Annotated in this window: 89 protein-coding genes; 81 read left to right on the top strand and 8 right to left on the bottom strand. The window is 30.1% G+C overall.

Annotation, left to right across the window (positions count from 1 at the left end; genetic code table 11):
- Positions 1–635 precede the first annotated feature (635 nt).
- The 12 genes from neuB (at position 636) to AC5EAH_RS00390 (ending at position 14556) form a co-directional block, all read left to right on the top strand.
- Complete coding sequence (gene neuB / locus AC5EAH_RS00445; protein WP_493492783.1) at positions 636–1661, top strand: N-acetylneuraminate synthase; 1026 nt, start codon at positions 636–638, stop codon at positions 1659–1661.
- Position 1662: 1 nt separating this feature from the next.
- Positions 1663–2820 (top strand): UDP-N-acetylglucosamine 2-epimerase, encoded by a 1158-nt coding sequence (gene neuC / locus AC5EAH_RS00440; protein WP_493492782.1) that lies wholly within the window; start codon positions 1663–1665, stop codon positions 2818–2820.
- On the top strand, positions 2820–3449 hold the full coding sequence (locus AC5EAH_RS00435) for an acetyltransferase (RefSeq protein ID WP_493492781.1): 630 nt from the start codon (positions 2820–2822) through the stop codon (positions 3447–3449). The genes neuC and AC5EAH_RS00435 overlap by 1 nt, the downstream gene beginning before the upstream one ends.
- A gap of 15 nt (positions 3450–3464) precedes the next feature.
- Complete coding sequence (locus AC5EAH_RS00430; protein WP_493492780.1) at positions 3465–4670, top strand: GDSL-type esterase/lipase family protein; 1206 nt, start codon at positions 3465–3467, stop codon at positions 4668–4670.
- A gap of 125 nt (positions 4671–4795) precedes the next feature.
- Positions 4796–5740, top strand: a complete 945-nt coding sequence (locus AC5EAH_RS00425; RefSeq protein ID WP_493492779.1) for a hypothetical protein — start codon at positions 4796–4798, stop codon at positions 5738–5740.
- Positions 5733–6728: a glycosyltransferase family 2 protein gene (locus AC5EAH_RS00420; RefSeq protein ID WP_493492778.1), complete on the top strand. Its 996-nt coding sequence runs from the start codon at positions 5733–5735 to the stop codon at positions 6726–6728. Before AC5EAH_RS00425 ends, AC5EAH_RS00420 begins: the two co-directional genes overlap by 8 nt.
- Positions 6728–7441 carry a glycosyltransferase family 2 protein gene (locus AC5EAH_RS00415; protein WP_493492777.1) on the top strand — a complete coding sequence of 238 codons (714 nt, stop codon included), beginning with the start codon at positions 6728–6730 and terminating at the stop codon, positions 7439–7441. The genes AC5EAH_RS00420 and AC5EAH_RS00415 overlap by 1 nt, the downstream gene beginning before the upstream one ends.
- Before the next feature lie 2 nt (positions 7442–7443).
- A complete protein-coding gene (locus tag AC5EAH_RS00410; protein WP_493492776.1) occupies positions 7444–7803 on the top strand; it encodes a DUF2304 family protein in 360 nt (119 codons plus the stop codon).
- Between the two features lie 7 nt (positions 7804–7810).
- Positions 7811–9265: an oligosaccharide flippase family protein gene (locus AC5EAH_RS00405; RefSeq protein ID WP_493492775.1), complete on the top strand. Its 1455-nt coding sequence runs from the start codon at positions 7811–7813 to the stop codon at positions 9263–9265.
- Between the two features lie 4 nt (positions 9266–9269).
- Positions 9270–10382, top strand: coding sequence for a glycosyltransferase (locus AC5EAH_RS00400; protein ID WP_493492774.1), 1113 nt, complete (start codon positions 9270–9272; stop codon positions 10380–10382).
- 29 nt (positions 10383–10411) lie between these two features.
- Positions 10412–12451, top strand: a complete 2040-nt coding sequence (locus AC5EAH_RS00395) for a DUF6077 domain-containing protein (RefSeq protein ID WP_493492773.1) — start codon at positions 10412–10414, stop codon at positions 12449–12451.
- A 17-nt stretch (positions 12452–12468) separates the two neighbouring features.
- A complete protein-coding gene (locus AC5EAH_RS00390) occupies positions 12469–14556 on the top strand; it encodes a sialidase family protein (protein WP_493492772.1) in 2088 nt (695 codons plus the stop codon).
- 21 nt (positions 14557–14577) lie between these two features.
- On the opposite strand, the gene AC5EAH_RS00385 is transcribed toward AC5EAH_RS00390, so the two are convergent.
- Positions 14578–16053: an amino acid permease gene (locus AC5EAH_RS00385; RefSeq protein WP_493492771.1), complete on the bottom strand. Its 1476-nt coding sequence runs from the start codon at positions 16051–16053 to the stop codon at positions 14578–14580.
- 166 nt (positions 16054–16219) lie between these two features.
- Between AC5EAH_RS00385 and AC5EAH_RS00380 the strand changes: the two genes are divergently transcribed.
- The 15 genes from AC5EAH_RS00380 to glmM all read left to right on the top strand — a co-directional run bounded on the left by AC5EAH_RS00380 (position 16220) and on the right by glmM (position 31559).
- On the top strand, positions 16220–16654 hold the full coding sequence (locus AC5EAH_RS00380) for a GAF domain-containing protein (RefSeq protein ID WP_493492770.1): 435 nt from the start codon (positions 16220–16222) through the stop codon (positions 16652–16654).
- A complete protein-coding gene (locus AC5EAH_RS00375; RefSeq protein ID WP_493492769.1) occupies positions 16655–17668 on the top strand; it encodes a sensor histidine kinase in 1014 nt (337 codons plus the stop codon). It abuts the gene before it with no gap.
- The gene (locus AC5EAH_RS00370; RefSeq protein WP_493492768.1) at positions 17646–18278 is read left to right on the top strand and encodes a response regulator transcription factor; all 633 of its coding nucleotides are present in this window, start codon (positions 17646–17648) and stop codon (positions 18276–18278) included. The genes AC5EAH_RS00375 and AC5EAH_RS00370 overlap by 23 nt, the downstream gene beginning before the upstream one ends.
- 15 nt (positions 18279–18293) lie before the next feature.
- Complete coding sequence (locus AC5EAH_RS00365) at positions 18294–19007, top strand: sirohydrochlorin chelatase (RefSeq protein WP_493492767.1); 714 nt, start codon at positions 18294–18296, stop codon at positions 19005–19007.
- Positions 18982–19431 carry a precorrin-2 dehydrogenase/sirohydrochlorin ferrochelatase family protein gene (locus tag AC5EAH_RS00360; RefSeq protein WP_493492766.1) on the top strand — a complete coding sequence of 150 codons (450 nt, stop codon included), beginning with the start codon at positions 18982–18984 and terminating at the stop codon, positions 19429–19431. Before AC5EAH_RS00365 ends, AC5EAH_RS00360 begins: the two co-directional genes overlap by 26 nt.
- Before the next feature lie 198 nt (positions 19432–19629).
- Positions 19630–22074 (top strand): nitrite reductase large subunit NirB, encoded by a 2445-nt coding sequence (gene nirB / locus AC5EAH_RS00355; RefSeq protein ID WP_493492765.1) that lies wholly within the window; start codon positions 19630–19632, stop codon positions 22072–22074.
- Positions 22075–22097: 23 nt separating this feature from the next.
- Positions 22098–22403 carry a nitrite reductase (NAD(P)H) small subunit gene (locus AC5EAH_RS00350; protein WP_493492764.1) on the top strand — a complete coding sequence of 102 codons (306 nt, stop codon included), beginning with the start codon at positions 22098–22100 and terminating at the stop codon, positions 22401–22403.
- A 3-nt stretch (positions 22404–22406) separates the two neighbouring features.
- On the top strand, positions 22407–23360 hold the full coding sequence (gene cobA, locus AC5EAH_RS00345) for a uroporphyrinogen-III C-methyltransferase (RefSeq protein ID WP_493492763.1): 954 nt from the start codon (positions 22407–22409) through the stop codon (positions 23358–23360).
- A 63-nt stretch (positions 23361–23423) separates the two neighbouring features.
- Positions 23424–24302, top strand: coding sequence for a hydroxymethylbilane synthase (gene hemC, locus AC5EAH_RS00340; RefSeq protein ID WP_493492762.1), 879 nt, complete (start codon positions 23424–23426; stop codon positions 24300–24302).
- Positions 24295–24972 (top strand): uroporphyrinogen-III synthase, encoded by a 678-nt coding sequence (locus tag AC5EAH_RS00335; protein WP_493492761.1) that lies wholly within the window; start codon positions 24295–24297, stop codon positions 24970–24972. Before hemC ends, AC5EAH_RS00335 begins: the two co-directional genes overlap by 8 nt.
- Before the next feature lie 226 nt (positions 24973–25198).
- Positions 25199–27448 carry a formate C-acetyltransferase gene (pflB, locus tag AC5EAH_RS00330; protein ID WP_493492760.1) on the top strand — a complete coding sequence of 750 codons (2250 nt, stop codon included), beginning with the start codon at positions 25199–25201 and terminating at the stop codon, positions 27446–27448.
- A 93-nt stretch (positions 27449–27541) separates the two neighbouring features.
- Positions 27542–28288: a pyruvate formate-lyase-activating protein gene (pflA, locus tag AC5EAH_RS00325; RefSeq protein WP_493492759.1), complete on the top strand. Its 747-nt coding sequence runs from the start codon at positions 27542–27544 to the stop codon at positions 28286–28288.
- A gap of 107 nt (positions 28289–28395) precedes the next feature.
- Positions 28396–29247: a diadenylate cyclase CdaA gene (cdaA, locus tag AC5EAH_RS00320; RefSeq protein WP_493492758.1), complete on the top strand. Its 852-nt coding sequence runs from the start codon at positions 28396–28398 to the stop codon at positions 29245–29247.
- On the top strand, positions 29237–30190 hold the full coding sequence (locus AC5EAH_RS00315; RefSeq protein WP_493492757.1) for a CdaR family protein: 954 nt from the start codon (positions 29237–29239) through the stop codon (positions 30188–30190). Before cdaA ends, AC5EAH_RS00315 begins: the two co-directional genes overlap by 11 nt.
- A 22-nt stretch (positions 30191–30212) precedes the next feature.
- On the top strand, positions 30213–31559 hold the full coding sequence (gene glmM / locus AC5EAH_RS00310) for a phosphoglucosamine mutase (protein WP_493492756.1): 1347 nt from the start codon (positions 30213–30215) through the stop codon (positions 31557–31559).
- Between the two features lie 22 nt (positions 31560–31581).
- On the opposite strand, the gene tadA is transcribed toward glmM, so the two are convergent.
- Entirely contained in the window at positions 31582–32055 is a 474-nt protein-coding gene (tadA, locus tag AC5EAH_RS00305) for a tRNA adenosine(34) deaminase TadA (protein WP_493492755.1), read from the bottom strand.
- A gap of 191 nt (positions 32056–32246) precedes the next feature.
- Between tadA and AC5EAH_RS00300 the strand changes: the two genes are divergently transcribed.
- The 4 genes from AC5EAH_RS00300 to nrdE all read left to right on the top strand — a co-directional run bounded on the left by AC5EAH_RS00300 (position 32247) and on the right by nrdE (position 36731).
- Positions 32247–32891, top strand: coding sequence for a deoxynucleoside kinase (locus tag AC5EAH_RS00300; protein WP_493492754.1), 645 nt, complete (start codon positions 32247–32249; stop codon positions 32889–32891).
- Positions 32892–32893: 2 nt separating this feature from the next.
- A complete protein-coding gene (locus tag AC5EAH_RS00295; RefSeq protein WP_493492753.1) occupies positions 32894–34060 on the top strand; it encodes a class I SAM-dependent methyltransferase in 1167 nt (388 codons plus the stop codon).
- 210 nt (positions 34061–34270) lie between these two features.
- Positions 34271–34651 carry a class Ib ribonucleoside-diphosphate reductase assembly flavoprotein NrdI gene (gene nrdI / locus AC5EAH_RS00290; RefSeq protein ID WP_493492752.1) on the top strand — a complete coding sequence of 127 codons (381 nt, stop codon included), beginning with the start codon at positions 34271–34273 and terminating at the stop codon, positions 34649–34651.
- Positions 34632–36731 carry a class 1b ribonucleoside-diphosphate reductase subunit alpha gene (gene nrdE / locus AC5EAH_RS00285; RefSeq protein WP_493492751.1) on the top strand — a complete coding sequence of 700 codons (2100 nt, stop codon included), beginning with the start codon at positions 34632–34634 and terminating at the stop codon, positions 36729–36731. Before nrdI ends, nrdE begins: the two co-directional genes overlap by 20 nt.
- A gap of 30 nt (positions 36732–36761) precedes the next feature.
- On the opposite strand, the gene AC5EAH_RS00280 is transcribed toward nrdE, so the two are convergent.
- The gene (locus tag AC5EAH_RS00280) at positions 36762–37247 is read right to left on the bottom strand and encodes a GAF domain-containing protein (RefSeq protein WP_493492750.1); all 486 of its coding nucleotides are present in this window, start codon (positions 37245–37247) and stop codon (positions 36762–36764) included.
- A gap of 191 nt (positions 37248–37438) precedes the next feature.
- Between AC5EAH_RS00280 and AC5EAH_RS00275 the strand changes: the two genes are divergently transcribed.
- From AC5EAH_RS00275 to AC5EAH_RS00255, 5 genes are all read left to right on the top strand, one after another.
- On the top strand, positions 37439–39139 hold the full coding sequence (locus AC5EAH_RS00275) for a septation ring formation regulator EzrA (protein ID WP_493492749.1): 1701 nt from the start codon (positions 37439–37441) through the stop codon (positions 39137–39139).
- Between the two features lie 143 nt (positions 39140–39282).
- Complete coding sequence (locus AC5EAH_RS00270) at positions 39283–40434, top strand: cysteine desulfurase family protein (RefSeq protein ID WP_493492748.1); 1152 nt, start codon at positions 39283–39285, stop codon at positions 40432–40434.
- Between the two features lie 12 nt (positions 40435–40446).
- Complete coding sequence (gene thiI / locus AC5EAH_RS00265) at positions 40447–41700, top strand: tRNA uracil 4-sulfurtransferase ThiI (RefSeq protein WP_493492747.1); 1254 nt, start codon at positions 40447–40449, stop codon at positions 41698–41700.
- A gap of 8 nt (positions 41701–41708) precedes the next feature.
- The gene (locus AC5EAH_RS00260) at positions 41709–42257 is read left to right on the top strand and encodes a GNAT family N-acetyltransferase (protein WP_493492746.1); all 549 of its coding nucleotides are present in this window, start codon (positions 41709–41711) and stop codon (positions 42255–42257) included.
- Positions 42250–42726, top strand: a complete 477-nt coding sequence (locus AC5EAH_RS00255; RefSeq protein ID WP_493492745.1) for an NUDIX domain-containing protein — start codon at positions 42250–42252, stop codon at positions 42724–42726. The genes AC5EAH_RS00260 and AC5EAH_RS00255 overlap by 8 nt, the downstream gene beginning before the upstream one ends.
- Position 42727: 1 nt before the next feature.
- Here AC5EAH_RS00255 and AC5EAH_RS00250 read toward each other — a convergent pair whose 3' ends face one another.
- On the bottom strand, positions 42728–43183 hold the full coding sequence (locus AC5EAH_RS00250) for a MarR family winged helix-turn-helix transcriptional regulator (RefSeq protein WP_493492744.1): 456 nt from the start codon (positions 43181–43183) through the stop codon (positions 42728–42730).
- A gap of 135 nt (positions 43184–43318) precedes the next feature.
- Here AC5EAH_RS00250 and AC5EAH_RS00245 point away from each other — a divergent pair, with 135 nt between their 5' ends.
- The 8 genes from AC5EAH_RS00245 to AC5EAH_RS00210 all read left to right on the top strand — a co-directional run bounded on the left by AC5EAH_RS00245 (position 43319) and on the right by AC5EAH_RS00210 (position 53174).
- Positions 43319–46183 carry a YhgE/Pip family protein gene (locus AC5EAH_RS00245; protein WP_493492743.1) on the top strand — a complete coding sequence of 955 codons (2865 nt, stop codon included), beginning with the start codon at positions 43319–43321 and terminating at the stop codon, positions 46181–46183.
- A gap of 135 nt (positions 46184–46318) precedes the next feature.
- Positions 46319–47797, top strand: coding sequence for a nicotinate phosphoribosyltransferase (locus AC5EAH_RS00240; protein ID WP_493492742.1), 1479 nt, complete (start codon positions 46319–46321; stop codon positions 47795–47797).
- A gap of 1 nt (position 47798) precedes the next feature.
- Complete coding sequence (gene nadE, locus AC5EAH_RS00235; protein ID WP_493492741.1) at positions 47799–48626, top strand: NAD(+) synthase; 828 nt, start codon at positions 47799–47801, stop codon at positions 48624–48626.
- A 309-nt stretch (positions 48627–48935) separates the two neighbouring features.
- A complete protein-coding gene (locus AC5EAH_RS00230; RefSeq protein WP_493492740.1) occupies positions 48936–50276 on the top strand; it encodes a sodium-dependent transporter in 1341 nt (446 codons plus the stop codon).
- Positions 50277–50400: 124 nt separating this feature from the next.
- Positions 50401–50610: a helix-turn-helix transcriptional regulator gene (locus AC5EAH_RS00225; protein ID WP_493492739.1), complete on the top strand. Its 210-nt coding sequence runs from the start codon at positions 50401–50403 to the stop codon at positions 50608–50610.
- Complete coding sequence (locus AC5EAH_RS00220; RefSeq protein ID WP_493492738.1) at positions 50600–51040, top strand: hypothetical protein; 441 nt, start codon at positions 50600–50602, stop codon at positions 51038–51040. The genes AC5EAH_RS00225 and AC5EAH_RS00220 overlap by 11 nt, the downstream gene beginning before the upstream one ends.
- Before the next feature lie 128 nt (positions 51041–51168).
- Positions 51169–52227: a PTS sugar transporter subunit IIC gene (locus AC5EAH_RS00215; protein WP_493492737.1), complete on the top strand. Its 1059-nt coding sequence runs from the start codon at positions 51169–51171 to the stop codon at positions 52225–52227.
- 14 nt (positions 52228–52241) lie between these two features.
- A complete protein-coding gene (locus AC5EAH_RS00210) occupies positions 52242–53174 on the top strand; it encodes a ketopantoate reductase family protein (RefSeq protein WP_493492736.1) in 933 nt (310 codons plus the stop codon).
- A 37-nt stretch (positions 53175–53211) separates the two neighbouring features.
- On the opposite strand, the gene AC5EAH_RS00205 is transcribed toward AC5EAH_RS00210, so the two are convergent.
- On the bottom strand, positions 53212–53817 hold the full coding sequence (locus AC5EAH_RS00205) for a superoxide dismutase (protein WP_493492735.1): 606 nt from the start codon (positions 53815–53817) through the stop codon (positions 53212–53214).
- A gap of 270 nt (positions 53818–54087) precedes the next feature.
- Here AC5EAH_RS00205 and ispG point away from each other — a divergent pair, with 270 nt between their 5' ends.
- Positions 54088–55254: a flavodoxin-dependent (E)-4-hydroxy-3-methylbut-2-enyl-diphosphate synthase gene (ispG, locus tag AC5EAH_RS00200; protein WP_493492784.1), complete on the top strand. Its 1167-nt coding sequence runs from the start codon at positions 54088–54090 to the stop codon at positions 55252–55254.
- Between the two features lie 11 nt (positions 55255–55265).
- Positions 55266–55820, top strand: a complete 555-nt coding sequence (locus tag AC5EAH_RS00195; protein WP_493492734.1) for a 5' nucleotidase, NT5C type — start codon at positions 55266–55268, stop codon at positions 55818–55820.
- Between the two features lie 37 nt (positions 55821–55857).
- Here AC5EAH_RS00195 and AC5EAH_RS00190 read toward each other — a convergent pair whose 3' ends face one another.
- Entirely contained in the window at positions 55858–57096 is a 1239-nt protein-coding gene (locus AC5EAH_RS00190) for an AI-2E family transporter (protein ID WP_493492733.1), read from the bottom strand.
- 147 nt (positions 57097–57243) lie between these two features.
- On the opposite strand from AC5EAH_RS00190, the gene tsaE reads away from it, so the two are divergent.
- The 10 genes from tsaE (at position 57244) to AC5EAH_RS00140 (ending at position 65028) form a co-directional block, all read left to right on the top strand.
- On the top strand, positions 57244–57705 hold the full coding sequence (tsaE, locus tag AC5EAH_RS00185) for a tRNA (adenosine(37)-N6)-threonylcarbamoyltransferase complex ATPase subunit type 1 TsaE (RefSeq protein ID WP_493492732.1): 462 nt from the start codon (positions 57244–57246) through the stop codon (positions 57703–57705).
- A complete protein-coding gene (tsaB, locus tag AC5EAH_RS00180; protein WP_493492731.1) occupies positions 57699–58349 on the top strand; it encodes a tRNA (adenosine(37)-N6)-threonylcarbamoyltransferase complex dimerization subunit type 1 TsaB in 651 nt (216 codons plus the stop codon). Before tsaE ends, tsaB begins: the two co-directional genes overlap by 7 nt.
- Positions 58350–58358: 9 nt before the next feature.
- On the top strand, positions 58359–58820 hold the full coding sequence (gene rimI / locus AC5EAH_RS00175; protein WP_493492730.1) for a ribosomal protein S18-alanine N-acetyltransferase: 462 nt from the start codon (positions 58359–58361) through the stop codon (positions 58818–58820).
- Positions 58817–59842, top strand: a complete 1026-nt coding sequence (tsaD, locus tag AC5EAH_RS00170) for a tRNA (adenosine(37)-N6)-threonylcarbamoyltransferase complex transferase subunit TsaD (protein ID WP_493492729.1) — start codon at positions 58817–58819, stop codon at positions 59840–59842. The genes rimI and tsaD overlap by 4 nt, the downstream gene beginning before the upstream one ends.
- Positions 59843–59844: 2 nt before the next feature.
- Positions 59845–60894, top strand: coding sequence for a YdcF family protein (locus AC5EAH_RS00165; protein WP_493492728.1), 1050 nt, complete (start codon positions 59845–59847; stop codon positions 60892–60894).
- 135 nt (positions 60895–61029) lie between these two features.
- Positions 61030–61584, top strand: coding sequence for a thioredoxin family protein (locus AC5EAH_RS00160; protein WP_493492727.1), 555 nt, complete (start codon positions 61030–61032; stop codon positions 61582–61584).
- 1 nt (position 61585) lies between these two features.
- Positions 61586–62512 (top strand): tRNA (adenosine(37)-N6)-dimethylallyltransferase MiaA, encoded by a 927-nt coding sequence (gene miaA, locus AC5EAH_RS00155; RefSeq protein ID WP_493492726.1) that lies wholly within the window; start codon positions 61586–61588, stop codon positions 62510–62512.
- Positions 62513–62519: 7 nt separating this feature from the next.
- Positions 62520–63119, top strand: a complete 600-nt coding sequence (locus AC5EAH_RS00150; RefSeq protein ID WP_493492725.1) for a trimeric intracellular cation channel family protein — start codon at positions 62520–62522, stop codon at positions 63117–63119.
- A gap of 9 nt (positions 63120–63128) precedes the next feature.
- Entirely contained in the window at positions 63129–64397 is a 1269-nt protein-coding gene (gene hflX, locus AC5EAH_RS00145; protein WP_493492724.1) for a GTPase HflX, read from the top strand.
- Positions 64398–64485: 88 nt separating this feature from the next.
- Positions 64486–65028: a GNAT family N-acetyltransferase gene (locus tag AC5EAH_RS00140; RefSeq protein ID WP_493492723.1), complete on the top strand. Its 543-nt coding sequence runs from the start codon at positions 64486–64488 to the stop codon at positions 65026–65028.
- 39 nt (positions 65029–65067) lie between these two features.
- Here the strand turns inward: AC5EAH_RS00140 and AC5EAH_RS00135 are convergent, their stop codons facing one another.
- Positions 65068–65256, bottom strand: a complete 189-nt coding sequence (locus AC5EAH_RS00135) for a hypothetical protein (protein ID WP_493492722.1) — start codon at positions 65254–65256, stop codon at positions 65068–65070.
- A gap of 165 nt (positions 65257–65421) precedes the next feature.
- Between AC5EAH_RS00135 and AC5EAH_RS00130 the strand changes: the two genes are divergently transcribed.
- From AC5EAH_RS00130 to AC5EAH_RS00110, 5 genes are all read left to right on the top strand, one after another.
- Complete coding sequence (locus AC5EAH_RS00130; RefSeq protein WP_493492721.1) at positions 65422–65793, top strand: MerR family transcriptional regulator; 372 nt, start codon at positions 65422–65424, stop codon at positions 65791–65793.
- Between the two features lie 18 nt (positions 65794–65811).
- Positions 65812–67152 (top strand): type I glutamate--ammonia ligase, encoded by a 1341-nt coding sequence (glnA, locus tag AC5EAH_RS00125; RefSeq protein WP_493492720.1) that lies wholly within the window; start codon positions 65812–65814, stop codon positions 67150–67152.
- Between the two features lie 124 nt (positions 67153–67276).
- Complete coding sequence (locus tag AC5EAH_RS00120; protein WP_493492719.1) at positions 67277–68578, top strand: hemolysin family protein; 1302 nt, start codon at positions 67277–67279, stop codon at positions 68576–68578.
- Entirely contained in the window at positions 68578–68811 is a 234-nt protein-coding gene (locus tag AC5EAH_RS00115) for a DUF896 domain-containing protein (RefSeq protein ID WP_493492718.1), read from the top strand. Before AC5EAH_RS00120 ends, AC5EAH_RS00115 begins: the two co-directional genes overlap by 1 nt.
- Positions 68798–69613 carry a methyltransferase domain-containing protein gene (locus tag AC5EAH_RS00110; protein WP_493492717.1) on the top strand — a complete coding sequence of 272 codons (816 nt, stop codon included), beginning with the start codon at positions 68798–68800 and terminating at the stop codon, positions 69611–69613. The genes AC5EAH_RS00115 and AC5EAH_RS00110 overlap by 14 nt, the downstream gene beginning before the upstream one ends.
- 38 nt (positions 69614–69651) lie before the next feature.
- Here AC5EAH_RS00110 and AC5EAH_RS00105 read toward each other — a convergent pair whose 3' ends face one another.
- Positions 69652–70203, bottom strand: coding sequence for a cysteine hydrolase family protein (locus AC5EAH_RS00105; protein WP_493492716.1), 552 nt, complete (start codon positions 70201–70203; stop codon positions 69652–69654).
- A gap of 172 nt (positions 70204–70375) precedes the next feature.
- Between AC5EAH_RS00105 and AC5EAH_RS00100 the strand changes: the two genes are divergently transcribed.
- From AC5EAH_RS00100 to AC5EAH_RS00005, 20 genes are all read left to right on the top strand, one after another.
- A complete protein-coding gene (locus AC5EAH_RS00100; RefSeq protein WP_493492715.1) occupies positions 70376–70831 on the top strand; it encodes a hypothetical protein in 456 nt (151 codons plus the stop codon).
- Between the two features lie 179 nt (positions 70832–71010).
- The gene (locus AC5EAH_RS00095) at positions 71011–71964 is read left to right on the top strand and encodes a foldase protein PrsA (RefSeq protein ID WP_493492714.1); all 954 of its coding nucleotides are present in this window, start codon (positions 71011–71013) and stop codon (positions 71962–71964) included.
- Between the two features lie 197 nt (positions 71965–72161).
- Positions 72162–73469: an FADH(2)-oxidizing methylenetetrahydrofolate--tRNA-(uracil(54)-C(5))-methyltransferase TrmFO gene (gene trmFO / locus AC5EAH_RS00090; protein WP_493492713.1), complete on the top strand. Its 1308-nt coding sequence runs from the start codon at positions 72162–72164 to the stop codon at positions 73467–73469.
- Between the two features lie 63 nt (positions 73470–73532).
- Entirely contained in the window at positions 73533–74072 is a 540-nt protein-coding gene (hslV, locus tag AC5EAH_RS00085; RefSeq protein WP_493492712.1) for an ATP-dependent protease subunit HslV, read from the top strand.
- An 18-nt stretch (positions 74073–74090) separates the two neighbouring features.
- A complete protein-coding gene (gene hslU / locus AC5EAH_RS00080; protein ID WP_493492711.1) occupies positions 74091–75479 on the top strand; it encodes an ATP-dependent protease ATPase subunit HslU in 1389 nt (462 codons plus the stop codon).
- Between the two features lie 32 nt (positions 75480–75511).
- A complete protein-coding gene (gene codY, locus AC5EAH_RS00075) occupies positions 75512–76291 on the top strand; it encodes a GTP-sensing pleiotropic transcriptional regulator CodY (protein WP_493492710.1) in 780 nt (259 codons plus the stop codon).
- 217 nt (positions 76292–76508) lie between these two features.
- Positions 76509–77261 carry a 30S ribosomal protein S2 gene (gene rpsB, locus AC5EAH_RS00070; protein ID WP_493492709.1) on the top strand — a complete coding sequence of 251 codons (753 nt, stop codon included), beginning with the start codon at positions 76509–76511 and terminating at the stop codon, positions 77259–77261.
- Positions 77262–77362: 101 nt separating this feature from the next.
- On the top strand, positions 77363–78247 hold the full coding sequence (gene tsf, locus AC5EAH_RS00065) for a translation elongation factor Ts (protein ID WP_493492708.1): 885 nt from the start codon (positions 77363–77365) through the stop codon (positions 78245–78247).
- A gap of 54 nt (positions 78248–78301) precedes the next feature.
- On the top strand, positions 78302–79021 hold the full coding sequence (pyrH, locus tag AC5EAH_RS00060; protein WP_493492707.1) for a UMP kinase: 720 nt from the start codon (positions 78302–78304) through the stop codon (positions 79019–79021).
- Between the two features lie 19 nt (positions 79022–79040).
- On the top strand, positions 79041–79598 hold the full coding sequence (gene frr, locus AC5EAH_RS00055; protein WP_493492706.1) for a ribosome recycling factor: 558 nt from the start codon (positions 79041–79043) through the stop codon (positions 79596–79598).
- A 110-nt stretch (positions 79599–79708) separates the two neighbouring features.
- Positions 79709–79942 carry a KH domain-containing protein gene (locus AC5EAH_RS00050; protein ID WP_493492705.1) on the top strand — a complete coding sequence of 78 codons (234 nt, stop codon included), beginning with the start codon at positions 79709–79711 and terminating at the stop codon, positions 79940–79942.
- Positions 79943–79952: 10 nt separating this feature from the next.
- A complete protein-coding gene (gene rimM, locus AC5EAH_RS00045) occupies positions 79953–80456 on the top strand; it encodes a ribosome maturation factor RimM (RefSeq protein ID WP_493492704.1) in 504 nt (167 codons plus the stop codon).
- Entirely contained in the window at positions 80456–81190 is a 735-nt protein-coding gene (gene trmD / locus AC5EAH_RS00040) for a tRNA (guanosine(37)-N1)-methyltransferase TrmD (protein WP_493492703.1), read from the top strand. Before rimM ends, trmD begins: the two co-directional genes overlap by 1 nt.
- A 117-nt stretch (positions 81191–81307) precedes the next feature.
- Positions 81308–81652 carry a 50S ribosomal protein L19 gene (gene rplS, locus AC5EAH_RS00035; RefSeq protein WP_493492702.1) on the top strand — a complete coding sequence of 115 codons (345 nt, stop codon included), beginning with the start codon at positions 81308–81310 and terminating at the stop codon, positions 81650–81652.
- 64 nt (positions 81653–81716) lie between these two features.
- Positions 81717–81977, top strand: coding sequence for a hypothetical protein (locus AC5EAH_RS00030; protein WP_493492701.1), 261 nt, complete (start codon positions 81717–81719; stop codon positions 81975–81977).
- Between the two features lie 105 nt (positions 81978–82082).
- On the top strand, positions 82083–82949 hold the full coding sequence (ylqF, locus tag AC5EAH_RS00025; protein ID WP_493492700.1) for a ribosome biogenesis GTPase YlqF: 867 nt from the start codon (positions 82083–82085) through the stop codon (positions 82947–82949).
- A complete protein-coding gene (gene rnhB, locus AC5EAH_RS00020) occupies positions 82936–83724 on the top strand; it encodes a ribonuclease HII (RefSeq protein ID WP_493492699.1) in 789 nt (262 codons plus the stop codon). The genes ylqF and rnhB overlap by 14 nt, the downstream gene beginning before the upstream one ends.
- A gap of 235 nt (positions 83725–83959) precedes the next feature.
- Positions 83960–84688 carry a DNA-processing protein DprA gene (gene dprA / locus AC5EAH_RS00015; protein WP_493492698.1) on the top strand — a complete coding sequence of 243 codons (729 nt, stop codon included), beginning with the start codon at positions 83960–83962 and terminating at the stop codon, positions 84686–84688.
- 87 nt (positions 84689–84775) lie between these two features.
- On the top strand, positions 84776–86851 hold the full coding sequence (topA, locus tag AC5EAH_RS00010) for a type I DNA topoisomerase (RefSeq protein ID WP_493492697.1): 2076 nt from the start codon (positions 84776–84778) through the stop codon (positions 86849–86851).
- Positions 86852–86913: 62 nt separating this feature from the next.
- On the top strand, positions 86914–88230 hold the full coding sequence (locus AC5EAH_RS00005; RefSeq protein ID WP_493492696.1) for a lipid II:glycine glycyltransferase FemX: 1317 nt from the start codon (positions 86914–86916) through the stop codon (positions 88228–88230).
- Positions 88231–88367 lie beyond the last annotated feature (137 nt).

The raw sequence follows: 88367 nt of genomic DNA, 5'->3' as shown, positions 1-88367 counted from the left end.
CTATATTAGTATACCCAAACCAAAACAAAGTTAGGCTATAAGTGAATTAGGTAGATAAGTTATGAGATTGATGTCGACAAAGAAAATGGATGAATTATATGAAATATGTGTGTCTTATTTTGTTGAAACAAGAAGTATAAATTATCCATATTCTATTACTGAAGGTTCGTCAGCATAAGTATTTGAAGTTTGAGAAGAATATAATAAGTTATGCAAAGAATGATGAAGAAAAAAGAAATATATTAATATATGGATAAAAGTCGTTAATGAAAAGTAAGTGAATTTTTAGTATGTAGAGAATAGATAACAATTAAAACAATAAATAAACTACAAATGATAAAATTAAACAAAAATCAGAAAGGAATTTTAAAAAATTTACAACACATATTAAATAACAATGAATTTTGATAAGCAGTTGGTTGAATATATTGGATATGTTATATGTGATTGCAATATTATTTGTAATCCATCAAATATAAACTAAGTGAGTTCTATTGACACGTGTATAGTACTGTTTGTACTCTCAAGATTTAAGTAAATGTAAAACCAATATGTATCTTTCGATATTCTTTCAAGACAACATATTTAAAATATGTTAAGATTAAGGGAAAATAAGAGAAGGAAGTATAATAGAGATGGTTTATATAATTGCAGAGATTGGATGTAATCATAATGGAGATGTTGAATTAGCGAGAAAGATGGTTGATGTGGCTGTATCTTGTGGTGTTGATGCTGTTAAATTTCAAACTTTTAAGGCAGATAAATTAATTTCTAAATATGCACCGAAAGCAGATTATCAAAAAGTGACGACGGGAACTTCTGATAGTCAATTAGAGATGACACGTCGCTTAGAATTATCTTTTGATGAATATTTAGATTTGCGTGATTACTGTTTAGCAAAAGGTGTGGATGTTTTTTCAACGCCTTTTGATGAAGAATCATTAGCATTTTTAATTAGTACGGATATGCCAGTTTATAAAATTCCGTCAGGTGAAATTACTAATTTACCTTATTTAGAAAAAATTGGTCAACAAAATAAAAAAGTTATTTTATCAACTGGAATGGCTGTGATTCCTGAGATTGAAACGGCTATTAAAGTTTTACAAGATAATGGTACAACTGATATTAGTATTTTACATTGTACGACAGAATATCCAACGCCGTATGATGCTTTAAATTTAAATGTTTTACATACTTTGAAAAAACAATTTCCACAATTAACAATTGGTTATTCTGATCATAGTATTGGTTATGAAGTGCCGATTGCAGCAGTTGCCATGGGTGCCGAAGTAATCGAAAAACATTTTACTTTAGATAATAATATGCCTGGACCCGATCATAAGGCGAGTGCAACACCAGATGTGTTAGAAAATTTAGTAAAAGGTATACGTGTTGTTGAACAGGCTTTAGGTCGTTTTGAAAAAATCCCTGAAGCTGTAGAAGAAAAAAATAAAATTGTAGCACGAAAATCTATCGTAGCACTCAAACCAATTAAAAAAGGTGATATTTATAGTGAGGATAATATTACTGTTAAACGTCCAGGTAATGGTATTTCGCCAATGTCTTGGTACGATGTATTAGGTAAAGAAGCACAGGCAGATTTTGAAGAAGATCAAGTGATTACTGATAGCAGATTTAAACCACAAATTCCAGAGGTGTAAAATGAAAAAAATATGTATTGTTACAGGTTCTCGTGCTGAATATGGTATTATGCGACCATTAATTCACAAATTAAATGATGATCAACAATTACATGTAGAGATCATCGCCACTGCAATGCACATGGAAGAAAAATACGGATATACATACAAAACGATAGAACAAGATGGTTTTGATATTGTTAAAAAAATACCTTTACATTTAGTTGATACAACTAAGCAAACAGTTGTTAAAAGCATTTCGTTATTGCAAGTTGCTTTATCCGAGCATTTTGCTAATAATACCTATGATTTAATTATTATTTTAGGTGACCGTTATGAGATGTTGGCAGTATCTAATGTTGCTTTAATTTATAATATACCTGTATGTCATTTACACGGTGGTGAAAAAACATTAGGTAATTTTGATGAATATATTCGACATGCTATTACTAAAATGAGTCATTTACATCTTGTATCTACAGAAAATTTTAGACGACGTGTTATTCAATTAGGTGAACAGCCGCAACGTGTTATTAATACTGGTGCTTTAGGTGTAGAAAATGCGTTAACAATTGATCATTTAGATAAAACAGTATTAGCACAACAATTAAATATTAATTTATTAGAAAATTATTATGTTGTATTATTCCATCCGGTTACTTTAGATGAAGAACAAGCTGCCATGCAACAAATTGATCAATTATTATTTGCTTTAGATCAAATTGATGGTCAGTATATTTTTATTGGTGCCAATTCAGATACTGGATCAGATTTAATTATGGAAAAAATACAACAGTTCGTTAAACGACATATTAATTGTCATTTATTTGCTTCTTTAACGACACAACAATATCATTCTTTAATTAAACATTCACGAGGATTAATTGGTAATTCTTCATCAGGTTTAATTGAGATTCCATCCTTACAGCGTCCAACTTTAAATATTGGTGATCGTCAAAAAGGAAGAATACATGGTGTAAGTGTTATTGATGTACCTTGTGAAACTGCTGCTATCGTTGAAGGGATTAAAAAAATGTCTACGATTACTGATTTTACTAATCCTTATTATCAGCCTAATAGTTCAGAAATAGCTTATCAAACGATTAAACAACATGTTTTAGATAATGTTTCTACATTAAAAGACTTTTATGATATTGAACTTCGAGAGGAGACGCTATAATGAAACAAAAAGTTGCTTTTTTAGGCGCTGGTAGTCATGCAGATGCGGTATTGCCAATTTTAGATTTATTACATTATGATTTTGTTGGTTTTTTTGATGATAAAGATATTGAAACACATGATGGTTATCCGATTTTAGGTAAATTATCAGATGTGATTAGTTGCTTAGAAAATAAACAAATTGATCGTGTTTTTGTAACGATTGGAGATAATGAAAAACGTAAAGAAATTTTTAATGATGTGGCTAAAGATTATTACGATCATATTTTAAATATTATTAGTCCACAAGCAACTGTTTTAACGCCAGATAGTATCAAAGGGCGTGGTATTTTTATTGGTTATGGTGCTTTTGTAGGTTCAAAAGTAGAATTAAATGATAATAGTATTGTTAACACAGGTGCAATTATTGAACATCATACAAAAATTGAAAGTCATTGTAATATTACACCTAATGCTACTTTGAATGGTTTTGTTCATCTAGGTGAATGTGTTTATATGGGAAGTGGTAGTGTAACTATTCAAATGATTAATATTGCACCTCATACAACAATAGGTGCGGGTGCAGTAGTCGTAAAACATATAGAAGAAGCAGGAACTTATGTTGGTGTACCTGCCAAAAAAATTAAATAAGTTGGAGAAAAAAAGATGAAGCCAATTTGTATTATTCCTATATATTCACAGTTAGGTGAGTATTCTCATCAACATGCATTGTATTTAGCTGGACAGCCATTGTTTTGTCATGCGATAACTAAAGCACAACAAAGTCAACTGTTTCAAGAAATTATTATTATAACAGATAATGAAGTTTATGCTGAAATTGCACAACAACAAAATGTTATCGTTAAAATGTATTATGAACGTGCAACAACAGAAAAACAGCTTATTAATGATATGATTTGTCAAATATTAGCAGATTATTCAGAAGAACAAACATTCATGGTACTTAATGCAACAGTAATAGGCGTAGAGACAGCACAATTAATAGCAAGTTATGATCACTATATTAATTCAACAAAATCACATTTAATTACGGTTGCCCCTTTACCCACAAAAATGAATCATTTAATTCAATTAAATGATCAAAATACGACGCCATTATATCAACAAGTGACGAATATGTATTATCCAATTGATGCCTTGATGCTTAGTCGTAAAAAATTCTATTTACAATCTAATGAAATTAATGCCACTAATTCAGAGATTTTTATTTTAGCACAAGAACGTGTATTAATGATTCGTCAACATCAAGATTTTGTACATGTATTAGGTGAAAATTATTTTGACTATAAAGTAAGAGAATATAATAATAAAGCCATGTATTATCAATTGTATGATGATAAATTAAAACAACCTAGTTGTAATAAAGTATTATTAGGTGATTCTCGTACAGTTAATATTCAATTAGCAGAATTTAAAAATTTTGGGTTAGGCGGTGTTACTTTAGCGACATTAATGGATAAAATAGATACTATTTTATCAACTGATGTTAAATTAGCATTGGTATCGATAGGGGTTAATGATTTCATTACTAAATATGATGTATTAACTATTCGAGAAAATTTCAAAAAATTAATTGATATTTGTCAACGAAAAAAAATTCGTTTATTATTAACAACGATTCCATATACATTATATCGTTATGAAGTGAATAATGATGAAATTAAAGAAATGAATCAATGGTTAATAACTTATTGTCATGATAAAAAGGTACCCTTGCTAGAATTAAATCACTTACTGTCATACAATGGTGTACTAAAATATCAATATACTAATGATGGACTACATTTTACAGAAGAAGCTAACCGTTTAATAGAACAACAATATTATCATTTTATTAAACAAAATAGTTAAGATTTGGGGGTATGATAAAAGTTTATCTTTTATCATACCCTAATTTTAATATAAAGATAGTTTTATTATTGCTTGTCTACTTTAAATACAGTATCATTAATAGATAATATGAAAGGATAATGACCATGAAGAAATATCAACGACTTTTTTGTTGTTTAACAACGATACTAAGTTTAGTAGCTTGTTCAAAAAAAGTAGATATCACTGCTTACAATCATTTAACTGAAACGCAGTATACATTACAACGTGATTTACCAAATTATACGCATTTTTGGAAAGATTTAAATTTATTCTTTTCACAAGAAGATGATGAGAAAGTTGCCGCTTTAAAAGCAAATATGCGTCAAAAGATTGCTGAAACAATGAATTATACAGATAAGGATAAATATCCTATTGCCTATAATGGGATACCGTATAGTGATGATTTAATGATGCCAATGACTTCAACAGAGCCGTTTAATACAGGACAATTGAACGGTGCATTAGACAATTATAAGGTTGAAGCAGTAGTATTTAATACATTAGCGTGTGTTAAAGATCATCAACTAGTGATGGATAATGATGAAAGTGCACATATCGGTGAGGCTAATCATCTTACTAGCTTAACAACGATGACGATATACTTAAGAAATATGACAAATAAGCCAATTATTTTTAATGGTAAAAATTCTTTGTTTAGTGTGAGTTTAGGTGATTATCGTTTGTCTTATTTATCAGAAGTCTATGATAAAACACACTATATTTTGCCTAATGGTTATTTTCATTTAACTTATTTACTCGTACCACAACGTTTATTTATGGATAAATATGCTTGGGTAGGGCAAGTAGATGGTCAAACTTTTGAAGTAACGCCTAATGAAGTGTTAAATTTATATCAAGAATATAATGATAAAGATCCGTTAGAGTTGCAGCAACAACTTATTCAAGATCATGATTTTTTAAATCTGTTTCATCAACCTCAATTACAATTAACGATTAAAAATGGTAAATATATTTTTAATACGCAATTACAACGCAAAGAAATAACAAATACCAAATTATATCAATATTTAGGAGACAATCATGACTAATCAATATGATTTAACGGTAATTTTAGCCATTTATAATATGGAAAATTATATTGCTAAATGTTTAGAGAGTATTGTAACACAACAGAATATTAATGATTATCGTTTAAGAATTATTTGTGTTAATGATGGGAGTACTGATAATACTGAACAAATAATACAAAATTATTGTCAACAATATTCATTTATTGAATTACATACTAAAGTCAATGGTGGTGTGTCAGATGCTAGAAATTATGGGTTATCGCTCGTTGAAAATAGCAGGTATACAACTTTTTTAGATCCAGATGATACATGGCAACCCAATTACTTGATAGAAGTTAGTAAAGGGATGATGAATAATGTAGATGCGATTTTTTTTAATATTAATTTATTAGATCGTAACAATAAATTAGTTAAACAATTAACTATTACTAAAGAACATCATAAAAAAGAAGCTTTTATGCTCGCTAAACAAGCATCATGGACAAGAATACATCGCAGTGATTTGTTTGTAGGTATGAAATTTCCGACAGGGATTATTTATGAAGATTTAGCATTAATGCCATATATGACAGCGCAATGTCAGTCGTTTTATTATTGTGAGAGTTTTATTTATAATTATGTTATCGATGTTAAAAATTCTATTATGAATAATCAAAAATCAACAATTTTTGATATTTATCCAGCATTAACTTATTTATTTGAGTTGTTCGGTACTGAGTTCGAGCAATATAAAGATGAATTACAATATCTTGCATTAGAACATTTATGTGTTGGACAATCGTATCGATTATTAAATTATTCTAAGGCAACATTAGCAGATTATCGCCAAATTAATACGTTTATGTCGCAGTATTTTGGTGAACAATGGCATAAAAATAAATATATTCAACAAGGTATTCAAAAAAATAATATTAATTCACTATTAGCTTATGTGGTGCCCCAATTTTTATTTGCATTAAAAAATGGTATATTATTTAAATTATTAAAATTGAGAGGTTTAAAATAATGACAAAAGTATTGTTAATTATTCCAGCTTACAATGAGGCGGAATCAATAGGTGCATTATTAGAAGAACTATCTAATTATCCGCAATATGATTATGTGGTAATTAATGATTGTTCAAAAGATGATACGTCAAAAATTGCACGTGATTATGGTGCAACAGTAATTGATTTACCTATTAATTTAGGGTTAACGGGTGCGGTACAAACAGGTATGATGTATGCTTTAAAACAAGGTTATGATGTTTGTGTACAAATTGACGGTGATGGGCAACATATGCCTTCGGAAATTTATAAATTAATTGATAAAATTAATGAAGGTGTAGATATTGCGATTAGTTCACGTTTTTTAGAGGATGATCAACATTATGATCAAACTTTTTTACGTGCTTTAGGTGCAAATCATATTAAGTTTTGTATTAAATTAATGTCAGGTTTAACATTAACTGATCCAACAAGTGGTATGCGTGCGTTTACACGCCGCGTTTTTGCACAAATGGCGCAAGCTACTAATGAACGTCCTGAACCAGATACAATTTTATATTTTTCACGTTTAGGTTATCGAATTGAAGAGGTACAAGTGACAATGAGAGAGCGTATGGCAGGTGAGTCTTATTTAACACCAATAAAAGCAGCGAAATATATGATTGAAAATACAATCTCATTTATTTTTGTTTATTTAAGAACATTCAAAAAACCACGTAAAGGAGTGAAGTAATCATGACATTAACACTTCAAATTTTATTAATTATTTTTAGTATTTTATTGTTAATTTCTATCGTCAGACAAGTTAATCATGCACGTGTTATCTTTTCAGACTTTAGTTATTGGTTGTTATTTTCTACATTTTTAATATTGATTGCTTTATTCCCTAAATTATCTTATTTCTTAGCACATTTAATGGGAATTAAAACAGTGGCTTTTTCGGTATTTTTAATGGTTGTGACGATGTTGATTATGTTAACTTTAAGTTTATCGTTTAAAGTTTCTGTATTAAATCGTCGTTTTATTCAATTAACACAAAATTTAGCTTTATTAGAGCAAGAACAACAAAAACAATTAGATGAATTAAAGAAATAGGTGACTTATGACGAATAAAAAATCTGTACAATTTAATTTTATATTGAATTTAGTAGACCAGTTTTTTTCTATTTTAGTACCTATAATTACGATGCCATTATTGACGTATGCCTTAAATCCACATTTAGTAGGTGTTAATACTAAAATTTTGACTTTCAACTCTTGGTTTGTTTTTTTGGCAGCTATAGGGATTCCATTATATGGTAGTCGAAATATTGCTAAAATTGCTTATGATAAACAACAAGTTACTACAACATTTAGTAAAATTTTCTCTGTCCAATTTTTATGGGGAAGTTTAATGTTATTCATTTATGTGACATCGGTCTATATTATGATTCCAGATAGTACAACTTATAAAATGGTTTATTATATACCGTGTTTATTAATTATTAATTGTATGTTGGATACAACTTGGTTATTTAATGGTCATGAAATGTTTGCGCCTGTAGTATTGCGTGCTAGTTTAGTAAAATTAGTATCACTAATTTGTATCATCTTGTTAATTAAAACGCCAGAAGATTATTGGCTATATATTGTGATTTATTGTGCATCATTATTAGGTGGACAACTATATACTTTAGCTTTAATTCCCAGATTAATTGATGGTTTTAAAATAGATTTATCACAATGGCAAACGATTTTAAAATCGTGTTTTATATTATTTTTACCACAAATCTCATTAATGATTTTTTCTTTAACAGATAATCAACTACTAGCATTGTTATTATCAGAAAAATATGTTGGATTTTATAGTCAAGCAACAGGTATAGTTAAAGTACCAGTTTTTTTATTAAGCGCATTAGGTATTTCACTATTACCAAGAATTACTTATCTATTTGAGCAAGGTGATTTAATATCGGTTAAGCAACATTTACGTGATTCATTATTATTTACATTATATTTAGCTTGTCCGCTAGCATTAGGTATGGCTGCGGTATCTCAAAATTTAATTAGTTGGTTTTTAGCGGATGGTTTTGAAATTGTCGGTACATATATGGTTTTATTATCACCGATTATTATGACTATGGCTTTAGGTAATGTGTTAGGTCGACAAGCTTTAATGTCTATGAATTTAAGTAAACAATATAGCTTATCAATTACACTAGCAGCAGTTGTCAATATTATTTTAGATTTATTACTTATCCCTTATTTTGGTGTAATTGGTTGTATTGTAGCAACATTAATTGCAGAAATGTTAATTGTTAGTTTACAATGTTATTATGTAAGACATATGTTTGAATGGCCACTAGTTCTATCTTCAATGGTTAAGTATGTTAGTGCAGCAGTTATTATGTATTTAATAATTGCATATCTATTACCACAATTATTTATGGTAACACCGGTTATCTTAACGATATTACAAGTGATAACAGGTATAATTGTTTACGGTCTATGTCTATTCTTATTAAAAGATACAATACAACAGACATTGTTAAAAAATATAATTAAGAAAGTGAGATAAGGTTATGACGAAGAAGATTTTGATTACTGTCAGTGCGTTAGCTATTGGTGGTACTGAACGTGTACTATTAAATTTGATTAATCAATTACCCAAAAATTACGAAATAGATGTTTTAACTTTTTTTGATATTCATACGATGGCTAAAGAGTTACCCAGTCACGTAAATTTAACTTCGATTTGGCATACAGATAGTTCAGTCATAGGTAAAAAAGAAATGTTAAAAATGGCTTGGCATCTACATTCTATTAAATCAGCTAAAAAATTGTATCAAAAAACAGTCTTTAAAAATTATGATGTTGAAATTTGTTTTTCTGAATGGGGAATGACGCCATCATTTATTGCGGCTAGTACTTCAACAACTTCTAAAAAAGTTTGTTGGATTCATTTTGATGCACAAATAAAAGATTATACATATAAAGGTTTGTATCCTTTTGGTAAAATTTTAAATCATTATGATCGTATTAATTGTGTCTCACAAACGGCACAACAAGGTTTATTAACAACATTTCCAATGATTAAAAAACATAAAACAGCAGTTGTATATAATCCAGATAATCCTAGAGAGGTTGTTGTAAAAGCTGGTTTAGAAAACCCGTTTGAAAAGCAAGATTATATGGGTGTCAATATTTTATTTGTAGGTCGTTTAGTGAATCAAAAAGGTGTAGATCGCTTATTAGAAGCTCATGAAAAATTATCAAGTAAATATTCTGATTATACTTTACATATTGTAGGAAGTGGTTCAGAAGAAGCAACACTCAAAACTTATGCTAAAAATCATAAACTAGAGAATATTGTTTGGTGGGGACAGCAACAAAATCCGTATCCCTTCATGAAATTTGCTAATTTGATTGTGATGCCTTCTCGTTTTGAAGGTTTACCTACAGTGATGATTGAAGCTTTACATTTAAAAACACCATTAATTATTACTGAAGTATCAGGTGCAATGGAAATAGCACAAGGTGCTTCTAATGTATGGGTCGTTGATAATTCTCAAAGTGCCTTTGAACGACAATGGGAACAATGGTTAGCAAACAAAAATTATTTTCAAGAAGTAATCAATTTTGATTATAATTGGCAAGAAAGTGTTGCACAATTTATCAATTATATTGAGCAATAAATATCATTTAAAGTAAGGAGAAAGATAGTGTGAAAACATTAATCATTATGTTTATTTTTTTAAGCTTAATGTTAGTTGTGTCTACCATTGTAGGAAAAGCATTTACCCATATTGTTAAATTTAATAAAGTAAAACTTCACTACGTTTATGGTTTTATTGTTTTATTAGCAACATTTTGGTTAACAACAACACCGTTAGCCTTTATGCATCAATCAATAACAGAAATTAGCTATATGGCTAGTGGTAGTTTATTAATATTGATTATAGCTTCGGCCATTTATTGTTACTATCATCAATTATTACCAACTATAAGCTGGACTTATTTTAGGCAACAATATTGGTTTTTAATGTTAACATTTGTTGTAGTACTAACAATTTGGTTAGTGCTACAAATTAATTATTTTGGAATTAATATTAATAATAATTTTTCTATTGATAATGAAGTTTACCGTAATATTGTGGTAGATAATTATTATGGGCAAGAAGTTTATACAGTTAATCCCAGAAATGGTTTTATTAAATTAACAGAATTTGCTTATTTAATTACTTCAAGTTTATTATTACCAGCTTATTTAGCAAAATTATTTATGGTGTCACCAGTAGCAATGTGGGAAACGTATTATCCAGCTTGGCTTATTCTGTTTATGATTAGTTTAGTTTATGAAGCTTTACAATTCTATGTGAACAAAGCTTTCAAAGTTTATACAGTAGCTGGTATTTTATTTTTAGCATTGTTTAGTTGGCATATAGAAACTTTTTATAATGCTGAAATTAATAAATTTTTTGTTGAACCTGCGTACCCAACTTCTTCAACAATTTTTTATCCAATAATGGTGACCTTAATTTTAGTACAACAAATAAAAAATAAGAATATATTTTCATTATTTATCCCGACCATTGTCATGGCTATGGCGGCATTAGCGTTTCATAGTGTTACATTAGTTTGTTTTATTTTGTTATTGGCAATAGCTATTATTTTATATCAAATAACAAACTGGAAAGAAATGTCACGTAAACTTGCAGTCAGTGGAATGATTTTTACAGTTATTGTGTTTATCAGTGTTTGTGTAGGTAGTTATATCATGAATGGTGCACGTGCATTAAAATTAGTACCTAGTGCATCGAATTTTGAATATAGTTTATATTTAAATTACATGCATGATTTCTTTGTACCTGTTATTATCGCAACCATTTTTATTTTCAATAAGTTAACCAAAGAGCAAAAAATTTATTTTGTAGTGTATCCATTACTACTTATCCTGATGTTAAAAATTCCAGGACCGCGAGAAGTGATTTTTAATGCTTTATTGTTTGGTGGTAGACGTTTAGGTGATAGTGTAGTCACTTTTTCTATATTATTATTATTCGGTGCGTACATGCCAGTTATTATCATGCGTGTATGGACGTATCAACATCGTAAAAAAATATTATTACTTTTGTTTGTTGTGATGACATTATTGACATCAAATCGTATATCTTCTGTCGTTACTGGTAATTTTTCAGTTGGTCTAAATCGTTTGAATGATGCGAATAACACGCATCCAAGTTATTACCAATTGTTAAATATACTACAAACAGATGCACAGCAGCACCATAAAGAAATTACAATTTTTGCACCTCGAATGATGAATATTTATGAACCAGGTTATAAAGGTAATAAAGTGAAAGCACAATCGTTGTATTTCCAATTATCGTTTTTAAGATCATTTGATCCTACAATTAAAATATATGAGCAAAGTTATGAAAATAGTCCAGTGATTAATATAGATGAACCTGACAGACCACTTTATAGCCAAGCTGGTATTTGTTTATTTTACCAAAATGTTTCTTCAGCACCTTGGCGAACAGGCGTACCAGAATTATCACAAGAAGATTTAATTAAGCAATGCCATACACCACAATTTAATGCTGATTTCACACGATTATTAAATAAATATCAAATTAACTATATAATTGTATCCAAAAATGATGATACTTATGATTGGTATTTGAATCAACTAACATTAATTGGTGAAATTAAAGATGATAAATTTAAAGATGTTTTGAGAATATATAGTATTAATCATTAATGAATAGGAGTAAAATTGTGGAAGTAAAAAGAAGAATTCAGGAGAAGAGAATTAAAAAACGTCAAAGATATATTAGATTAAGTTTAACAAGTTTAGCTATTTTACTAATTTTTTTAATAGGTAGTTTAACTTATGGTTATATTAAAGGTAAAATGACGGATAATAAAATTGATCAGCAATTAAATATAATTGATGAACAGCAACTGATTAGAAAAAAAGTTTTTACTTTATATGATTTAGAACATAATGGTGTACTAGCGCCTACGAGTGAAGTAGAAGCTTCAGTCGTAAGATATCATCATGTTGTTAATCATTATTATAGTTTATTGTATCAAAATGCTGATAGTGTGTTTAAATCACATACTTTTGTTATTTCAGAAGATCAGCTTTATCGTACATTGACGTATTATATTGATAATAAAATGATGAAACAAGCTTATGAGGTGACACCATGGTCATTAATTTTACCAGCAAAAGATGAACTAGTGGCACAAATATTAAAACAGCATCAAACATCAAGTCTATCATCATTATTTGAAGGTATAAATGTTGATAAATTTGACAAAAAATTGTTGAATTTAGGTTATCAATTATCTTATAGTAATAATCTTTATATGACTGAACCGCAAGCTGTGTTTAAAGCAGCACCTGAAAATGAAGTTGACGAAGAAGGTGTGTTTGGTTATCGTATTCCAGCATTTTTAACAACAGATAAAGGAACATTATTAGCTGTAACAGATCAACATAAAAATGATAATTCAGATTCTGGTGACATTAATGCAATTTTAAGGCGTAGTGTAGATGATGGTACCACATGGCTAGACAATCAAATTTTGTTAGATTTATATGATAGACCTGGTAATTCTAAAAAACAAAAAATGTCTGCTTTTAATATTGATTCTGCTATGGTGCAAGATCCTGAAACTAAACGTATTTTTATAGTATATGACATGTTTCCGGAAATGGATGGTATATTAGATATTAAATCTAATGATTGGCCATATAAAGAAGTGAATGGCGAACAACGTTTAATTTTATTAGATGGTAATAATGTATATACAGTAGATAGTCAAGGGAGCGTGTATGATGCAGCTAATACACCTACAAATTATCGTGTGGTTGTTAATCCAACAGAAAAGAATTATCATGACAAAGGTGATTTGTATCAAAATGAAGTATTGGTAGGTAATATATATGCTAAAGACTCTCCATTAAGTGTAGTTAAAACATCATATGTTTGGTATCAATACAGTGATGATGATGGTCAAAATTGGTCGGCGCCTATTGATATGACAGCAGCAGTTAAACCGTCTTGGGCAGCTTTTTATGGTGTTGGTCCGGGGACAGGTATTGCTTTACAAAATGGTCGTTTAATTTTTTCAAGTTATGCAACGAACACGATAGGTGGTTTAAAAGCATCAGAGTCTACACATACTATTTATAGTGATGATCATGGTGAAACTTGGCAAAGCTCTGAAGCAATTAATGATGGTCGTTTATATAATGGCGATGTATTGTTTGCGGAAACATTGAATAATGTTGATGCACAAAATTCTGAAGGTCAGATGATTCAATTAAATAATGGTCAATTACAAATGTTTATGAGAAATAAAACAGCAAATGTCCAAATTGGAGAAAGTCAAGATAATGGTACAACTTGGTTAGATGAAATACGTGAAACGGATATTCATGAACCAGGTGTACAAATGTCAGTATTACATATTAATTATGGTGGACAAGAATATGTTTTAGTTTCTAATCCCGATGGTCAAAGAGTAGATGGCTCTGTGGGGATTGCAAAAGTATTAGAAGACAATACTTTAGAATGGGTTGGTTCAATGAGTATTCAAGAAGGTACATATGCTTATAGTTCTATCGTTCAACAAAAAAATGACGAATATGGAAATGCAATGTTTGGTATTATCTATGAGCATAGTGAACCAGGAGAAAATTTATTCTCGATTTATTATCGTAAGTTTAATTTAGATTACTTACTAAATAATGATATTACACAAAGCCAACAATTATTCTTAATAGATGAAATGAAATTAGAGAATAATCAGTATCGAATTCAATTATCAAATGGCGCAGTGATTTATTATTAACAGTAAAAAGAACTCAACATCTTATGATGCGGAGTTCTTTTTGTTATAAATGTAATTCGCTATTAGGGCGAAAATAAAAGGCCCTATAATTAAAGTGATTGCTTGTACAATTTCACCTTGTTTCAATGGATCTATAATTTGAAATAGTACAGCAATAAAGACACAAGTACAAGTTGAAATGGCTAGACCATTATTTATATAATTGCGATTAAAATATAATTCTTTTTTAGGTAAAAGTGCTTTTTTTACAAAAAATGGAAAACTCAATGCAACAATGAAATAAGGTAAAGAACGTGCAATATTTGTCATATAAGTTAATTGATTATATAGTTCTTTAAATGCCGAGTTTTGAATTGAAATAGCAATAATCACTAACATAATAACGACGGCTTGAATACATAAAGCGAATGTTGGCATATGATGTTTGTTTAATTTAGTCATACGTTGCGACCACATAGTAGCCGGTGTACCCATTAAAATACTTTTTAATGGACCGTATGAAATAGTTGATAATAAACCAAGATACGCTGTAAATAAAACAAAAGCTGTATAACGATAATAAATTTGATATAGTAATTCACTTGCTGAAGCAGATAAGCCTAATGTCGTTGCAACATGTTTTGCCATACTTCCAGTTAAACCATACATAATATTACCTAAATGTAATTGTTCAATTTCACGTAATTCATTTAAATTATTAGCCCCACTCCATAAAATGATACCACAAATATATAATGTCACAATAATTAATGTACTGATTAAAATTGCTTTTGGAAAACGACGACGACTGTCACCTGTACGATCGGCTAAGCTAGATACAGTATCTAAACCACCAAAAGCTGTAATAGCAAAAATGAAAAATGGTAATTGAGATAAGAAATCATTACTTGTGCTTTTGAAAAAACTTGGTGCATGTTGACTAATAGATAAATTTGTTAAAAATTGATCGCTATGTTGGCTAATTAAATAACTATTACTAATTAAAGATAAAATAAGTAAGCCTACCATCGCTAAACTACTGATAGTTAGTAGTGATAGAATATTTTGGAAGCCTTTTATAATAATTAATGTAATCAGTGTAACACTGAAACAAGCTAAACACGGCACTATAATATTAGTTGATATACCGAAAATAGTATCTTGTTTAGAAATATCTTTTCCAAATAATAAAATTGATAAGGGAATCCACAATTTTAAAAATAAACTAACCATCCAAGTAAAATAACTACCATACCATAATGCTGTGGTAATAAATGCAATTCTTGGAGATAATGATTCTTTTAACCAGTCATAAATTGTACCAGACTGATGAGCATAATATTTAGCATATTGAGAAACAATTAATGCATAAGGAATAAAATAACATAATGCACTAATGATAAACCAAGGTAAAGACTTAGTGCCCATCATAACAAAAGCTGTAGACATACTAGAAAAAGAATACACCGTAGTTGTAATAATTAAAATTAAAGTAATTAACGATGGCTTCTTGCTCATTTTAAAGACCTCCATTATAATAAAATATAATCGTCATAAATTTATGACTTATGCCCTAATATTATGAAATATACTATTCAAAATCAATAATATTTCTAATAAATAATAAAATAGATATTCAATTGTGACATTTCTTTGTCAAATTTAATCTTAGAAGAGGCAAACTATGAAAAAAATAAATGATTGGTTAGAGCAGCAACAACAACGATGGCAAGCTGATTTTGTAGCTGTTGCCAGACAAATTACAGATAGCAATGGATGTTTGGTTATTAAATGGACAAATGTTGTAGGTCAACAAAGTTTAGCTTATCAAAAAATAAAGTTACAAATAGGTAAAGGTTTAGCTGGTGAAATTTGGAAAACGGGACGTTGTCAAATGATGACTAATTTACAACAAAAGAAAGCAGAACTTTATAATTATCCTATAGCACGTATTGAACAGTTAGATATGGTGATGGGTGCCCCAGTGTTTCATCAGTCACAATTAATTGCCGTTGTTATACTTGGTTACCGTCATCAACAATCCTATTCATTTGAAGATTGTCAACATTTTGCAGTAGTCGCTAATGACTTAGTAGAGATATTATTGGAGGTCAAATAAATGCAATTACCTAAAATTTTTTTTGAAAAGTTAGAAGTTGCAGTGTGGATATTAGATCATCAGCATCAAGTATTAGATAAAACACAAGTTGCTGAAAAAATAGAAGCTAATTATCAAATTGATTTATCAACAATTATTGCTATTAGTCAAGGAGAAGTGAGTCCCTTTGATGATATTGCTTTACAATGTATGAGTTGTCCAATTCACGATATGATTTTTGCACAAGGGTTTCCATTAGTATTAAAAAATAATGATGGTGCACTAATTGATTTCTGGGGACAAGTGACTATTGAAGCGGATTTAATATATATTCAAATTAAAGAAAAACTATATATTAACTCATTAAATAAAAATAGATTATTATTAGAATATTTAAATGAGGTGCGTGAAAAAGAACAAAAAAGAATTGCTTTAGATTTACACGATAGTATCGCACAAAGTGTTTATAGTTTAATGTTAGAAGTAAGAAGTTTGAAATGGTTATCAGGACAACAGCAAACCTATAAAATCCAAGAAATCGATCAACATTTTTCATTAGCATTACAAGAAATTAAAGATTTGGCTCGACAATTGCGCCCGATTTCAATTGATGAAGTAGGCTTGATTTCTGCTTTAAAACAATTTATTGTCCGTCACGAAGAAATGACTGGATTTGATATTCAATTAGAGGTTGTAGGTAAAGAACCTATTTTAGCAGATCAATTTCGTATTGCTATTTATCGTGTTATTCAAGAAGCAACAACTAATGCAGTTAAATATTCAGGTATAAATACTTGTTATGTATATATTCATTTCAATGATAAAGATATGAGCGTCATTATTGAAGATCATGGTGTAGGATTTGATGTGAATTTAGAAAAAAATGGTTTTGGTTTATACAATATGCAAGAACGCATTTATGCATTAAAAGGCACAATTAATATTTCATCAATACAACAAAAAGGTACAACAATTATGATTAAAGTACCTTATCAAATAGAAGGAGATAAATATGAACTTATTAATAGCAGATGATCATGCCATGATTAGAAACGCTTTGTCATTCTTACTCAATATGCATCCTGATATGACAGTTATCGGCGATGCAGCTAGTGGAAATGAAGTTTTCATCAAAATAGAAAATTTACCAGTTGATATTGTTTTGATGGATATTAGTATGCCACCTGGTGAAAATGGTTTACAAACTACTAAACGTATTAAAGAAGCTTATCCACATATTAAAGTCATTATTTTAACGATGCATGATGAAGAAGTGTTTGTCAGAGGTGCCATTGAAGCAAAAGCAGATGGTTATATTTTAAAAAATGCAACGGACGAACATCTCATTGAATGTATTCAAGCTGTTAATGCAGGGCAATGTTATTATGATGGTTATAGTGAAAAAATGTTAGAGAGTTTTATTTTAGAAGATGAAGATCCACTATATGCCACTTTATCAAAAAGGGAAAAAGAAATTTTACCACTTATTGCTTTAGGTCATAATAATAAAGATATTGCAGAAAAATTATTTATTTCAGTAAAAACAGTAGAAGCACATAAAACGAATATTAAAAGAAAACTGAAAATGACAAATTATGCAGATTTATTACAATACAGTTTAAAACATCATTTAATTGATTATTAAAGAAGGAGAAGACTTATGAAACAAGGATTTATTTATGTATTACACGGTCGAAAAGATAGAGTAACTGAAGCGAATATGGATGTATTAGCGCGTGTATCTCAAAAAGTGACAGCCCCAACTTTAGTAGGTTATTTAGAAGGTGATCATCAAACATTAGAAATGTCGATTGAAACTTTGCAAGAGCAAGTTGATGAACTGATTTTTATTCCAGTATTATTATTTCCAGCAACACATGCTTTAGAAGATTTACCACAACGCATTGAAAAAACATTACAGACAAATAAACTATTTAAAATTGCTCCAACACTAGCGACATCTAAAGCAATCATTGATTTTTATGTTATGCAAACTAAAGTAGCATTACAATCTCATCCGAATTATAATACATTAATTATTGCACACGGTACACCACATTATGATTTGCCACATCAACAATTAATAGAGATTTGTCAAAAAATTTCAGAACAAGTACCATGCCAAGTGTTTGGTGCAAATCATCATGGTAAGCATACGTATCAAGAATTTCTAGCAGAATATGAAGCGCCATTAATTATTCAACCTTTATTTTTAACTAATGGTTACTTGGTTAATAAAATCAATCGTAATATTCAACAACTTCGTGGCATGAAGGAAGATATATATCTATCAAGTTTAGAAGGTAGCGAGGCTTTATATTTAGCAATTTTAGAAAGGATGTCTGAATATGTATCCGATCATGTTGAACATTAGTCAATTTAATATTATTGTGATAGGTGGTGGCAAAATTGCTACGCGTAAAGTACAAAACTTGTTAGATTGTGGTGCACAATACATAACGATTGTTTCAGATCAGCTAACGCCACAATTACAAAATTTAGTTAATCAACATCAATTAACATGGCAAGCTAGAGTATATCAGCAAGGAGATATTGCAGGCTTTCATATGGTATTACTTTGTACAAATCAAATAACAGTTAATCAACAAATTGCCCAAGAAATTAAACAAGAACAATTATTTAATGATGCCACAAACAAAGAAAATAGTAATTTTTTTAATATGCCGTATTTTAATATACCAGAAGGGATCGTTGCCGTGTCGACATTTGGACAAAAATGCACAACTTCTAAAAGAATTCGTAATCAATTACAAGAAATATTAACTAATATGCATTAAATAAATTCTTTAAGAACGAGAGGACTTAATATTAGGATGTTCAACATCTTAAACATTAAGCCTTTTTTATTGAGGTGATTTAATAAATTTGTATAAAATGTGAACGTTTAACTTATATCATAGGGGATACCCTAATATCACTTTTTAGTCAGCTTATCGTACAATTTAACTACGATAAAAATAAGAAGAGGTGTACTTATGAAAGAACGTTTAGTAGTTATTGGTAATGGTATGGCAGGTGTGCGTACAGTAGAGGAAATCTTAGAACTAGATTCACAACGTTATGACATTACAATTATCGGTAAAGAAGCTTATCCGAATTATAATCGTATTATGTTATCAAATATTTTACAAGCTAAAATGACAGTCGAAGAAGCGATTACGAATCCTTACGAATGGTATGATGAAAATAATATTACTTTAATTAATCACGATCCAGTCGAACAGATAGATAAAGCCAATAAATTAGTGACAACGACATCAGGTAAAATAATTAATTATGATAAATTATTAATTGCTACAGGGTCGCATCCGTTTATTTTACCAGTACCGGGTGCTGATAAAGAAGGCGTTATTCCATTTAGAACAATTGATGATACTGATTTAATGTTAGAAGCAACAAAACAATATAAAAAAGCAGTTGTTATCGGTGGTGGTTTATTAGGATTAGAAGCCGCTAAAGGTTTACAAGTTCAAGGTATGGATGTAACAGTTGTTCATTTAGCACCATGGTTAATGGAAGCACAATTAGATGAAAAAGCAGGTCAATTATTACAACAAGAATTAGAATCTCAAGGCTTAAAATTTTTAATTGGTTATCAAACAACTGAAGTGTTAGGTGATGATCATGTAACAGGATTGAAATTCAGCAATGGCGAAACAATTGACACAGATATTGTTGTGATGTCAATAGGTATTAGACCAGCAGCGGAGTTAGGACGTGCTATTGGTTTAGAAGTCAATCGTGGTATTGTTGTTAATGGTTTTTTAGAAACAAGTGAACCTGATATTTATGCAGTAGGAGAATGTGTAGAGTTTGAAGGTACTTGTTATGGTTTAGTAGCACCATTATTTGAACAAGGAAAAGTGTTAGCACAAGTCTTAACAAAACAAGATAATGTGAAACCTTATGAAGGTTCATTAACATTTACATCATTAAAAGTATCTGGTGCGGAATTATATTCAGCTGGGAATATTACTAATGTAGAAGGTTTAGATAGTATTGAAGCATTCGATAGTGTAGCTAAACATTATAAAAAAATCTATCTAAAAGATGATAAAATTCAAGGTATCGTGTTATATGGTGACACAGATGATGGTAGCCGTTATTTCAATATGATGAAAAAAGGTACGCCTATTGATGATTTACAAAACATTTCAGTATTAAGCGTCATTGGGGAAGCATCAGCAGGTGCAGAAGATGTGTTAAATTGGGATGATGAAGAAATTGTTTGTGGTTGTAATGGTGTTAGCAAAGGAAAAATTTTACATGCCATTCGTATGCAAGGTTTAACAAATGTTGCAGAAGTTGGAAAAGTAACAAAAGCAGGAACATCATGTGGTAAATGTAAATGTGAAGTACAAGTTTTATTAGAAGCAGAATTAGGTGATAGCGTGACAGTCGCTACAGGTATTTGTAGCTGTACAGATTTAGATCGTGATCAAATTATGGCTGAGATTCAATCACAACATTTAACTCATTCAAGCGAAGTATTCGAAAAATTAAACTGGAAAAATCCTGAAGGATGTTCAAAATGTCGTCCAGCAATTAATTATTATTTAAATGTGGTGTGGCCAGCGGAACATGAAGATGAACGTGCATCACGTGTAGTAAATGAACGTATGCATGCGAATATTCAAAAAGATGGTAAGTTTTCTGTTATTCCAAGAATGCGTGGTGGACAAACAAATCCACAACAATTAATTAAAATTGCCCAAGTTGCTGAAAAATATAATGTACCATTAATTAAGATTACAGGGTCACAACGTATTGGATTATACGGTGTTAAAAAACAAGATTTAACAAAAGTATGGGACGAATTAGATATGATTTCAGCGCAAGCTTATGCTAAAGCATTTCGTTCGGTAAAAACTTGTGTCGGTCAACAATTTTGTCGTTACGGTACACAAGATACAATGCGTTTAGGTGTTCGTTTAGAAGAAACATTTGAATTTATTGATACACCACATAAATTTAAAGTAGGGGTATCTGGTTGTCCGAGAAGTTGTGTAGAATCAGCAGTAAAAGATTTTGGTATTGTAGGTGTTGAAAATGGTTTCCAAGTTTTAGTTGGTGGTAATGGTGGTACTGATTTAGTAGAAGCACAATTATTAACTTTAGCTGAAACAGAAGAAGAAGTCATTGATATTTGTGGTGCATTTATTCAATACTATCGTGAAACAGGTATTTATGCAGAACGTACAGCACCATGGTTAGAACGTTTAGGGTTTGAACATGTTCAATCTGTACTAATGGATAAAGCTAAACGTCAAGAATTATGGGAACGTTTGAATATTGCAATAGAAGCTAAAGGTAAAAAGAATCCTTGGCAATCAATTTCTAACAATGTTGATTTACGTGAAAAAATGTATACGATTGATAATCCAGAAAATCCAAATCGTCAGTTAGAACCTAGTGTATAATCTAGAAAGGAAGAGTGAGTAAATTGACAAAAGTATTAGTAACACAAGTCTCTAAGTTAATTCCACAAGTGGGACGCTTAGTGCAGATAGAAGATAAACAAATTGCTGTTTTTCAATTAACAGATGGACGTGTTTTTGCAATTGATGATATTTGTCCGCTAACTCAAGGACCAGTTTTAGAAAGTATTGTTGCAGGTGAGTATTTGTATGAACCAATGCGTGATTATAAAATTTCATTAGTAACAGGTCAAATTGAAGATACAGAAGATGCTTACATGACAGTGTATCCAGTAGAAGTTGTAGCAGACGATATTTATATTGAGGTATAAACGATGATTTCATTTGTAGGTGCAGGGCCAGGTGATATTGAATTATTAACAATTAAGGGTCAACGCAGATTAGCACAAGCACAAGTGGTGATTTATGATCGTTTAGTCAATCCTTTGTTATTATTTCATTGTTCAGCAGAATGTGAGTTTATCTATGTTGGTAAGACACCTTATCAATCTACGGTATCACAAGATAAAATTAATCAAATTATTCTTGAACAGGCACAAAAATATGATCGTGTAGTAAGATTAAAAGGAGGAGATCCTGAAATCTTCGGCAGATTAATTGAAGAATTAGAAGCGGTAAGTAATGCTGAATTATCTTTTGAAATTGTACCAGGTATTACATCAGCAAGTGCGAGTGCTGCCTATAATGGCATGCCCTTAACAGAACGTGGTGTTTCACGTTCTGTCACTTTTACTACTGGCAATTTTCAAGAAAATGTATCAGGAACATTTCCATATTTAATGAAAGAGCAAACTATTTGTTTATATATGGGAATAGAAGCATTACCTAAATTTATAGATTATTTATTGACAAATGGTGTTAATGATACTAAACCAATTGCCGTTATTCATTGGGGAACTTGGGGACGCCAACAAAAAATTATTGGTACTTTGGCAACGATTATACAACAAATCAATCAAACGACGATAGAAAATCCTTCTATGATTATTATTGGTGATATTGTATTAAATCAAGATAAGTACAGTTGGTTTGATAAATTAGAACATTTTGGACAATCTATTTTATTTGTATCAACAGAAAAGCCAAATATGGACCAACTAATTGCTTACACAAGTCAAGGTGCTGAAGTATGGTGGCATCAAGTTGGTGAAAAACGTGATAAACGATTTGATGATATTAGTCAACGTATTTTAAATCAGCAAAACTTTAAAACTATTATTTATTTAGATAGTCAATCACAAAGATTATTTGAAAAAATTTATGCATAATGTGATAATTAAGATAAGTGAAATAGAGTAACTTATCTTAATTATTTTATCTATGAGGAGCTTATGAAAATATTAAAAGTCGGGACACGTACTAGTCCATTAGCATTAAAACAAACAGAATTAGTTATTAATCAATTATTAGCAATACAACCTGATTTAAAATTTGAAATTTTAGGTATATCAACTAAAGGTGATCGTTTAATTAATGCCAAACTTTCTGAAATTGGTGGTAAAGGTGTCTTTGTTAAAGAAGTTGAATATGCATTACTAGAAGAAAAAATAGATTTTGCTGTTCATAGTTTAAAAGATATGCCAGCTATTTTACATCCAAATTTAATACTTGCAGCAACACCGAAACGTGCGACAGTAAATGATTGTTTGATTTTACAAAAAGATAGCCATGTTAAAAATAATTTAGTTATTGGAACAAGTAGCCTTCGACGTGTTAAACAATTGTCATTACTTTATCCGCATTGGCAATTTGTAGATATTAGAGGCAAAATTGAAACACGTCTTGATAAGATGGTAACACAACATTTAGATGGTATTGTACTAGCGTTTGCAGGTATAGAACGTATGGCTTATCAGTCCAAATTACCTCAATATCAATTATTAGATACAACAGCTTGTGTACCTGCAGTTGGGCAAGCTATTTTAGGTGTAGAATGTCGCAAAGATAATCAAGCATTAATTGATTTATTAAGTCAAATTAATGATGATTTGACTTGGCAATCGGCACTAGCTGAAAGACAATTTTTAGCTGCAATGAATGGTAATTGTGACATTCCACTAGGTGCATATAGTTACTATCAAAATAATCAATGGTACTTTCATGCTTTTTTAGCAAAAAATAATCAAGATAGTGGTCGACACCTTAGTTTATCAGGTCAAGATGTTCAGCAATTAGCAATACAAGCAGCAAAGGATTTATTAAATGACTAAAACAATTTTATTAACTAGACCGAGACAATACAATGAGCAAGATGCAGTTTTTTTTCAACAATTAGGTTATCAATGTTTACAATTACCATTAGTTACTATTCAAGAAAAAGTGTTAACAAAGCAGCAACAACAAATGATTCAACAAGCCGATTGGTTATTGTTTACTAGTCAAGCTACCATTAAAATAATGGCACCGTATATTCAAAAGCATAGTCGTATTGCAACAGTAGGGCGTAAAACTGCGCAACAATTACAACAATTAGGATTTAAAGTAGATTTTATTAGTGAAGTAGAAACTAAAGTGTCAATGATGCAAGCATGGTTGAAATTACACCCACAAGGATTGGTTGTTTATGGTAAAAGTCAATTAGCAGACGATTATATTGCACAACAATTAAAACAACACAATCTTAATTTTTATGAATTTATTGCGTATGATAATGTGATGAATAAAGAAAGACAAAAAGAATTAATTCATTTACTGAGAGCAAACAAGATTGATACAGTGTATTTTGCGAGTCCTTCTGCTTGGCAAAGATTTTATCAAGTTTATCAGTATGTGCCAATATCTTTGAATTTTATTGCATTAGGTGTTACGACACAACAGTGTATTAGTAAATCTGGTTATACATCAAAATTAAAACAAGATTTATCTGTATCATTTTTATGAATACAGATAATAGCTTAAAAAGATATTTTATAGATAATATATAAAATAAAAGGATAATAAGTAAAGTTTAATTCGCTGGTACAGCTATCTGTATTATAATAATTTTACTAAAAAAATTCACAATTTAGTTATGTAGCGTTTAGTTAGATGTTTTATAATATATGTATAAAACAAAACGTTTTCAATATTTAAATATAATAATTTTTCAAACTAAAGGAGAAAAAACATGGTTATTGAAATGTCAGTAGAAAAAAAATCATTTGTCGGAGGTCGTTGGGAAGAAACAATCGATGTACTAGATTTTATTGTAAATAACTATACAGAATATACAGGTGATGATAGTTTCTTAGAAGGTCCAACATCAGCTGTACAACAATTAGTAGAGAAGTTTAATGATTTAATGACACAAGAGCGTGAAGCTGGTGGGACATTAGATATGGATACTGAAATTGTCTCAACAATTTTATCTCATCAACCAGGTTATATTGATAAAAACTTGGAGAAAATTGTTGGATTACAAACAGATCAACCATTAAAACGTGCCTTAATGCCATTTGGTGGAATTAATGTAGCTTATAAAGCTTGTGAAGCTTACGGTTATAAAGTTACAGATGAAGTCGTTAAAATTTTTACAGATTTCCGTAAAACACACAATCAAGGTGTATTTGATGTTTATACACCTGAAATGAGAACAATTCGTAAAGCTGGTATTTTAACAGGTTTACCAGATGCTTATGGCCGTGGTCGTATTATTGGTGATTATCGTCGTGTGGCTTTATATGGTGTAAATCGTTTAATTCAAGAAAAACAAAAAGATTTATTAAATATTGGTGCTGATGGTGTCATGTCAGAAGAAGTGATTCGTTTAAGAGAAGAAGTATCTGAACAAATTCGTGCTTTACAAGAATTAAAACAATTAGGTGAGATGCACGGTTATGATATTTCAGAAGCGGCACAAAATGCACATGAAGCTGTTCAATGGTTATATTTCGGTTATTTAGCAGCAATTAAACAACAAAATGGTGCAGCCATGTCAATTGGTAATATCGCAACTTTCTTAGATATTTTCATTCAACGTGATTTAGAAGACGGTACTTTGACAGAACAAGATGCGCAAGAATTAATTGATAATTTAGTATTAAAATTACGTCTAGTGAAATTTGCACGTACACCTGAATATAATCAATTATTTTCAGGAGATCCAATTTGGGCAACATTAGTTGTTGGTGAAATGTTAGATACAGAAAAATCATTAGTGACAAAAACTGATTTCCGTTTAATTCATACATTAGACAATATGGGGAATTCACCAGAACCTAATTTAACAATCTTATGGAGTCATAAATTACCACGTGGCTTTAGAGAATTTTGTGCGAAATCTTCTATTAATCATTCAGCTGTACAATATGAATCAGATGAATTATTAGCAGATTATTTACAAACACCAGATAAATCAATTGCATGTTGTGTATCAGGTATGACGACAGGTAAGCAAATGCAATTCTTTGGTGCACGTGCGAATTTAGCAAAAGCATTGTTATATACAATTAATGGTGGTATTGATGAAAAACTAAAAATTCAAGTAGGTCCAAAAATTCCGATGATGACTGATGAAATTCTTGATTATGATAAAGTGTGGAAAGAATTTGATGGTTTAATGGAATGGTTATGTAAAGCTTATATTAATGTATTAAATATTATTCATTACATGCATGATAAATATAGTTATGAAAGTTTAGAGATGGCATTGCATGACACAGATGTTCGTCGTACAATGGCAACAGGTATTGCTGGATTCTCAGTTGCGGTAGATTCATTATCGGCTATTAAATATGCTAAAGTAAAACCAGTTCGTGATGAAGATGGTATTGCTATTGATTTTGAAATTGAAGGAGATTTTCCTAAATTTGGTAATAATGATGATCGTGCTGATGCAATTGCTATTGAATTATTACAAGCCTTTATGAATAAACTACGTAAACATCCAACATATCGTGCAGATGAAACAACAACATCAATTTTAACGATTACTTCTAATGTAGTTTATGGTAAGAAAACAGGGTCAACACCAGATGGACGTAAAGCAGGCGAACCATTTTCTCCAGGGGCAAATCCGATGAATGGTCGTGATTCTCATGGTGCTTTGGCATGCTTAAGCTCAGTTGCTAAATTACCATTTGACGATGCACGCGATGGTATTAGTTTAACAGCTGCATTTACACCAACTTCATTAGGTAAAACAGAACAAGATCGTATCAACACTTTAGTAGCTATGATGGATGGTTACTTTATGAAAGGTGGTTTCCATTTAAATACGAATGTATTTAATAAAGAAACATTATTAAAAGTCATTGAAAGTCCACAAGATTATCCAAACTTTACGATACGTGTATCGGGTTATGCAGTACGTTTAATTAGTTTAACACCAGAACAACAACGTGATGTATTAAGTCGTACGATGCACGAAATGATGTAATTAATGAAGGACTAGGGTAAAACCTAGTCCTATTTTAATGGCGTAGTTTATTAAAAATTGATAAAATATAAGTTAATGAAAGGAAGTGATAGTATGGCAACAACAGGTTTAGTTCATTCTATGGAATCATTTGGTAATGTAGATGGACCAGGTATTCGATATGTTATTTTTTTACAAGGCTGTTTATTACGTTGTAAATATTGTCATAATCCAGATACGTGGCGATTAACTAATCCAGATGCGCAAGAAAAAACAACAGATGAAATTGTAACAGAAGTTTTAAAATATCGTGAATTCTTTGATGCTTCTGGTGGTGGTGTAACAGTTAGTGGTGGAGAACCACTATTACAATTAGATTTTGTTTTAGAATTATTTACTAAATTAAAAGCACATGGAATCAATACTTGTGTAGATACTTGTGGTGGATTTTATCAGCCAAATAATGAAGTAATGAATGATAAATTACAACAGTTATTACAAGTTGCTGATTTATTTTTATGTGATGTAAAAGAAATTGACGATATAAAACATAAAGCATTAACGAGTGTACATAATGGTCATATTTTAAAATTTATTCGCTTTTTAAGTGATAATGGTGCACATATGTGGATACGCCACGTATTAGTACCACAACATACTGATTTTGATGAAGATTTAAAAGCATTGCGTGCGTTTATTGACACATTAAATAATGTAGAACGTGTGGAAGTTTTACCTTATCATGATATGGGTGTTTATAAATGGCAACAATTAGGGTTGGATTACCAATTACACGATATAGAGCCACCTACTAAAGCACGTATTGATAATGCTGTGAGTATTTTAAAAGCAAGAGCATAATATAAATGGATGAGATGTCTCTCATCCTTATTTTATTTTTTTAATGAGTCATTATTCTTTTTATGTTATACTATTTAAGAAATTTATTAGTAAAGGAGCGTATTCATGTGGCGATATTAGAATGGTTACAAGCATTGTCTATTAAAGAAATTTTAGTCAATTTACTTGATATTTTTTTAGTATGGATTTTAATTTATAAATTAATTTCAATTACTAAAGGTACGCGTGCAATGCAACTCATTCGAGGTATTTTTCTAATATTTATTTTCCGAGTGATTAGTCAATTAATTGGGCTAGAAACGTTAACTTGGTTATTTAATCAAGTTATGACTTGGGGTGTATTAGGTATTATTATTATATTCCAACCAGAATTAAGAAGAGCATTGGAACAACTAGGTAGAGGAACATTAATTAATTTTTTCTTTACAAAACGTTATGTTGATGAAAATAGTGAGCAAATTGAACAATCGATTGAAGCCATTGTTGAAGCAATGGTGCATATGTCTAAAAGACGCATAGGTGCACTACTATCGATTGAAAGAAATACAGGGCTAAAAGAATTTACAGAACAAGCCATTGAATTAGATGCCAAAATAAGTAAAGCCTTATTGATAAATATGTTTATTCCTAATACACCATTACATGATGGTGCTGTTATTATTCAAAATAATAGAGTTGCTTATGCTGCGGCCTATTTTCCATTGAGTGATAATCCTTATATTAGTAAAGAACTAGGAACACGCCATCGTGCAGCATTGGGTATTTCAGAAATTACAGATGCTTTAACTTTAACAGTTTCTGAAGAAACAGGTGCGATGTCAATGTCATTAGGTGGTAAACTTTATCGTCACTTAGAAGAAGAAAAACTAAGAGAATTACTACAGCACAATTGGTTAGAAGAAAATACCTTACAATTAAAAACACTATTTGTAAAGGATGGTGTCAAAGATGGAAAATAAATGGATTTTACGTATTTTAGCATTAGGGTTGACTTTAATTATGTTTTTCTCAATTAATCAAAATGCACAAAACTATGTAACGAATAGTTTATTTAGTACAAAACAAACACAAGTTATTAAAAATGTACCAGTTAAATTGATTTATGATAAAGATAATTTATATGTTATAGGTGTACCTGAAACTGTAGATGTCACGATTTCAGGACCAAATAGTTTAGTGAAAAAAGAAGTTAGTCAACGCAATTTAGTAGCAGTATTAGATTTGTCTGAAGTAGAAATAGGTAAAGATATTAAAGTTATTCCTAAAATTTCAGGTTTAGCTGAAAGTATTACTTCATCAATATCACCTAAAGAAGTTGTTGTGTCCCTTGATAAAAAAGAAACAGCTACTTTTAATGTAGAATATGTCATTAATGATTCACGCTTTGCTGACGGTTACGAGTTACAAAGTACAAAAATCAATCCACAGCAAGTAGTGATTTCGGGGCCTTCAAAAGAAATGAAACGTATTGCTTATGTAAAAGCAACAACTTTACCAGTAACTAAATTAACACATACAACGACTGAAACTGCTATAGTAGAAGCTTATGATAATAATTTAAATAAAATTGAAGATATTGATATTGAAACAAAAGGTGTTGATATTACAATGAATATTATACCGATAGAAAAAGAAATTCCTTTAGTGCTTAAACCATTAGGTAATGTGAAAGCAAATTATACTTTAGAAGGTATGATACCTAGTCAGAGTACGATTCGTGTACGTGCTAAAACACATGCTGAACTTGATGAAATAACACAATTGGAAGTACCAGTAGAGATTAATGAACTTGACAAAACTACTGTAAAGAAAGTAAGATTAGTCACGCCAGAGCAAGCAGTAGGTTTAAGTCGTGAAGAAATTAATATAGAAATTAAAATAAAACCAGTAACATCTAGATAATATATATTTAAGGAGAGAAATAATGGGTAAATATTTTGGAACAGATGGCGTAAGAGGTGTAGCTAATACTGAATTAACTGCTGAATTAGCATTTAAACTAGGACGTTTCGGCGGTTATGTTGTGACAAAAGGTGCCACACGTCCACGAGTACTTGTAGGACGTGACACACGTGTATCTGGAGATATGTTAGAAGCAGCATTAGTTGCTGGTTTGTTATCAACAGGAACAGAAGTCATGTTATTAGGTGTAATTTCAACGCCTGGTGTTGCCTACTTAACAAGAATATTAGATGCGCAAGCAGGTGTGATGATTTCAGCATCGCATAATCCAGTAATAGATAATGGTATTAAATTTTTCGGTGCAGATGGTTTCAAATTAACAGATGATATTGAACAAGAAATTGAACAATTATTAGAATCTAATGAAGATACTTTACCACGTCCTGTAGCAGAACATATCGGTCAAAGTTCTTATTTTAAAGCAGGAGTACAAAAATATATTCAATATTTAAAAACAACAATTGATGGGGATTTATCAGGACTTAATATTGCATTAGATGGTGCTAATGGTTCTACACATAGTATTGCACCTTATTTATTTGGTGATTTAGAAGCTAATATTACAACAATCGGTTGTCATCCAGATGGATTTAATATTAATACTGATGTAGGTTCAACACATCCTGAAAAATTAGCGCAACATGTTTTAGAAACAAATGCTGATATGGGATTTGCTTTTGACGGTGATGGTGATCGTGTAATTGCTGTTGATGAAAAAGGTCAAATTGTTGATGGTGATCGCATTATGTATATTTTAGCTAAATATTTTGCGAAAGAAGGGCGTTTAAATCATAATACAGTCGTATCAACAGTTATGAGTAACTTAGGTTTTTATAAAGCAATTGAAGCAGAAGAGTTAAAATCAATTGCTACTGCTGTAGGTGATCGTTACGTAGTTGAAGCGATGCGTGAACATGATTACAATTTAGGTGGTGAACAATCAGGACATATTGTTATTATGGATTATAATACAACAGGTGATGGTTTGTTGACAGCTATTCAATTAGCATATATTGTTAAAAATTCAGGTAAAACTTTAAGTGAATTAGCTAATGAGATGCCACAATTTCCACAACGTTTAGTTAATATTCGTGTTACTGATAAGCATGCTGTAGAACAACAACCTGCTGTCTCAGCAATCATTGCTGAAGTTGAACAGCAAATGAATGGTGAAGGGCGTGTACTTGTTAGACCATCAGGAACAGAACCATTAGTACGTGTAATGGTAGAAGCGGCAACGGATGATTTAGCGGATCAATATGTAAATGCTATTGCAGAAGTTGTACAAAGAGAAATGGGATTAAATTAAAAACAATATAGCAAGAAGTTAATTACTTCTTGCTATATTGTTTTTTCTTGTGACGTAAATCTTTAAAGAAATTTTTGAGAATTAATTGACAATCGTCACTTTCAACATCACTAATAATATGACATTGATGATTGAAATTTGGTTCATTAAGTAAATTCATTAAACTATGAACGCAACCACCTTTGTGATCACGTGTGCCGTAAACAACTACTGGTATTCTACTCATTACAATCGCACCACTACACATCACACAAGGTTCAACGGTTGTATATAATATTGTATTTTCAAGTCGCCATGATTTTAAATGAGCACAGGCTTGTTGAATGGCTAATAGTTCAGCGTGAGTTACAGCATTTTGGCTTGTTTCTCGCAAATTATGTGCACGTGCAATAATTTGATTGTCATGAACAATAATTGCACCAATAGGTACTTCTCCAAGATCATAAGCTTTTTGTGCTTCAAGTAAAGCTTGTTGCATATAATATTGATGCGTCATATAATTAAGTCCTTCCAAATATAATCGCTAGTTAAAGAATATTTTACTGTAAAAGTATAACATATATTTTAATAAAATTGACGTTAATTTTGTTCCAATATGGATAATGTGGTATCATATATCATAATAGTCATTAACAGTCAATGACATAGATAAAATATATAAAACATTTATATAGAAAGGGAAGTCGCATGGCTCATTACACTATACCGCAAGATGCCATCATCACTGTCGCCGGTGTTGTTGGTGTTGGAAAATCTACTTTTACTACTGCTTTAGCACAAAAACTAAAGTTTCAACCCTCCCTAGAAAAAGTACAAGATAATCCTTATTTTGAAAGATATTATCAAGATTTTGAACGTTGGAGTTTTAATTTTCAAATTGCCTGTTTAGTTGATCGTTTTAAAGAACAAAAAAGAATGTTTGAGCAACCAGGTGGTTTTGTACAAGACCGATCAATTTATGAAGATGTAAATATTTTTGCTAAAATGCATTATGATAATCAAGCAATGACACAAGCAGATTATCAAACAATTTACAATTTATTTGAAGTAATGGTATTAACGCCACATTTTCCTAAAGCAGATATTTTAATTTATTTACAATGTGATTTGGACGAAATGCTAGCACGTATTCGACAACGTGGACGATTAATGGAATTAGAAACCGATATGTCTTATTGGAAGGATTTACATCAACGTTATGAACAATGGATCAATCAGTTTACAGGATGTCCCGTTATTCGTATTAATATTAATGAATATGATATTAAACAAAGTCCAGATACACTAGACCCTATTATCGATAAAATTGCACAAAAAATAGAAAGAAAATAATCATGGATAATTTAATTAATCAATTTAAAGAAGCTTGTCAAACAGAAACATTTGTTTCAGGTATTTTTTCTTCACCTAAACAAAAATCAAATGATTTAAAAAAAGTAAAAATAAAACCAGTAATGATTAAAAATCAATATCATCTACAATTAGAATATCACTATATGCGTATCATTAAGCATGATAATATTTTACCTACGCAATTAGTAAAGTATTTACCCTCATTAATCGAACAATTTAAACAATTACAATGTCAAACAACAACGCATCAATGGCATGTACAAATATCTAAGAAAAATAAAATTTTATTTAAAAGTAAAGCATCAGCTCATCAGCCAGCTCAATTGTCACATAATCGACAAAAACAATACTTATTACAAGAAGGTCACATCTATCCGTTTTTAGTTGAATTAGGTGTGCAAACGAATGATGGTAAAATTAAACAAGCTAAATATGATAAATTCAAACAAATTAATCGTTTTTTAGAATTTGTTGCAGATAGTTTACATTATTTACCAAAAGATCGACCTTTAAAAATTATTGATTTTGGGTCGGGTAAATCTTATCTTACGTTTGCGCTTTATCATTTTTTAAGTATTGAGCAAAAATTAAATGTTCATATTATTGGATTAGATTTAAAAAAAGAAGTGATTGAATATTGCCAAACACTTGCTAAAAAATTAAATTATACGCAACTTAATTTTCAAGTAGGTGATATTAATGACTATCAAGATGTTCAACAAATAGATATGGTAATTACACTACATGCTTGTGATATTGCTACAGATATGGCCTTATCAAAAGCGGTGAATTGGCAAGCCAAAGTTATTTTAAGTGTACCTTGTTGTCATCATGAATTAAATCAGCAAATTGCTAGTGATATTTTATCACCTATGTTAAATTACGGTTTAATTCAAGAGCGTTTTGCTGCATTGGCAACAGATACAATGCGTGCTGAATTATTAAGTTTTGTAGGTTATGAAACGCAAATTGTTGAATTTATCGACAGTACTTATACACCTAAAAATCTAATGATTCGTGCTTTTTATACACAGTATCAACCATCACTTCAAAGAATACAGGCCTATCAACAATTAAGAGATAGTTTACAGGCACAACCGTATTTAGAAAAACAATTAGCAGAGTATTTAAAACAATACGACATTTAATTAATAGAAGTCGTTTTTCTTTACAAGTGAAATTGACTTAGCTAGAATGGAAACAATTCACTTTCTTTTTGTAAGTATCGTAATAAAAATTTAATATATAGATGCAATAGCTTAACGATGAGATTGAGATTACATTTTAAAATTGTCAAGTCTTGATTTTTAATTTTTTAAGTTTACAATTAGAAAATAAGTGTTGAGGGAGGAATAAAAATGAAAGTGATATATTACACTTTAACTGGTAATATTAGACGTTTTATTAATAGTTGTCAGTTAGATGATGCTGAAGAATTACTAGATGAAGCAGCAGATAAAATAATCACCACACCTTTTATTTTAGTCACGTCAACAATAGGATTTGGAGAAGTTCCGGAAGTTGTTAAAAATTTTTTGGCACTAAATTATCGTAATTTAGTTGCTGTAGCAGCAAGTGGTAATAAAAATTGGGGTGCAAATTTTGCCTTAGCAGGTGAACATATTAGTAATCAATATAATGTACCACTTATTATGAAATTTGAACTACACGGTACCGATCAAGACAGAATAAATTTTAAACAGAAAGTAGGAGAAATCGATGTCATCTACAATAAATAGAAATCATATCGAATTAAATAATGAAGTTAAAAAACGTAGAGCAGATGGCTTTTACGATCTTGATAAAGACCAAGAAGCCTTAGAAGTTTACTTGGCAGAAGTTGACTCAAAAACAGTGAAGTTCACTTCTAATTTAGAACGACTACATTATTTAGTAGATCACACATTTTACTACGATATTTTCGCAGAATATCAACCGCACGAATTAGAAGAATTATTGGACTATGCAGACAGTTTTAATTTTAAATTTGCTTCATATATGGCTGCAAGTAAGTTTTATAGAGATTATGCTTTAAAAACTAATGATAAAACACAATTTTTAGAAAACTATGCACAACATGTTGTTATCGTAGCATTGTATTTAGCAAGCGGTAATGTTATGAATGCTAAACGTTATATTGCTTCAATGATGGAACAACGTTATCAACCAGCCACACCAACATTTTTAAATGCAGGTCGTGCAAGACGTGGTGAAATGGTTTCTTGCTTTTTATTAGAAGTAGATGACAGTTTAAACTCAATTAATTATATTGATTCAACAGCTAAACAATTATCTAAAATTGGTGGCGGTGTTGCAATTAATTTATCAAAATTACGTGCACGTGGTGAAGCAATCAAAGGTGTTGAAGGTGTGGCTAAAGGGGTTTTACCTGTAGCGAAATCACTTGAAGGTGGCTTTGCTTATGCTGACCAATTAGGTCAACGTCCAGGTGCAGGCGCAGTTTACTTAAATATTTTTCATTATGATGTACCAGAATTTTTAGATACTAAAAAAGTTAATGCAGACGAAGATTTACGTTTACCAACTATTTCAACTGGTTTAATTGTACCATCAAAATTTTTCGACTTAGCTAAAAATAATGAAGCTATGTATATGTTTGCACCACATACAGTCGAAAAAGCTTATGGTGTTACATTAGATGAAATTGATTTAGATAAGTATTATGATGATATGGTGGCGAATCCAAATATTATTAAGCGTCAAACAAGTGCTAGAGATTTATTAAATCATATTGCTCAAACGCAATTACAATCAGGTTACCCGTATATTGTTTTTAAAGATAATGCTAATCAACAACATGCTTTAGGTAATATCGGTACAATTAAGATGAGTAATTTATGTACAGAAATTTTCCAATTACAAGAAACTTCTATTATTAACGATTACGGCGTTGGTGATACTATTAAACGTGATATTTCATGTAATTTAGGTTCTTTGAATATTGCTAATGTGATGGCAAAGAAAGCAATGCAAGATTCTGTTCACGTAGGTATTGAAGCTTTAACTGTTGTATCAGATAAAACAGCCATTGCCAATGCACCAGGTGTACGTAAAGCTAATGAAGAATTACATTCAGTAGGTTTAGGTGCTATGAACTTGCATGGTTATTTAGCTAAAAATCAAATTCAATATGAATCAGAAGAAGCAAAAGATTTTGCTAATGTTTTCTTTATGATGTTAAACTTTTACTCAATTGAAAAATCAATGTTATTAGCTAAAGAGCGTCAAATTACATTTAAAGACTTTGAAAAATCAGATTATGCAACAGGACAATATTTTAATAAATATATTGAAAAAGAAGTCATGCCACAATCAGAGAAAGTAGCTCAATTATTTGAAGGTATGCCTATACCGACAGCACAAGATTGGGCAAACTTATGTGAGCAAGTTAAACAATATGGTTTATATCATGCCTATCGTTTAGCTATTGCCCCAACTCAAAGTATTTCTTATGTACAAAATGCAACATCTAGTGTCATGCCAATTGTTGATTTAATTGAAAGACGTACTTACGGTAATGCTGAAACAATTTACCCAATGCCTTTCTTAGCACCAGAAACAATGTGGTTCTATAAGTCAGCGTTTAATATTGACCAAATGAAATTGATTGATTTAGTGGCAACGATTCAACAGCATATTGACCAAGGTATTTCAACAATTCTTTATGTCAATTCAAATATTACAACACGTGAATTAGCAAGATTATATGTTTATGCACATCATAAAGGATTGAAATCATTGTATTATACACGTAATAAATTATTATCAGTTGAAGAATGTACAAGTTGTGCAGTATAAAAAAGAAGCGAGGTAGTTATCTCGCTTCTTTTATATATATTCAATTAGTTTGTCTACAAAACGACTTAAAAATTGTTCATCTTCTTTTGAAAAACGAGCTAATTGAGGTGAATCAATATCTAAAACACCTAATAATTGATGATCTTTAACTAAAGGTAACACAATTTCTGAACGAGTTTGGCTATCACAAGCAATGTGTCCAAAAAATTGTTGCACATCATCAACACGTTGAATTTCAAGTTTACTGGCGGCAGTACCACAGACACCACGACCTAATGGAATACGTACGCAAGCAGGTAAGCCTTGAAAAGGTCCCAACACTAATTGTTGAGCTGGTTCATCCATTAAATAAAAACCTACCCAATTAATATCAGTTAAAAAGAAATTTAATAGTGCACTAGCATTACTAAGATTGGCAATTAAATTACTTTCATCACTACATAATGCTGCTAATTGATCAAGAACTAATTGATGTTGCTCAGAAATACTACCTGTATAGTTAGTAGCGTCAAACATATTATCACTCCTAAATTTAATTATAGTCTTATTATACGTATATTTTAACGAATATGCAATTTGGTTAGAAAAAGTTGAATGATGGATAAGTGAATATAGACAATTAGAGGTAGGCTTGCTATACTATGAATATACATAAAATAGGTGCATTATGAAAAGAAAAGACATCTTGAAAGTTTGGAGGAAAGTATATGAGTTCAATTACAATGTTAATCATTGTTATGATTATATTGATCATTGCTGTTGCAGTGGCTTTATTTATCAGATATAAAAAAAGAGCTAAAGTAGATGAAATTATGGATTATCGTGATAAGGTGATTAAAGTTCCTTTATCAGATGAGTTAGCACAAGTAAAACGTTTGAATATGAAAGGTCAAGCCGAAAAATTATATAAAAAATGGATGGAAGAATGGGCGAATATTCAAAGTTATGATATTGAAGATATTGACGCTGCCATTTTTGAAGCAGAAGAATTATATGATCGTTTTAGCTTTCAAAAAGCAGATAGTCGCTTAGCAAAAGCGAATGATAAATTAGATATTATTAATGAACGCATTTCAATGATTCGTAATGATTTAACTGAATTATTACACAGTGAAAAAGAAAATAAAGCTTTATATGAAGAATTAATATTTAAATATAAAGAAGCACGTCGTGATTTATTAGCTAAACGTCATGTTTACGGTACAGCAGCAAATAAAATAGAAATAGAATTAAATGATTTAGAACCTGAATTAGAGACTTATCGTCATCAAATGTCAGTCGGAAATTATTTAGAAGCAAAAGCAGAAGTACAACATACTTACCAATTGATGCAACGTATTGAAGAAGAAATGCAATCAATTCCAGAATTAATTAAAGAAATTGAACGCGAAATTCCATTACAATTATCACAGGTAAGAGATAGAGCAGAAGAATTAACTAAAGCAGGTTATCAATTAAAAGAATTACAAATTAATGAAAAACTTGATGCTGCATCTTGGCAATTAGCTGATGCAAAAGAATCTGTAAAAAATACAGATATTGAAGCGATAGAAGATAATTTAGATGATATTTATGACTTAGTTGAAAATATTTTACGAGATTTAAAAGCCGAAGTAGATGCGCGTAGTCATTTTGATGCTAATTTTGCAAAAGTTAGAGAACGTTTATATCAACAAGATGATTTAAATGATTATTTATTTAAAGAAATTGGTGAAGTTAAAGCACATTATCAAGTTTATGAAAAAGATGAAGCAATGATTGAACGTTATTACGATACACTATCACAATTAATTTCATTAGAAGAATCAATTGATGTAGCATTAAATAACCAGGCAAGATTACCTTATTCTGTTTTAAATAATAAAATGAATCATATTAATGATAGTTTAGATGAAATAGAAAAAGATCAAAATGAATATTATGAGTATTTAAGTAGTTTACGTGGTGAAGAACATCGTTCTAAAGATATTTTATATCGATTAAATCAAGAAAAAGAACGTGTTTATTACCAAATTAAAACAGCAAAAGCACCAGGGTTTAGTGAACGTTTTGAAATTTTAAAACGTGATGTAGAACATGCTATTTTAAGTGCAGAAACAGAATTAGCAAGAACACCAATTAATATAGATGAATTACATCGTCGTATTACTTCAGTACAATCTGCTTTAGAAGCATATCGAGATAATGTAAGAACAGAAATTCAGTATGCTAATTTAGTAGAACGTTTAGTACAATATTCTAATCGTTACCGTAATAATAATGTAGAATTCAGTCAAAAATTAGACAAAGTTGAACAAACTTATCGTGAATTTAGATATAAAAAAGCAGTAGAAGATGCTAAAAAAGCATTAGAAAGTGTTGAACCTGGTGCAGCAGCAAGAATCGAATCAGAATTAATTGTAAATTAAGACGTTTTAAAATCTAAAACTTTTGAAATTATCAAAGGTTTTAGATTTTTTTATCATTTAATAATGTTAATTTAGCTTTATCTCTTGCGATTTTTAATAAATCGTTTTACAATTTGACTATTGTTAATAAAGAAGGAGACATCATGGTATATTTAGATAATTCGGCTACAACAGCACCTTTTAAAGAAGTATTAGAGAGTTATGTGACAGCGAATGAAAAATTTTACGCGAATGCGGCAAGTATTCATCAATACGGTAATCAAAGCGAAAAATTATTAACACAAGCGCGTCAACAAATTGCTGATTTATTAGGAATTATGCCTAATCAATTATACTTTACAAGTGGTGGAACGGAAAGTAATAATTTAGCGTTGTTTGGTGCAGTAAAACATAAACAACAATTTGGTAAACATATTATTACATCTAAATTAGAACATCCATCAGTATTAGAAGTTTTTTATGAATTAGAAAAGCAAGGGTTTAAATTAGACTTAGTAAATATTACAGAACAAGGTCAAATAGATATAGCGCATTTAGCACAATTAATTACCTCTGATACAATATTACTTAGTTGTATGCAAGTTAATAATATTGTAGGAACTATACAACCTATTGCTGAAATTGCACAACTTTTAAAAGATTATCCTAAAGTTCATTTTCATGTTGATGGTGTACAAGCCGCAGCAAAACTACCTTTAGATTTAAATTTATGTGATAGTTATTCTTTTTCAAGCCATAAATTTCATGGCATTAAAGGTGTAGGTGGTTTATACATTAAACAAAGACGCACAATAATGACAACATTATTTGGTGGTCATCAAGAAGATAATATTCGTTCAGGCACAGTCAATGTGCCAGGTATTGTGGCGATGGCGAAAGCATTTAGGCAAAGTAAAGCAAAGTATGAAAATCACCAACAACAATTAACTCAATTTTATCAACAAATTGTTCAATTTTTATCACAATATCAAGGTGTAGTTATTAATACGCCACTTCATATAAAAACAGCAGAATATATTATTAATTTTGCTATTAAAGGTATTCGTGGGGAAGTCATTGTCAATGCATTTAGTCAACACCATGTAATGTTATCTACAACAAGTGCTTGTGCATCACGACGTCATGAATTGAATGATACCCTAACAGGTATGGGTATTGACACGCTAGTGATTAATGGTAGTGTGCGTTTAAGTTTTGGTTTAATGACAACACAACAAGATATTGATACATTTAAGCAAGCATTTGATAAAATTTATCCAGAGTTTGTGCTTATGATTAATAAATATAATAAATAGGAGAAATCAATTATGCAGTATGATCATATTATTATTCGCTATGGCGAATTAACTTTAAAATCAGGTAATAGAAATATTTTTACTAAAAGATTAAAAAAGAATATTAAATTTGTTTTAAGAGGATTGTCACATTATCATATTCAAACTAAAAGAGATCGTATGTATATTAAATTAGATGAAGGTGCTGATGTTAATGCTATTACTTCAAGATTAAAACAAGTATTTGGGATTCAATCATTATCAGCAGTTGTACGTGTAGATTTAGATTTAGATTTAGCTAAGGCAGCTGCCTTGGAATTGATTCAACAAAGAGATAACAAAGGTCAAACATTTAAAGTATCATGTAAACGACCAAATAAAAATTTCGAATATAATACGAATCAAATTAATCAGCAATTAGGTGCGCATATTTTAACTAATACTGAGAATTTAACAGTTAATGTAAAACAACCTGATTTTATTGTACATTTAGATGTGAGAAGCGAAGGGATTTTTATTTTTACAGATATTATTCAAGGTGCTGGAGGTTTACCAGTCGGTAGTGCAAGTAAAGCCTTATTAATGTTGTCAGGTGGGATAGATTCACCAGTAGCTATGCATTTAATGCATAAACGTGGTGTAGTGGTTGAAGCGATTCATTTCCAATCGCCACCGTTTACTTCAGAAAAAGCAAAAGAGAAAGTGTTAAGTTTAGCAGCTAAATTAGCAGAACGTGTAGGTGCAGTTCATGTCCATTTAGTACCTTTTACAGAATTACAAAGTGAAGTAGTTAAAAATATTCCTGAAAATTATACGATGACAGCAACGAGAAGGATGATGTTAAAAGTTGCTGAACGTGTAGCGCAACAAAGAGAGTGTTTAGCCATTGTTACGGGTGAATCATTAGGACAAGTTGCTTCACAAACATTAGAATCAATGCATGCCATTAATGCTGTTACTAATATGCCAGTATTAAGACCATTATTAACATTTGATAAAACAGAAATTATTAAAATTGCAGAAGAAATAGGTACATTTGATATTTCTAATTTACCTTATGAAGATTGTTGTACAATTTTTACGCCGAAATCACCTAAAACAAAACCTAAATTAGAAAAAATAGAAAAATATGAAAACTACAATGATTATCAATCATTAATTGATGAGTGTATTACACAAACAGAAAGTTTTGTAGTATTTAAAGATCATATTTTAACTTATGAAGAATCAACAAGAGATCATCAATTAAATCCAACAATAGAAGATGATTTTTCAGAATTATTATAGGTGACACAATGAAAATCAAAGTTGCACCAAGATTGACAATATCACGGTTAAGATGCGAAGATGTTGATATGTATCATCAAATGATAGAAAATAATTACGACTATTTGTCGCAATGGTTACATTTTTCAACAGTACCAACTTATGAAGAAAATCAACGCATGGTAAATTATTTAGTGAAAGAAAATGCTGAACAAAATTCTCTGAATTTTATTATTCATTACCAAGGTCAAGCTGTCGGTATGATTAGTTATACTACAATTAATAAAAATGATAAAGTCGTTGAAATCGGCTATTGGTTAATTGAAGAAGCACAAGGACAAGGTGTTATGAGTCAATGTTTAAAATTTTTAATTGATTATGCTTTTAATCAATTAATTATGGAAAAAATAATAATTTTTATAGCTAATCATAATTTAAAATCAAGACAATTACCTGAAAAATTTGGTTTTAGAAAAGAAGGCGTTTTAAGACAACAACAATTGATTAATGATCGTCGTCATGATTTAGTAGTGTACGGTTTGTTATTAAAAGAATGGGAAGAATTAACTTATGTCTAATTTATCTAAACAAGTTATAACTTATTACTTTGCTACAGATAATACTGAACCTTCAGGAGAACATGTTTTATTGATTACCCGTTATCAGCATCAATGGTTAATGGTATTACACAAACAAAGAGGTATTGAATTTTGTGGTGGCAAAGTTGAACGTGGTGAAACAGTGCAACAAGCTGCTATTCGTGAAGCTTTTGAAGAATTAGGTGCTATCATTAAAGAAGATGATTTACATTATATTGGTCAATATCAAGTGAGCGAAGACACGAGAAGTTTTACTAAAGCTGTTTTTTATGCACAAGTAACACAATTACAAACACAATCGCATTATTATGAAACATTAGGGCCTAAATTATATGATAATTTAGCGACTATTCCTGTAGAACAACAAAGTTTTATTTTAATGGATAGTGTCGTACAAAAAATGTTAAAGTACACAATTAATGAATTTAAAATAGGAATGGAAGCATAATTTATTTATCTTCCATTCCTTTTTTATTGTGGTAATAGTTAACTGTATTGTTATATAAATCATCAATAAATTGATTAGCGGTATTTAATAATGTGCTATCAAATTGTGATGAAGTTTGATGATGCCATTGTGATAAAATATTTAAACAATTATTTAATTTTTGTTGACCATCTGCAGTAAGAAAAATACGTTTCACACGTTTATCTTCTACAGACTGTTGACGTGTAATATAATGTTTATCTTCTAGATTTTTTAATAATCTTGTTATTCTTGCTTTATCAGCTACAATAACTTTAATAATATCTTCTTGATAGGTACCATTAGGGTGAATATTTGTTAAAATAATATATTCATTAAATGATAAATTTTCAGCAATTAATTGTTCATTTAAATAATTTTGTGTCAAACGATAAATGATACCGACTTTTCTGTATAAGTTGACTAATGTTTTATCCATAAAAATTCCTCCCTACTATGTATCATATAATGATTTTATAAAGAAAATCAACTAAAATAGTTGACTTAGTCATCTAATAATAATAAAATCTAAGGTGTTAATGTTGACTTCGTCAACTAAAAAGGAGGTAAATAAATGTTAAAAACAGAATTGAGAAAAATATTTAATAATAAAATTTTATTGTTGAGTATTTTTGTTATTTTATTTGTACCTATATTATATGCAGGTATATTTTTAAAAGCAGTATGGAATCCCCAATCTCATACAAATCAATTATTAGTAGGCGTTGTTAACGAAGATCATACGGTTAACTTTGAAGGTAAACAAGTCGATATAGGGCATAAGTTAGTTGATCATTTAAAAGACAATAAATCAGTAAATTGGCAATTTGTTTCTGCCGACGTCGCAAAAAGAGAGCTTAAAGGTGGAGATTACTATATGGTAGTGACTATTCCTAAAAATTTCTCTAAAAATGCAACAACAATGTTAAATGATCATCCCGAAAAGATGCAATTATATTTTGAAACGAATCATACTAAAAGTAAATCCGCAGAAAACGTCATGTTAACCGTTTCTGATAAAGTAACTGATAATATTAAAGAACAAATTATTAAAGCTTATAGTGATACAATGGCCGAAAATTTTTCTAAATTAGGTCATAACATGTCTCAAGCAAGTAATGGTGCAACAAAAATTAGTGACGGTTTAGTTTTAATTAATAATAAAATGCCAGAAATGACAACAGGTGTTAATCAATTATCATCAGGTAGTTTACAACTGAGTAATGGTTTAATGACATACAGTGAAGGTGTTAATACTTTATCACAAGGTTTAAATCAAGCCGATGCAAGCATTAATAGCGATTTGTTGCCAGCTACACAGCAATTATTACAAGGTTTTCAACAAGCATCATCAGGGCAACAACAATTACTTCAAGGTAATCAAAAATTAACTGAAGGACAACAACAATTTCATAGTAAATTTGAAGAATTTAATCAGCATATTCAACAATTACCAGATGCGACACAACAAATGGTATCCGCTTCTTCAAAATTAACTGAAGGTAGTCAAAAAATAAATGACACAGCTAAACAATTATTATCAGGTCAACAACAATTTAGTCAAGGATTAAACGAATTTAATCATAAGCAACAAGAATTTTCATCAGGTATGATGCAATTAAATGAAGGAGTAAATAGTATATTAGTTGGTGAACAACAAGTTCAAACAGGCTTAGACGAATTATTAAAGCAAGCACAAATTACACAAGAAAAATTTAAACATGTTAATGAAACAATGTCAGCACAAAATCTTCAAGAATTAACACAAGTTTTTGAGGATTTAAAAACAATACGTCAACAATCCAATGACTCAACTGACATACAAACAACTTTAGATACAATACAACAAAGTCTGACAAATTTGTCAGTAGATCATCAAAATATGTTAAGCGATTTACAAGCAAATGACACATTTAAATCATTAAGTGCCGAACAACAAAATGCTATTATTGAATCATTAAATCAAAGTTATCAGTCAAGTCATGTAAATGATTTAACAACTATTTCACAAAATCTATCTCAACTTATACAAAACTTACAAACAAATACTGAACATTATCATCAGTTACAAACTAAATTAAGTAAGTTAGATGCGATAAATATTAGTCAATTGCCAGATACTTTATCACAAGTCATTATACAAGGTGATCAAGCTGTTGATAGTATTGCACAATTAAAACAAGGGCAAGATAAAATTGTACAAGCAACAACGCAATTATCAGAAGGTGTTACGCAACTATCTGAAGGTAATCAACAATTATCACAAGCAACAGTAAAATTAACAGAAGGTGCACAGCAATTAACGGACGGTACAAACCAATATATTACTGAAGGCACAGAAGTGTTGAAAAATAATATGACGTTATTTAACGACACAGTGGCACAATTACCTAATCATATGACACCATTAACAGTGGGTAGTCAAAAATTATTTGATGCTAATGGTCAATTACTTTTAGGGCAGCAACAATTATCAGAAGGTGTGTCGACTTATACAACAGGTGTTAACCAATTATCAACAGGCTTTACACAATATAGTCAAGGTATCGATAAATTATCATCAGGTATTAATCAATTATCTAATGGTAGTCATCAATTAGTTAATCATTCACCACAATTAATCAATGGCGGGCAACAATTAGCAAATGGTTTAAGTCAAATGGAGAATCAATTGCCACAATTATCAAGTGGTTTACAAGAATTAAGTTCAGGTGCTGATAAATTACAAATAGGTTTATCATCAGGTGCGGATAAACTAAATCAAATACATATTTCTTCAGCCAATACAGATATGTTAGCAGATCCTGTTATTTCAAATATATCAGATGTTACGGGTAAAACTGCAAAATATGGTGAATTAATGGCGCCTTACTTTTTAGCATTAGGTTTATATATAGGTGCAATGATTTTTAATTTAATCTATCCAGTTACATTACCATCAATGCAACCAACTTCAGCAGGTGCTTGGTGGCGTAGTAAATTAGTTGTAATGACACTTTTTGTGATTTTAGAAGTCATCATTGAATTAATTGTTATGTCTACATTATTTGATATGAATTTAGCACACCCTATATTATATGCTTTAGGCTTGTTTACAATTGCGTATACATTCATGTTATTGATACATTTCTTAGTTTTCTCATTCGATAATCCCGGTAGATTTATAGCAATGATTTTATTAATTTTACAATTATCAAGTAGTGGAGGCATGTTCCCAATAGAAATGACACCAGATAATTATCAATTTATTTCATCATTTATGCCGATGTATTATGCGTTAGCAGTATTAAGACATGCAATTTTAGGTGGTTTAACAAACGATATTTATTATTCATCATTAACAGTATTACTAACAATCATTGTAGTAAGTATGGTATTAACATATATAATGTATCGTATAAAAAATAAGAAGAATATTAAATCATTACAAATGATATAAAGATATAAACAGGCTAAAATACGCTTAATCGCGTTGTTTTAAGCCTGTTTTACATTACTTAATAAAGTGTAAATATCGTATTTGTGATGAAATTATGTTATAATAGATAAAATTAAAAGTTGTAAGGAGAGCTTTATGTATCAAGCACAATTAGATGACGGTTTAGCATTACATACGGATTTATATCAAATTAATATGGGCGAAACTTATTTCAGAGATGGTATTCATGAACGTACAGCAATTTTCGATTTATATTTTAGAAAAATGCCATTTAATGCAGGTTATGCAGTTTTTGCAGGATTAGAGCGTATTATTAATTATATTGAAAATTTTAAATTTAGCAGTTCTGATATTGCTTACTTGAAGGAATTAGGGTATCAACAAGATTATTTAGATTACTTAAGCCAATTGAAATTTACAGGTAATATTCGTTCAATGATTGAAGGTGAACTAGTTTTTCCAAATGAGCCATTAGTACGTGTAGAAGCCCCATTAATTCAAGCCCAATTAATTGAAACAGCTTTATTAAATATTGTTAATTATCAAACATTAATTGCAACAAAAGCTTCACGTATTAAATTAGTAGCCCCTGATGAAACATGTATGGAATTCGGCACACGTCGTGCACACGAGATGGATGCAGCAATTTGGGGTGCACGTGCAGCAGTTTTAGGTGGTTTTGCTGCAACAAGTAATGTACGTGCGGGTAAACTATTTGGCTTGCCTATTGCAGGTACGCATGCACATGCTATGGTTCAAGCTTATGAAGATGAGTATGTAGCATTTAAAAAATATGCTGAAACACATAAAGAATGTGTCTTTTTAGTAGATACTTATAATACATTAAAATCAGGCGTACCTAATGCAATTAAAGTTGCCCAAGAAATGGGAGATAAAATTAATTTTAATGGTATTCGATTAGATTCTGGAGATATTGCTTACCTTTCTAAACGTGCACGTCAAATGTTAGACGCAGCTGGATTTACAGAAACAAAAATTATTGCTTCTAATGATTTAGATGAAAATACAATTATGAGTTTGAAACAACAAGGTGCTAGAGTTGATGTTTGGGGTGTAGGAACAAAATTAATTACAGCTTTTGATCAACCAGCATTAGGCGCAGTTTATAAATTAGTTGCTATTGAAAATGAACAAGGTCAATTACAAGAACGTATTAAATTATCAAATAATCCTGATAAAGTGACAACACCAGGTAAGAAAAAAGTATATCGTATTATTAATAATATCAATGGTAAATCAGAAGGGGATTACATCACTTTAGAAGATGAAAACCCACAATCAACATCAAAAATAAGAATGTTCCATCCAATTCATACTTTTATTTCAAAATTTGTGACAGATTTTACAGCAAAAGAATTACATACAGATATTTTTATTAATGGACAATCTGTTTATAATGTACCTACTTTAATTGAAAGTAGAGCTTATATGAAACGTAATTTAGATTTATTATGGGATGAATATAAGCGTACGTTGAATCCTGAAATATATCCTGTTGATTTAAGCGAAGCATGCTGGCAAAATAGACAAAATCACATTCAAGAAGCACAAGAAAAATATGCTAGTTTTGATTTGATTAGAGGTGAAGAATAACATGACATTACAACAACAAATTATTCAAACATTGGCAGTTAAACCACAAATAGATGTACAACAAGAAATAAGAACAACTATTAATTTTTTAAAAGCATATGCACAACATTATCAATTTGTAAAAACATTTGTATTAGGTATTTCAGGAGGTCAGGATTCTACTTTAGCTGGTAAATTAACACAAATGGCAGTAAATGAATTGAATCAAGAAGCAGGAGATGCAAAATATCAATTTATTGCTGTACGATTACCTTATGGTATTCAAAAAGATGAACAAGATTGTCAAGATGCACTGGAGTTCATTCAACCTGATCGTATTGTAACTGTAAATATAAAATCAGCAGTTGATGCTTCAGAACAAGCATTGCAACAAGCCGGAATTATTTTAACAGATTTTGCTAAAGGTAATGAAAAAGCAAGAGAACGTATGAAAGTACAATTTTCTATTGCAGCGATGACACAAGGTGTCGTAATTGGAACTGATCATGCCGCAGAAGCCATTACGGGTTTTTATACTAAATTTGGTGATGGTGCCGCAGATTTAACACCTTTATGGCGTTTAAATAAACGTCAAGGTAAACAAATATTACAGGCATTAAACTGTCCACCACATTTATATTTAAAAACACCAACAGCAGATTTAGAAGATGATAAACCACAATTAGCAGATGAAGTCGCTTTAGGTGTAACATATGAACAAATAGATGATTATTTAGAAGGTAAACAAATTAGTGAAGATGCAAAACAAAAAATAGAATCATGGTATATACGTACAGAACATAAACGTCATTTACCAATTACTGTTTATGATGATTTTTGGAAATTATAATTTTCAGAAAACTATTGCAATGATTAAAGTGATATGCTAGAATTACTATAAAATATAACTAACAGGTGATAATAATGAAGAGATTACAGCAAACAGTTAAACATTTATACTTTTTTGGGCCATTTTAGTGACACTTATATCTATAAATACATTATAGGTATAGGTGCGATGCAACTTACCTATAATGGCTAGTTTGATTTGTTAATCTTTTCTATAGCCATTTATGTAATATTAAATGGCTGATATTTTATAAATAAAAGTCATTTAGTATAAGCTAAATGGCTTTTTATTGTTAAAAGGAGGAAAATTATGTCTCAAAAATCACAATGGGGGTCAAAATTAGGCTTCATTCTTGCTTCGGCAGGATCAGCAATTGGTTTAGGAGCTGTATGGAAATTTCCATATATGACTGCTAGTAATGGTGGTGGAAGTTTCTTACTAATGTTTTTAATTTTCACATTAATTATAGGTCTGCCTTTATTAATCGCAGAATTTGTGTTAGGTAGAGGTGCAGGTGTATCAGCAATTAAAACTTTCGGTAAATTAGGTAAAAATTCAAAATATAATGTTATTGGTTGGATAGGTAGCATTACATTATTTATTTTATTATCTTTCTACAGTGTTATCGGTGGTTGGATTTTAGTTTACTTAGGATTAGAATTTGGTGAATTATTTAATTTAATTACAGTAACTAATTATGAAGAAACGTTTGGTGCCATTATTTCAAATACTTGGATTGCATTAGGTGCACAGGCAATATTTATTTTACTAAATATTTTAATTGTTACGCGTGGTGTAGAAGCGGGAATTGAAAAAGCTTCTAAAATAATGATGCCACTATTATTTATTATTTTTATTGTTATTATCGGTCGTTCTTTATCATTACCAGGTGCAATGGCAGGTGTACGTTATTTCTTACAACCAGATTTTACTAAAATAACAACTCAAGGGATGTTATATGCTTTAGGACAATCATTCTTTGCTTTATCAATAGGTGCTACAGCGATGTTAACTTATGCTTCTTATTTAGATAAAAAAGTGAATATGTTTCAGTCAGGTGTATCAGTAGTATTGATGAATATAGGTGTATCAATTATGGCAGGTTTAGCTATCTTTCCTGCTATGAGTGCCTTTCATCTTGAATCTGAAGGTGGTCCAAGTCTATTATTTATCGTTTTACCAGAATTATTTAAACATATGCCATTAGGTGGTTTATTCTATATTTTATTTTTACTATTATTCTTATTTGCAACAATTACTTCATCAGTTGTTATGTTGGAAATTAATGTAGGTAATGTAACTAATCAACAAAATTCAGGACGTACAAAATGGAGTTGGCTAATAGGGATTATTACTTTTATTTTCGGTATACCTTCTGCGTTATCTTATGGTGTCATGTCAAATGTAACATTCTTTGGCAAAACATTTTTTGATAATATGGACTTTTTAGTCTCTAATATTTTAATGCCATTTGGTTCACTATGTGTTGCTATTTTTACAGGATATATTTTAGAACAACAAATTGCTGTCAAAGAATTAAATATTAAAGAAAATAGTTTAGGTATGATCGTCTTTAAATTATGGTTTATTTTATTAAAGTATATTTTACCAATAGTTATCATCATTGTTTTCTTAGCACAATTATTATAATTACACAACATCCCAGACAAATTTTTGTTTTCTGGGATGTTTTTTTAATCAAATGGAAATAATAGCTGACATAATGCAATTTATATATTTCATTATGTTAACATAAATTTGTGGAGGTAAATCTATGAAAAATAAAAAACTCAAAATGGCACGTATTGAAAATGATATGACGCAACAAGATTTAGCTGACGCAATTCATGTTACTAGACAAACTATAGGTTTAATAGAAGCAGGAGATTATAATCCATCACTTAAATTGTGTATTATGATTTGTCAAACATTAAATAAAACTTTAGATGAATTATTTTGGGAGGAAAAACAAGATGAAGCGTAAAATTTCAGATGAGAGAGTAGACTATTCTAAATTAATAACTTATAAATTCGTTGTGTATATAATTAGTCTATTTTTAATATTGTCATTAGTACAAAAGTTAATTTTACAACAAAATTTTTCTAATTATATTACAGAGCTTATTTCTTTATTAGTCATTTTTTCTATTATTATTATGCGTAATACTTTAGTTGATAATTATTTAATGATTCAAAACTCAACTATGGCTAAAATTGTCGTCATTATTTTATGTAGTTGTGTGTCGACTTTCATTATAGTTTATAATAATTACCAAAGTAATCAACATTATCAACACTTAACTTATTTACATTTATTGAGTATGATCTTAGGGAATTTATTTGTACAACTAATTTTGATGACCATCATTGTTAATCTACTAAGTCGATTTAATATATTGAACAAACTAAAATAATTTTATATTGATAGATTTTATGTTTATTCAATATATTAATTAAAAATTAAAAATTATCTGAAAACTATTTACTTATCCAGTAAATAGTTTTATTATATATAAATACAAATAATATTAGGAGGTTTTATATGCAAAGCAAAATGTCAGTCGGTCAATTTTTAAATACTATTTTAAATGGTACAGCATTAGGTATTGTAGCTGGTTTAATTGCTAATGCAGTTTTAAGTACTTTATTTAAAGTGTTAGCTAATTATTTTGCACCAGATTTATTTAAAACACTTGCGAGTGCAATGTATTTATTACAATTTTCAGTGCCTGTTTTAGTGGGTATTGCAATTGGCCATTCAATGAAATTCAAACCACTAGAAACAGCGGTTTTAGGTGCTGCAATTTTAGCTGGGAGTGGCTCATTAAAATTTAATGCTGATTTAAAAGTATGGACAGCAGTACCTATGGGTGATTTATTTAATGTTATTTTAGTAGCAATTATTGCAACTTTAGTTATTCGTAGTATAGGTGATAAATTAGGTTCATTAACTATTATTTTCTTACCGATTTTAGGTGGTGGTTTACCAGCAATGATTGGTTTAGTCACTTTACCTTATGCAAAAAAATTAACAGCATTTTTAGCTAATATTGTGGCTAATTTTACGACTTTACAACCATTATTAATGTGTATTTTAATTGCCATAGCCTTTACAATTTTTATTGTAACACCTGTATCAACAGTAGGAATGGGTATTATTTTATTCTCAAATGATAATTATATTGGAGCAGGTGCAGCAGCTTTAGGTGTTGTTTCGGCAGCAGCTGTGTTAGCAATTGGTTCAATGAGAGCCAAAAATTCTGCGGGTGTAAGTATTGCAATTATTTTAGGTGCTATTAAATTGATGATGCCTAACTGTGCAAGACGTCCACAATTATTTATACCAATGATTATTACGGCAGCCATAACTGGTGCTGTGGGTTATTTCTTAAATATTCAAGGAACGCATGAAAGTGCAGGATTTGGTATTATAGGTTTAATAGGTCCAGTAAAAGCTTTTGAAATGGCACAAGGTGGATTATTAAATATAATAATTAGTTATTTTGTTTTACCGTTTCTAACAGCATTCATTGTAGATAAATTATTAACAACTATGAAAGTTTATAAAGTAGAAGCTTATGCAACAGAAAATTTAAGTTAAAAGGAGAGTTAAAAATGAAGTTTTTATTTGCAGGTGCAGGTGCGTTAGGTTCACGTTTTGGTTATATGCTATTTAATAAAGGTGAAGATGTTACTTTTGTTGATACATGGCAAGAACATATTGATAAAATCCAAGAAAAAGGTTTAGAAGTAATTATTGATAGCCAACAAGTAGGTTTCTTTAATATTCCAACTTATCGACCAGAGCAATTAGAAGGACAATTTGATGTTGTATTTATCGCAACAAAATCTATGCAATTATGTTCGATGTTAGAAAGTATTAAACATTTAATTCATGATAAAACTAAGTTTATTTGTGTATTAAATGGTCTAGGACATGTCGAAACATTGAAACAATATGTTAAAGAAGAAAATATTTTAATTGGTGTGACAGTGTGGACAAGTGGTTTAGGTGGTCCTGGTATATTAGATGCTGTAGGTACAGGTAAGACTGATATTAAGCAAGTAAAAGAAGTTAATATGGAAGAAACTTTTGCTTTAATTGAACGTTTAAATCATGCTGGTTTAAATATGATTTATTCAGAAGATACATTTCAAGCTATTTGGCATAAAGCTGGTTTAAACTGTGTATTAAATAGTTACTGTACTTTAATTGATTGTAATATTAATCAATATGGTAATTATCAACATCATTTAGAATTAACACGTGCAGTATTGGACGAAGTTGTAGCAGTTGGTCGTGCGGAAGGTATTGATGTACGTCAAGATGTCATTGAAAAAAATATTGAGAACTGTTTTGATCCTAAGACAGCTGGTTTACATTATCCATCATTATACCAAGATATGCATAATGGTCGTTTAACGGAAATTGATTATTTAAATGGTGCGATTGTAAAATTAGGTCAAAAACATGGTATTGACACGCCTGTTTGTCGTGTGATCACATTAATGATTCATTCTAAAGAACAAGTTAATGGCAATAAATAATAAAAAAGGCTGAACATTATGTTCAAGCCTTTTTTTATTATTTAGCTGCTATGTATAATTTGGCAACTGCATCCCAATTTACAACATCCCAGAATGCTGAAATATATTCAGGACGACGATTTTGATAGTTTAAGTAATAAGCGTGTTCCCAAACATCTAAACCTAAAATAGCAGTTTTACCATCAGTAATTGGGTTATCTTGGTTTGGTGTTGAAACAACTTCTAATTGACCTTCTTTATTAACAACTAACCAAGCCCAACCAGAACCAAAACGTGTTGCTGCTGCTTTTTCAAAAGTCGCTTTAAACTCTTCAACTGAACCAAATTTAGCGATAATAGCGTCTTTTAATTCACCTTGTAATTCTGTTTTTTCTGGTGATAAAATTGTCCAGAAGAATGAATGATTATAGTGACCACCACCATTGTTACGCACGGCATTTTGAATTGATTCAGGTAACTCTGCATAGTTTTGTACTAAATCTTCTAAAGAACGCGTTTCGTATTCAGTGCCAGCAATCGCTGCATTTAAGTTAGTGACATAAGCATTGTGGTGTTTAGAATGGTGTGTTTCCATTGTATCTGCACCGATAGCTGGTACTAAAGCGTCGTAAGCATAAGGTAATTGTGGTAATTCAAATGACATAATTATGTCCTCCTATAATATATTTTACATATTAAATATAGCAAAAATTGTCAATTTATTCAACGAAACTGCTTACTTTTATAAACAGTGTGAAATTACGTCTAAAGTCCTAAATAAATTAGTGTATATAAACAGTATAATAGGATATATTAGTAAATATAAAATGAAAAATGCTAGCATTATACAGCAAGTCGTTTTATAATATTCTTTAGTTTACTAAATTGAATTCTATTTGAATGATTTTAAAGGAGTGAAATTCACTTGGTTATAATGACACATCGTCAAAATACACGCCCTGTTAAAGTAGCCAATTTAACTATTGGTGGGGCAAACGAAGTAATTATGCAAAGTATGTGTACAACAAAAACACATGATGTAGAAGCAACTGTTGCTGAAATTTTACGTTTAGAAGAAGCGGGTTGTCAAATGGTACGTGTCGCTGTACCAGATGAGCGTGCAGCAGAAGCTATTCCAGAAATAAAAAAACAAATTAATATACCATTAGTAGCTGATATACATTTTGATTATCGTTTAGCTTTAAAAGCGATTGAAGGTGGTATTGATAAAATTCGTATTAATCCAGGGAATATTGGTAAGCGTGAAAAAGTAGAAGCAGTTGTTAAAGCATGTAAAGCTAAAAATATTCCAATTCGTATAGGGGTTAATGCCGGTTCTTTAGAAAAACATATTTTAAAGAAATATGGTTATCCTACTGCGGACGGTATGGTTGAATCAGCATTACATCATATTAAAATATTAGAAGATTTAGATTTCCATGATATTATTGTATCTATGAAAGCTTCTGATGTTAGTTTGGCAATTGAAGCTTATGCTAAAGCAGCAATGGCTTTTGATTATCCTTTACATTTAGGTATTACTGAATCAGGAACTTTATTTGCAGGTACAGTTAAATCAGCAGGTGGATTAGGTGCTATTTTAGCAATGGGTATTGGAAATACAATGCGTATTTCATTATCTGCTGATCCAGTCGAAGAAATTAAAGTCGCAAGAGAATTATTAAAATCTTTTGGTTTATCTTCAAATGCTGCAACTTTAATTGCTTGTCCAACTTGTGGACGTATTGAAATTGATTTAATTTCTATTGCGAATGAAATTGAAGAATATATCTCGACATTAAAAGTACCGTTAAAAGTAGCTGTATTAGGTTGTGCAGTTAATGGTCCAGGAGAAGCAAAAGAAGCTGATATAGGTATTGCAGGTACATTAACAGAAGGTTTGTTATTTATGAAAGGTAAAGTTGTTCGTAAAGTACCGGAAGCAATTATGGTGGAAGAATTGAAAAAAGAAATTGATATTTTAGCGGCAGAAATGGCGGAAAAAATGGCTAAAGGTGAAGATACACCACAAGAGAAACAAGAAATTAATTCCGCTACTAAAATTGTCAATCAACAATTCAAATCATTATTGAGAAATTAATAGGAGGCAATATGACAAAAATAAAATTAGGTATAGATATAGACGGTACAGTATCACGTCCTGATGCAATTGTCACAATGTTGCAGAAATATTTTAATCAGCAGATTAAATATGAAGATATGACGGATTATGATATTACTACATCATTTGGTATTAAAATTGAAGATTTTTTACCGTATGAAGAAGAATTTTATAGTACATCAAAAGTAGCACCTTTTGCAGGTGAAGTGTTAAATCGTTTGGCACAACATTTTGAATTAGTTTATATCACAGCTAGAGAAGAACGTTTGCGTCAATTGTCGACAAAATGGTTTGAAGATAATCATTTACCCTATTCTAAAATTATTTTAGTAGGTGGTCATGATAAAGTAGCAACTGTAAAAGCAGAAGATGTTAAAATTTTTATAGATGATCGCTATGAAAATTGTATTGATATTGCAACATATTGTGAAATACCTGTATTAATGATAGATGCACCTTATAATCAAAAACCATTGGTTGAAGGTATTACACGTGTGAATAATTGGTTGCAAATAGAAAAATATATTCAAGATAATATAAAATAAGGAGCTGAGGGAAATATAAATTTTCCCTCGCTCCTTATTATTTGTCGTCTATAATAAAAATATGTTTGATTTTTTGTTTAATTGAACTGTAGTTTTTAGTTATAGTTTCTTCATGATGTTCATTATATAAAGTGATTTTAGGTTGATCATTATAAATTTGATTATAGCGTATTTGTAATGTTTGTAATAGATGTATCATTAATACACGTAAAATAGCAAATAATGGAATCCCAATAATCATTCCAACAATGCCCATTAAATTACCAGCGACTAATAAAACGAACATAATTGTTAAAGGATGCATTTTTAAGTTTTTACCAATAATATTAGGTGAAATAAAATTACCTTCTAAAAATTGTACGATCCCCCAAATGACTAACATTTTAATTAACATTAAAGGTGAATCAATGTATGCGATAATCATTGCAGGAATACAAGCGATAAAAGGACCAATATAAGGCACAACGCTTGTGACAGCTGCAATACATGCTAAGGCAACAGCATATTTTAAATCAATAATTAAATAACCGATGTATAATAATAAACCAATACATAATGAAACAGTGACTTGACCTTGAATATACGTACCGACTTGTAAATTAATATCTTTGACGATTGTATGCCAAGGTTTATGCCAAGCTGGTGGTATAATTTTATCTGTAAATTTCATGAAAGCACCACGATCTTTCAACATGAAAAATAAGACGAAAGGTGCAGTAATTATTGCAGTACCTACATAAGTCACTTTGGTAATGATGCTATACATACTATTTAATGTACTACCTAATGATGCAACAATTTTAGAAGGTAATTCAGCAATATGTTGGTTTACCCACTGTGAAGCTTGTTGTACAAGATGATTAATCGTACTATCTTTTGATAAATGATTTAAATCATCACTAAATGTTTTAATAAATTGTGGGAAATATTCTGCAAATTGTACAATTTGTTGCCAAATAATAGGTAAAATAAAAGCAAATAGTGCAATCAAACTAGCAAATAAAATGATAAAAACAATTAATGTGCCCCAAATACGTTTTAACTTAAATTTATTCTCTAAATAATTAACAATAGGATTAAGAGGGTAATATAAAATAATTGCTAAAATAATAGGTAGAGTTAAAGTAGAAAAAATAACTAATAAAGGTTCAAAAATAAAATTGATTTTATCATATACATAAATGATAATTGAAATGAGTAATAATGCGCCAAGTATAAAATACAAGTCTTTACCACCTAAAAAACGAATTAAAGGGGATGTTTTTTGTTTGTCCATAATAAACTCCTTAATGTGAAATTATGTTTAGTATGCCTTAAATAATATAAAATGTCGACTAAAATTATTTGAATTAAGATAAATAGTTTATGAAATTGAATCCTATTATATTTTTTGTTATGATGAAGAAGTTAATTTAGAGAGGAAGTGAATAAGATGCGGTTACATATCCAAAATTTACAACAATTACAACATTTAGCAACAATCTTAGCTAATGAAGTACAACCGCAAACAGTTATATTATTAGAAGGTGATTTGGGTGCAGGTAAAACGACGTTTAGTCAATTTTTTGGTAAAGCTCTCGGCGTAAAACGTGTGATTAATTCACCAACATTTAATATTATGAAAAGTTATCAAGGGAAATTACCTTTATATCATTTTGATGTCTATCGTTTAGCAGACAGTGAAGAAGAATTAGGTTTTGAAGACTTCTTTTATGGAGAAGGAATTTGTTTAATAGAATGGGCACATTTAATTGAAGAAAGTTTACCCCAACAGTTTTTACAACTTACGATGACATATATTAATGACAATGAACGTCAAATCATTTTGACACCAAAAGGTGACAAATATCAACAATTATTAAAGAGGGTGGAACAACAATGGTAACTTTAATTATTGATACTTCAACACAATTTTTAAATATAGGTTTAATGAAAGAGCAAAAAATTATCGCCTCCTTATCTAAGCGTGTGAAAACTAATCATTCTGAGCATGTAATGATTGAAATTGATGCTTTATTATCACGAGCACAATTAACACTCGACAAGCTTAGTGCTATTGCCGTAGCACAAGGGCCCGGTTCATATACGGGTTTACGTATAGGTATTTCAGTTGCTAAAATGTTAGCTTATTCACTTAATGTGCCATTATATCAATTTTCTTCATTAGCTTTAATTGCTTTACAAGGGCAAGGACAATGTGTTGTACCACTAATTGATGCACGTAGACAGGCTGTCTATACAGGTAATTATATTAATTACCATAGTGAAGGTGATGAATATATGACGATTGCTATGTTAATTGAACAATTGAATGCTAAACAAAATCCAATTTGTTTTGTAGCAGATCAAGTAGAAACATTATTATCTCCTTGGTTTGAGCGGTTAACTGTAGATTATCAATTAAAAACTATCGAACAATATGATTTAACACAGTTTGCTAAATTGACACTTGTAGAAGCGGATGCATTTAATATGAAACCTAGTTATTTACGTTTGTCTGAAGCGGAAGCCAATTTGTTAAAGAAATAAGGTGACAAGATGTATACTATACAATTAATGACTTTGGCTGATGTAGATAAAGTTTACAATATAGAATATCAATGTTTTGCACCACATCATTGGACTAAAGCTATGTTTGAACATGAAATCAATAATAATGATTATGCTAATTACTATCTATTATGTAAAGCAGACGTAGTTATTGGTTATATAGGGGTTTGGCATTTATTTGAAGATATTGAAATTACTAATTTTGCGATTGCACCTGATTTTCGTGGCCAGAAATTAGGTCAATTATTATTAAAATTAGTTTTATTAGATAAAAAAAATCAAGGTGCAAAATATGCCTTTTTAGAAGTAAGAGTGTCTAATCATATCGCACAAAATTTATATCGTCAAGTTGGCTTTGAAGTGATAGATATTAGAAAAAAATATTATGCAGATAATGGTGAAGATGCTTATGTGATGAAAAAAACATTTAAAGAAGGAGAGTTGATATGAAAAAAGATATTACAATACTAGCAATTGAAACAAGTTGTGATGAAACAGCCTGTGCGATTATTCGCAATGGTAATGAAATTTTAAGTAATATTGTGGCCACGCAAATTGATATTCATCGTCAATTTGGTGGTGTAGTGCCTGAAGTAGCTAGTCGTCAACATGTTGAAGTAATTATACAAGTGGTAGATGAAACATTGACAAAAGCACAAGTAACGATGCAAGATATTGATGCAATTGCGGTAACATATGGACCAGGATTAATAGGCGCACTTTTAATAGGTGTGAATGCTGCTAAAGCATTAGCTTATGCACATAATAAACCATTAATTCCAGTGCATCATATTGCAGGTCATATTTACGCTAATCAGTTAATAGCGCCATTACAATTTCCACTGGTGGCTTTAATTGTATCTGGTGGACATACTGAATTAGTTTACATGAAATCTCATTTATCATTTGAAGTAATTGGTGAAACACGTGATGATGCTATTGGTGAAGCTTATGATAAAGTAGCAAGACAATTGAATTTAGCCTATCCTGGCGGACCTAAGGTTGATCAATTAGCACAACAAGGTCAAGATACATTGAATTTACCGAGAGTATGGCTAGAAGCAGATAGTTTTGATTTTAGTTTTTCAGGTATTAAATCAGCAGTCATTAACACATTACATAATGCGAAACAAAAAGGACAAATTATTGCATCAGAAGATGTTGCGGTAAGTTTTCAAGAAGCGGTATTAGAAGTAGTTGTCACAAAAGCTTTAAAAGCTTGTCAAAATTATCAAGTTAAACATTTAATTGTTGCAGGAGGTGTAGCAGCTAATCGAGGTTTGAGAGAAAAATTAAATCAACAAATACCACAAGATTTAACTTTACATATACCACCATTAGAATTATGTACTGATAATGCGGCGATGATTGGAGCAGTAGCTTATCAAGCTTATTTAGCTAATTATCGTGCTGATTTATCTTTAAATGCTGTGTCATCATTAGATATTGAAACATATAGTGTTGGTAAATAATTATGGGAATAAATTTATTATGGATAGTACCATTAATTATTTTTATAATTTCATTTGCTATTGAACCGAGACAATTTAAAAATAGTTTATTTTTTAGCTTCTTTTTATTGATGTTAATATTTACTAGTGCGATGCAAATGATTGTTCATTTTGAAAAAATGGGCATGTTAAAATTAGCGATAGGTACAGCATTAGTTATTGCCTTAATGTTACCAATATGTATTTTAATTGGCTGTTTATTTTTATTATTGAATGGTAGAACTATCTTGCAAAAAGAAGGTAGAAGATTAGCTAATATGTTGTCTTTATTTTATGGACTAGCAATATTAATATTGATTTTATCACCATTATTAACAGGTTATATTGTCACTAAAGATTATCAGTCTTTATTTTTCATTAATCATATATTTGGTTGGTTATTTTTAATTATTGTTTATTTTACAATTATTTATATGAGTCATCTTTTATATAGTATTTTTTATATAAAATGGCCTTTACTGAAAGAGCCGGATTATATTATTGTGTTAGGTTCAGGTTTAATAGGTGATAAAGTACCACCACTATTAGCACAACGATTAGATAAAGGTATAGAAATTTATCATAAGTATCAAACAAGACCATGTTTTGTTGTTTCTGGTGGTAAAGGAGAAGATGAATTGATTGCAGAAGCTGAAGCTATGCGCTTATATTTATTAGAAAAAGGTATTCCTGACCAAGCAATTATTGTAGAAAATAAATCAACAACAACATTAGAAAATTTAACTTTTTCTAAACATATATTAGATAAAATATCTAAGAAGTACTATACTGTAGTCGTAACGAATAGTTTCCATGTGTTAAGAGCAAGTATTTATGCACGACGTGTAGGGTTAAAAGGTAAAGGTATTGGTTCAAAAACAGCATTTTATTACATGCCAAGTGCATTAATTCGTGAAAATATAGGTTTGTTAGTGATGTTTAAGTATTGGCATATCGCATTTTTATCTATAACGGTAGTACCATTTGTTGTAATAGAAATTATTAATTTTATATGGGATTTATTTAATAAATAATAATTGTTGAATTATTAAAGTTCTAGAAGAATTTATTTTTTCTAGAACTTTTTTATATTATATGCTAATTGCTTACATTGAATTTTAAACTGTGCTTTGGTACAATGAAGGCAATCTAAATATCGAGGTATAATTATGACAATTAAAAAACAGCATATCATTACAGCAGCTTTAGCTATCTTTGGATGCTATGCAAGTTACACAGCGTATACGAATCATCAACAATTAAATGTATATCAATATAATAATCAAGTGTTACAACAAGATATTGAAAAAGCACAACAACAAATTCAACAATTTGAAAACACGTACTCAGATATGTATTTTGAATTAAATAGTTTAACGGTTGCACAATTTGAAGCTAAAGTTGAAGCAGGAGAACAAGTTTATGCTTATATTGGACGACCAGATTGTTCTGACTGTACTGTAGCTGATCCTATACTTAAAGATTTAATTGAACAACATCACTTAGCCAATGACATATATTATGTTAATGTTGCACAATTATATAAAGATAAGCAAAAATGGTTAAATTTTAAAAATAAGTATCAAATTATGGGGACACCAGTTTTAGTGAAGTTTCAAAATCGTCAACAAATAAACAAAGTTGATAAAGAACAATTGAATCATTTTACTAAAGAAGATATTGTATCTTGGTTACAACAAAATCAATTGATTAAGGAAAACTAGCATGACAAATAAATTATTAATTATTGTTGGTCCAACAGCTGTAGGTAAAACATCATTAAGTATTGATCTGGCTAAAAATTTTAATGGCGAAATTATTTCTGGAGATAGTGTACAAGTATATCGGGGATTTGATATAGGTTCTGCTAAAATAACAGAAGTTGAGAGAGAGAATATACCTCATTATTTGATAGATATTAAACACGGCAATGAACAATATACAGTTGGTGATTTTAAGCAACAAGCAGAACAATTGATTGAACAAATTGCTAATAAAGAAAAGTTGCCTATGATTGTAGGTGGAACGGGTTTATATATTCAATCTATTATTAATGACTATCAATTTGGTGAGAGTATTCCTAAAGAATATTTAGAACAAGTTGAAAAGATAGTGCAACAAAATGGTGCACAATATCTCCATACTTTATTAAGTCAAGTAGACAGCGAAAGTGCCAATAAAATTCATTATCATAATGAAGTCAGATTAGTACGTGCTTATGCTTATTATTTATATTTTAATAAAAAAATAAGTGATAATATTCAAGCAACAACGACTCATAAGTATGATATGTTGATTTTAGGTTTAAATAGTTCACGAGAATTAATTTATCAACGTATTAATCAACGTGTGGATATGATGTTTGAAGCGGGTTTGATTCATGAAGTGGAAACATTGTTAGCACAAGGTGTTTCAAGTGATGCGCAAGCAATGATGGCAATCGGTTATAAAGAAGTTGTATGTTACTTACAAGGTCAATTGACATTAGAACAATGTCGTAATTTAATTCAGCGCAATACAAGAAGATTTGCTAAACGTCAATTAACGTGGTTTCGAAATAAAATGACGATACATTGGCTAGAAACATCTAATGGACAAGCAGCATTATTAACTGAAGCAATAAAAGTCGTAAAAGAATGGTTAGAGAGGTAAAAAACTTGTGGATGTTTGGCAAATATTAGGTATTATTGGTACGATTGCCTTTGCATTATCAGGTGCAATTGTTGCGATTGATGAAGATTTTGATATTTTAGGTATTTATATTTTAGGTTTAGTAACCGCATTTGGTGGTGGTGCTTTAAGAAATTTAATGATCGGTTTACCTGTTCAAATATTTTGGAGTCAAGGTCATTTGTTTAATGTCGCATTAATCGTTATGACATTAATTATTATTTTTCCTAATATAATTAGAAGAAGTTGGGTTAAACTAGAAATTTTAACTGATGCCATTGGGTTAGCAGCCTTTAGTATTCAAGGTGCTTTACATGCGATGCATCTTAATGAACCTATTAGTGCAGTCATTACTGCTGCTATTTTTACTGGTGCTGGTGGTGGAATTATTCGTGATATATTAGCGGGTCGAAAACCAAGTGTTTTAAGAAGTGAAATCTATGCAGGTTGGTCAATTTTAGTGGGAATTGTTATTTATTTTCAATGGGTTAACACACAATTAGGTTATTATATACTCGTTGTTGTCATTACAATATTACGCGTTGTTGGTAATAAATATCAATGGCATTTACCGAAAGCAAATAAATAGAGGTATTATATGGAGAAAGTTATTGTAGTAGGTGTTCAATACGAGCATCAAAATGATGAAATGTTCGAATCACTTACGAAAGAAATGCACAGCTTATGTTATACAGCTGGCTTAGATGTCGTCATGTCTGTTAGTCAGAAGCGAAAGACAACAGATCGTACAACATATATAGGTAAAGGAAAAGTAGAAGAAGTTCGTGTCCTATTAGAACAATACGAAGATGTAGAAATGATAGTTATTAATGATCAAATTTCTCCAGCTCAAATTAAAAATTTAGATGTGGCATTAGATATTAAGATTATAGATAGAACACAGTTAATTTTAGATATTTTTGCAATGCGTGCAAAATCTAAAGAAGGTCAATTACAAGTTGAATTAGCACAATTAAATTATTTGCTACCTCGTTTATCAGGACAAGGGCAAGCCTTATCTAGATTAGGTGCGGGTATCGGTACACGTGGGCCTGGTGAAACTAAATTAGAAACAGATCGTCGACATATTCGTAGTAGAATTAAAGAAATTAATAAAGAGTTAACTAAAATTGCACAACATCGTCAACGTTATTTAGATAGTCGTAAAAAGCGTGAAGAATTTACAATCGCATTAGTAGGTTATACTAATGCTGGTAAATCAACATTATTTAATTTACTAGCCAATTCACAAACATTTGAACAAGATTTATTATTCGCAACTTTAGATCCGTTAACTCGAGAAATCGTATTAAATCAAGGGTTCAAATGTTTAATAACAGATACAGTTGGTTTTATTCAAAATTTACCACATACATTAGTTAAAGCTTTTTATTCAACATTAGATGAGATGTTAGTGGCTGATTTAATTTTGCACGTCGTAGATGTTAGTCAATCTGGCTATGAACAAAGATATCATGTTGTTAAAGATATTTTAAGCGACTTAGGTGCAGATCATATTCAACAATATGTTATTTTTAATAAAGCTGATTTATTAAAAAATGATATGCTTCCAACAACGGATAGAGAACCTTCATTGCTAATGAGTGCGATTAATCATCAAGATAAAAAAATAATTGATCATTTTATTGTTGAGCAATTAAAACAAGATTGGCAAGTATATACTGTAACTTTATTTGAAAATGTTTCGAAATATTTGGAGCAATTAAAAAATATATCATTAGTCGATAGCGTAACTTACGATGAAGAACAAAATGTTTATATTGTAGCAGGTAAAATTAGTCAACAATATAGTTATCATTTGCAACAATTGCAAGAAAATAATCATTTATTTATTAAAACAGAATAACAAAGAATATGTATTGTCAAGCATCTATAAAAAAGAGTATAATAATAGTGTAAAGACTAATTAAACTGTTGATAAAGGAGTGAGAAATATGTCAACATTAATCGAAACTAAAAGATTACGTTTAAGATCTTTTAGACCAGAGGATATTTATGATATTCATCAATATATGAGTCATCCTCAAGTGTTAAGATATATTGAAGAACAGCCTTATGATTTAGAAGCAACAAAAAATTTTATTAATAAACATTTAGGGGATAATCCTTTAATGTATGCAATTGTTGAAAAATCAACGAATCATGTTGTAGGTCATGTTATTTATCATCCTTATCAAGAAACAACAATTTATGAATTAGGGTGGGTATTAAATGAATCGGCGCAAGGCCACGGTTATGGTTTAGAAATTAGTCGTGAATTAATTCATTTTACTTTTGACAATACTAATGCGCATAAAATTTATGCAACGACTGTAGAAGGTAATCAACAATCAATTGATTTATTAATTAAATTAGGTTTTAAAAAAGAAGGCGTATTAAGAAAAAAAGTATTGTTTAATGATAAATATTTAGACGAATACTGCTTTGGATTATTAAAAAATGAATCACGTCAAAGATTTTATAAAGACGGTTTATAATAAAAAAAGATTTTCATTTGAAAATCTTTTTTTATTATATTATGTTGTAAAATATAATAACCAATTAATAATAATAATAAATACGCTGAATAATGTGGCGGCAAGTGAAAATTGTTTTACTGATTTTTTTTCAAGTAATTTTAAATAAGTAAGTAAAAAATAAATGGCATAGCATAAAATAAATTCGACAATAAAAATAGTAAAAGAAATCAAAATAAATTTTGCCATAGTAACCTCCGCTTCATATATTTATCCAAAATTATAGCATAGTATTAAAATCATGTAAATGTAATACGCTTACTAAAAACCATGTCAGATTTTATGACATTAAATTGAAAAGTGATGAACCTTTTGATATTATTTTAGTATATTTAATATTGAAATGAGGAAAATATGGGATTTAAAGCTATTAGAAGATCATTGCCAGTTTTTTCTATAAGTATAGTGATGAAATTAACTGAACTATCAGCACGTCAAATTAGATATTATGAAACATATGAATTAGTGACACCACAAAGAACAGAAGGTAATACTAGACTTTTTTCAATGAACGATATTGATAAATTACTCGAAATTAAAGAGTATTTAGAAAAAGGTTATAATTTGAAAATGGTGAAAAAAATTGTGGAAGAAACAACAGAAAATCATCTGAGTGATCATGCTCTTAGAGAAAAAATACGTCATGATTTAGTAAATGTTAATGAACGACGTCGTGAAGATATTTTATCTAGGGGAGATTTATCAAGATTTTACAAAAATAAATAGTGTTTAAGGAGAAAAGAAATGTCAACAAAGTATACTAAAGAACAAATTTTACAATTAGCAAAAGAAGATAATGTGAGTTATATTCGTTTACAATTTACAGATATTTTAGGAGTTATTAAAAATGTAGAAGTGCCTGCTAATCAGTTGAAAAAAGTATTAGATAACAAAATGATGTTTGATGGCTCGTCAATTGAAGGATTTGTACGTATTGAAGAATCTGACATGTACTTATATCCAGATTTAAACACTTGGTTGATTTTTCCGTGGGATAATGGAGAATACGGTAAAGTGGCACGTTTGATTTGTGATGTTTACACATCAGATTTAAAACCATTTGCTGGAGATCCACGTAATAATTTGAAACGTGTGTTAAAACAAATGGAAGATTTTGGCTTTACATCATTTAATTTAGGGCCAGAACCAGAATTTTTCTTATTTAAGCTAAATGAAGCAGGTGAACCTACATTAGAACTAAATGATTCAGGTGGTTACTTTGATTTAGCACCAATGGATTTAGGTGAAAATGTAAGACGCGATATTGTTTTAGAATTAGAAAAGATGGGCTTTAATATTGAAGCCTCGCATCATGAAGTAGCACCTGGTCAACATGAAATTGATTTTAAATATGCAGATGTTTTAGAAGCGTGTGATAATATTCAAACATTTAAACTAGTTGTTAAGACTATTGCTAGACAACATGGTTATCATGCTACGTTTATGCCAAAACCTATTTTTGGTATTAATGGTTCGGGAATGCATTGTAATGTGTCATTATTTAATGGCGATGAAAATGTATTTTATGATCCTAAAGCACCATCTGAATTATCTAAAGTGGCACGTCAATTTATTGCGGGTACATTAAAACATGCACGTGGCTTCACAGCAGTTGCTAATCCAACAGTTAACTCTTACAAACGTTTAGTACCAGGATATGAAGCACCTTGTTATGTTGCATGGTCAACATCAAATCGTTCACCATTAATTCGTATTCCTTCAGCAAGAGGTTTATCGACACGTGTAGAAGTGCGTTCTGTAGATCCAGCTGCTAACCCATATTTAGCTATGGCAGCAATTTTATCAGCAGGGTTAGATGGTATTAAAAATAAATTAGAACCACAAGAAGCTGTTGATCGTAATATTTATATTATGACAAGAGAAGAACGTTTAGCAGAAGGTGTAGATGAATTACCATCAACATTATATACAGCATTAAAAGCATTAGCAGAAGATGATGTTATTAGAGAAGCATTAGGTGAACATATTTACAATAGTTTTATAGAAGCTAAATCTATTGAATGGGATGCTTTTAGAACACATGTGACTGATTGGGAACAAGAACAATATTTAAAAATGTTTTAATAATAAAAGTATTAGTCTGTATAGGCTAATACTTTTATTCTCTTATTGTTAAAGTTAGATTGATTGCATATTAAAAAAAGTTTTGCTATGATATTAGCAAACTCAAACATAGAAAGGAAGAATAATGGACCTCAGTCTGATTATAAATTTTATACTAATTTTCATTTTGTTAATACTTACTGCTTTTTTTGTAGCGAGTGAATTTGCTATTGTCAAAGTTCGTAAAACACGTATAGAAGAGCTAGCTAAAAATGGGCATGCATCTGCTATACGTGCAGAAATGATCATTAAACAGTTAGATACTTATTTATCAGTATGTCAATTAGGTATCACAATTACAGCTTTAGCTTTAGGATGGTTAGGTGAACCGACTTTTGAACATTTGTTACAGCCGATATTTTTAATGTTTAATTTGTCAGCTACTATGTCAGCGACAGTGAGTTTGATTATCGCATTTTCATTAATGACATTTTTACATGTCGTTTTAGGAGAATTAGTACCTAAATCTATGGCCATTCAAAGAGCTGAAAGTATTACGTTATTTGTTGCGCGCCCATTGTATTGGTTTAGTTTAATAATGAAACCATTTGTTTGGTTGTTAAATTCTTCAGCTATGGCATTAGCAAAGATGTTCGGTTACAAAGGTTCAAATAAAGGTGATGCACATTCAGAAGATGAATTACGTTCAATTTTAGAAGAATCTTATGAACATGGTCAAATTAACTCTAGTGAATATCGCTATGTAGATAGAATCTTTGAATTTGATAACAGAGTGGCAAAAGAAATTATGGTACCGCGTACAGAAATGAGTGTTATTGATATTAATGACAGTTTAGGTGTTTCTTTAAGAACCATTAGACAAGAAGGGTATACAAGATATCCAGTTGTAGATGGTGATAAAGATGATATTATTGGTATACTGAATATCAAAAGAATTTTTCAAAAAGAATTAGAAACAGTAGAAGATTTAAAAAAATATATCACGTCAGTAGATAAAGTTTTTGAACATACGCCTATTTCTCAAATATTAATGCGTATGCAGAAAGAACGAGAACATTTAATTATTTTAACTGATGAGTATGGTGGGACATCAGGTATCGTCACATTAGAAGATATTATTGAAGAAATTATTGGTGAAGTTCGTGATGAGTTCGATGACCAAGAAGAAAGAGCTATTAAAAAATTAAAAAATGGTCATTATTTAATAGAAGGACGTGTTGCAATTCAAGATATTAATGATTATTTTGATATAGATCTTCCACATGAAGAAGTAGACACTTTATCAGGTTGGATATATATTCAAAATTATGCTGTTAATGAAGGGGATATTTATCATTTCGATAATATTGCTTTTCGAGTTGTTAACATTGAAGAAGATCGCATTGTGCAAATAGAAGCATGGTTAAATACAGAGGGGAATTTATAATGAATATGGATAAAATTATTGAAAGAATTAATGAATTAGCAGCGAAAAAGAAAGAACAAGGATTAACGGAAGCTGAATTACAAGAACAAGCAACTTTACGCAAAGAATATTTAACAATTTTTAAAGGTAATTTTAAAAAAGTAATGGAAAATACGACAGTTGTTGACCAGGAAGGTAACGATGTTACACCAGATAAATTAAAAATGATTAAAGAAGCAAATGAAAAAAAATAATATTGTGAAACAAAGTTGGTTAAAAAACCAACAATTATTACGTTGTCCGTTTTGTCATCTTAATTTAGAATTACAAGACAATGTATTTTGTTGTGGTAATAGCCATGTCATTAATCTTAATAAATCAGGTCAAATTAATGTGCTATCGAAGCCAGTTGATGTAAACTATCAATTGGCTTTATTTGAAGCAAGGTTTAATATTAATCAAGCTGGACTATTTGAACCATTATTAAAAGTGATTAAGCCATATGTATTAAATGCTCGTCATATTGTTGATGTAGGTTGTGGAGAAGGTTCTCATCTTAATTATTTAGTAGATAAGCACTTGGCAATAGGTATTGATATTTCTAAATACGGCATTCAATACGCTGCTAAAAAGTACCAACATATTAATTGGGTAGTAGCAGATTTAGCAAATATGCCTATTGCTAATCATTCAGTAGATGTTTTATTTAATTGTTTAACGCCAGCAAATTATAGTGAATTTCTTAGAGTACTCGCTGATCAAGGAATATTAATTAAAATTATTCCAAATGAAGGGTATTTGCAAGAGTTAAGAGCAAGATTTAATTTAAAACCTCAAAATTTGATGAAGGAAGAAACTTTAAAACAAGTCAAACAATATTTTACTAAAGTTGATTCTTTTGATATAGCTTATTTATATGAAATTGAAGAAACATTAATTCAAGATTTATATCAAATGACACCATTATGTTGGCATATAGATAAAGAGATTTTAAAACAATATCAACAATCAATTACATTGTCTATGAATTTTACAGTTATTATTGCAAGTAATTAGAAAAAAGTTAGGAAAACTTATAAGTTTTCCTAACTTTTTTATTCTACAACAATTGCACCTAAAATGTTTTTAAAATGGTTTAAAGCCCATTCATGACCAGCTGGATTAAAACTAGCAACACCTTGTTTATGAATAAGAACCTTGATGCCTAAATTATAAGCATCTATTGCAGTATGTAAAATGCAAATATCTGTACAGACACCGACAAGATGTAACTCAGTAATTTTATATTCTTGAATTAATTGTGCTAAAATTGTCCCGTTAAATGCACTATAACGTCGTTTATTTATCCAAAATACCTTGTTTTGATTTTTAATATTTTCAAAAGTATTATAAACAGCACCATATAAATGTTGGCCTGTTGTACCGATAATGTTATGTGGTGGAAATAATTTAGTTTCAGGATGATAAGGGTCATCTTCTTGATGTGCATCAACTGTCATAATGACAGGGTAATCTAAACCGTGAAATTCTGTCATTAAATCACTAATATAGTATTGTATATCTTGAGAGGGTTTACCACAAGATAATTTACCGTCGTCAGCTATAAAATCATTAGTATAATCAATAACAACCAGTGCTTTTGTCATTATTCTCTCCTTTGCTAAATAAACCAAAATATATTTTGTATTTTATCTGTTTTAAATAAGAAAATCAAGTTTTTACTATTGAATAATATCGTGTACTTTAGCGTTAAAGTATTGTATAATTAGAATGTATATTAATTAAGCATGATGATTGCTATAAAAGGAGAATAACAATATGTCTAAATTAAAAACATTTTTATTTGGTGCAAGTATAGGTGCTGTGGCTGCATTATTAACAACAAAATATGATGGTGTAACAATGCAAAAAAAATTAAAAAAATATTCTAATGAAAAATTAAATCGTTTAAATATTTTAGCAGAAGATGTTGCAATAGAAGCAAATTTACAAAAAGAAAATTTAACAACGCATTACAAAGAAAGTAAAGAAAATTTATCTCAAGTATTGTCAGATACAAAAGAATTATTGTCTTCAAAAGAGGATATAAAACAGGCATTTATTAATTTAAAAGAAGCGGTATCAAAATCTTCTATTAGTTCAGCTACTCAATTAGGGCAAGATTTTAAAGAAAAAGTTCAACCACATGTAGATAACTTAAAAGAAGATATTGAAAATGTAAAATCTGAAACAAAAGACTTAAAAGAAAATTTAGGGGATAATGAATCAAAATAAGATAGTGTTATATCAATGAGCGTGTATAGTTACATGCTCATTTGTTATATTGATGCTAAAATGACTTTATTTTGTTAATTATATCAATAAAACAATCTCTAATTATTGCTAGTTATGATTAATATGTGATATATTATGAATATGTCTAAGCAATTTATGAAAGGGTCGAAATCATTAATATGAAAAAAATTAAAAAAACAGCACTCCCATTAGCTTTAGTTGCATCTATTTTAACGCTAGGTGCATGTAGTACTAACAATGAAGTATATGTTGATTCAGATGCAGGAGAAGTTACTGCGACTGATGTATTACAACAAATTGGTTCAGAACAACTTTCACAAGCTGCTTTTAATGTACTTTTAAACAAAATTGTATTAAAAGAATACAGTCAATCAATTAATCAAGAGCAAGTAAGTGAAGCATTACAAAAACAATTTAGTAACTATGGTGGTGAAGAAACATTCAAAGAGTTGCTATCTAAAAATGGTTTAACAGTTGAAAAATATAAAGAAAATTTACAAGCACAACAAGCACAAACATTAATGTTAATTGATGCTGCTGGAATTAAAGATGAAGATGTTAAGAAAAAATATGAAGATGTAAAAAATCAAATTAATGCTTCTCATATTTTAATAGCTGTAAAATCAGAAAATGCACCTCAAGGTCTTTCTGATGAAGAAGCAAAACAACGTGCACAAGAAGCTTTAGAAAAAGTTAATGGTGGTGAAAGTTTTGCTGAAGTAGCTAAAAAATATTCTAATGATAAAGCGTCAGCAGCAGCTGGTGGTGAGTTAGGATGGTTTTCTAAAGCAGATATGGTAAAAGAATTTGCTGATGCTGCATTCAAATTGAAAAAAGATGAAGTATCAGGTATTATTAAATCTCAATTTGGTTACCATATTATTAAATTAAATGATACAAGAGAACAATCATTTGATGCAGTTAAACTACAATTACAATCACAATTAGCTCAAGAAAAAACAGCTGCAGATCAAAAATTAGTAATTCAAAAACTAGAAACATTATTCAAAAAATATAATGTAACTTATAAAAATGAAGCTTTAGAAAATTATGTAACACAAGTATTTAAAGGTCAAGAAAAACCAACAGCTACAGAGGCCGTATCAAAATAATACATCTAATGTATACAAAAAGGTTTGAAATCAATTCTGATTTCAAACCTTTTCTGATGACTATAAAAAATAAAATTTCTATGGTTCCTTTTATTTACAGTATTTTTATTTTGTGATAAAGTTATAAAGTCAAATTGTAAAAAAATTTAGAATTGTTTAAAATACAATTATTTATAAGAATATATGGAGGTAAGCAATTGAAAATACATGTTATTGGTGCAGGTTTAGCTGGTTCTGAAGCTGCGTGGCAATTAGCGAAAAGAGGGCATAAGATTACATTACACGAAATGAGACCAGTTAAACAAACACCAGCCCATCATACTGATCAATTTGCTGAATTAGTATGTTCTAACTCACTAAGAGCAAATGGTTTAACAAATGCAGTTGGGGTTTTAAAAGAAGAAATGAGACAATTAGATTCATTAATCATGCGTGCGGCAGATAATGCCAGTGTACCAGCAGGTGGTGCATTAGCTGTTGATAGACACGAATTTGCTGGATTTATTACGAATACTTTGAAAAATCATCCTAATATTACAATTAGTAATGAAGAAGTACTTGCTTTGCCAGAAGATGGTTTAGTGGTGTTAGCAACAGGTCCTTTAACTACTGAAGCTATTTCTAAGCAATTACAAGAATTAACAGGACAAAGTCATTTATATTTTTATGATGCAGCAGCACCGATTATTGAAAAAGATAGTATTGATATGAATAAAGTCTATTTAAAATCACGTTATGATAAAGGTGAAGCAGCATATTTAAATTGTCCGATGACTGAAGAAGAATTTAATACATTTTACGATGCTTTGTTAGCTGCTGAAGTGGTGCCATTAAAAGAATTTGAAAAAGAAATTTATTTTGAAGGATGTATGCCCTTTGAAGAAATGGCACGTCGTGGGAAAAAAACATTATTATTTGGGCCAATGAAACCTGTTGGTTTAGAAGATCCTAAAACAGGTAAACGTCCTTATGCAGTCGCACAACTAAGACAAGATGATGCAGCGGGCACTTTATATAATATTGTTGGTTTTCAAACGCATTTAAAATGGGGTGCGCAAAAAGAAGTTTTAAAATTAATTCCTGGATTAGAAAATTTAGATATTGTTCGTTACGGTGTTATGCATAGAAATACGTTTATTAATTCTCCAAGCGTGTTGAATCCAACTTATCAATTTAGAACACAACCTTCATTATTAATTGCCGGACAAATGACAGGTGTAGAAGGTTATGTTGAAAGTGCGGCATCAGGATTAGTAGCAGGTATTAATGCTGCTAGATTAGCAGATAATTTAACACCGTTAATTTTTCCAAAAGAAACAGTAATAGGTTCGATGGCGCATTATATTACACATACAGATAAAAAACATTTCCAACCTATGAATGCTAATTTTGGATTATTACCAGCTATGGAGACTAAAATTAGAAATAAACAAGAACGTTATCATGCTTTAGCTATGCGTGCGTTAAGTACTTTAGATGAATATATAAAAAATATAGGTTATTAATTGTCTGTAATTTCAGAATTATGATATAATTCATATGACTCCAAATTAGAATGAGGTGATTAAATGTCACAGTTTCATGCAACAACTATTTTTGCCATTCATCATAATGGCGAATGTGCTATGGCAGGTGATGGACAAGTAACATTAGGTAATCAAGTTGTAATGAAAAATACAGCAAGAAAAGTAAGAAAAATATACAATGATAAAGTTGTTACTGGTTTTGCTGGTAGCGTTGCTGATGCTTTTACATTGTTTGAAAAATTTGAACACAAATTGAAAGCGACAAATGGACAATTATCTAGAGCGGCAGTAGAACTTGCAGCAGAATGGCGTAGTGATAAAGCATTACGTCAATTAGAAGCTATGTTAATTGTGATGGATAAAGAAAATTTATTGCTCGTTTCAGGTACAGGAGAAGTTATTTCTTCGGATGATGGTATTTTAGCAATTGGTTCTGGTGGCAATTTTGCATTAAGTGCTGGTCGTGCTTTGAAAAAATATGCACCACATTTATCAGCTGAAGAAATTGCAAAAGCTAGTTTAACAACAGCTGCAGATATTTGTGTATTTACTAATCATAATATCATTGTAGAAAAAATATAATTTAGAGGGATAAATAATATGAATCAATTACAGGTTGCTAATTTAACACCACATCAAATTGTAGATAAATTAAATGAATATATTATAGGACAAGATCATGCTAAAAGACAAATGGCTATCGCGTTACGTAATCGTTATCGTAGAAGTTTATTAACTAAAGATCTACAAGAAATGATTATTCCTAAAAATATTTTGATGATTGGTTCTACAGGTGTAGGAAAGACTGAAATAGCTAGGCAATTAGCTAAAATTGTTTATGCCCCATTTGTTAAAGTAGAAGCAACAAAATATACTGAGGTTGGTTATGTTGGTCGTGATGTAGAAAGTATGGTCAGAGATTTAGTAGAAGCAAGCATTCGCTTAATAAAGACTCGTAAATCTGAAGTAGTAAAAAAAGAAGCTGTGAAACTTGCTAATGAAGAAATAGCTAAAATGATTGTGCCAAATAAAAAGAAACAAGTTGATTTTAATCCATTAACAATGTTAATGGGCCAACAAACAAAAACTGAAGAACAGCCAGATAGTGAAATAGTTGCACAACGTTTATCAGTTTTTAATCAATTAGAGCAAAAATTATTGGAAGATCAAATGGTGACAATTAAAATACCAGTAGAAAAAAAACAGATTTCTATGTTACCACCAGGTATGGAGAATTTAACAGAAGGCATGAATGAAGCACTTTCTGCTATTACACCACAAAAATATAGTGAGCGAACTTTAAAAGTTAGTCAAGCGAGAGAAATATTAATTGAAATTGAAATGCAAAAATTGTTAGATACAGAAGATGTCTATCAAGAAGCATTAAATTTGGCGGAACAACAAGGTATTATTTTTATTGATGAAATTGATAAGATTGCTGTAAATGATCAAAATCATCAGTCTGGTAGTGTATCTAGACAAGGTGTACAGCGAGATATTTTACCTATTGTAGAAGGTAGTGTTGTAAAAACTAAGTACGGTACAATTAAAACAGATTATATTTTATTTGTCGGTGCGGGTGCTTTTCATATTGCTAAACCAAAAGATTTAATTCCAGAATTACAAGGACGATTTCCTATTCGTGTTGAATTAGAAGAATTATCACAAGAAGACTTATATCGTATCTTAGTTGAACCGAAATTCTCGTTAATAGAACAATATACTGCTTTATTAGCTACAGAAGGTCTAAAAGTCATATTTACTGAAGAAGCATTACAATATATTGCAAAATTCGCATGGGAAGTTAATACGAATACTGATAATATTGGTGCAAGAAGATTACACACTATTATTGAAAAAGTGTTAGAAGAATTATCATTTGAAGCATCAGAATTAGTAAATCAACAAATTGAAATTACAAAATCATATGTAGAAAATAAAATGACAGCTATTGTAAATAATAGAGATTTAAGTGAATTTATTTTATAATATGATGATTTTAACTTTAGAAGGAGAAGGTTATGTCAACTTTATTACAAAAAATGAGAAAAATTAGTGCCATGTTACAAGAAGGTCATAGTGCAAATGTAGATTTTTCTTCAATGGCAAGTCGATTAAGCTTAGTAATGGATGCTACAGTATTTATTTTAAGTCGTAAAGGTAAAGTTTTAGGTTTTGAAACTAAAAATGGTTACTTAAATGAACGTATGACGAAAATGATTGAGGAACGTCAATTAATTAAAGAATATATTGACGGAGTAATGAGTATTTATGGTACGCAAGAAAATTTATCATTTGAAGATGAATTATCTATTTTTCCTAAAGAATCAAAAGAAGCATTTAAAAATTCATTTACAACAATTTTACCTGTACGTGGTGGTGGTCAAAGACTCGGTACTTTGGTTTTAGGTAAAAGTAGTAGTCAATTTACAGAAGATGATTTAGTGTTAGCAGAATACGCAGCCACAGTTGTCGGAATAGAAATTTTACATGAAAAACAAGAAGAAGCCGAAGCAATCGCTAGAGATAAAGCAATTATTAATATGGCTATTAATTCATTATCTTTTTCAGAAAAAGAGGCTATCGAACATATTTTCCAAGAATTAGATGGTCAAGAGGGCTTATTAGTGGCTTCTAAAATTGCTGATCGTGCTGGTATTACACGTTCAGTTATTGTTAATGCGCTACGTAAACTTGAGAGTGCTGGTGTCATTGACTCACGCTCATTAGGAATGAAAGGTACATATATTAAAATTTTAAAACCTAATTTTTTAGATATTTTAGATCATAAAACAATTTAAAATTACTTTTAAAATATTAAATAGCTATCTAAATTAGAGAAAATAAAAATATATTGATTTAAGTATTGTATTATACATAATAATATGCTATAGTTATTTCGGCTGTATAAATACAGTACAATAACACACGTTGTCTTGATTGTTTAAATGGTGCATTTGAATGTTATTAAACGAGTTTGAGAGCAACGGAGGATTTTAAACCATAGGAGGAAAGAAAATGTCAGTAATTTCAATGAAACAATTACTTGAAGCAGGTGTACACTTTGGTCACCAAACACGTAGATGGAACCCAAAAATGAAGAAATATATCTTCACAGAGCGTAATGGTATCTACATTATCGATTTACAAAAAACAGTTAAAAAAGTAGAAGAAGCTTACAAATTTATTAACTCTATCGCTGAAGAAGGTGGTACAGTATTATTTGTTGGTACTAAAAAACAAGCGCAAGATGCAGTTAAAGAAGAAGCAGAACGTGCTGGACAATACTATATTAATCACCGTTGGTTAGGTGGTACTTTAACTAACTATAAAACAATTAAAGGGCGTATTAATCGTATTGCTGAAATTGAACGTATGGAAGAAAACGGTACTTTTGATGTATTACCTAAAAAAGAAGTTGGGGAATTACGTAAAGAGTATGACCGTCTAAATAAATTCTTAGGTGGTATCCGTGAAATGAAAGGTATGCCATCAGCATTATTTGTTGTAGATCCACGTAAAGAACATAATGCAGTAGCAGAAGCTAAAAAATTAGGTATTCCAGTAGTTGGTATCGTTGATACAAACTGTGATCCAGATGAAGTTGATTATGTTATCCCAGCAAATGATGATGCAATTCGTGCAGTAAAATTATTAACAGCTAAAATGGCTGATGCTATTATTGTTGCACAAAATGGTGTATCAAATGAAGCGGTAGCAGAAGAGCAAGGTATTGAATTAGAAGAAACTGCAGAAGTGGTAGCAGAATAATATATTAACTGAGCTTATTGCACAGTGATTTGGGAGCTGTTCAACATTTGTTTAACAGCTCCTTTTTAAAAAAGATTAAATTTCAAGGAGGAATTATTATAATGGCAGCAGTAACAGCAGCAATGGTAAAAGAATTAAGAGAACGTACAGGCGCAGGTATGATGGATTGTAAAAAAGCATTAGTAGAATCAAATGGTGATATGGATGCAGCCATCGATTACTTACGTGAAAAAGGGATTGCAAAAGCAGCTAAAAAAGCTGGACGTATTGCAGCAGAAGGTTTAACTTTTACAGCAACAGAAGGTAACAAAGCAATTATTTTAGAAATCAACTCAGAAACAGATTTCGTTGCTAAAAATGAAAAATTCTTAACATTAGTATCAACTGTAGGTAAAGCATTATTAGCTTCAAATGCTACAACTTTAGAAGAAGGTTTAGCTGTAGAAGTAGAAGGTAAAACAATTGAAACAATCGTTCAAGAAGCAATTGCTACAATTGGTGAAAACTTATCATTACGTCGTTTTACAGTAGTAGAAAAAACTGATGTGGATGTATTTGGTACATATTCTCACCAAGGTGGTCGTATTGGTGTGTTAACTTTAGTTGAAGGTTCAACAGACGAATCAGCAGCTAAAGATGTAGCGATGCACATTGCAGCATTAAACCCTAAATATTTAGATGCTTCTCAAGTACCAGCTGAAGAGTTAGAACATGAGAAAAAAGTATTATCTGAACAAGCTTTAAACGAAGGTAAACCAGCAAATATTGTAGAAAAAATGGTAGAAGGGCGTATCCGTAAATATTTACAAGAAATTTGTGTTGTTGATCAACCATTCGTTAAAGATGGTGATGTAACAGTAGCTAAATTCTTAGCATCTAAAGGTGGTAAATTAGCTACATTTGTACGTTACGAAGTTGGTGAAGGTATTGAGAAAAAAGAAGATAACTTTGCTGAAGAAGTAATGAGTCAAGTTCGCGGTAACTAATGATTAAAATAAAGACACGAAAACTCGTGTCTTTTTTATAAAATGGAGGATAATATGTCACAACCAAAATATAAACGTATTGTATTAAAATTGAGTGGTGAAGCATTAGCAGGTGATAAAAAATTTGGTATTGAACCTGAAGTGATTCGTACTGTTGCAGAAGAAATATCAGGTATTATTAAACTTGGTGTTGAAGTTGCGGTTATTGTTGGTGGTGGAAATATTTGGCGTGGTAAAGCTGGTGAAGAATTAGGGATGGAGCGTGCAACTGCTGATTCAATGGGGATGCTAGCAACTGTAATGAATTCATTAGCGTTGCAAGATGCATTAGAAAAATTAGCCATTGATACACGTGTGTTAACATCTGTTGAAATGAAACAAATGGCAGAACCATATATTCGTCGTCGTGCGATTCGTCATTTAGAAAAAGGTCGTGTTGTTATTTTTGCAGCAGGGATCGGTAATCCTTATTTTTCAACTGATACGACAGCAGCTTTACGTGCTAAAGAAATTGAAGCAGATGTTATTTTAATGGGTAAAAATGCAGTAGATGGTGTTTACTCAGATGATCCGAAGAAAAATAAAGAAGCAATTAAATATGATAAATTAACTTATATTCAAATGTTACAAGATGGCTTAGCCGTTATGGATGCCACAGCTTCATCATTCTGTATGGACAATAATTTACCATTAATTGTCTTTTCAATTGAAGAGAGTGGTAATATTCGTAAAGCAGTTATGGGTGAAAATATAGGTACAACAATTACTAAATAGATTTATAGGAGGTATTATAATGCCAGAAACATTATTAAAAGACTTAAAAGAAAAGATGGATAAATCAGTCGCTAGTTTTTCTCGTGAGTTAGCAACAATACGTGCAGGGCGTGCAAATGCATCATTATTAGACCGTATCACGGTAGATTATTATGGTGCAGCAACACCAATTAATCAAGTAGCAGGTATTTCAACACCTGAAGCACGTTTATTAGTTATTTCTCCTTATGATAAAGGTGTGTTACAAGATATTGAACGTGCAATTATGGCATCAGATTTAGGGTTAAATCCAACAAATGACGGTTCAGTAATTCGTATTGCTATTCCAGCTTTAACAGAAGAACGACGTAAAGAATTAGTTAAGCAAGTTGGTAAAGAATCAGAAAATGCTAAAATTGCGATTCGTAACATTCGTCGTGATGTGAATGATGGTTTTAAACGTTTAGAAAAATCAGGTGATATCACAGAAGATGCTTTACGTGGCTTTTCTGATGATGTACAAAAAACAACAGATACTTTTATTAAAAAAGTTGATGATATTACAAAAGAAAAAGAACAAGAAATTATGACTGTATAGTTAATTAAATAAGTGAGTAAGTGACTTTAATAAGTCAGTACTCACTTTTTTATATTTTATTCATCACTAATGTATGATAAACTATGAGTATGATATTAAAGGAGGACATTATGATGCAAGCATTATTAATGACAATTGTTAAACCATTAGTTAGTGAACCTAATGAAGTGCGTGTTGAATTAACCGAAAATAAAGATAATGTTGTATTAACATTGTATGTAGCTAAAGAAGATTTAGGTAAAGTTATTGGTAAACATGGTAGAATTGCAAAATCAATTCGAACAATTATGTCAGGTGTAAAAAATGATTATCATAAACGTGTCTTAGTAGAAATTGCAGAATAGTGAGGAAAATATGTTATTAAATGTCGGAAAAATTATTAATACACACGGATTAAATGGCGAATTAAAAATTATACCTACAACAGATTATATAGAACAACGTTTTACCGAAGGTAGTGAACTATATATTATGCGAGGTAATCAACAGATTGATCAAGTTACTGTAGAAAGTGCACGCCAACATCAACAATTTATTTTAGTTAAGTTTGATCAATATGATGATATTAATGATGTTGAAAAATTCAAAGGATTAAAATTAAAAGTTGACGATAGTCATATTATTGAAGAAGAGGAAAATGCTTATTATTTTCATCAAATTATTGGCTGCCAAGTGTTAACAACAGATAATAAAAATTTAGGAGAGATTATAGATATTTTAACACCAGGTGCCAATGATGTATGGGTAGTTAAAGGTCAAAAAGAATATTATATCCCATATATTGAAGACGTTGTTAAAACAATTGATATTGACAATAAAAAAATTATTATTGAAGAAATAGAAGGGTTATTGAGTTAATGAAAATAGATATTTTAACTTTATTTCCAGAAATGTTTGAAGGTGTGTTTAAAAATTCAATTTTAAAACGTGCGCAAGATGCAGAAGCAGTAACATTGAATACAGTTAATTTTCGCTATTTTTCAGATAGCAAACATTTGAAAGTAGATGATTATCCTTATGGTGGTGGGCAAGGTATGGTGTTAAAACCGGAACCTATTTTTAATGCTGTTGAGCAATTAGAAAAAACATCAAAGACACGTATTATTTTAATGTGTCCACAAGGACAAACTTTTACACAAAAAAAAGCAGAAGAATTGGCGCAAGCTGAACATCTAATATTTATATGTGGTCATTATGAAGGATATGATGAACGTATTCGTACGCATTTAGTGACGGATGAATTATCATTAGGTGATTTTGTCTTAACTGGTGGTGAATTAGCAGCGATGACAATGATTGATGCGATTGTGAGACTTAAGCCATCAGTATTAGGAAATGAATTATCACATCAAGATGATTCGTTTTCAACGGGGCTGTTAGAATATCCACAATATACACGTCCGGCAGACTTTAATGGGTTAACAGTGCCTGATGTTTTATTAAGTGGTAACCATGCCAATATTGATTTGTGGCGTAGACAACAAGCCATTAAACGTACATTTGAACGTCGTCCAGATTTATTAGAAACATATCCTTTAACTGATGATGATAAAAAATATTTGGCAACATTAAAAAATGATATTGCCAAATAGGGTGGGTATATGTTAGTATAGATATGTTATATTACAAAGTAATATATGTTTAAATACGATACTCCGCTGTCTATTTTTATCTTAGTTAAGAGTGTTTTGTAGAAGGAGAAAAGGAAAATGAATCCATTAATTCAATTAGTAACAGAAGAGCAATTACGTACAGATATTCCTGAGTTTCGTGCAGGTGATACAGTACGTGTACACGTACGTATCGTAGAGGGTAACCGTGAGCGTATCCAACCATTTGAAGGTGTTGTAATTAAACGTCGTGGTGGCGGTATCTCTGCAACTTATACAGTACGTAAAATTTCTTACGGTGTTGGTGTAGAACGTACTTTCCCAGTACATTCACCAAAAGTTGAAAAAATTGAAGTATTACGTAAAGGTCGCGTTCGTCGTGCTAAACTTTACTACTTACGTAACTTACGTGGTAAAGCAGCACGTATTAGAGAAATTCGATAATACGTTAAACATGAGTCTAAGCATAAGCTTAGGCTTTTTTTGAAATTGTCGGGAGGTATGTGTAATGAATAAAAGTATTTATTATTTATTGATAATTATATGTTTTATTATATTGCTATATGTAAATGTTAAACACAACAAGAAAAAAGAGCAAAAAGATTTATTATTTGCTGAATTAATTTTAGAGAATGCTAGATTACGACAAAAAATTTTATTGAATATACAAGATTTAACTGATATAGAAGCTATAAAATACATAAGAGAACATTATTATATAGATATATTAGGTGCTAAGAAAATAGTAGATGAATTAAATAAAAAATAAGTTTTGAGATTTGAAGTATCTTGTGCTCATTATCTTATTTAAAAGTTTTATTGAATATGCTAAAATTAGGAAGTTATATAAGATAAATAAAGAAGGGATAATTATATGGTCATTCAATGGTTTCCAGGTCATATGGCAAAAGCACGAAGAGAAGTTCAGGAAAAATTGAAATTAGTAGATATTATTTTTGAATTATTAGATGCACGAGTGCCAATGAGTTCACGTAATCCTATGATAGATGAAATTGTAGGACATAAACCACGTATTATTTTATTAAATAAAGCAGATATGGCTGATAGCCATCAAACGACAAAATGGAAAAATTATTTTGAAGCACAAGGCTTACCTACATTAATTATAGAAGCCAAAACAGGTAAAGGTATAAAAGAAATTACTAAAATGGCACAACAAGTTTTGGCTGATAAATTAGAACGTTTAGCTAATAAAGGAATTAAACAAAAAACCATTCGTGCAATGATTATCGGTATTCCGAATGTAGGAAAATCTACGTTAATTAATCGTTTAATTGGTAAAAATGTTGCACAAGCTGCTAATAAGCCGGGTGTAACTAAAAAACAAGCTTGGTTAAAATTAGGAAATGAGTTTCAATTATTAGATACACCTGGTATTCTTTGGCCTAAATTTGAAGATCAGACGATTGGTAAAAAGTTAAGTTTAACAGGTGCTATTAAAGATGAAATCGTTCATTTAGATGAAGTTGCAATTTTTGGTATGAAGTATTTGTTAACACATTATCCACAAGCAATGTCATCATATTATCATGCAACATTTGATGTCGAGGATGATCCGGTTCTTTGGTACGATATAATTGGCAAACAAAGAGGTTTAAGTCGACATGGTGATGTAGATTATGAACAGGTAACACATTTATTTATTAGAGATATTCGTCAACAAAAATTAGGTAATTTTACATTTGATAAAATAGAAGCTGATAATCATGATGAAAATTAAAGAGATTCAAGTGATATTAGACGATATCAATGATATAACAGATGTACGTTTACATCAATTTATGCAAGATGAACGCATCTCTGTACGTAAGTTAGTTGATAAGCATCAAAAAAAATTAATAAAGCAACAACAATTATATGAAGCTTTTCAACAAAGTTTATTTTATGAACAACAAGCTAAATTGCAAGGCTATCAATTTATTGTTGGTGTTGATGAAGTAGGACGTGGGCCATTAGCAGGCCCTGTTGTTGCAGCAGCGGTTATATTAGCTGATGATTGTTATATTGAAGGCTTAACAGATTCTAAAAAATTGACAGCTAAAAAACGTCAACAATTATTTGAAATAATTCAACAACAAGCTGTAGCTATTGGTGTAGGTATTGTAGATCATCAAATTATTGATGAAATTAATATTTTAGAAGCAACAAAATTAGCGATGTATCAAGCAATAGAACAAGTGAAACAATCTATTGATATAGATTACTTACTTATAGATGCTTTAACATTACCTAACATAACATTACCACAATTACCTTTAATTAAAGGTGATGTTAAAAGTGCGTCTATTGCAGCAGCTTCAATTATTGCTAAACAAACAAGAGATGAATTAATGTGTCAGTATGCTAAACAATATCCGCAATATGGTTTTGAACAACATGCAGGTTATGGGACTAAACAACATTTAGCAAGTATTCAACAGTATGGTATTTGTGATATTCATCGTTTAACATTTGAACCTATTAAAAGTAGGGTTCAAAAAAATTATGAAAAATAATGGAAGTAAGGTAGATACATAATAAATGATACAGATTAAGCTCAATCATCGTAGTTATAGTGATTTTCAATTTAATGAAGATTAAGTATAATAATGATGAGGTGAGTTAATGGAACATCAAATAATTTTATCTTTAATTATGATTAAAGGTATGACAACAGCAGATATGCATAAAATTTATTATAATAGTCATTGTAATTTCAATTCAGTGTGTCAATGACAAGTACAAGATTTTATGCGCCTATTTAAACCATCAAAAGCACAATATATTTTTGAGAATTTACAAATCAATTTATCACGAGATATGATTAATCAGACGAAAAAAATAGTTAATATAGTATTTTTTAATGAGGCAGATTATCCTAGTCGATTATTAGCTTTATATGATTTTCCATTTGTGTTATTTTATCAAGGGGATTTAAACTTATTAAAAAACAACTATCCATTAGCTATTATTGGTAGTCGTTATCCTAGTGAATATTCTACAAAAGTATTACATTATTTGTTTCCAAATATTCAACAGTATCAACCTGTTATTATTAGTGGCTTAGCTTATGGTGTTGATAGTTTGGCACATAGATTAGCTATTCAATATCATTTAGGTACAATTGGTGTATTAGCATTTGGACATCATTATTGTTATCCTAAAGCTAATGAACAATTATTTGATTATATGAAAGCGCATGAATGTGTGATTTCTGAATATCCACCGCAACAAAAAATTATCAAATATCAATTTGTAGCAAGAAATCGATTAATTGCTGCGCTAGCCGATAAAATTTTAATAACAGAAGCCGCGCAAAAAAGTGGTACACAAATTACTGTAGATTTTGCTTTAGATTTAGGTAAAGATATTTATTGCATACCTGGAGATATTACATCGAGTTTATCTCAAACACCGAATAATTATCTTAAAGAAGGTGCAATCATCGTAACTCAAGCACAAGACATTTTTGAGTTATAGTATAAAATAAGTTGACAATTTTAAATTTTGTCTTTATGATTGTCAACATGAATATAAATGGTCAAGAATAAGAGGAGTGACAAATTAGTGGCAGATTATTTAGTTATTGTAGAATCACCAGCTAAAGCGAAGACAATTGAAAAATATCTAGGAAAAAAATATAAAGTAACATCTTCAATGGGGCATATACGTGATTTGCCAAAAAGTCAAATGGGGATAGATGTTGACAATAACTATGCACCGCATTATATTACTATTCGTGGTAAAGGCGATTTAGCTAAACAATTAAAAAAAGAAGCTAAAAAAGCTAAAAAAATATTTTTAGCTTCCGACCCAGATAGGGAGGGTGAAGCAATTGCATGGCATTTATCTCATCTATTAGATCCTGATAATGTTAAATCTAGTCGAGTTGTATTTAATGAAATTACGAAAGATGCAGTTAAAGAAGCATTTAAGCATCCAAGAGATATTGATATGAATGTAGTGGATGCGCAACAAGGTCGTCGTATTTTAGATAGACTAGTAGGTTATAATATTTCCCCAGTATTATGGAAGAAAGTAAAAAAAGGTTTATCAGCTGGAAGAGTACAAACAGTTGCGGTTAAATTAATTATCGATAGAGAAAATGAAATTAATAATTTTAAACCTGAAGAGTATTGGTCGGTAACAGGTCAATTTATTCATAAACGCAAGAAATTTTATGCAAAATTATTAAAAGTAGATAATAAGAGCATTAAATTACAAAATGAAGCACAGGTAAAAGAAGTTTTATCTACCATTACATCAGATCTATTTGAAGTGACTAATATTAAAGCAACTGAGAAAAAACGTTTTGCGGCATTACCATTCACAACATCATCATTACAACAAGAAGCTGCTAGAAAATTAAATTTTAAAGCTCGAAAAACGATGATGATTGCACAGCAATTATATGAAGGTATTGATTTGAAAAAACAAGGTGGTGTAACAGGATTAATCACCTATATGCGTACAGATTCTACACGTATTTCAGATGTTGCTAAAACTGATGCTACTAAGTTAATTACTGATAAATATGGTTCAGAGTATTTATTGAAAACAGCACGTAAAACAAAAAAATCATCAAATACACAAGATGCACATGAAGCGATCAGACCAACACAAGCTTTAAGAGAGCCAGCAGCTATTAAAGATTATTTATCGCGTGATCAATTTAAATTATATAAATTAATATGGGAACGTTTTATTGCGAGTCAAATGGCACCAGCTATTTTTGATACTGTGGCAGTTGATTTAACGCAAGAACGTGTCATGTTTAGAGCAAATGGTTCAACAATGAAATTTGCTGGTTTTATGAAATTATATGTTGAAGGCGCTGATGATGAAGTTGACGAAGAAAATACAATTTTGCCTGATATGGTAATAGGTGATAAAATTAAATCTGTAATGATTAAACCTGAACAACATTTTACACAACCACCACCACGTTATACAGAAGCTCGACTAGTTAAAACACTAGAAGAATCAGGCATAGGTAGACCATCAACATATGCACCTACTTTAGATACAATTCAAAAAAGAAACTATGTAAAATTAGAACAAAAAAGATTTGTACCTACAGAATTAGGAACAATTGTTATTGAATTAGTTGATGAATATTTTCCGGAAATTACTAAAGTAGATTTTACAGCAAATATGGAATTTGCTTTAGATAAAATAGCTGACGGAAAAGTTGCATGGATGGAAGTAATCGATGCTTTTTATAAAAATTTTGAGCAACACGTACATAAAGCAGAAGAAGAAATGGAAAAAATTGTAATTAAAGATGAACCCACAGGTGAAGCATGTGAAAAATGTGGTTCGGACTTAGTTTATAAGATGGGACGCTATGGTAAATTTATTGCATGTTCTAATTTTCCAGATTGTCGTAATGCTAAACCTATTATTAAAGAAATAGGTTTAACTTGTCCAACTTGTCATCAAGGTAAGATAGTAGAACGTAAGTCGAAAAAAGGTCGTATTTTTTACGGCTGTTCTGATTATCCAACTTGTGAATTTGTTTCATGGGATAAACCACTAGCACGTTCATGTCCAAAATGTCAATCTTATCTAGTTGAAAAAGTAACTGGCAAAAAAGTACAAGTACAATGTTCAAAATGTGATTTTAAAGAAAAACAACAATAAAATTTATCGCGATTAGCCATATTCAATCTTATCAATTTAAACTTATCTATTGGAGAAAAAATATGCAAGTTATAAAAATAAATGATGAAAAAAAATATCATGATTTTGTTAAAAATCATGCAAAGTCAACAATTTTACAAACACCTGAATGGGGTGAAATGAAAGTCAATACAGGTAACTGGCGCACAGAATGTTTGTTTGTAGTGAATGATGATCAACAAACAGTAGCTGCATTGACGGTACTTTATCGTCAATTACCTTATATTAAGCAATATCTTGCTTATGCACCACGAGGGATTATTACAGATTTTAATCATACTTCTCAATTTAAAGAAGTGATTAAAGCACTGAAATCTTATTTTAAAACACAAAAAGTATTTGATTTTAAAATTGATCCAGATATTATGTGGCGTCAAAGAGATATTGATTATAATATCATTCCTGATGGTGTGGACAATTCAAATATTAGAGATTTATTATTTGAATGTGGTTTTGAGCAAAAGCCTTTCAATTTAGGTTTTGATGGTATTCAACATCGTATGACGATGATTGTTGATTTAGTAGATGAAGGCCACGGTATTATTCAGCAAATGTCTAAACGTTTACGTTATGATATTAAAAATGCACATAATAAAGGTGTTGTATGTTTTAAGGGTAATTATGATGATTTAGTAATTTATGATGAATTGAATCAAATAACAGCACAACGTGATCACTTTATTCCGCGTTCTTTAAAATATTTACAAATTTTATACCGTACGCTAAATAAAGCAGGTATGTTAGATTTATACTTTGCTAAAGTAGATTTTAATGTGGCTTTAAAATTTGTAAAAAATCAACAAAAAAATAATGAGCAACAATTATCTAAAGTACAGCAACAGCTTTCAGCTGCAACGAATGAGCAAAGAAAAGAAAAGTTAACACGTCAGCTTGATGAATTAACTAAAATAAGTGATAAATATATTAAAGAAATTCAAGAGTTAGAAGCAAAAATTATTGAGTTTCCAAATGGTCAAGTTTTAAGTGGGGCCATTGTAGCACATTATGATAATAAAGCATTTTATTTATATGGTGCCAATATTACTGAATATACTAATTTAAATGCTAATAAAGCATTACAATTATGGATTATGCAAAAATTATATGATGAATCAGGTGTTCGAAAATATGATTTATTTGGTGTAGCAAGTGATAATAATCCAGACGATCAACAATATGGTTTAAGTCAGTTCAAACGTAATTTTTCACCTGAACTTGTGGAATATATCGGTGAATTTGATTTACCGATAAATAAATTCTGGTATAAATTATTCCAAGAATATGCACCAAAAATTATTGCATTTAAAAACCAACGTATCTTAAAAAAATATGGCAAATAAAAAATGGGGCTGGGAAAAAACTAGCCTATAAATAAAAATACTCGCGTTTTTGATATTATTTTGTTGAATAATATCAAAATCACGAGTGTTTTTTTATAGTTTAATATAAAGGTTCTATAATTTAAAGTGTTGATGAC

The organism is Staphylococcus sp. B1(2026), assembly GCF_058895785.1.
Note: the sequence above shows the minus strand (reverse complement) of the source record. Positions and strands in the feature narration are given on the sequence as shown.

Excerpts from the sequence above, each read along its gene's own strand:
- tsaB (WP_493492731.1), top strand. The coding sequence starts at position 57,699 with ATGGTAACTTTAATTATTGATACTTCAACACAATTTTTAAATATAGGT.
- tsaD (WP_493492729.1), top strand. The coding sequence starts at position 58,817 with ATGAAAAAAGATATTACAATACTAGCAATTGAAACAAGTTGTGATGAA.
- hflX (WP_493492724.1), top strand. The coding sequence starts at position 63,129 with ATGGAGAAAGTTATTGTAGTAGGTGTTCAATACGAGCATCAAAATGAT.
- pyrH (WP_493492707.1), top strand. The coding sequence starts at position 78,302 with ATGTCACAACCAAAATATAAACGTATTGTATTAAAATTGAGTGGTGAA.
- cobA (WP_493492763.1), top strand. The coding sequence starts at position 22,407 with ATGATTTCATTTGTAGGTGCAGGGCCAGGTGATATTGAATTATTAACA.
- AC5EAH_RS00245 (WP_493492743.1), top strand. The coding sequence starts at position 43,319 with ATGTTAAAAACAGAATTGAGAAAAATATTTAATAATAAAATTTTATTG.
- AC5EAH_RS00135 (WP_493492722.1), bottom strand. The coding sequence starts at position 65,256 with ATGGCAAAATTTATTTTGATTTCTTTTACTATTTTTATTGTCGAATTT.
- nadE (WP_493492741.1), top strand. The coding sequence starts at position 47,799 with ATGACATTACAACAACAAATTATTCAAACATTGGCAGTTAAACCACAA.
- AC5EAH_RS00250 (WP_493492744.1), bottom strand. The coding sequence starts at position 43,183 with ATGGATAAAACATTAGTCAACTTATACAGAAAAGTCGGTATCATTTAT.
- glmM (WP_493492756.1), top strand. The coding sequence starts at position 30,213 with ATGGGTAAATATTTTGGAACAGATGGCGTAAGAGGTGTAGCTAATACT.
- rimM (WP_493492704.1), top strand. The coding sequence starts at position 79,953 with ATGTTATTAAATGTCGGAAAAATTATTAATACACACGGATTAAATGGC.
- nrdE (WP_493492751.1), top strand. The coding sequence starts at position 34,632 with ATGTCATCTACAATAAATAGAAATCATATCGAATTAAATAATGAAGTT.
- nrdI (WP_493492752.1), top strand. The coding sequence starts at position 34,271 with ATGAAAGTGATATATTACACTTTAACTGGTAATATTAGACGTTTTATT.
- AC5EAH_RS00405 (WP_493492775.1), top strand. The coding sequence starts at position 7,811 with ATGACGAATAAAAAATCTGTACAATTTAATTTTATATTGAATTTAGTA.
- AC5EAH_RS00300 (WP_493492754.1), top strand. The coding sequence starts at position 32,247 with ATGGCTCATTACACTATACCGCAAGATGCCATCATCACTGTCGCCGGT.
- AC5EAH_RS00195 (WP_493492734.1), top strand. The coding sequence starts at position 55,266 with ATGACAAAAATAAAATTAGGTATAGATATAGACGGTACAGTATCACGT.
- AC5EAH_RS00335 (WP_493492761.1), top strand. The coding sequence starts at position 24,295 with ATGACTAAAACAATTTTATTAACTAGACCGAGACAATACAATGAGCAA.
- neuC (WP_493492782.1), top strand. The coding sequence starts at position 1,663 with ATGAAAAAAATATGTATTGTTACAGGTTCTCGTGCTGAATATGGTATT.
- tsf (WP_493492708.1), top strand. The coding sequence starts at position 77,363 with ATGGCAGCAGTAACAGCAGCAATGGTAAAAGAATTAAGAGAACGTACA.
- rimI (WP_493492730.1), top strand. The coding sequence starts at position 58,359 with ATGTATACTATACAATTAATGACTTTGGCTGATGTAGATAAAGTTTAC.
- nirB (WP_493492765.1), top strand. The coding sequence starts at position 19,630 with ATGAAAGAACGTTTAGTAGTTATTGGTAATGGTATGGCAGGTGTGCGT.
- frr (WP_493492706.1), top strand. The coding sequence starts at position 79,041 with ATGCCAGAAACATTATTAAAAGACTTAAAAGAAAAGATGGATAAATCA.
- pflB (WP_493492760.1), top strand. The coding sequence starts at position 25,199 with ATGGTTATTGAAATGTCAGTAGAAAAAAAATCATTTGTCGGAGGTCGT.
- AC5EAH_RS00270 (WP_493492748.1), top strand. The coding sequence starts at position 39,283 with ATGGTATATTTAGATAATTCGGCTACAACAGCACCTTTTAAAGAAGTA.
- trmD (WP_493492703.1), top strand. The coding sequence starts at position 80,456 with ATGAAAATAGATATTTTAACTTTATTTCCAGAAATGTTTGAAGGTGTG.
- AC5EAH_RS00160 (WP_493492727.1), top strand. The coding sequence starts at position 61,030 with ATGACAATTAAAAAACAGCATATCATTACAGCAGCTTTAGCTATCTTT.
- ispG (WP_493492784.1), top strand. The coding sequence starts at position 54,088 with ATGACACATCGTCAAAATACACGCCCTGTTAAAGTAGCCAATTTAACT.
- rpsB (WP_493492709.1), top strand. The coding sequence starts at position 76,509 with ATGTCAGTAATTTCAATGAAACAATTACTTGAAGCAGGTGTACACTTT.
- AC5EAH_RS00415 (WP_493492777.1), top strand. The coding sequence starts at position 6,728 with ATGACAAAAGTATTGTTAATTATTCCAGCTTACAATGAGGCGGAATCA.
- AC5EAH_RS00410 (WP_493492776.1), top strand. The coding sequence starts at position 7,444 with ATGACATTAACACTTCAAATTTTATTAATTATTTTTAGTATTTTATTG.
- AC5EAH_RS00385 (WP_493492771.1), bottom strand. The coding sequence starts at position 16,053 with ATGAGCAAGAAGCCATCGTTAATTACTTTAATTTTAATTATTACAACT.
- AC5EAH_RS00230 (WP_493492740.1), top strand. The coding sequence starts at position 48,936 with ATGTCTCAAAAATCACAATGGGGGTCAAAATTAGGCTTCATTCTTGCT.
- AC5EAH_RS00370 (WP_493492768.1), top strand. The coding sequence starts at position 17,646 with ATGAACTTATTAATAGCAGATGATCATGCCATGATTAGAAACGCTTTG.
- AC5EAH_RS00095 (WP_493492714.1), top strand. The coding sequence starts at position 71,011 with ATGAAAAAAATTAAAAAAACAGCACTCCCATTAGCTTTAGTTGCATCT.
- hslV (WP_493492712.1), top strand. The coding sequence starts at position 73,533 with ATGTCACAGTTTCATGCAACAACTATTTTTGCCATTCATCATAATGGC.
- AC5EAH_RS00140 (WP_493492723.1), top strand. The coding sequence starts at position 64,486 with ATGTCAACATTAATCGAAACTAAAAGATTACGTTTAAGATCTTTTAGA.
- AC5EAH_RS00240 (WP_493492742.1), top strand. The coding sequence starts at position 46,319 with ATGTATCAAGCACAATTAGATGACGGTTTAGCATTACATACGGATTTA.
- AC5EAH_RS00295 (WP_493492753.1), top strand. The coding sequence starts at position 32,894 with ATGGATAATTTAATTAATCAATTTAAAGAAGCTTGTCAAACAGAAACA.
- codY (WP_493492710.1), top strand. The coding sequence starts at position 75,512 with ATGTCAACTTTATTACAAAAAATGAGAAAAATTAGTGCCATGTTACAA.
- AC5EAH_RS00105 (WP_493492716.1), bottom strand. The coding sequence starts at position 70,203 with ATGACAAAAGCACTGGTTGTTATTGATTATACTAATGATTTTATAGCT.
- AC5EAH_RS00425 (WP_493492779.1), top strand. The coding sequence starts at position 4,796 with ATGAAGAAATATCAACGACTTTTTTGTTGTTTAACAACGATACTAAGT.
- AC5EAH_RS00225 (WP_493492739.1), top strand. The coding sequence starts at position 50,401 with ATGAAAAATAAAAAACTCAAAATGGCACGTATTGAAAATGATATGACG.
- dprA (WP_493492698.1), top strand. The coding sequence starts at position 83,960 with ATGCGCCTATTTAAACCATCAAAAGCACAATATATTTTTGAGAATTTA.
- AC5EAH_RS00050 (WP_493492705.1), top strand. The coding sequence starts at position 79,709 with ATGATGCAAGCATTATTAATGACAATTGTTAAACCATTAGTTAGTGAA.
- AC5EAH_RS00375 (WP_493492769.1), top strand. The coding sequence starts at position 16,655 with ATGCAATTACCTAAAATTTTTTTTGAAAAGTTAGAAGTTGCAGTGTGG.
- ylqF (WP_493492700.1), top strand. The coding sequence starts at position 82,083 with ATGGTCATTCAATGGTTTCCAGGTCATATGGCAAAAGCACGAAGAGAA.
- miaA (WP_493492726.1), top strand. The coding sequence starts at position 61,586 with ATGACAAATAAATTATTAATTATTGTTGGTCCAACAGCTGTAGGTAAA.
- AC5EAH_RS00360 (WP_493492766.1), top strand. The coding sequence starts at position 18,982 with ATGTATCCGATCATGTTGAACATTAGTCAATTTAATATTATTGTGATA.
- AC5EAH_RS00115 (WP_493492718.1), top strand. The coding sequence starts at position 68,578 with ATGAATATGGATAAAATTATTGAAAGAATTAATGAATTAGCAGCGAAA.
- AC5EAH_RS00005 (WP_493492696.1), top strand. The coding sequence starts at position 86,914 with ATGCAAGTTATAAAAATAAATGATGAAAAAAAATATCATGATTTTGTT.
- AC5EAH_RS00220 (WP_493492738.1), top strand. The coding sequence starts at position 50,600 with ATGAAGCGTAAAATTTCAGATGAGAGAGTAGACTATTCTAAATTAATA.
- AC5EAH_RS00430 (WP_493492780.1), top strand. The coding sequence starts at position 3,465 with ATGAAGCCAATTTGTATTATTCCTATATATTCACAGTTAGGTGAGTAT.
- rnhB (WP_493492699.1), top strand. The coding sequence starts at position 82,936 with ATGATGAAAATTAAAGAGATTCAAGTGATATTAGACGATATCAATGAT.
- AC5EAH_RS00255 (WP_493492745.1), top strand. The coding sequence starts at position 42,250 with ATGTCTAATTTATCTAAACAAGTTATAACTTATTACTTTGCTACAGAT.
- pflA (WP_493492759.1), top strand. The coding sequence starts at position 27,542 with ATGGCAACAACAGGTTTAGTTCATTCTATGGAATCATTTGGTAATGTA.
- AC5EAH_RS00165 (WP_493492728.1), top strand. The coding sequence starts at position 59,845 with ATGGGAATAAATTTATTATGGATAGTACCATTAATTATTTTTATAATT.
- AC5EAH_RS00205 (WP_493492735.1), bottom strand. The coding sequence starts at position 53,817 with ATGTCATTTGAATTACCACAATTACCTTATGCTTACGACGCTTTAGTA.
- AC5EAH_RS00100 (WP_493492715.1), top strand. The coding sequence starts at position 70,376 with ATGTCTAAATTAAAAACATTTTTATTTGGTGCAAGTATAGGTGCTGTG.
- AC5EAH_RS00190 (WP_493492733.1), bottom strand. The coding sequence starts at position 57,096 with ATGGACAAACAAAAAACATCCCCTTTAATTCGTTTTTTAGGTGGTAAA.
- glnA (WP_493492720.1), top strand. The coding sequence starts at position 65,812 with ATGTCAACAAAGTATACTAAAGAACAAATTTTACAATTAGCAAAAGAA.
- AC5EAH_RS00130 (WP_493492721.1), top strand. The coding sequence starts at position 65,422 with ATGGGATTTAAAGCTATTAGAAGATCATTGCCAGTTTTTTCTATAAGT.
- hemC (WP_493492762.1), top strand. The coding sequence starts at position 23,424 with ATGAAAATATTAAAAGTCGGGACACGTACTAGTCCATTAGCATTAAAA.
- tadA (WP_493492755.1), bottom strand. The coding sequence starts at position 32,055 with ATGACGCATCAATATTATATGCAACAAGCTTTACTTGAAGCACAAAAA.
- AC5EAH_RS00400 (WP_493492774.1), top strand. The coding sequence starts at position 9,270 with ATGACGAAGAAGATTTTGATTACTGTCAGTGCGTTAGCTATTGGTGGT.
- AC5EAH_RS00280 (WP_493492750.1), bottom strand. The coding sequence starts at position 37,247 with ATGTTTGACGCTACTAACTATACAGGTAGTATTTCTGAGCAACATCAA.
- AC5EAH_RS00420 (WP_493492778.1), top strand. The coding sequence starts at position 5,733 with ATGACTAATCAATATGATTTAACGGTAATTTTAGCCATTTATAATATG.
- AC5EAH_RS00315 (WP_493492757.1), top strand. The coding sequence starts at position 29,237 with ATGGAAAATAAATGGATTTTACGTATTTTAGCATTAGGGTTGACTTTA.
- AC5EAH_RS00030 (WP_493492701.1), top strand. The coding sequence starts at position 81,717 with ATGAATAAAAGTATTTATTATTTATTGATAATTATATGTTTTATTATA.
- AC5EAH_RS00380 (WP_493492770.1), top strand. The coding sequence starts at position 16,220 with ATGAAAAAAATAAATGATTGGTTAGAGCAGCAACAACAACGATGGCAA.
- AC5EAH_RS00260 (WP_493492746.1), top strand. The coding sequence starts at position 41,709 with ATGAAAATCAAAGTTGCACCAAGATTGACAATATCACGGTTAAGATGC.
- AC5EAH_RS00275 (WP_493492749.1), top strand. The coding sequence starts at position 37,439 with ATGAGTTCAATTACAATGTTAATCATTGTTATGATTATATTGATCATT.
- AC5EAH_RS00210 (WP_493492736.1), top strand. The coding sequence starts at position 52,242 with ATGAAGTTTTTATTTGCAGGTGCAGGTGCGTTAGGTTCACGTTTTGGT.
- AC5EAH_RS00435 (WP_493492781.1), top strand. The coding sequence starts at position 2,820 with ATGAAACAAAAAGTTGCTTTTTTAGGCGCTGGTAGTCATGCAGATGCG.
- AC5EAH_RS00215 (WP_493492737.1), top strand. The coding sequence starts at position 51,169 with ATGCAAAGCAAAATGTCAGTCGGTCAATTTTTAAATACTATTTTAAAT.
- neuB (WP_493492783.1), top strand. The coding sequence starts at position 636 with ATGGTTTATATAATTGCAGAGATTGGATGTAATCATAATGGAGATGTT.
- rplS (WP_493492702.1), top strand. The coding sequence starts at position 81,308 with ATGAATCCATTAATTCAATTAGTAACAGAAGAGCAATTACGTACAGAT.
- hslU (WP_493492711.1), top strand. The coding sequence starts at position 74,091 with ATGAATCAATTACAGGTTGCTAATTTAACACCACATCAAATTGTAGAT.
- AC5EAH_RS00365 (WP_493492767.1), top strand. The coding sequence starts at position 18,294 with ATGAAACAAGGATTTATTTATGTATTACACGGTCGAAAAGATAGAGTA.
- AC5EAH_RS00110 (WP_493492717.1), top strand. The coding sequence starts at position 68,798 with ATGAAAAAAAATAATATTGTGAAACAAAGTTGGTTAAAAAACCAACAA.
- AC5EAH_RS00120 (WP_493492719.1), top strand. The coding sequence starts at position 67,277 with ATGGACCTCAGTCTGATTATAAATTTTATACTAATTTTCATTTTGTTA.
- thiI (WP_493492747.1), top strand. The coding sequence starts at position 40,447 with ATGCAGTATGATCATATTATTATTCGCTATGGCGAATTAACTTTAAAA.